Here is a 115,343-nt window from a genome sequence, read left to right as displayed (position 1 = left end):
TTGCAATTGGTTGAGCGTCTATCGGATGTCGAATGGAAGAGCTCCGTCGTTGAAAATTGTCATTTTGTCCCGTTACATTCAGGTGTCATTTGACACTATCGAAAGATGTCGATTGTTTTATCTATAGCGTAGTTAGAGCTGCAAATTACTGGTGTTTTTGTAATGAGAATGAAAAAAATAAATTACGTGGAAAAGTTGAGTACGGTTGGTTGCATCGGTCTGTTGTTGTCGGCCTGCAGCACAACGCCTAACAAGGCGCCGGTGGTTGAGCGTGGTCCTGTACCTGTCTCGACCGAGGTGGTGCCTGTCTCGCCGGTGGCAAAGCCCGTTATTAAAGCGCCGGAGAACGCCAAAGGTAGCTACGTTGTGAAGCGCGGTGATACCTTGTATCGTATTGCGCTAGACCATGGTCAAAGTTACAGTGATCTTGTTGCGTGGAATAATTTAAAAAATCCTAACGACATCAAAGTCGATCAGGTATTGCGTGTCGTTCCTCCTGACGCCGTTGGGACAGGTACTCAAGGTGTTCAGACGATTGCTCTTTCCTCAAATTCGGGAGTAGAAGTAAAGCCTTTGACTGCGAATTCATCGCTCAATAAAAACGCACCGAAGGGGGATAAAAAAACTTATTCTGAAAGCGCCCTCGCTGAGCTTCAGAAACCGGAGATTGCTGGAACGGTAGTGTCCAAAGGTGATGCGGTTGTACCAGCCAAACCGATGGATAAGCCCGCAGAGAAACCTAGCGTTGACGTAGACGTTGTAGATTGGATGTGGCCAACCGATGGCAAAGTCATTGCTGGGTTTGATGAAGCGAAGAACAAAGGACTGGATTTGTCTGGGAAAATGGGACAAGACATTCTGGCAGCAGGTGCGGGTAAAGTGATGTATGTTGGCAGTGGTATTCGCGGTTACGGTAACTTAGTGATCATCAAGCATAGTCCTACGCTTCTTTCTGCTTACGCGCACAGTAAAACGATTCTCGTCAAAGATGGACAGACAATCGCAAAGGGACAAAAAATTGCCGAAATGGGTAATTCCGATAGCGATAGTGTGAAGCTACATTTCGAAATACGTTTGCAAGGAAAGCCTGTTGATCCGATGAAGTATTTGCCTCCGCGCTAGTGTTTTTGGCGGCTGTCTGAAATCGGTGCTGCTGGACGATAAATTTTGTGAAATGTTGGCATTAATTTAATAATACCTGTAATATAAAGCGAAGTATGTGTAGGTGAATAACGGTGATTAATGCGCTTTGAGGCCTTTGGGTTTAAAAACATTTTGAATTTTCACACCAGACCGAACTATGCAAAAAAACGGCTTCAACCAAAAGTTAGACGTTCCTCCCCTCGGTGATGCTGAATCATCGGCGTTGGATGGCGCTGAGGCGGGGGACGACAACATCGATGTGAATGGCGTGGTCGACCCTGTCAGCATTGAGGGTGAGGACGATGGCGCGCAGGCTGTAGATCCGGTATCGCTGATCGTCGCGCCAATTGATGAGTTGAAAAATGTATTGGCGGCGGAGCTGTCAACAGATACGACGCAATATTATCTTAATCAAATCGGCACTCGCCCACTGTTCGATTCCAAAGAAGAGTTGCACTTCGCCACGTTAGCGAAGCAAGGTAACTTTGAAGCGCGTCAAAAAATGATTGAACACAACTTGCGACTCGTTGTGTCAATTGCTAAGCATTACATTAACCGTGGTGTTGCCCTGTTAGATATGATCGAAGAGGGAAATCTCGGTTTAATGCACGCAATCGATAAGTTTGAACCTGAGCGTGGCTTCCGTTTTTCTACCTATGCGACATGGTGGATACGCCAGAGTATCGAGCGCGCTATCATGAATCAGGCACGCACCATTCGTCTCCCTGTTCATATGGTGAGAGAGTTGAATCAGATTCTCCGGGCGAAATATCACCTCGAATCACAGCGTCGAGATGGTAGGGATGCGAACATCGAAGATATCGCTCTGCTGGTTGATCGTCCGGTGGATGAGGTGCAGGATATTCTCGCCTTATCCGAACATGCAACGTCATTAGACACGCCGCTCGATAATGATCCGCAATCCAGCTTGATGGATATGTTGCCGGGCGATAGTGATGATGGTCCGGATGCGCGCGCAGAGCATCATGAGATGACGGTCTTAGTGCGAGACTGGTTATCAAAATTGCCGGACAAGCAGCGTATTGTTGTTACCCGCCGATTTGGGTTGGATAACGACGATCCAGCAACCTTAGAGACCCTTGCTGATGAAATGGGGATCACTCGGGAGAGGGTGCGTCAAATTCAGCAGGAGGCGTTGGTTAAATTGAAGCGCTCTTTTCTGTCGCGCGGTGTTGGTAGGGACTCCCTCATTTAATTAGGTGCCTACTTTTTCGAGAATTGCTCGGGTAGGCGCTTCAATTCTTTTATAATTCCGGTTTTGAATTTTTCTTTTAAGTAGCGCAACTTCGCTTGTTGCCGAATTCCCCATGAATAAAATAGAAATACGTTCTTTCGATATGGACGCACGTGGTGTCGGCCATTTGCAAAATGAAGATGGTAGCCAAGGTAAGGTCGTCTTTGTGGAAGGCGCTCTCCCAGGGGAGCTTGTCACGTTTAGTTCCTACAAGAAAAAAGCAAGTTGGGAGGTAGCAACGTTATCTGAGGTGCACAGAACGTCGTCTCAACGCGTAGAGCCGAAATGTGAATTTTTTGGAACCTGTGGTGGTTGTTCGATGCAGCATCTCGAACCTGATGCGCAAGTTGCGATGAAGCAGCGTGTGTTAGAGGATAACTTATGGCACATTGGTAAAGTCAAGGCGGAGACCATGATGCGCCCCATTTATGGTCCGACGTGGGGTTATCGCTATCGTGCGCGCTTGTCTGTGCGTCATGTCATTAAGAAAGGCGTCGTCTTAGTTGGTTTTCACGAGAAAAAATCACGTTACGTTGCCAATATGGAAACGTGCAAAATTTTGCCTCCGCATGTTTCTGCAATGTTAATGCCGTTGCGTGAACTGATTGCCTCGCTATCCATTATTGAACATCTGCCGCAAATCGAATTGGCTATCGGTGAAGGTGTGACAGCGATGGTTCTGCGAATCATGGCGCCATTGAGTTCGGGTGATGAGCTGAAATTAAAGGCGTTTGCTGATAAGCATCAGGTGCAATGGTGGTTGCAAACGAAGGGCCCGGATACGGCTGAGCCCTATTATCCAGCGACCAGCGATTTGCACTATTTGCTCCCTGAGTTTAGTGTAAAAATGCCATTCAAACCCACTGACTTTACGCAGGTCAATCACCACATCAACCGCGTTCTCGTTGCTAAGGCATTACGTTTGCTCGATGCGCAAAAAGACGAGCGGATTGCTGATTTATTCTGTGGTTTGGGTAATTTCACATTGCCAATTGCGACTATGGCCAAAGAAGTTGTCGGGATTGAGGGGAGCTCGACGCTGACTGATCGTGCATTAGAAAATGCTGTGCACAATGGATTGTCAGAGAAAACATCGTTTAGTACGAGAAATTTGTTTGAAGTGACGGCAGAAGACTTTGTAAAGCTGGGTAAATTTGATCGCTTCTTGATTGATCCGCCTCGTGATGGAGCTGCGGCTGTTTGTCAGGCGTTGGCTGATCTTACGCAATTATCCCCAGACTTGAAGCCTAAGCGGTTGGTATATGTTTCTTGTAGTCCTTCAACACTGGCGCGCGATGCTGGGATTTTGGTGCATCACGCTGGTTATCGCTTAAGTTATGCTGGTGTTGTTAACATGTTCCCGCATACGTCCCATGTCGAGTCGATGGCTGTTTTTGATTTGATTTGATTTATTTTGATTTGTTGCACAGCGGAAAAATGCATGCAATTTTTCATGTCTTTCTTTAAAGACATGTTGTGCTATGTGTTTCATGCTAAAATCTAGGGTTAGATGAATTCTTGAGTTTTTGTCTTAACCCTTTCTTTTTATTGGAGTTTTTAGATGGCTATCGAACGTACATTATCTATTATCAAACCTGACGCAGTTGCAAAAAACGTGATTGGTCAAATTGTCAGCCGTTTTGAAACTGCTGGTTTGAAAGTTGTTGCTGCTCGCTTGACACAATTGTCCCGCGCTGAAGCTGAAGGCTTCTACGCTGTTCACGCAGCACGCCCATTCTTCAAAGATCTGGTTGATTTCATGATCTCTGGTCCAGTATTCGTACAAGTGTTGGAAGGCGAAGGCGCGATTTTGAAAAACCGCGATCTGATGGGCGCAACTGATCCGAAGAAGGCAGAAAAAGGCACAATCCGTGCAGATTTCGCTGAATCTATCGATGCAAACGCTGTTCACGGCTCTGACGCTGCTGAAACTGCTGCAGTTGAAATCGCTTACTTCTTCCCAGCATTGAACGTTTATTCACGTTAATTTGCTTCGGGTTGTAATTAAGGTAATAAAGTAATTGTTGCCCCGTTTTGCGATTACGTAAAACGGGGTGTAAGAAAGAAACACATGACGGCACTCATCAATTTATTGGATTTAGATCCTGAACAGCTCGTTGCGTATTGTGGCGAATTGGGTGAAAAGCCGTTTCGTGCAAAGCAGTTGCAACGTTGGATACATCAATTCGGTGCGAGCACCTTTGATGAAATGACAGATCTCGCTAAATCACTGCGAGAAAAATTGTCGACCAGAGCAGTGATTACTGCTCCCGCCGTGATCAGTGACCACACTTCACTGGATGGTACCCGTAAATGGTTGGTTGATGTTGGTCAGGGTAATGCTGTTGAGACGGTGTTTATTCCTGAAGAGAATAGAGGTACCTTGTGTATTTCTACGCAGGCCGGATGTGCAGTCAATTGCCGTTTTTGCTCAACCGGAAAGCAAGGATTTAATCGTAATTTGACCGTCGCTGAAATTATTGGTCAATTATGGATGGCAGAGTTTGAATTGCGTCGCACGAAAGGTATCCCGATGGGGCCTAAAGGTGAACGTCAGATTACCAATGTGGTCATGATGGGTATGGGTGAGCCATTACTCAATTTTGAACCAACTGTGACGGCATTGCGTCTGATGCTTGATGACAATGCGTATGGTTTGTCTCGCCGACGTGTGACACTGTCGACGAGTGGTGTTGTGCCGATGATGGATAAGTTGTCGCAAGTTTGTCCTGTGGCATTGGCGGTATCGTTGCATGCATCCAATGATGCACTCAGAGATGGTTTAATTCCGCTCAATAAAAAGCATCCCTTATCTGAGTTGATGGCTGCATGTAAGCGTTATCTTGAATTTGCACCACGCGATTTTGTTACATTTGAATACTGCATGCTTGATGGTGTAAACGATACCGATGCGCATGCGAGAGAGCTGATTCAGCTTGTAAAAGATGTGCCCTGTAAGTTTAATTTGATTCCGTTTAATCCGTTTCCGGAATCTGGCTTAAAGCGCTCAGCAAACCCTCGTATTAAAGCTTTTGCGCAGATCTTATTGGACGCTGGCATTGTGACGACAACGCGGAAAACGCGCGGCGATGATATTGATGCCGCATGCGGTCAGTTGGCTGGCGAAGTGAAGGATAGAACCCGCGTGCAAGAGCGGATGCAGAAAATGGCAGAGTATCAAAAGAAGTTTGGCGAAAATTTTGGAAAGATCGTGGAGATCACTCAGTGAAAATTTTTGGATCGTGTCGATGGATAGGGCGCTCTGCGGCCTTGACTCTTGTATTTGTTTTGTCCGCGTGTGCCTCAAAACATCTTGAGGGTCCAACGGACGATTCAAAATTATCTGCTGAGAAAGTGGATGCCCAAAAGCGTGCTGCAATTCGAATGCAACTGGCGATTGGTTATTATCAACAAGGGCAGTATAAAGTCGCCCTTGATGAAATTAAACACGCGATAGCTATTTCTCCTGATTTGGTCGACGCTTATAGCGTACGTGCCCTCATTTTTATGGATATGGGTGAGACGCAGGCGGCAGAAGATAATTTTCAATACGCACTTAAACTCGCTCCGAATGATTTGGGATTGGAAAACAATTACGGCTGGTTTTTGTGTCTCAATAAAAGAGAAAATCAGGGATTGGTCTATCTGAACAAGGTATTGCAAAGTCCGAATTATCCAGCATTATCTAAAGCGTATAACGCCGCGGGCGTTTGTAGTTTGAAGATGAAAGATAGTGCGGCCGCTGAAAAATACTTTATGCAGGGTTTTAAAGTTGATCCTGGAAATAGCGATTTGAATAAAAACTTGGCTCGTACACTCTACCAGCGCGGCGACTATGCGAGTGCTCGGTTTTACATCGGTCGAGTTATTCAGCAGGATTTATTGACCGCTGAGGTGTTGTGGTTGGCAATAAAAATAGAGCGCAAACTCGGAAATGATGCAGCGTTAAATAGTTTATCTGCGCAGTTACGAAAGCGTTATCCAGATTCTACCGAGTATAGTCTTCTGCAGAGAGGTTCTTTTGATGAGTGAGGTGGGTGTTGATCTTTCGCCTGAGCCGATAACGCCTGGTGGTGATGATGCAAAATCTGTTGTTGCTGATTCAGCGGGTGCGCGATTGTCTGCGGCACGTTTGGCGCTTGGCTTGGGGGTCAACCAAGTTGCAGAGCAGTTGAAGTTATCCCATCGGCAGATTGTGGCACTTGAGGCCAATGAGTTCGATAAGTTGCCAAAAATGGTGATTGTCCGCGGGTTCGTTCGATCGTACGCAAAATTGCTGAAAATTGATCCTGCCTCTGTGATTGCGTGTTTGCCGCCAGATCATTCTGGAGTGAGTCTCGATACCGATTTGCGCCCAACACTCGCGACTCCTTTTATGGAGTCCAGATCCCCATTTTTGGGGCGCACTGACACGAATCGAAAATATCTTATTGGGGCGGGCGCTCTTGCTATTGCTGCAATGTTATTCCTCGTTGCGCAACATTTTGAGCAATCAGAAGTGTTTAAGGATTTGTTCTCACGTACTGATCAAGCAAAGCTGCCAGTGGTAGATGTTGCTGCTTCTACTGCTGCATCTAGTGTGGCTTCATCAACGGAGGCGGTATTTCCGCCTGACGCTACCTCGGCAAGTTCTACGGTTGTTGAGCGGACTGCGCCTGTTGTTAATGAGGTTGCGACGGCGTCGTCTGTTGAATCTATCGCTTCACCAGTCGCCGATACAAAACCAGTTCAAGCGCAGCCACAAGTGGCCTCGCTTCCGGCAGTCACAACGCCAGCACCTGCGAGTGTTGCAGTAGGGCAGCCAATTGCTGCATCACCAGTAGCAAAGTCGACGAACCAGTTGCGCCTCAAGTTCCGCCAGGATTCGTGGATCCAGGTCAAGAAAGAGAGTGGCGAAGTACTGACGTCACATCTTGCTAAGGCTGGCACTGAGGAGTTTTTCGATGTCAAAGAAGGGTTGCAACTCCGACTTGGAAATGCGCACGGTGTCGATGGGTGGGTTCGTGGTGCGGCGTTGGAGATTGTGCCGCCAAAAGATACGAATGTTGTTAATTTAACTGTGAAGTAAGCATGAAACCATTTTTGTCTGAAATCGCGTCTGGGCCCGTTCCTCGTCGTGTAAGTCGAACTGCAAAAGTTGTATATGGTCAACGGGAAGTGCTCATTGGTGGTAATGCACCGGTTGTTGTGCAATCCATGACCAATACGGATACTGCGGATGCTATCGGGACAGCAATCCAAATTAAAGAATTGGCGCGTGCTGGTTCTGAATTGGTTCGGATTACTGTAAATAATCCGGAGGCAGCCGCTGCTGTTCCTGCGATTCGCGAGCAACTCGATAAAATGGGTGTTGATGTTCCGTTGGTTGGTGATTTTCACTACAACGGACATACTTTGTTGAAAGATTTTCCTGAGTGCGCGCAGGCGCTTTCGAAGTATCGTATTAACCCAGGAAATGTGGGGCAGGGTGCTAAGCGAGATTCTCAATTTGCGCAAATGATCGAAATGGCTTGTCGGTATGATAAGCCAGTTCGTATTGGCGTGAACTGGGGTAGCCTTGATCAGGCATTGCTCGCGCGGATCATGGACGAGAACGCGAAATCGGCGAACCCATGGAGCGCCCAGTCTGTGATGTATCAAGCATTGATTACGTCTGCCATTGAAAATGCGCAACGTGCGGAAGAATTAGGTTTAGCTGGTGACAAAATTATCTTGTCATGCAAAGTCTCTGGTGTGCAGGATCTTATTGCCGTCTATCGGGAACTTTCTGCTCGCTGTGATTATCCACTCCATCTCGGCTTAACTGAAGCCGGAATGGGTAGTAAAGGTATTGTGGCCTCGACAGCGGCCTTGGGCGTTTTGTTGCAAGAAGGGATCGGCGATACAATTCGCATCTCTTTGACGCCTGAACCTGGCGGTGATCGCTGCCGTGAGGTCGTGGTTGGACAGGAAATTCTGCAAACCATGGGATTGCGGAAGTTTACGCCGATGGTGATTGCGTGTCCTGGTTGCGGTAGAACGACTTCTACTGTGTTCCAAGAACTCGCTGATGATATTCAAACCTATCTGCGTGATCAAATGCCAGTCTGGAAAAAACAGTATCCAGGTGTCGAAAATATGAATGTGGCAGTGATGGGCTGTATCGTAAATGGTCCTGGTGAATCGAAACACGCGAATATTGGTATTAGTTTGCCAGGTACCGGTGAATCGCCTGCAGCACCTGTATTTATTGATGGTGTTAAAGCGATGACGTTACGTGGCGATAAAATTGCTGAAGAGTTTCAGGCAATTGTTTTGGATTACGTACAGAAGCGGTACTCAAATTCAGTTGATGTAGCAAGTAATTAAATTAGGCTGGTCATGTCGGAAAATAAAAAAATAGAAAAAATCGTTGGTGTAAAAGGGATGAACGACCTTCTCCCATCCGACTCTCCATTGTGGGAGTTGTTTGAGAATACCGTTCAGTCAGTCTTGAAAAGTTATGGTTTTCAACAGATTCGTACACCGATCGTTGAAGCCACTCCGCTTTTTTCGCGTGGCCTTGGTGAGGTAACGGATATCGTCGAAAAAGAGATGTATTCTTTCGAAGATTCAATGAATGGCGATAAGTTGACGCTCAGACCAGAGGGTACCGCTGGTATCGTACGTGCAGCGATCGAGCATAACTTGGTGTACGACGGCCCTAAACGGTTGTGGTACACAGGTCCTATGTTCCGCCATGAGCGTCCGCAACGTGGCCGCTATCGTCAATTCCATCAGGTTGGTGCGGAAGCATTGGGTTTTAGTGGTCCTGATATCGATGCTGAACTGATTATGTTGTGTCAGCGTTTGTGGGATGACTTGGGTCTCCAAAATATCCGTCTCGAATTGAATTCAATCGGTAACGCTGCTGAACGTAATGCGCACAGAGCAGCCTTAATCTCTTATTTCGAATCTCATCTTGAATTGCTGGATGCTGAGGCACAACGTCGTCTTCACTCAAATCCACTGCGTATTTTGGATACAAAAAACCCCGCAATGCAGGATTTGGTGAATGCTGCACCAAAGTTATTGGATTACTTAGGTGAAGAATCGCTTGCTCACTTTGAAGGTTTGCAGAAGATCTTGAGAGCAAATAGTATTCCGTTCACGATTAATCCGCGTTTGGTTCGCGGTATGGATTACTACAATCTCACCGTGTTCGAATGGATCACCGACGAACTTGGGTCGCAAGGAACAGTGTGTGGTGGCGGTCGCTATGACTCTTTATTTGCCACTTTTGGTGGAAAACCAACGCCTGCTTGCGGTTTTGGAATGGGTATTGAGCGCTTGATCGAATTGATGAAAGTGGCTGGCGATGTCAATGAGACGGCGCTGTGCGATGTATACCTCGTTCATCAAGGCGTTGAGGCGCAAGCGCAAGCGTTCGTTGTAGGTGAGAGATTGCGTGATGCAGGACTAGATGTTGTGTTACATTGCGCAACGGCGACGGGGGTTGGTAACTTTAAATCGCAAATGAAGAAGGCCGATGCAAGTGGTGCGGCCTATGCTGTCATCATTGGCGAAGATGAATTAGCCAAAGGCGTTGCTACTATCAAATCCATGCGTTCAGATCATCAAGACGGAAATCAGCAGACAGTGCCTTTTGATACGGTTGTTGATTATCTTGTCGATCAGATTGCTGGTGTTGGGGAGGATGCAGACTGTTGCGATGACCCAAATCATATTCATATTCACCATTAAAATAGATATAAGAACATGGCTTACGATCTTGAAGAGCAGGAACAACTCGCAACCCTTAAGGCTGTTTGGAAGCAATACGGCAATTTAATTACATGGACATTGATCATTGCGCTAGCTGCTTATGCTGCATGGATGCAGTGGAATAAATATCAAAATAACCAATCTGGTCAGGCGTCGCAACTTTACGAAGAAATGCAAAAGTCGGTAACGGCGAAAGATAACACCAAGGTTCAGCGCGCCGCAGATGATTTAAAGCAAAAATTTGGTGTGACATCGTATGCGTCGATGTCAGCGTTGATCGCTGCTAAAAGTGCGTTTGACGCGAACGATCTGAAAGCAGCAAAGGCCCAATTGCAGTGGCTCATTGATTCTGGAAAAAACGATGAATACAAAGCCATCGCCAAGATTCGCCTTGCAGGTATTGCGTTAGATGAAAAAAACTATGACGGTGCATTGAGCCAGCTTGCTGGTGATTTCCCAGAAGACCTGCAGGCAGAGGTACTTGACCGCAAGGGTGACATCTACGTTGCACAGGCGAACATCGAAGGTGCAAGAAAGGCTTATCAAGCTGCGATCGATAAAATGACTGATAAAAGCCCAGCACGCCAAGTTGTTCAAATCAAACTGGACGCGATTGGTGGTTCCACAACCGATGCAGTTGTTAGCAAATAACAGGAGTTGTTCATGCAATTTTCCGCCAAATTGATTTCGGTGGCTGCATTTTGTTTGTTGTCAGGATGTTCTTCTTTGAATCCTTTCGCATCGAAACCAGATCCTAAAAAATTGCCAGCCCCGCTGGTTGAATTTAAACAAACATTGGCTGTAAAACAAGTATGGTCTGCCCCAGTCGGTACGGCAGCGAAATACGTTTTTACACCTGCTGCTGACGGTAAAGATTTGTATGCCGCCGCCGCGGATGGTACAGTCATCAAAATTGATGCACAAAACGGGCAAGTGAAGTGGCGCATCAATGCTGGTGTCGCCTTGACGGGCGGTGTTGGTGCTGGATCGGGTTCGGTGGTTGTTGCTGGCGAAAAAGGAACGTTGCTTGCATTCGATAGTGAAGGCAAGTCACTGTGGAAAATTCAGCAGTCCTCTGAGACCCTGTCTGCGCCCGCAATTGGAGGTGGTCTTGTTATTGTTCGTAGTAACGATAATAAAATTACTGCTTATGATCAGCAAAGTGGCGCTAAAAAGTGGTCTGTAGATCGTCAGTTGCCGCCATTGATTCTGCGTGCAGTGCCAGGGTTGGTCATTGTTGGTGAGCAGGTGCTTGTGGCATTGCCAGGTGGTCGTTTGGCGAGCCTCTCTCTGAAAAACGGTGGTTTGCGTTGGGAAGCAGTTGTAGGCGAGCCCAAAGGTAATACAGAACTTGAGCGTGTAGCAGACGTTTCAGGCTTCCCAGTGGTATATAGTAAAGATGTATGTGCGACGTCGTATCAAGGACGAGTAGGCTGTTTTGATGTTAATACAGGCACACCACGTTGGTTGAAAAACATTTCCAGTGAAGTCGGTGTTAGTGTCGATGAGCGCTTTGTGTTTGCAGCGGATAATGTCGGTGTGGTCAACGCATACAATCGTGAAGGTGGTTCCAGTGCATGGAAAAATGACCAGCTTGCACGACGTCATTTATCAGCACCTATTTCTTTCGGTCGCGCCGTTGCGGTTGCCGACTTTGAAGGTTACGTTCATTTTCTCTCAAGAGAAGATGGTTCTTTCATCGGTAGGCTTTCTACCGATGGTAGTCAGATTTTAGCCACTCCCATTGTGGTTGGCTCCAATCTGATTGTTCAAACAAAATCAGGATTAGTGGCTGCGTTCGCAGCAGAGTAATACAAATGAAGCCGGTTATCGCACTTATAGGCCGACCAAACGTCGGCAAATCCACGCTGTTCAATCGGCTTACCCGTTCACGCGACGCGCTTGTGGCAGATCTTCCAGGTCTGACACGCGATCGCCATTATGGTGAAGGTCGCATTGGGGAGAGACCCTTTTTGGTAATTGATACTGGTGGTTTTGAGCCAGTGGCCAAAGAAGGGATTTTGCATGAAATGGCAAAGCAAACGAAACAAGCCGTTGCTGAAGCCGATGTCGTTATTTTTATTGTCGATGGTCGTCAGGGGCTGACTCCCCACGACAAAACGATCACAGACTTTTTGAGAAAGTCTGGTCGTTCTGTAATGTTGGTCGTCAACAAAGCAGAGGGCATGAGATATTCATCTGTCACCGCCGATTTTTATGAGTTAGGCATGGGAGATCCTTACGTGATTTCCGCTGCTCATGGCGACGGTGTCGCAGATCTGGTCGAAGAATCGTTAAATATTGCTTTCGCTCAACGACCTCCAGAGATGGAAGAGCCCGTTGATAAAGTTCGCGGTATTAAAATAGCGATTGTGGGACGTCCTAACGTCGGTAAGTCAACGCTCGTGAATACGCTGTTGGGTGAGGATCGCGTTATTGCATTTGATATGCCTGGAACGACTCGTGACTCCATTGAAATCCCATTTGAGAGAGACGGCAAACATTATTCGCTAATTGATACGGCAGGTATTCGCCGTCGCGGTAAGGTTTTTGAGGCGATTGAGAAGTTTTCGGTCGTTAAAACTTTGCAGTCAATTTCAGAAGCGAACGTTGTCTTGCTGTTGTTGGATGCACAGCAAGATATTTCTGAGCAAGATGCACATATCGCTGGGTTTATTTTGGAGTCTGGGCGCGCTTTGGTCGTTGGCGTCAATAAGTGGGATGGATTGCAAAGCGATCGCCGCGACGAAATTAAATTTGATATTGAACGGAAACTTAATTTCCTGACATTTGCAAAGTTTCATTTCATTTCAGCGCTTAAATCCACTGGTATTGGGCCGTTGATGAAGTCAATTGATGCTGCGTATGAAGCTGCGATGGCGAATTTGTCGACACCAAAGCTCACCCGAGCATTGATTGAGGCAGTAGAGCATCAGCAACCAAAGCGTAAGGGATCCATCCGGCCTAAATTACGTTACGCACACCAAGGTGGTCAAAACCCACCGATTATCGTCATTCATGGAAACGCGTTAGAGGCTGTTGGTGATGTGTATAAGCGGTACTTGGAGAAGCATTTCAGAGAAACGTTCTCTCTTACCGGGACGCCACTGAGAATAGAAATGCGTTCGGGCAAAAACCCGTTCGACAAGTCTAAATAAAGACGAGGATGTTGTTTGCAGCGATGCGAGCAACATCATTATTAGACATTTAGTAATAAAATCGGTTACAGTTTTTTGTAATTATTGACGGATTGCTTGAATTTTTAAAAACAATCCCCAACTCCTGATCACAACAACACAATGGAGCTGTTATGAGCAATAAAGGGCAACTTTTACAAGACCCATTTTTGAATGCGCTGCGTAAAGAGCATATTCCCGTTTCCATTTATTTGGTCAACGGCATTAAGTTACAAGGTCATATCGAATCGTTTGACCAATACGTTGTTTTGTTAAGAAACACCGTAACACAGATGGTATACAAGCACGCGATTTCAACAGTTGTTCCGGCTCGTGCAGTCAGTATCAACACAGAAGCAGAAGCTGAGTAATTTCTTGCCTGTTAATCATTCATACACATGTCTTTAAGTATGCGGGCCGCCCTGGTTGGCGTTGATTTTGGCAAGGGCGATTTTGCATCAGGTTTAGAAGAGCTTTCTCTACTTTCGCAATCCGCTGGGGCAGAACCCATTACGACGGTAAGTTGTAAGAGGTCTCGGCCTGATGCTGCGTTATTTATTGGTTCCGGAAAAGCAACGGAGCTAGCGAACGTTGTCGTTGACGATAAGCTGGATCTGGTGATTTTCAATCACGCGTTATCTCCGGCGCAGCAACGTAATCTGGAGCGTCACCTGAAGGTTCGGGTGGTTGATCGTACCAGTCTTATTCTTGATATTTTTGCTCAGCGTGCCAAGAGCCATGAGGGTAAAGTGCAAGTGGAGCTTGCTCAGTTGCAGCACTTAGCAACACGTCTTATTCGCGGGTGGACTCACTTAGAGCGACAAAAGGGCGGTATTGGTTTGCGAGGTCCTGGTGAAACTCAGTTGGAGACGGACCGTCGTTTGCTCGGCGAGCGAGTAAAAATGCTGAAGTCTCGACTCGAGAAGCTGCAGCAACAAAGGGAAACGCAGCGTCGTTCCCGCGATCGCAGTAAAACCTTTTCAATTTCATTGGTCGGCTACACGAATGCAGGTAAATCAACGCTATTCAATACGTTGACGAAGGCAGGTGCTTATGCGGCGAATCAATTGTTCGCGACGTTGGATACCACCTCAAGACGCTTGTACCTCGGTGAGGCAGGAAGCGTCGTAGTGTCAGACACGGTCGGATTTATTCGTGATTTACCCCATCAGCTGGTTGCTGCATTTAGGGCGACTTTAGAAGAGACAATTCATGCTGATTTGTTGCTGCATGTCGTTGACGCGAATAGCCCAGGGCGATCCGATCAGATTGAACAGGTGAACGATGTTTTGCGTGAAATTGGTGCTGACCAGATTCCGCAGTTGATGGTCTTCAACAAAATCGATCTTGCTTCTCTGGAGCCAACGGTCCAGCTAGATGAGTATGGTAATATTGATCGCATCTTTGTCAGTGCCAAGACGGGCGCTGGGCTAGATTTGTTGCGGCAGTCTATCGCCGATTTCGCGATCAAAAAGGCATCCGAAATTGAGGGGGTGAAGGTTGCTCCTGATGTCGATGATGCAAGATTTAATATCCAGTAGCTCAACCTTCTATTCATTGGAAATCAAGAGAATGATTGGTTCATTTCTAAAAAGAATTGGTGTGACATTGTCATTGAACGATCCTCAATGGGGCCGTGGCTCTAAAAATAGCAACCAGGACGACAAAAAGTCTCCTGACTCTCCGCCTGACCTTGAGCAAATATGGAAAGACTTTAATCAACGTCTCTCAAAATTTTTGGGTCAAGGCGGTGAGGGTGGCGGCAACAACGGCGGTAACTTCAATCCAGAATCAGTCAATGCCAAAGTGGGTGTCGGCGTTATTGTTCTCGTATTTTGTTTCGTCTGGTTGGTGAGCGGCGTATTTATTGTGCAAGAGGGGCAGACGGCGGTGATTACCACCTTCGGCAAATATACCCATGTTGCTGGTCCGGGGATGAACTGGCGTTGGCCTTACCCAATTCAAAATCATGAGATTGTTGATGTGTCCCAGGTGCGCACTGTAGAAGTTGGTTACCGGTCCAACGTAAGGAACAAACAGGCGCATGAGTCCTTGATGCTGACCGATGACGAGAATATTGTCGATATTCAGTTTGCGGTGCAATACAAATTAAAAAATCCCGTTGAATGGCTCTATAGCAATCGCGAACCTGATGACATGATTCGTCAAGTGGCTGAAACGTCCATTCGGGAAATTGTCGGTAAGAGCAAAATGGATTTTGTGCTTTATGAAGGGCGCGAAAAAGTCGCCGCTGATGTTGCAGCGTTGATGGAGCAAATCCTGAACCGCTACAAGGCTGGTGTGCAGATAGCGAATGTTTCTATGCAGGGCGTTCAACCGCCTGAACAGGTGCAGGCTGCTTTTGAAGACGCGGTTAAAGCGGGTCAAGACAAAGAGCGTCAGAAAAATGAAGGTCAGGCTTACGCTAATGATGTAATTCCGAAAGCCCGTGGTGAAGCTTCGCGTATGTTGCAAGAAGCGGAAGGGTATAAGTCACGTGTTGTTGCCAATGCTGAGGGTAACGCCTCTCGCTTCAAGCAAGTGCTTAATGAGTACCAAAAAGCACCCGTTGTCACGAGAGATCGTATGTATCTCGAAACAATGCAGCAAATTTTTGCTAGCACCAGTAAAGTCATGATGGATACCAAGGCAGGAAATAATATGGTGTATCTGCCACTGGATAAGATGATTTCGCAACCTGATTCCACGGCTAAACCGAATACGCCAGTTGCTCCGACGTCGACGGCATTGCCATCTGTTCAAATCGTCGAGCAAGTGCCTTCAGTTGACCTGCGTAATCATCGCGAGGACAGCAGAGCCAGAGATGCGCGTGATTCCCGTGATAGAGAGGTGCGTTAATATGAATAAAATCATCTCCTTTTTGGCAATATTTGTTGCGGCATTGTTGGTCGCTTATTCAACGATTTTCGTTGTAGACCAAAAGAGTTATGCGATTGTTTTTGCATTTGGTGAAGTGAAGTCGGTGATTCAGGAGCCTGGCTTGCATTTCAAATTGCCGCCACCATTCCAAAATGTGTTGTTTTTGGATAAGCGCATTTTGACTATCGATGCGGATGAAGCGGATCGTTTCATTACTGCAGAAAAGAAAAATATTTTGGTGGATTCGTATGTGAAGTGGAGGATCTCTGATCCTCGGCTTTACTACGTCAGTTTCTCGGGTGATGAGCGCGGTGCGAAAAATCGTCTCTCTCAAATCGTGAAGGCTGCGTTAAATGATGAAATCACCAAGCGTACTGTACGTGATGTGATTTCTGGTGAGCGCGGCAAAGTCATGGAAGCGATCCGTGGAAAAGTGAGCGAAGAAGCGAAGCAGATCGGTGTCGATATTGTCGATGTGCGGTTAAAACGTGTCGATTATGTTGAGCAAATTAATAACTCGGTGTACGACAGGATGAAGGCTGAACGCTTGCGCGTGGCGAACGAGTTGCGCTCGACGGGTGCTGCTGAGTCGGAGCAAATCCGTGCGGATGCGGATCGTCAGCGGGTTGTGTTGTTGGCGGAGGCATACCGCGAGTCGGAGGAGATGCGTGGCGCAGGTGATGCAGAGGCATCCCAAATTTATGCTAAGGCTTTTGGTCAAAACCCCGAATTTTATAAGTTCTATCGAAGCCTCGAGGCGTATCGTGCGAGCTTCAAGAACAAGAGTGACTATGTCGTCGTTGATCCTAGTTCAGACTTTTTTAAGTATTTTAAAACCCCCGGTGTATCAAGTGGTGGTGTGAATACGGTAAAATCTAAGTAATTTAAAAAATAGCTCCAGCAAACAGCGATCTGTGCCAATTGCGGTACAGATCGCTGTTTGCTGGATAAACGCTGTAAAAATCGGTTTTCTTCATTAATTTTTTTGATTGTTTTTCATGCCGAATTGGCTTCTTCCTGAGAATATTGCTGACGTTTTACCGTCTGAAGCGCGTAAGATTGAAGACTTGCGACGTGTTTTTCTTGATCACTTTAGATCTTATGGTTATGAGTTGGTCATGCCGCCGATGCTGGAGTACATTGAATCCTTGCTGACCGGTGCTGGTCAGGATATGGATTTACGTACGTTTAAACTCGTTGATCAAGTCTCTGGACGGACGATGGGTCTTCGGGCGGATATGACAACGCAGGTGGCACGTATCGATGCGCACTTGCTCAATAGAGCGTCAGTTACTAGACTTTGTTATGCAGGCAACGTGTTGCAGACGAAACCATCTGGGTTGCATGCCACGCGCGAGCCTATACAGATTGGCGCAGAGATTTATGGTCATGCTGGGTTGGAAGCGGATGCAGAGATTCAGGAGCTGGTACTTGGATGTCTAGGATTGGCTGGCATACGTGAGGTTCGTCTCGATTTATGTCATGTTGGCGTATTGCGCGCGATTCTTGAATTAGATCCTTTGGCAAAGAAACAAGAAGATACGCTCTTCACTTTGCTGGAATCGAAGGATTTGCCGAGCATCGATCAATTGAGTCGATCGTTCTCTCCAGAAGTGCGGTCAGCGCTGATGCTGTTGCCAACCCTATACGGAGATGTATCCATCCTTCAAATTGCTCGCGAGAAGTTGCCTGCTGTGCGTGGGGTTGTTGATGCATTGGATGAGTTAGCGTATCTCGCTGGTTTGGTGGGTTCTGCGCAGATTACGATTGATCTTGCTGATTTGCGCGGTTATCACTACCACAGCGGTGTGATGTTTAGTGCTTTTGTTCCTGGTCTGCCAAATGCAGTTGCCAGAGGTGGCAGATATGACCATGTTGGTGAGGCATTTGGTCGTGCGCGTCCGGCAACGGGTTTCTCTCTCGATTTGCGCGAGCTAGCACGCTTGATGCCTGTTGCTGAGCGGAAAGATGCGATTCGCGCTCCTTGGAGTCGTGATTCTGCGTTATTACAAAAAATTTCTGAACTGCGTAAGCAAGGGGAGGTTGTTATTCAAAACTTTCCGGGGCATGAAAACGAACAAGACGAATTTGACTGCAACAGAGTGGTCGTATTCGATGGTGATCAATGGATTCTTCAAAATGTAGGTTGAGTGATGTCAAATAATAAAACTCCAAAAAATGTTGTTGTAATCGGTACCCAGTGGGGTGACGAAGGTAAAGGAAAAATCGTTGATTGGCTGACCGATCACGCACAAGGCGTCGTGCGTTTTCAGGGTGGTCACAATGCTGGACATACCTTGGTTATCGGTGGGCAAAAAACCGCGTTGCAACTGATCCCGTCGGGCATCATGCGTGAGGGTACGGCGTGTTACATCGGTAATGGTGTTGTACTGTCCGTGCCAGATTTATTGCGCGAAATTGACAAATTGCAAGCAAATGGCGTTGAAGTGGTTTCCCGCTTGAAGATCTCTGAAGCTTGCCCAGTGATTCTGCCTTACCACACTGCTCTGGATGCGGCTCGTGAAGTGGCTCGTGGTGCCGCAAAAATTGGTACAACCGGCAAAGGCATTGGACCGGCTTACGAAGATAAGGTTGCTCGTCGCGCGATTCGCGTGGCTGATTTGCTCAACGCAGAACGTTTTGCAGAGAAATTAAAAGAAAATCTCGACTACCATAACTTTGTGTTGACGAATTACTTGAAGGCACCAGCCGTTGACTTCCAGAAGACGCTGAATGATGCATTGGCATTGGTGCCACGCATTCGCCCTATGGTTGCAGATGTTTCTAGTGCTTTGTACGCCGCCCATAAGGCAGGCGCCAATCTGTTGTTTGAAGGTGCTCAAGGTAGCTTACTGGACGTCGATCATGGTACTTATCCATTCGTTACTTCCAGTAATTGCGTTGCAGGTAATGCTGCTGCAGGTGCGGGCGTTGGTCCGAACATGTTGCACTACATTCTTGGGATTACCAAAGCCTACACAACGCGGGTCGGTTCCGGTCCGTTCCCATCCGAGTTGCCAACGGATCAAGGTGTTGGCAAGCATTTGGCAAGCGTTGGTCATGAGTTTGGTACGGTGACTGGTCGTGCACGCCGTTGTGGTTGGTTTGATGCAGCGCTGTTGAAGCGTTCTGTTCAAATTAACGGCGTGTCGGGTATGTGCCTGACAAAATTAGATGTGTTGGACGGTATTGAAACATTAAAGTTGTGTACCGGTTATAAGTTGGGTGACAAAACTGTTGATATCTTCCCGGTCGGTGCTGAAGAGGCGTCTTTGTGTGAAGCAATTTACGAAGAAATGCCAGGATGGTCAGAATCAACTGTTGGTGCTAAATCAATGGAGGCTTTGCCAGTTAATGCGCGTAACTACATTAAGCGCATCGAAGAGCTTGTTGGTGTGCCGATCGATATGGTTTCTACTGGTCCTGACCGCGAGGAAACGATTGTTTTGCGTCACCCGTTTGTTTAAAGAAGGAAAAATAAAAATATGAATACACCTGCCTCTACAGATAAAGATTTGTGGGTATCTTGGGATGCCTACCATCGTTCCATTGAGCAGTTGGCACTCAAGGTGCACGAATCTGGATGGAAATTTGATCAGGTGCTTTGTCTTGCGCGTGGTGGCTTGCGTCCAGGGGATATTTTCTCCCGGATTTTTGACGTGCCTCTGGCCATTTTGTCTACAAGCTCATATCGCGAAGATGCGGGTACAGTTCAAGGTTCGCTCGACATTGGTAAGTATATTTCGATGACAAAGGGAACCTTGCAGGGGCGAGTTCTCGTTGTTGATGATCTGGTCGATTCCGGTGTAACACTGGAGCGTGTATTGCATCATTTGCGCGAAAACTTCCCATCCGTGACGGACGTGAAGTCTGCTGTCATCTGGTACAAGGCGTGTTCTTCTGTCGCGCCTGATTATCATCTCGATTACTTGCCGACGAATCCATGGATTCATCAGCCATTTGAAGAGTACGATAGTATTCGCCCGCATCAGTTGAATGCATGGTTGAAAAAAGGTGAGACTGCGTAAATAAAAAACGGAAGCAATTAAGCTTCCGTTTTTTTATGTGTATGTTCACCGTTGTGAGATGTTATGGTGTGGAATCTGGAGAGGGTTCGTTGCTCCTTAGCTTTCTTCGCATAACGAGGATTGGATCCAGAGAAGTGTGAGGCGGCATTCAATTTCGTATTCGCCATGCAAAAAGGCCCGTTGACGAATCAACGGGCCTTCGAAAGCTTTGGTGCCCACGGAGGGACTCGAACCCCCACACCTTGCGGCACATGGACCTGAACCATGCGCGTCTACCAATTCCGCCACGTGGGCAACGTGAGGCGTGATTATAGATGAATTGGCGTTAGTTAGGTTGAAAAATATGGAAATAGGACGATTTTATTTTGAAAGATATCGTGGTTAGTGGTACAAGAAAAGCAAAAGGCCCGTTGACGAATCAACGGGCCTTGAAATGCTGTGGTGCCCACGGAGGGACTCGAACCCCCACACCTTGCGGCACATGGACCTGAACCATGCGCGTCTACCAATTCCGCCACGTGGGCAACGGAAGCCAGCATTATAGAGGGTTTATCTATAGTGTCAAGGGTTGACCCCAGTCATGTTGAAGAATTGTTAGGCAATTGACGTTTGCTCCGGTAAACTAGGCAGATGTCTTGTATAGTCAGGGCGTGAAATAACTTTTAAAGAAATTAACATCATTTGAATAAGCATTTATATCCCATTCCCAGCCGTGAAGAGATTCTGGGCGTCCTTCGTACGAATAAGGCCAAACTGACCGCAAATGCAATTGCGGAAAAGTTAGGCGTGAAACCCGAGGAGTTTGATGGCATGACGCGAAGACTGAACGCGATGGAACGCGACGGACAAATTAAGCCTGACCGCTCAGGAAACTATACGCTCGCTAATCAAGAAAACTTTATTTCCGGGAAGGTGAATAGCCACCGTGACGGTTATGGATTTTTAATTCCCGAAGACGGATCCGACGATTTATATCTCCCAGAACGCGAAATGCAAAAGGTATTGCATGGTGATCGCGTAACGGCACGGGTGGTGGGGACTGATCGCAGAGGCCGCCTTGAAGGCAGTATTATTGAAATCCTTGAACGTGCCAATACGCATGTTATTGGGCGTCTGCTCAATGAAAATGGCGTGTGGGTCATCGCGCCTGAAGACAATCGTTTTAGCCAAGATATTTTGCTGGCGGGGTCACCAGGAAAAGCAAAGGCAGGGCAAGTCGTTAGCGTCGAGTTGACAGAACAGCCCACTCGCTATTCGCAGGCGGTTGGTAAAATTGTTGAAGTACTTGGTGATATCGATGATCCTGGCATGGAAATCGAAATCGCTGTTCGTAAGTTCGGTGTCCCGCATGAGTTCTCTGAGGCAGCAAAGAAAGCAGCGGCGAAATTGCCGTCTGAAATTCGACCAAAAGATCTCGAAGACCGTGTTGATTTGCGGGATATTCCGTTAGTCACGATTGACGGTGAAGATGCCCGAGATTTCGACGATGCTGTGTATTGCGAGCCAGTCAAAATTGGGCGTGCCAAGGGGTATCGTCTGCTCGTTGCCATCGCGGACGTGAGTCATTACGTGACGCCAAACGATGCGTTGGATGAAGATGCGTTGCTGAGAAGTACGTCGGTGTATTTCCCGCGGCGCGTGATTCCGATGCTCCCAGAGAAATTGTCGAATGGTTTGTGTTCGCTCAATCCTGATGTAGATCGCTTAACGCTTGTTTGCGATATGGTGATCACACAGGAAGGTGTGGTGAACGCTTATCAGTTCTATCCCGCGGTGATTCATTCTGCCGCTCGGTTTACGTACACTGAAGTGGCTGCCATTTTGGGAAATACAAAAGGTCCAGAAGCTGCAAAACGTTTACCGCTGGTACCGCATTTAATGCACTTGTATGAAGTTTTTCAGGCTTTACTGAAAGCGCGTCATGTTCGCGGTGCGATTGATTTTGAAACGACAGAAACGTATATCGTTTGTAACGCGGCAGGAAAGATTGAGAAAATTATTCCTCGCACGCGTAACGATGCACACAAGTTGATCGAAGAATGTATGTTGGCGGCCAACGTTTGTGCTGCTAATTTGCTCGAGACGTACAAGCACCCGGGTACTTATCGTATCCACGCTGGTCCGACTAAAGAGAAGCTGACGCAAGTCCGCAATTTCTTGAAGCAAGTCGGTTTAAATTTGGGTGGCGGTGACACGCCGACCGCATCCGATTATGCCGCATTGATGCAAAAAATTAAGGGACGTCCAGATTCACCCTTGTTGCAGACCATGCTTCTACGTTCGATGCAGCAAGCTGTTTATAGCCCAGATAACATCGGTCACTTTGGCTTGTCATATGAAGCCTACGCGCACTTCACAAGTCCCATTCGTCGATACCCCGATTTGTTGACGCATCGCGCCATTAAAGCAATCCTAGCGGGTAAGGTGTATGAGCCTAAAGGTATTGATTTGAGTTTGTTGAATACAACGATCTCCAATTCTGCGCGCAAACAATTAATTGCGGACCGTGCAGCAGGCAAGAAAAAAGTCGAAAAAGATCCTACAATTTGGGATGCTTTAGGAACGCACTGTTCTGCCAATGAGCGTCGCGCGGACGAAGCATCGCGCGATGTGGAAGCGTGGCTCAAGTGTTACTTCATTAAGAACAAATTGGGCGAAGAATTTGTCGGTACGATTTCTGGCGTGACGCAGTTTGGTATTTTTGTCCAACTCGATGATATCTATATTGAGGGCTTGGTTCACATTACGGATCTGGGTGCGGATTATTTCCAATTTGACGAAGCTAGACATGAGTTACGTGGAGAGCGAACAGGAAAACGCTATCAGCTGACAGATAAAGTTAACGTGCAGGTGAGCCGCGTTGACCTCGATGCGCGCAAAATTGATCTGAGTATTGTCCAGCCCGGAGGCCAATTGGCGGCTGTGCGTGGAAGTGCTGCGGATAAATCGAAAAAGCTGATACCCGCAACGCCAACGAACAAGAGTGCAAAGGCAATTAAAAATGCCTCGAAGCCAGCGTCCGGAGGAAAAAAATCTTTTTCCAACGAGAGGCAGGAAAGCTACAAGGGAGCCGCAGTCGAGGGGCGTTCTGCAAGCGCTAGACAAAAGCCATCGGCCGGCGGAAAGAAGGCAGCACCAGGCGCTTCTAAAAGTGCAGGAAAAGCGGCTGGGAAACCAGCAAGAAAAAGACGTTAAGCAAACGTACTGTTGAAGGCAAGTATGACCCTTTGACACTGTGCTGTGGTGATACGTTGTTGTTCACGTATCAACGATGCCGTGTTAAGGGCGTTCTGCTGGTCTTGAAGTTGATTTAAATTAATAAAGAGTAATATGAAAAGTAAAATGATTTTTGGTTTCCACGCAGTGACTTCTCGGATACGTCATGAGGCGTCTTCCGTCGAAGAAATTTATGTGGATGCAGAGCGTAATGACCGCCGTATGCAAGAGCTTTTGTCTGCAGCAAAAGCGGCCGGCGTACGCATTATTCATGCGGATGATCAACGGTTATCGAATATCGTTGGTACACGCCGTCACCAAGGCGTGGTTGCGAAAGCGGGAGAGTTGTCTCTTGCACGTAATCTTGATGAGTTGCTTGATGCGATTGAGGGGCCGCCTTTGTTGCTGGTGCTCGATGGTATTACTGATCCGCATAATCTCGGCGCATGTTTGCGTGTGGCAGACGGCGTTGGTGCACACGCTGTGATCGCGCCAAAGGATCGTGCTGTTGGTTTGAACGCGACTGCGGCAAAAGTGGCAAGTGGAGCGGCAGAGACCGTTCCTTATATCACTGTGACCAATTTAGCCCGTACGCTGCGTGAACTGAAAGAGCGTGACATTTTGCTTGTCGGTACGTCAGATGATGCCGATAGTAAAACGATTTACGATATCGACTTTAAAGGTGGTTGTGCGATCGTAATGGGCTCTGAAGGAGAAGGCATGCGTCGTTTGACCCGTGAAACATGTGATGTTCTTGTGAGCGTGCCCATGTTTGGCACTGTCGAGAGCTTAAACGTTTCTGTTGCTTCTGGTGTGTGCCTGTATGAGGCGCGTCGTCAACGTTTAGCAACGTCGGTGTGATTGTTGCCCTCTTCGATGAGGGCCTATGTGTTGTAGAGAAAAGTGCGCTTCGGCGCATTTTTTTTAATTAGGCTACTATCTCTTTGTAATCATTCTTATTAGTTATCATCATGTTCAGTCGTTTCCGCGAAGATATCGCGAGTATTATTGCTAAAGATCCAGCCGCCCGAAATGCATGGGAGGTGATTACGTGTTATCCGGGGTTCCAAGCGATTGTCATGCATAGTTGGGCTAAATGGTGCTGGGTTCGTGGTTTTAAGTGGTTAGGGCGGTTTATATCGCATATTGCACGGGTGCTCACAGGCATCGAGATTCACCCCGGATCAACCATTGGCCGTCGGGTCTTTATTGATCATGGCTTTGGCGTAGTGATTGGTGAGACAGCAGAGATCGGCGACGACTGTACCATTTATCAGGGTGTTACCCTCGGCGGTACCTCGCTCACACGGGGTGCAAAGCGTCATCCGACGCTTGAACAGGGGGTCATTGTTGGTGCTGGTGCGAAAGTGCTTGGAAGTTTTACTGTTGGTGCAGGCGCTAAGATTGGGTCTAACTCGGTGGTTGTGAAACCCGTGCCAGCGGGCGCTACAGCAGTCGGCAATCCAGCCCATATAGTTAAGAGAGAAGCGCCAGCGATGGATACGGCCGGAACACAATTGTTTTCAGCGTATGGCGTGACGCAAAACAGCGATGATCCTGTCTCTAAGGTCCTGCATAAACTGATTGATCATGCTGTTGCGCAACAAGAGCAAATTGAAAAATTGTCGGCAGCCATCTCCTGCGCTGGTATCGCCTGCGATGTGAATCTAGACAAAGATAAACTGAGCTCTGAACAGATTAATAGCCTCGTCGATTAATCAATTAGCCCATTATTTACAGTTGATGTGAAGCGTACTTGCCATTGTGTTTGATGAGGTTGTTGAGGCAATGGCGTATCGCGAATGGCAGCTCACTCGGGCTCATGCCAACCGGACCATTTCCTTTTTTCAATAGGTCGTCTGCCGCTTGGCCGTGTAGCCATGTTGCAAGTTGGGCTGCATCAAATGCACTGAGCCCCTGTCCTAGAAGTGCTCCACACAGACCAGCCAGCACATCGCCAGTGCCTCCGGTCGCCAGTCCGGCATTACCGGATGTGTTGACGCGTAACTGTCCTTGCTGGTCGCAAATGATGCTGCCTGAACCTTTTAGAATGACTGTCGCGTTGAATTTTTTAGCTAACGCAAGACCATGTTGAGGTCGATTCGATTGAATCGTCTCCGTTGATTCCTGCAAAAGTCGCGCTGCCTCTAAAGGGTGTGGTGTTAAAACGCTTGCTGCATTTCTGTGGCGTAGTGCATCTTGCAGCGACTCATCCATCGAGATGAGGTTGAGTGCGTCCGCGTCGATCACGAGTGATGCGTTCGACCGCAGTGCGTCAGATAAGAGAAGTTTTGCTGCCTCGCTAGTACCTAGACCAGGTCCGATCACAATGACGTCGTATCGCATCGTCATCTGGTCTGCATCGTGACACATGATTTCTGGATGCAGTATGTCAAAACTTGGTGCTTGAGATAGAAAACCGATCGTTACTTTTCCGGCGCCCGCGAAGAGCGCGGTGCGACCAGCGAGGATACTCGCCCCGACCATTCCTTTTGCGCCGCCAATAATAGCCACTTGACCGAAATTCCCTTTATGACTGTTGTGGTTGCGTCGAGGAAGTGTAAAGTGAAAACTCGCTGGTGCATTGAGCTTGGGTGAACGATCAGTCTGTGCTGTGGGTTCGACATCGAGGTCTGAAATGATGACAGTACCAGCATAATCCTTACCATCTGCAGTATGGAGGCCAAGTTTATTGCCGAGAAATGTGATGGTGTAATCTGCTTTAACGCAGACACCTTCTTCTGTCTCTGATCTGACGATTGCACCTGTATCGGCATTCAATCCGCTAGGAACGTCGATAGAGAGAACGGGTACGTGCGTTTCCTTGGCGTAATCATTGATATGGAGAACGACCTCTTTCTCGATTCCTGCTATCGGACGATGAAGGCCAATGCCAAACAAACCGTCAATGATGAGCGAGAAATCCTGCTTGAGGAGTGACGTCAGACTGTTACTATTTTTGAAAATGACTTTACGAGAAAGTGCTTTTTCGAAATATTTTTTGCCACCTTCTGAATACGTAGCGGGATCAGCGCAGAGAACAACGATGACCTGATAGCCATCTTTGGCGAGATCCGCTGCCGCCGCGCATGCACCGCCCCCATTGTTGCCGGGTCCGGCGACGATTAACACCGGATGTACGTTGTTTTCAATTAATTTTTTTGCCAGTGCAGCGGTTGCTTTCCCTGCTTTTTTCATGAGACTTTTGCCAGGATTTTCAGCAGCAACCTTTGTTTCTATCTCGCGGATGTCGTTGATACTAAACAGGATTAAATCAGTCTGCTTTAGAAGTGTCATGGCGATGGTAAAAGCTTGAGTTTTTGGGGGAGGGTATGCTGAACGCTGGTACCAAGTGATTGTATCGCATCGATTCCGTGCTGAAATAATATTTCCATCGGAAGCGCAAGATACGGAAGAATCATCCCTAAGATTAAAAGGCCAACGCTAATCGTGATCGTAAATCCAATACCAAATATGTTTAATTGCGGTGCCGCTCTGGTCAAGATACCAAGCGCCACGTTAGTGAGTAGTAGTGCGGTGACCAGTGGAATCGATAGCTTCAGTCCGTAAATAAAAATCTGTTCTCCCCAAATTGCGAGACGGTGAAAGTCAAAGCCGCTGTTCAATGTCATTGAAATTGGGATAGTTCTAAAACTGTCCATCAACGCAATAAGCAAGGCGTGGTGCACATTGAGCGAAAAAAACAATACCGTCGCCACTAGCACCAGAAATTGGGCTATGGCTGACGTATTTCCTCGGGTCTGTGGATCAAAAAAAGAAGCAAAACCAAGCCCCATGGTCATCCCGGTGAGGGTTCCCGCCATCTCAATGGCCGCAAAAACGAGGCGCATGATGAATCCCATGCCTAGTCCGATGACGAATTGTTGCATGAGGATCATGATGCCAGACAATGAAATCGGGTCGGCTTCCGTAAAAGGTGGGATGCCTGGCGTGATGATAAGTGCGAGAACAACACCGAAAGCAATTTTGATACGGGCAGGAATACTGCTATTGCCGAACGGTGGCGCGATTGCAATCAGCCCTAAGATGCGGGTTAATGGCCATAAAAAAGCCATGATCAACCCGATCAACTCTTTCGATGTGATTGCAATCATGGACGCGTCAATGCGGATTAACTCGCCATCGTGGCGATACTGGTGAACATTTGGCGCATGTAATCAGTCAATACTCCGAGCATCCAAGGGCCGGCAATAATGAGCGTCGCAAATATCCCGACAAGTTTTGGAATAAACGAGAGGGTCGATTCATTGATCTGGGTGGCAGCTTGAAAAATACTGACCAACAAGCCGATCACTAACGATACGAGTAACAGTGGCGCTGCGAGCATTAACGTTACCTCGACTGCCTGTCGTCCGAGCGTCATTACATATTCTGGTGCCATACTCAATACCTCAATAAAAACTTTGTGCCAAAGAGCCGATAATTAATTGCCAGCCATCGACGAGGACAAATAACATCAGTTTAAAAGGAAGCGACACGATGGACGGCGACACCATCATCATCCCCATCGACATCAGAACGCTCGCAACAACCATGTCAATAATCAAGAACGGAACGAAGATTGCAAAACTGATCTGGAATGCTGTTTTGAGTTCACTTGTGATAAACGCGGGGATTAAAATGCGGAAAGTGACGTCCTCAGGACCCTGAAGTTTTGGTGTGTGGGACATTTTTGCATACAAAGCGATATCAGATTCTCTGGTTTGCTTTAGCATGAATTGCTTTAATGGCGCGCCACCTTTTTCCATTGCTTCAACCATCGTGATTTTATTTTCATTAAACGGTACGTAGGCATCGGTATAGATCTTGTCAAAGACGGGTCCCATGACAAACAGTGTCAAAAAAAGAGCGAGACCAACCAAGACTTGATTGGGAGGTGATGACTGTGTACCGAGCGCTTGTCTTAACATCGACAGCACAATGATGATGCGAGTAAAACTCGTCATCATCAGTAAGACTGAAGGCAAAAAACTTAATGCCGACAGGAAAAGAAGCGTTTGGATACTCAGGGAATAATTTTGCCCACCGCCCGCAGCTGGAGATGAGGTAATTGCTTGCAGGCCGCCAGTGGTTTCTGCGATTGCAAACATCGGCAATGATAAGCAAAAAACGCTAAGCAACCAGCGCAGCATGGTAGGGGAGGGGCGCAGTGTTTTCATGCAACGATTATTTATGATCAACAGGCGCATCATTGCGCTTTTCTACAGTGCGCTTCAACCAATCCTGAAACGGACCAAGATTTGTCTGGTTGGGATCGCTAGGAATGTCTTTCTTCGGCATGCTTGCGAGATTGCTGACATGAGTTGGTGTGACACCCAGCACGAGCCACTGATCGTCCACTTCGACGACCAACACTCGCTCACGGTTTCCAACACTGACACCACCAACCACTTTGACAGGTACTTTGTTACCAGTCACTGTCGGGCCGACACGTTTGAGTAACCACGCCGCCGCAAACATCAGCACCAAAACAAATAATAGCGCGCCACTGATTTGCAAAAAGCCGACGCCAGAGTTGACTCCAGATGGGTCGGCTGCGAGCACCTCTTGCGAGATGAGACCCACTGCGAGCGAAAGGGACAACTTCGTTGTTTTACTGATCATTTGTTTAACTTACGAATGCGTTCGGCAGGGGTGACAATATCCGTTAAGCGGATACCAAATTTATCATTCACCACCACCACTTCACCCTGAGCAATTAGGCAGCCATTCACCAGCACATCCATCGGTTCACCTGCCATGCCGTCTAGTTCGACAACGGACCCTTGGGCTAACTGTAGCAAGTTCTTGATGGCGATTTTCGTTCTTCCCAATTCGACGGTCAGCTGTACCGGAATATCGAGAATAAAGTCGATATCGTTATGGGTTTCGGTCGTTGTACTTTTTGCGCTGAAATCGTTAAAAATAGCTGGGCTAATTGCAGGTTCACTCTTTTGGCTCGCTGCTGCTTCTGCTTTTTCTTGCTCTGCAATTGCCGCGCCCCAATCGTCTTCACTAATCGGGGTATCTGCGTTCTCATCCATGATTTTCTCCTTGCACTACTTCTTGTACGCTGGAATTAAGTAGTTTTTCCACGCGTAAAGCATATTGTCCGTTAAATACGCCGTATTTACATTCCATGATCGGTGTGCCGTCGACTTTCGCCGATATAACCTCAGGTACATGTAGAGGAATGACATCGCCAACCTTCATGTTTAGTATATCTTCTAGCGTTACTTTCGTTGTGCCCAGATCAGCAACAATCTCTACCTCGGCGATCTGAATTTGTTGGGTCATGAGCCTTACCCAACGTTTATCGACTTCGAGGGTTTCGCCTTGCAGGCTGCTCGTGAGCAAATCGCGAATAGGTTCGATCATGGAGTAGGGCATGCAGAAATGCATTTCACCACTGACAGGACCTAACTCAACCGTGAACGTTGTGGAGACAACGACTTCATTTGGTGTCGCAATATTAGCAAATTGGGTATTCATCTCCGAACGAATATATTCAAATTCGATGGGATAGACGGGTTCCCACGATTTTGCATACGTTTCGAAAATGATCTCTAAAATGCGGTGGATAATCCGTTGCTCTGTTTGGGTAAAGTCACGACCTTCAACCCTTGTATGAAAACGTCCATCACCGCCGAATAAATTATCAACGAGCAGAAACACCAATCCAGGGTCAAGTACGATGAGCGACGTGCCTCGTAAGGGCTTCATGTGAACCAAGTTAAGGTTGGTTGGCACGACCAAGTTACGAATGAATTCGCTGTATTTCGACACGCGCACAGTCCCGACAGACACTTCGGCACTACGTCGTAGAAAGTTGAATAAGCCAATACGTAACAGCCGAGCAAACCTTTCATTGATGATTTCCAGTGTCGGCATGCGCCCACGAACAATACGCTCTTGCGTGGCAAGATTGTAGGTTCGAACCCCAGACGTATCCTCTTGAGACTGAGAATCATCTTGGTCTCCCGTTACGCCTTTGAGAAGGGCATCGACTTCTTCTTGGGAGAGGAAATTATCTGACATGTTCTTACTGAACTACGAAAGAAGTAAAATAAACATTGTTCACTTTTTGTGACTCGCCTTTTGCTGCAAACGGCTGGCTTACTTTCTCAATGATTTCTTGCACTAATTTTTCCTTACCGTCACCGGTAATAATTTCATTCGCATCTTTGCTTGAAAGCAGTAAAAGAAGTCGGCTACGCACTTGTGGCATGTTGGCTTTGATTAAGCTCGCTTGCTCTTCACCTTCGACTTCTAGTGTCATTGTGACTTGAAGATACTTATCGCCCGCATCCGATTGCAGGTTGACGGTAAATGGTTCCAACGGTAAAAATGCTGCTACTTTTGGTGCTTCTACTTTTTCTTCTTTTTCTTTCGATGCGGCATGTTTTTTTGATAGAAAAAATGCTGCGCCGCCACCTACCGCTGCAAGCACAACGACCGCTGCAGCAATGATGATAATCAGTTTTTTCTTCGATTTCCCAGCGGGGGCGGCATCGCCGTGCGCTGGAGCTGCTTTCGCAGGTGCTTTCGCCATGTTAATCCTCTCGACGTGCTTTAGTGGCCACGATGTTCCATATTATCTACGATGGAAGGTGGTTTAAAACGAAGGAAAAGAAGGGTTATTCTTATTTAATTCCCACTTACATCCTGCATTCCACTGTATGAATGCACGTATGAAGCCCCTCAGTCCTACAGCTCGTTACCTTCTTCCCTCATTCTACATGGTTGAGTGGAAGTTTTTCCAGTGTGACATCTAAGCGAAAGTATCAACTTCACCTATTCTTGATGTAAATACCCTCGAAGGCCTCGTTGCGACGGTCGATGTTGGTTCGGTTTGTTGTAAATTCGATCCAATTCTGCCATTTTGTGCCATTTCTTGGGCGCTTGGACGATAGTTATTTCCTTGTTGCCCTTGGTTTGACGCCTGCGTGTTGACAGAGAAACCGGAGAGCTGTATTCCCGCGTCGCTCATCATTTGGCGCAACTTTGGCATAGATGCCTCTAAGGCCTCTCTGACCTCGGGCTGGGCGCACATGAAAGAGGCGCTTGCATGTTCATTTGTGACCTTCAGAACAACTTGCAGTGGTCCTAAGTCAGGTGGGTTGAGACTGAGTTCTGCCGAGTGAATGCTCTCGCCGACCATCCAAAGTACTTTTTGCCCGACGGCTTTATCCCATCCGCTTGTGCCAAAAGGCTGGGCAATCGGTGTATTTGCCGCGGCAGCAGGTGCTGCAGTGGCGGCAATATTCGCAATGTTTGTCGCCACTGTTGTTGCTTGCGGCGTTATCGCAACTGCTATCTTTTCGAGTTTTGCTTGTAAAGATGCGGTGATACTTGCTTCATTCGATGTTGCGTTGGCTCCCGGGCTTACCGCAGTGGATGGTTTTGCATTGACTGCGTTTTCTCCTTCGCTGGGCGTGCCTTCATGTTGGGCCGCCACGATGTCCTTCAGGTTGGCGAGTTTTTGAGAGAAATTTGTCTCGGCGACATGACTATCGCTTGCATCGGTCGGATCAGTGTTTGCATTTCCATTGTTATCTTCCAGTGCGAGGATGCTGGTATCTTTTTTTGCTCCAGGAAGTGCCGAAGCAGCGGCTGCGCTTGCAGACGCTAGTGTATCGGTTACTGTGGCTGTGCCCGCGCTAATCGACGCGTTGTTCGCCTCTGCATTTGTATTAGTGGGTGTCGACGCTGTATTGGGCAAATCTATTTTTGGTACAGACGACATTGCGCCGAAAAGCAGCATCAAAGGATTGTTGTCATCCTGATTGCTATCATTGTTTTGTGCCTCTTTTTTGTCTTTGCCCGAAGATCCAGGGACTTTGTCATTGGTACTGACTGCTGTAGAGGAGGGTGTCGATTGCGCAACACTCTCGGATGCCGTGTCGTCGCTTACTTTGTTTGTTGCAACTTGATTCTGGTCGTTGCTGCGGCTGTTACTCGTACGCTGAATGTTGTTATTGCTATTGTTGTTGTCGCCATTCGTGACGTTGCTTTTTGTTGCCGATCGGTTGTTATTTACAGTGCTTAATTCTCTATTGAAATGCGTACTGAACGCATTTTCCTCAAGCGGCGTTGTGGCGTTCTTTTGTGAGGCAGATGCACTCTGCTGCTGATACGTGGTACTGACAACATTCGCCGTTTTCATAATATCGACCGCTTTTTTGATGTGAAAAGTTATGACTTGTAAAAATAGGCACGCGCTGCAAAATCATCCGTCTGTTTCTGATCACGCTTGAGTTCTTTGTTCTGTATTTCTTGCTTTATCCTGTTATCAAGCGTGTTGTAGGAAAGCCTTTTCTTTTCGCACACTTGCCACTCTTTTTTTGCTACGTCTACGCGCCGTAAAGCTTCGGCAACCACTAACTTTTGTCCATCAACAGCAGCATCAAGTTTTTCTAGGAAACTCATAAAATTGCCATATTGGCTCGCAGTGATTCCTTTCGATGCGGCCTCACGAAATTTCAGATCATAGTCATCGCGATATTGAACAAGTAGATTCAACTTCGCGATCGTTTCTTCGTGGTAGCGAATCGTTTTACCTAATTTTTTTGCCGCTTCATCGGTATCCGTTTCGGCAATTTCGATCAACGTTGTAATGGGTGACTTTGTTGCCATGATGATCTAAGTATAGGTGACATTTTTCACGTTCAACCTTGGAATAGAGCCCGAAGTTGATCCATGCTCTCGCTTATGCTCACTTTTTGCAAGATATCTTGCTGTAAAAACGCGGCAATACGCGGTTGTAGTCGAATTGCCTCGTCAAGCAATGGATCTGAGCCGGGTGCATAGGCGCCCACACTGATGAGGTCTCTACTTCGTTCATACCGAGAATATAATTGCTTGAGTTTTCGCGAGAGCTGCTGATGTTCAGGCGTCGTGATGCTGTGCATTGCGCGACTAATCGATTGTTCAATATCAATTGCAGGATAATGACCACTTTCTGCCAGCGTTCTATTGAGAACAATATGTCCATCGAGAATCGCACGGGCGGAGTCAGCGATAGGGTCCTGCTGATCATCACCTTCGGTCAACACAGTATAAAAAGCAGTGATAGAGCCACCTCCCTCTTTGCCATTACCAGCGCGCTCAACAAGGATGGGTAATTTAGCGAAAACGGAGGGCGGATAGCCTTTGGTGGCGGGCGGTTCACCGATGGCAAGGGCGATTTCACGTTGCGCCATCGCATAGCGTGTCAGTGAATCCATGATTAACAGAACGCTATGTCCTTGATCGCGAAAATATTCAGCAATCGTTGTCGCGTAGGCAGCGCCTTGCAAACGCATTAATGGTGGCGCATCGGCAGGCGCAGCAACTACAGCGGACCTTGCCAGGCCTTCTTTACCTAGAATTTGTTCAATGAATTCTTTGACCTCACGTCCACGTTCACCGATCAGACCCACGACGATGACATCGGCGGTGGTATAGCGGGCCATCATACCTAACAGCACACTCTTACCAACGCCTGATCCTGCGAATAGACCCAGACGCTGCCCACGCCCAACGCTCAGCATGCTATTGATCGCGCGGACTCCCACGTCCAATGTATCCACGATAGGCGCGCGTTCAAGTGGATTGTAAATTCTGGCGCTGAGGGACGCAGACGTGCTGCTGTCGAGTGGCCCCAGTGTATCGAGAGGGCGTCCGTTACCGTCAAGAACGCGTCCAAGTAATTGGTATCCCACAGGAAGTTTTCGGCTACGATCGATATTTTTCTTCGTGCCTTTGCCAGCTTGGGGCGCGACAATCGCAGGGAAAACAGCGGCACCTGGTGTGACACCCTCGAGGTCGCTGTGGGGCATCAGAAACAACCGGTCACCATCAAATCCAACCACCTCTGCATCAACTGTTGCACCGCTCATCAAGTGAATTGTGCAAGCGCTTCCAACGGGGAGCCGTAGACCGACTGCCTCCATAACCAGACCAGTCACTTTCGTGACGCGACCTGCGGTGATTGGCTCGCTGATCGTTTCTGCAAGCGCTTTACTCTCATTCAGTAAATGCTTCCATTGGCTGGTGATTGTCGAATCCATCATGATGATGTCGCACTTTTCATTTGAGGGTGAATCAAATCCTTGAGCGTGTTCCAGCGTGTCTCAATCGTTGCATCAACCATGTTATAGGCTGTCTCGATTTTGCAGTCGCCACGTTCTAATTGCGCATCGGCGACGATTTTCCAACCATCAGAATTCAGTGCCTCACCCATGATGTGCTTCACTGTCGCAGCATCTTCGGGGTGAAGGAGGATATTTGCTGGTTGTTGGATCGTCGGTACCTGCGCGATCGCTTCTTCCACGATGGGAAGTATCGCTTCTTGGTCTAGTTCAAGTTTTGTTTTGAGAATATTTTCAGCCAGGCTGATCGCGAGATCTAGTAATTCTTGACCGGTATTTTTCCCCGCACGGTCAATTTCGCCGATAAAATTTCTCGCGAGATTTTCCATGGCTTCGATATGGACCTTCATGCTATCTTCTGCGATTTGCATGCCGGCTTTTTGTCCTTCGTGTAATCCTTTTTCGTACGCTTCCTGATAGCCTGCCGCATAGCCTTCGCTCTGCGCGTTGGCTTTGATTTGGTCTATTTCTTCTTGTGTGATTGTTGGCGTCGGGATGACCTCAGGCGTTTCAATTTTCGCGACAGCAATGTGACTCGGTCGCGTTTCTCCAAAGGATGCCATTTCCCATCGTTGATAGGCGGACACGTCTTTTTTGAGCATACTACTAGACATAAGAATCATCACCTTTGGAACCGAGCATAATCTGACCTTCATCTGCAAGGCGACGAACGACTAACAAAATTTGTTTTTGTTGTGCTTCGACTTCGGATAAACGAACAGGGCCTTTCGATTCGAGATCTTCTCGCATCATTTCCGCAGCACGTTGCGACATGTTCTTGAAGATTTTTTCGCGCATGTCTTGGTTTGCACCTTTGAGGGCAATAATAAGTGAGTCGGACTGTACTTCGCGAAGCAATAATTGAATTCCTTTGTCATCAATGTCGAGAATATTGTCGAAGACAAACATCTCATCCATGATTTTCTCTGCCATATCACCGTCGTATTTGCGCAGGTTGTCCATGACCGAGGCTTCGTTCTCGCCGCTCATAAAGTTGAGAATCTCTGCAGCAGCACGTACACCACCAATGGATTTTTTCTTCAGGCTTTCATTGCCGGTGAGGAGTTTTGTGAGCACGTCATTGAGTTCGCGTAAGGCGGTCGGTTGAATACCGTCAAGGGTCGCGATACGCAGAACCACATCGTTTCTTAGGCGTTCAGTAAAGTTATTGAGAATCTCACACGCTTGATCGCTCTCTAAGTGAACCAGAATAGTGGCGATAATTTGTGGATGCTCATTTTTAATGAGATCTGCAACGGAGGGCGAATCCATCCACTTCAGACTTTCAATGCCGCTTGCATCCTTGCCGCCGAGAATGCGGTTTAACAAGGAAGAGGCTTTGTCATCACCCAACGCTTTGGTGAGCACGTTACGGATATATTCGTCAGAATCGAGCCCAACGGATGAATTGATATCAGCCGCAGCTTTAAAATCTTCCATGACCTTTGCAATCCGTTCGTGCGGGATGGCGCCGATCGTGGCCATTGCGGCACCGATTTTTTGCACTTCACGAGGCCCAAGAAACTTCATTACTTCCGCCGCACCATCTTCGCCGAGGGCAAGTAAAAAAGTCGCTGCCTTTTGTACGCCTTCATCACTCATTGTTCACCCATGTTTTAATCACGTTTGCCACGATCCGTGGATCATCTTTTGCCAACATTCTTGCTAATTCTAAGTTCTGCTCGTAGCTTTGCGTTTGTTTCGCTGCTTGGATTTCTTCTTCTGTAGAGAGTTTGACGACGGCACCGTCCTCGTCTCCCTCTGCTGCTGCGGCCGCTTCTTCCGCTTCTTGTTCCTCTGCTTCGAGGCGTTCTTTCTCTTCTTGTTCTTTTTTGGCTTTTTCTGCTTCGACATCCTTGCCCATGATCTTATACAAGATCGGTTTGAGATAACCAAAGAACAGATAGGCTAACACACCACCAACTAAGAGGTACTTACCAATTTCTTTCGCGAGGGCGATCGTTTCTGGTTGCTTCCATAATGGCAACTCTTCAATCACTTCTTTTTCAGGGCCAGCAAATGGGCTATTAACGACGTTTAAGGTATCGCCACGTTCTTTGTTGAAGCCCATTGCCTCTTTTGCTAAGTCAGTAATCTCCGTTTTTTCCGTTTCGGTTAATGGACGTGTAACCACTTTTCCATTCTTGTCGGTTTCAGATTTGTAATTGAGGACGATCGCAACAGAGATGCGTTTGACTCCGCCCATGTTTTGTTGGGTGTACCGTACTGTTTTATCGACTTCGTAGTTTGTTGTCGAGTCCTTCTGAATCAAGCTTGTATTCGATGCAGCGGATTGTGTTGCATTTGCCGCATTGGATCCGTTGGCAACGATGGGTGCCGTTGCCGGGGCAGGTGGCTGATTGGTTAGGGCACCTGGAATACCTGAAGGATTATTGTTTTTATTGTAGCTTTCGCTCGTTTGTTGGCTACGAATGGTTGATGCCTCGGGCGGCGAGTTAGGACGATAGCTTTCTGCTGCTTGTTCGCTTCTGGAAAAATCAATGTCCGCAGTCGCTTCTGCTCTTACGTTATTTTTGCCAACGATCGGGCTGATGATCGATTCAACGCGCTTAACAATATTTTCCTGGAAATCTTGCACATACTTAATTTGCGCAGGATCGAGATTGTTGTTGCCTGCTTGCTTATTAGGATCGGAGAGTAAATTGCCGTTTTGATCAACGATGGAGACATTCTTTGTCGACAGTTCGGGAACGCTACTCGCTACGAGATGCAAAATTGCATTCACCTGCGATTGATCTAACACGCGACCTGGATACACACTCACTAAGACGGACGCTGTTGGGCTTTGTTGCTCTCTGACGAATACAGAAGGCTTTGGCATTGCTAAATGAACGCGTGCTGTCTGTACTGCTGAAACTGATTGAATCGTACGTGCCAGTTCGCCCTCAAGAGCACGTTGGAAATTAACTTGCTCTAAAAACTGGGAAATCCCGAGCTTTTGGTTCTCCATGAGTTCGAAACCAACATTTCCACCCTTTGGCAATCCCTGTGTTGCTAACTTTAATCGAGCGTCATGTACTTGGCTCGCCGGTACCAAGATGGCGGTACCTGAGTCCGAATACTTGTAAGGGACGTTCATTTGTTGCAGTGATGCGACAATCGCGCCACCATCTTTGTCGTTGAAGTTTGAAAACAGCACGCGGTACTCAGGTTGCTGACTCCATAACCAAATACCCACCATGATCGCCACAATGAGTGCTGCGCCTGCGGAGAGCAGGGCGGTACGAACGCCAGGCGTTTGGGGTAGCCCTAAAAAGCGGGGTACTTCCTCGGGTGGTGGAGTATCGAAAACAGTATTTTCAGCAGTTGCCATACATCACCTTATCTGTTGTCGCGCTATGGATTGTTTGTTGCATATCTCTAAGCCATTGGGGTTTTTCACTTGTACCAATTTTGGACTTTTTTTGCCAATTCAATCCGTAGATAAAAGCCAGTTTAGTCGCTCTGATTGAGTGAATGCTGAAAATGATCGATGTTAATGTGATGCTTGAGAAAAATTTAAGCTTTTATGGAGGTTGATATGGCTATATCAGGAATAGATCGCAGTCAGATAGACGCGATGGTTGCTCAGTTGCGCAACGCAGCAGCCAAAATGGAGCAGTCTTCGCCAACGCCGATAGCTAAGGGCGACTCCACAACACAGGCGGTGTCTAAGGTCAATTTTGCTGACGCGTTTAAGGCATCCTTGGACCATGTGAATCAAGTCCAGGCAGACTCTCAGAAGTTGGGAGAGCAGTTCGCGATGGGGGATGATAAAGTCAGTTTGGCTGACGTGATGATCTCGATGCAAAAAGCGAGTATTTCGTTCCAAACAACGGTGCAAGTAAGAAATAAGCTCGTTGCTGCTTATAACGACATTATGAACATGCAGGTGTAGTTGATCTGGGATGGTGGCTAACAACGCCATTCTTGTCAGCGTCATCATTGTCACACCACCATCACAATGATGGCGGTGAAACATGGTAGGTCTTTGCCAGGGAAGGGCTCGTAATTAGCCTATACCTGTCATTTTAGCGTTACGTTCTCTTTCTAGTTTCATGATGTAACGTTGAATATGAGAGAGAACTGCATTCGATAGGTTGATGAATTGGCAACCTATGCGGCGATTGGATTTTCCGTTAAGCAAAACTAGCTCTTGGTGATTTCTTACTTGAAGTACGATTTCAACCAATCCTACACCCGGTAGGTCGAGTTTGCAGTGCTCGTAAGACTTGCCAATAGTGCAATCGAGGATTTTCTTCTCGTCAAGAACCGCAATCCCACCACAACTGATATCAACCAGACTTAACTTCAGGATGTCGACCTTGCCATCGATGTCGGCTGGAATGCTGACTTTGATTGGCATAGATAACGGCGTATTGATTCGATAATACTCGCGCCGTTGCAGTCTGATCATCGTCAGTGGAATGCCGAATTGCAACGCGGGCCGGTCTTCATGGTCGATTTGCTTTACTTCTGTGCTTGAAAACTGGATGCCAATTTTATCAAGCAAGCCTTCAAATGAAACACGAGGTGCCTCAGCGATACGCTGGTTGGCCAATTTGCCTGGCGCAGCGTCTACAATGACAAGGTTGTTTGTATCGTCAACATCCAAGATAGATGTGATGAACACTTCGCTGCCGTTATGTATCACCATGCTGATCAGTTGATTGCTATCACGCAGACCTCTGAGCAAGGAAATGATTTCTCTGCGAGAATCAACTTGATAAGGACTCTGGTTTTCAGTCCCAAGTGTTGGAGATATTTGCATATATTTTGTTAATTTTTTTTGTCAAATGTGTCCGGAGAAACGAAGTGTGTCGATCAACTCTCCGCCTCATTCCGTGTTTTTTCAGCATCAATATGGTAAAGCCATGCAAGGAGTTCTGCAACCACGCGGTATAGTGTAGGCGGAATTTCCTTGTCAAGTTCGACTTTCATTAGCAATGATACCAACTCTTTGGATTCATGCACATGAATACTGTGTTCTTTTGCGCGGGCAATGATTGCATCCGCGACCAATCCCTTGCCTTTTGCCACTACTTTGGGCGCAGCGGAACCAGTTTCGTAGGCAATAGCAACGGCGTTTTTCGTTTTCTCAGACTGAGTTGCCATCGGTTTTTATGCTGAATTGGGTTAAATCGGTGCCGGTCGTGGCGAGGATGCGGGAGAATTCTCCTGCGTAAGACCTCAAGAACTGGGTAATGTGTTCGTCTTGCGCCTGTAGGGAGACGTTTAATTGCTTTCCGTGCAAACCGATTCTTGCCGTCACGGTCCCTAGCGCAGGTAATGAAAAGCGCACAACACTGTACCAGTGTGCATCTGATTCCGCCGGTAAAAATGCATTTTTCTTACTGGAATGTTCACGACGAATGTCAAGTTCCACACGATGACCCGGGAGTAAGTCTCCTTGCCATTTTACGGTGTCATTTTCTAGGGAGTGAAGTTGCTGTTTAACTAGGTGAATAATTTCTTTGAATGCTGCCGCATCGCTATTGGTGGCGGGTAGGCCCTTTTCGTCGATCGAGGGTAGGTTCGCTTGGGGCTCCGCTTGGATGGCACTGAGTTCTCTTTTTCCATTGATCCATTCTGCGAGATGCGACTCATAAAAAAGACCAGTGTTACCGATTTGCTGCTGTAGCGCGGTGGCGATGAGATGCGTGTCTTGCATCGATGTGGGCGTTGTGAATACGGGTGCGGTCGTCGCGATGTCCGTTGTTTGGCGTGTGGTGTCGGTGCGGAGGAGGGTGTCGATCAAGCGACTAAAGTCACTGAGTTGTATCTGACTGCTTAGTAGTCCTGACGTCGTTGTGTCGGTGCTTGCTTCACTCAACACTTGCGCTGCAGAGAGGGCGGCGATATTGACCGGAGGTCGTTCTTGAATAGTGGCTTTGGTAGAACTTGACGCGTCTTGCAACTCGTTTTGCTGTAACTGCTGTAATTGCTGTATTTTGGTGTCGAGCGTAATTGTTGCTCCGATCTGTGTGTTGGGTGGAAGTACCAACACAGTGGACTGACCATTGACTTTGACGGAGAAGCTTGTTTCTGAGAGCTTTGCGAGAACTTGCACTGTCACCGACGTTGGATCTTTGGATGAACCTGACTCCGTCGGTGTAGTTCGTGAGGGCGCCCCAATAGCGGTGATTTGGCTTGTTGCACTATCGAGGCGATTTGACATGAGTTTCTACAGTCGTGCGGCTCCATAGGCCTGATTCAATTTGCGCGAGGTGTGGTTGCTGCGCATGAGATCAGCCAGTTCGGCCATCCAAGGTTCAGTAATGTCACGGATTTCCCTGTCATCCGCGAGGATCTTCTTGATCATCCGGATTTTACGCTCCTTCAGCTCTGGCGTCAGTGGTACAGGAACTTCATTTTTTTTAATGATCTCTACCGTCGAGCTACAGTTAGATTCCAATTGACATAACAATTCCCAGTCCCGCTTCCGGGCCGCAGCAAGCATTTGGTCTGTAATGACGGCCACGTTTTCATACAATGAGATAAGTTCTATGCTTTCCATGCTCAATCAGGCCTCAAATGCGTGTATTTGTTTTGGTTGTAAAGGATCGTAATTTGCTGCTGGTGCTTGTCTGTTTGCTGCTGCAGCCGCTGTGGCCGGTGCTGGATTGATTGCCTCCCAGGTTTCTTTCAAGTCACGTAATAACGTTTGTACTTCTACTAGTTTTTCTTCTTTGTTTCCTGCGTTTGCAAGAAGTAGCTCGCGGCTCATGTATTCATAGAGTGCATCGAGATTCTTTGCAATATCGCCGCCTGCTTCCTTGTCGAGACTGGCACGCAAACCATTATCAATAATGGAGATGGCATGAGAGATGGATTTACCTTTGCTTGCGATCTCTTTGTTTTTCATTTGCTGTATCGCATTTCCAATTGCGATAATTGCGCCATCAAAGAGCATCACGATCAGTTTGTGCGGATCGGCCGCCATCACACCGGTCTCTTGACCTATTTTGGTGTAAGCATTTGCGCCGTATAGTTTTGATGATCCAAACATATGTAGTCCTTCACGAGTGACTGGTAAATAACTTATTTATTGGTGGTGCCGTTCAGAATACCAAGCTGCGACGTCAAATAGCTTGACTGCGACTGCATACTGGCAACCAACGTATCCAACGCGCTATATTGTGCTTCTAGTGCGGTTTGTTTTGCTGTTAACTGGGCGTTTAATGTGTCTGTTTGTTTTTGCAGATCTTTTAACGTACTGTTGAAGCCGGCAATCGCATTGGGAATTAATCCGCCTGTGCCAATGACGTTATTGACGACATTGTTGAGCTTGTAAGCAAAGCCCTGGGAGAAATACACGGTGCCGCGAGCACCTGTGGCTCCACCATTGACGATGACTTGTAACCCATCGGATGCGCTGCCACTTGCGCCAGTAAGAATCTGTCCGTTTCCTGTGCCTGAGACACCATTTAAAGTACCTGCAACGTCTTTCCCAACAAAACCTGCAGAAGATGTTCCAGTTAAAGCGGAGATCGTCGTTCCTGTACCGTTTGCTAGACTCACGACAGATTTGCTGCCATAGCTACCGGAGGTTAAATTGAGGAATCCATTACTATCAATCGACGCAGCTACCGATAAGCCGCCACCTGAAAAATTCGATGTGCCGTTGATAGACGACTGAATCATCGACGCCAATTGAGTTGCATTATAGCTACCCGCGGGTAAGTTAACGGCGGCGGTGATCCCGTCTAGCGTGACGTTGATCGCTGTCCCCGAAGCAATCGTCGTCTGAGCACTATTCAAGTTGGTATTGCCAACCAAATACCCTTGCGTCGCCACTTGGGTGATGTTAAGTGCATAGTTTCCAGCTTGCGTATTCGCTGTTGAGCCTACTTGTCTGGTCAAACTGTCTGTCGATTGGCCCACTGCCGCAAACAATCCCCCTACATCGGTAAAGTTATTGGATAACGCGGTTTGAAGCTTGGTTGCGTCTGCCGCGAGAGAGCCATCCTTTTGAAAAGTGATGCCAATTTGTGCGAGGTAAGTGAATTGCCCACCAAGACCATTCACAGCGTTACTTAATGTACTTCTGAGTTGATCTTGCACAGTGCTTACCGTTGGATCGCCGAGCAATGCACCTGCCGCTTTGGTCGTTGAGTTGTACGACGTAAGCTGAGAGATGGTGCTGTTGATATTGTTGTAAGCTGTGACAAAAGAATTGACGGCCGTCGTTACAGCTGCGGTATTGGCAGCAACACTGACGGTGGTCGTTCCTACTTTACCCAACTTCAGCGTTACGCCTTGAATGGAGGAGCTGATATTATTTGTCGTACTCGTCACGGCGATACCGTTGATTGTCAGATTTGCACTTTGTCCTGCGTTGATTTCTTTGAAATTCTGAGTGCCTGCCGGATCAGTAGACAGTAAATTCTGCAACGTTGAATCACCACTCACACTGATTTTCATGCTTGAGGTAGCACCTGTGCTAGTTGATGCGAGCACAAGGTGATAAGGTGTCGCGCTACCGTCACCGATGATCGAGGCTTTGACGCCGACGTTTGCATTATTAATGGCGTCGCGGATACCTTGCAATGAATTATTGCTACTATCTATCGTGATAGATCCTGTCGCCTGGGTGGCATCCTGAGTGAATGTTGCGCCAGTGTACACACCGTTGCTCGAAGTTCCACCGCTGATGGTGCCAAATTGAAATGTTAGGGTAGTGCTTTGGCCTGAACCAATGGTACTCGTCGCTGACGTTTGGCCTGCACTGGATATGGATTGACCTTGGGCTAGCTGGGTCACGTTAACGTTATACGTGCCTGCAGTGGCCACGCTCGTCGTGGTTGCGCTTGCAATAGAACTGTCACCTGATGTAGCAGTTAAATTATTAAAAGTTGAAGGGCTGCTGAGGGTCGTGAGGGAACTTTGAAAAGCACTAATCACACCGCTGAGTGCGCCATAGGCGGTCACGTCAGCATTGTAACTCGTTTGCTTTTGTTGAATCGCAGTCAATGGTTGACTCTCAATAGCCATTAATTTACTGATAATGCTATCCAGAGGTAATCCTGAAGCGACGCCGATTGATGATACGGACACAATAGTTCTCCTTTGCTAGCCCTAACTGTATCAAATCTGGCGGTGAACCAATTTGCATGACAGAGGGGTATTTCCCCGCTATTTTAAAAATGAGATACAAAAAATCTAACGGTAATGCCAATGACTGCGGCAAATAGGTCTTTTATCCTACTCTCACCAGACTCAAGCTTCCTGCTTAATGATCAATCCTTGTAATTTATCCAAAGATTGTGAGATTTCAAGTGCTTGTTCAGTTGGAATCTGGCGTAGTACTTTATTTGTGCCTTGCTCGACAATTTTAACAACGACGCGTTTTGAGCTTTGATCGATGCTAAATCGTACATCTCGTCCGCGATCTTGGAGCGACTTGTTGATATCGTTGACCGCTTTATCTAGCTGAGCAGGGTCTGTGTTTTTCTTCGCTTCCGGTGTGGTCGCTGCAACTGGTGCTTGTGATGGGGCTGCATTCGTGCTTGCTGTCGTCGCCGTGGACGAGGCGGGCGCTGTCGTTGCAACCGTCGATTTATCAGGTGTGATCAATCCTGGAGATGTTGCGCTTCCGATAGAAGGGATGTCCATGATCTAGTCCTTCAATGTGATATTCCCCCGACCAGTGGCTGATCGGGGGAATGTTCTACGTCAGTGGCGTACTAGCCAAATAATTAACGTAACAGGGCGAGAACACCGCTTGGTTGTGAGTTAGCTTGCGCCAAAATCGCAGTACCAGCTTGTTGCAATACCTGTGCACGTGTCATGTTTGCAGTTTCAGAAGCAAAGTCGGCATCTTGAATACGGCTACGAGATGCTGCTAAGTTTGTTTGTGAAGTTTGCAAGCTTGTAACAGCAGAAGTAAAGCGGTTTTGGAACGCACCCAAAGACGCACGTGAGCTGTTGACTGAAGCCAGAGCAGCATCGATTGTTGCTAATGCTGATGTGGCACCTGACGCACTGGTTAAATCAAGCGAGGATAACCCTGCGCCCACAGTTTGCGAAGCTTTCGTCGTTCCCAAGGTCAGACCAACAGCTGTTGCACCTGATGCTGTTGATGAGCCAGCATTTGTTGTACCTGCTGTCAGACCAGAACTTGCGAGACCGTTTGTAGAGCCTGCGATGACGACGTTCGAGTTTGTCAATGAAGTCAAAGTCAAGACGCCCGATGAGTCAGCAGTTGCAGTAACGCCTGTTTTGCTGGTCAGACCATTAATTGCATCAGCAATATTTTGACCTGAGATAGCTGCGGTTGCACCACTTGCCACGGAGCCAATATCAACACCGTTGATTTGCAAGTCGCCTGTTGCAAGACCAGTCGACGATGTTGCAGCTGCACCTGCCACGGAAGTTTGGGAGCCATTCGCGATTTGAATGCCTTTTGAACTTGTCGAAGTCAGGCTGATCTGCGCAGATGTTGTCGATGTGGATGCGGCGGATGTTGTTACACCAGCAGTCAAACCAGTCGCAGCGTTCGTTGCAGCAGCACTTGCAGTCTTGTCAATTGTGATGTTACGACCATCAGCAGCTGTCAAGGAAACAGCACCAGTTGTTGTGTCGTAAGCAGCTGTAACGCCAGTTTGTGTTGTTTTAGAGTTGATCGCAGCTGTAATTTGAGCGCCACGATCTGTCACGGAACCACCCGAACCAACGCTTGCGATTGCGCCGATGTCAACGCCGTTGATTTTGATTGTACCAGCAGCAATGGATGCTAAACCGCCACTACCGATTGCAGTAAGTGCAGTACCTGCAACGGATGTTGCATTAATCGTTGCGGATACGCCAGTGCTACCAGTTGCTGCATTGATTGCGGCTGCTTTTGCAATCGCGCTACCTGCAGCGTCTTTGTAGGAGATGCCATCTGCGCTGGATGCGCCAATGCTCACACCGTTAATTGAGATTGCACCAGCGCCGATCGCGTCTGTTGTTGCACTTGCACCAGCGACGTTTGCTGAATAGGAGGATGCTGACCCTACGCCTAATGCAGACGATTTTGCACTTGCAATGGCGCCGATAGTAATTTGATCGTTGCTAGTACCGTTCGCACCAACTTGGAAGCTTTGATTAGAGAATGTACCGTCGAGCAAATTCACACCGTTGAAGTTAGAAGTGCTTGCAACACGGTTGATCTCGGAGATCAATTGGCTTGCTTCGTTGTTCAGCGCAGCGCGGTCAGAAGCACTGTTTGTGCCGTTAGCTGCTTGAACAGCCAAGTCACGGATACGTTGTAAGTTGGAGCCGATTTGAGATAAGTCGCCCTCAGCGGTTTGCGCTAAGGAAATACCGTCATTGGCGTTACGTGCAGCTTGGTTTTGACCATCGAGCTGTGCAGTCATACGTTGGGAAATCGCCAAGCCAGCAGCGTCGTCTTTAGCAGAGTTGATACGCAAACCAGAAGACAAACGTTGCATCGAAGTTTGTAACGACGATTGAGACGCAGTCAGGTTGTTTTGCGCGATCATCGACGCGATATTGGTATTGATGAATGAAGACATTTTGATTCTCCTTGCCTAAGTTATTTAATTCGGGGTTTAGCCTCAAACTTTGGTCTGTCCTGATGACTGTTGCACCGCCGTTGTTTAGGGTTACGGTCAAGTCTTGAAAAGTTTTAGGATATTTCTGTAAATAAATATTATTTTTTTTGCTTAAGTTTTTAATTTTTTTCCGCTTGACGGCACGATTTTTAAATACTTTAGGGGATTTGCGGTCTAATATTCCCTTTGTTTCACGCTTAAAAAGCAACTCGGTTCGATACAATGATGTTAATTGAAGTCAATTTTTCAAAAAAAATCTACAATATTGATACGAAGGAGTGGTGATAGTGAAATCCGATAGCCTTCCAAAAACTCTTAGCAGAGTGAAAGCTCATATAAAGGCACGAGAATTTCATGAAGCAAAAGAACAATGCATCGATATCATCAGAAAATTCCCACTGAATCCAGACGCGCATTACTTTTTAGTCGATATCGAGATAGAGCTTAAAAATTTCGTTGGCGCATTTGAGCACCTGCAACATGCTTTTAGCGGCAATTTGCCTTCAAAGTTCAAGGCTGATGTCGCATATAAGTTAGAAGACGCACTTATTTCGGAGCGTCAGTTTGAATTGCTTGAGCAAGTGGCTGTTTGGCTCACTATATGCCGTCCAAAGGATCCTTATTCTTGGGATTATCTTTCAATAAGCCGAATCGAACAGCAGCGCTTTAATGATGCATTAGCGCCAGCACAAGAGGCAGCCGCGCTCATGCCTGAAAATGCAAAAATTCTCGGCAATCTCGGGGCGGCATACAATGGATTGGAAGAGTACAGTAAGGCTATCACCTACTTGAGGCGTGCTATTGAAAAAGAGCCTGGACTTGCTAACGCCCATAATAATATGGCAAACGCGTTTTATGGTCTTGGTAAAAACAACGACGCGATCCAGCATTATAAAAATGCCATCTTGTTGAATCCTAACGTGACGTATTTTTATACCAATTTAGGCGATGTCTATTCAAATGAGCAGCAATGGGTACTGGCTGAGGAATGCTTTCGGAAGGGGCTCGAACTATCACCTGACAATTCCAAAGCACTCGCGGGCCTCATCGATATCCTGACTGCGCTTGGTCGCACCAAAGATGCTGCAATCTTGGCAGAACGAGCAGTGACGGTATGTAGTGATGAACCTAGAATATGGGCGGCATACGGTAATGTATTGCAAAAAGCAAATCAGTTAGATAAGTCTATTGATGCGTACATGCAAGCATTATCCCTTGAGAAAGATCCGCTGTCTGAATATAGCCGCAAGATATATAGTGCTTTGCTGTTTGTTCTCAATAATCATCCGGATTTGTCTGCCGAGGTCATTTATGGGGGTTATCAAGAGTTCAATCAACGATTCGGATTGCCATTCCATTCCACATGGACAAAGTTTAATAATGTAAAAGATCCGAATAAAAGGTTGCGGGTCGGCTATCTATCGCAGGCATTTTACAATCAAGTCTGCAAATATCATCTCCTCCCTTTGATGGAGGGACATGATCACTCTCAAGTCGAGGTCTTTGCTTATTCCGACCCACCCAAAGAGGATGACATTACTCTGCTGTACAAGGCATCTGCTGATGTCTGGGTAGACACAAAGGGTATGAGCGATGAAGAGCTCGCAGCAAAAATAAAATCGGATCAAATTGATATTTTGGTCGATATTAGTGGTCACTCAAGCAATAATAGACTTGGTGTTTTGGCAAGAAAGCCCGCTCCAGTGTCACTGCATTGGTTAGATTTCGGTTATACAACCGGCTTAACGGCAGTGGATTACTATCTGACAGATCGACACATTGCTAATACAAATTGCGATCATCTTTTTTCTGAAAAACTCTGGTGTCTTGAAAATAGTTCAATCGTGTATCGCCCTTATGGCGTCCCACCAGAGCTGACCGAGTCGCCATTTTTGAAGGATGGCATCATCACATTCGGGACCTTATCCCGTTCCAATCGCATTACCCATAAAGTGGTTAGGGTGTGGTCGGCGATTCTTGATGCGATGCCTCATTCACGGTTAGTCATTAATAGTAGTGATTTCGGCGATCCTAAAATTCAGGATGCGGTTGCGGAAAGATTTATGCAATATGGTATCGAGCGCTCACGCTTGGATATCGCTTATACATCGCCTTCATGGGTACCATTGCAAAAAATTGATATTGGGCTAGATTGTTTTCCGCATAATTCGGGGACGACACTGATTGAAACCCTATATATGGGAATCCCCTTCGTTTCTTTGGCCAGTCGTCCTTCGGTTGGCCGCATCGGTTCAAGCATTTTGGGCGCGGCGGGACACCCAGAGTGGATTGCGTATTCCGAAATGGAGTACGCAGAAAAAGTGTTGACGCTGGCGCATAACACGGAACTTCTGCAACATCTCCGGAAGAATATGCGGGCCGAATTAGCCAATTCACCACTGATGAATGAGAAATTATTTGCACATGACGTTGAAAACGCCTATCGTCAAATGTGGCAAATCTATTGCGCAAAGGAAACATCATGAAGGCAGTGATCCTCGCTGGTGGTTTGGGCACACGGATTTCTGAAGAAACACACTTGCGTCCAAAGCCAATGATTGAGGTAGGAGGCTACCCTTTGTTGTGGCACATCATGAAGAGTTATTCAGCACATGGGGTGAATGACTTTGTCATTTGCTGCGGCTACAAGGGTTACATCATCAAAGAATACTTTGCGAATTATTTTTTGCATATGTCAGATGTGACGTTTGATTTGGCCAATAACCAAATGGAGGTGCACGAGCGGCACGCTGAACCTTGGAGAGTGACACTGGTTGATACTGGTGCGGATACGATGACCGGGGGGCGATTGAAACGTGTTGCCAATTACCTGAAGGGGGAAGACGCTTTTTGTTTCACCTATGGTGACGGTGTGTCGGATGTCGATATTTCGGCGTCGATTGCGTATCACCGTGAACATGGGAAATTAGCGACGGTCACCGCTGTTTTACCACCGGGGCGATATGGTGCTTTACTGAGAGATGGTGACAAAGTAGGGGGCTTTATTGAAAAGCCGCGTGGCGATGGTGGTTGGATTAATGGTGGTTATTTTGTGTTGTCTCCTGAGGTGATTGACCTTATCGCAGACGACGCAACGAGTTGGGAGTTAGAGCCTTTAGCGACGCTTGCGCAACGTGATCAATTAATGGCGTTTGAACATAGCGGCTTCTGGCAGCCGATGGATACGCTGCGAGAAAAAACACAGTTAGAAGAGTTATGGCAGTCCGGTAAAGCACCTTGGAAAACCTGGAAATGATGCCTGACAAAACATTTTGGCGTGGTCGGAAAGTCGTTTTGACGGGACATACTGGCTTTAAGGGGAGCTGGCTGGCGATGTATTTGCATCGCCTCGGCGCGCACGTCACCGGTATTGCGCTGGCGCCAGAAACGACCCCATCTTTGTTTGACGCTGCTTCTGTTAAACAACTTGTCACGCACCATGTATGTGACATCAGAGACCAACGACAACTAAAAAGCATTATCCAGGCTGCACAACCTGAGATTGTTTTTCATCTTGCAGCGCAGGCTTTGGTTAGAGAGAGTTATTCTCAACCGGTGTCGACTTTCGCAACAAATGTGATGGGAACCGTGCATGTGCTCGATGCATTACGAGATCTGAGTAGTGTGAAAGCAGCTATCATGGTCACGACAGATAAAGTGTATCGTAACAATGAACATGGTCGGCCGTTTCAAGAAACGGATGAGTTGGGGGGGTATGATCCTTACAGTGCCAGTAAAGCGGCTTCCGAGCTTGTGATTGCAAGTTATCGCGACGCATTTTTACAAAAACAGGGTGTACGGATCGCGAGTGCTCGCGCAGGTAATGTGATTGGTGGCGGTGATTGGTCAGCTGATCGACTTATTCCTGATGCGATACGGGCATGGGGTGCTGCGCAGGTTCTTGATATTCGTCGACCTGCATCGGTGAGACCATGGCAACATGTCTTAGAGCCTGTGAATGCTTACGTTGTACTTGCACAAGCATTAATGAACGACACGGTTGTGCCCGGCGCATTTAATTTTGGGCCTCCAGCAGATGCCAATGCCACTGTGCAGCGGGTCATAGAAATCGCAAGGGGTGTCTATCAGCGAGGTGAAGTGCGTTATGCGACCACTTTAGAGGGGGAGCATGAAGCAGTATTGCTGAGTCTGAACGTGGAGAAAGCAAAGGGCTCTCTTGGGATTGCTTCGCGTTTCAGCCTTTTGCAGGCCGTCGAAAAGACAATCCATTGGTATCGCGCCTTCGCAGATGGTGAAGACGCGTATCAGCTTTGTTTGCGGGACGTTGATGCGTTTGAGGCGTGTGATGAGTGAGCGATTTCAGATCTATCCGACGCCACTCGTTGGCTTGAAAGTATTGGAACGATTGCCACGCGGTGATGATCGTGGCTATTTGGAACGTTTGTTTTGTGATGAAGAATTAGCGCAAGCAGGTTGGTCTGGACAACTACGTCAAATGAATCATACCTATACACAAAAACGAGGTACAGCGCGCGGCTTGCATTTTCAATTGCCACCGCACAGTGAAATAAAACTGGTTTCATGTATGCAGGGTGAGGTGTGGGATGTTGTGGTGGATTTACGGAGAGAATCGCCTACTTTTTTGAAATGGCATGCAGAAGTGCTGTCGGCTGATAATCATCGCTCGTTGCTCATACCGCAGGGTTTTGCGCATGGTTTTCAAACGCTAACCGACGATGTTCACATGCTGTACTGTCATAGCGAAGCATACGCACAACATGCCGAAGCAGGTATTAGTGTCAATGATCCCGTACTACAAATTCCTTGGCGCTTACCGATTATCGAGTTATCGCAACGAGATCAAAGTTATCCTTTGATTTCCAAAGATTTTGAAGGAGTATCACTGTGAAATGTAGACATTGCCAAGCGCAGTTAGATCATACGTTTCTCGACTTGGGTACCGCGCCACCATCCAATGCGTATTTAAGGCCAAACCAGCTTCACGCTGCTGAAGTGTGGTTGCCACTTCGTCTCTTAGTTTGTCATCACTGTTGGCTCGTACAGACCGAGGACTTTACTGGTCGTGAATCACTGTTTGACGAGGATTACGCGTACTTTAGTTCCTATTCTAGTACTTGGCTACGACATGCTGAACAGTACGTTAATGCAATGCAAGAGCGCTTTGGTCTTCATAGTCGTCACTGCGTTGTCGAGGTCGCTGCCAATGATGGCTATCTGCTGCAGTATGTGAAGCGAGCTGCAATCCCATGCTATGGTATTGAACCGACCGCCAGTACTGCTGCGGCTGCCAGAGATCGTGGCATCGAGATTATTTCCGATTTTTTTGGACAGGCTTTGGCGCAATCCTTGGTCGATCAAGGTCGTCAGGCAGACTTGATTGCGGCAAATAATGTGTTGGCACATGTGCCAGATATTAACGATTTCGTTGCTGGATTTACGACCTTATTAAAGCCAACGGGCGTTGTAACGTTTGAATTTCCGCATTTACTGAGAATGGTGCAGGGCCTGCAGTTTGACACTGCTTATCATGAGCATTATTCCTACCTCTCACTGACAGCGGTGCAGCGTATTTTTGCAGCAAATGGATTAACAGTTTTTGATGTCGAAGAGTTGCCAACCCATGGTGGTAGTCTGCGAGTTTTCGCACAGCGAACCAGTAGCGGTGTGCAGATGATTCAACAATCGGTTGCGGAGCTGTTAGCAGTCGAAGATCAAGCCGGGATTAGTGATGTGTCGTTTTATACTGGTTTTCAGGAAAAAGCGGAAAAAATTAAATATGATGTATTGCGCTATTTAATTGACTGCAAAAGAAAAGGACTAAGGGTTGCCGCGTATGGCGCGGCAGCGAAAGGAAATACCTTGTTGAATTTTGCAGGTATTCGCAGCGACTTAGTGTCCTATGTTGTAGATGCAAACCCGAATAAGCAAGATAAATTTTTACCTGGAAGTCGTATCCCGATTCGGAATCGTTCAGCGTTACTGACGGATTCGCCAGATATTATCTTGATCTTGCCATGGAATTTAAGTGACGAAATAAGGCGAGATCTCGACGAATTTTGTATCTGGAAGCCCAAATTTGTCGTCGCTATTCCAGAAATTCATGAATTTGACCGTCATTGAATGTAAAAAGAAATAAAAAATAACTGAGTAAAATTAACTGAGTCCACCCGCTAAGGAGAATAGTCATGATTCCAGTATTTAAACCATTGATCGAGCAAGAAGAAATCAACGCAAGTAAAGAATCCCTTGAGTTAGGCTGGTTAGGGATGGGGAGTTACGTTTCTCAGTTTGAACAAACAGTACAAAAAATTATTGGTACCAACGATCGTTATGTTGCTGCTGTTAGCACTGGAACGGCTGCCTTACACATCGCCTTGCTCGTCGCTGGTGTCGGAAAAGGTGATGAAGTGATTGTGGCATCTTTTAACTGTTCTGCGGACTTCCAGGCAATTGGTTGGGTTGGTGCTGACATCGTTTTTTGTGACTGTGATGACGATACGCTCGAGCTGGATTTGAAGCGTGCAGAAGAGTTGGTGAGTCCAAAAACAAAAGCAATTATTGTGATGGACTATGACTGTATTCTCTCTGACCACGATGGGATTGCAGCCTTTGCCAAAAAGCATAATTTGCGAGTCATCCATGATGCGGCCCATTCGTTTGGGTCTTATTACAAAGGGAAACCGGTCGGCAGCTTTTCAGATATTTGCGTGTTCAGTCATGACCCAGTTAAAACAGTGACATGTCTTGACGGTGGAACGATTGTTGTACGCACCGAAGAAGAATTGAAATATGTGCACGAGTTGCGATTGCTGGGTATGCAGCAACCGTCGTCTGTCATGTATCAAAACCAACGTGCGTGGACTTTCGACGTTGAACGCGTTGGTTTTAGATATCATATGTTAAACATGCATGCCGCGATTGGTCTTGCTCAACTTGGTAAGCTTGATGTTATTTCATCTAGTCGGCGTGAAGCATCAAGATATTACAACCAACTGTTAAAAGACATTCCTTCGGTTCGTGTTCCGAACACTGATTTTGAAGGCGTTAATCCTTTCCTTTACTACATCCGTGTCCCCGCTGATCAACGCGATGATCTACGCGCAGAATTAAAGAAAAACGGCGTTGATACAGGAATTCACTGGCAACCAGGACACTTGTTCTCTTTGTGGAAAGATTGTAAAGCAGGTAGTCTGGATGTGACGGATCGCGTGGGTAAAGAAATCCTCTCGTTGCCACTTCATTCGAAAATGTCGATGTCAGTCGTGAAAGAGGTCGCTGATCAGATTCATGCTTACTTTTCAAAAGGTGCAAAATGAACTCTGGATTATCCACTGGAAAGGCACTCATAAGATGCCTAAAGGATAGCTCGGGGTTGAATCAGACAAACCTAGTGATCCCTGTTGGTCATCCGGTCAACGCTTATTTGAGAGTAATTCCAACTGTCCGTGAAAAATTGGATCCCGTTGATTTGCGCTTGTTGAGTGAATGGAGAAATAAGTACGTCAAATCATTTTTGACGGAGTTCCATGCGCATCCTGAGCGTACTGCAAAGTGGTTGACAGAATATGTGCATCAAAGTGACGGGAAAATTTTGTTCATGCTTGAGAACCTGAGTGGGGAACGCTTAGGTCATATCGGGCTTGCTTTTATTGATTGGGAGAGTGGTTACGGTGAGGCTGATGCCATTGTCAGCGGCGGGAGCTCACCACCAGGCTTAATGAAATTGGCACTACAAACGACCCTAAAGTGGGCGCGCGATCAACTATCATTGACCACGCTTGGCGTTCGTGTTCGCTCAGATAATACGGCTTTAGAATTTTATAAAAAAGTTGGGTTTGAAGAGATAAAGCGGGTTCCTTTGCGCTCCGAAAAAAATGGCGAGGACATCAACTGGTTTGAGGATGAAAGCTTTTTAGCATTCGAAGCAAGCCTCGTTTATATGATTTATAGGTGGTCGTGATGGAGATTGTTCGTCTTGGCAGGGAAGGGCTGATCGCTTATCTTGAAAATCAGGTAGCGTCTTTTTTTCCTGATGGACGACGATATCGTGATGTGTTAGAGGCGAATGTTGATGAGGCTTTAGCGCGAACAATGCGATGCGTCAATCACGTCAAAATGTGGACGCCAGACAAATTTGATTATTTGCACTCGACTCAGTATTGTATTTTTTTATACTTTCTAAGTAATACCATCTATCGTCATCAACATAGTGCAGAGCTGCAGACAAAGTTATTTCTGCTAAATAAAGCACTGAACGGCATCGATCTCTTTTATGAGATCGCCATGCCGGATATTTTTTTCATTGGACATTCCGTCGGCATCGTTCTGGCAAAGGCGACTTATGGGAATTATTTGGTGTTGTATCAAAATTCGACGGTAGGGAAAAATCACGGGATAGCGCCAGTGCTTGGGGAGGGCGTCATTATGTATCCAAATTCCGCAATCATTGGCGATTGCCAGATTGCAGACGGGAGCGTGATTTCTCAGGGGGTGAGCGTTATCAATAAAAATACAGCGGCTCACTCATTGGTATTCCAGGGCGAAGGCGGTCAATTAGTCTTTAAAAAAGACCAACGTAATATTCTTTCGGACTTCTTTCGTTTAAATTAAAGGAAGGGGGGGCTGGAGGTCAACCGCAATTACTCCGCCATTACTACCCGATTTTTCCCCGCTTTTTTGGCGGCATACATTGCTTTATCCGCCCGTTTGATAAGAGCATCTTGCGTTTCTCGAGGGGCGCGTAGGGCGACGCCTGCGCTGAAAGTGATAAACAAACGTTTTTCATCTGACGTAAAGAAGTGTTTAGTCAGTTCTCGTTGCACGCGAGTCATCGCTTGTGCTGCCTCTTCTAGTTCTGTTTCTGGCATGATGATGACAAATTCTTCACCGCCAAAACGCGCGATCATGTCGATGGATCGCAAGGTTTGTTTAACGATGCGTACGAGATGCACGAGCGCCTCATCTCCAGCAGCGTGACCATGCGTATCATTAAGTTTTTTGAAATTATCAAGATCGAGCATCGCGACGCAGAGAGGACTGTTGCGGCGATCTGCACGTTCTGCTTCCCGCTCATAGATGTCATCCATGCCGCGACGATTGAGACTACCGGTCAATTGGTCTTCGCGGACCAACTCGCTCATGTGCGCTAGTTTCTTTTCCAACTCTTTGATTTTATTTTCCGCCTCGATCACTTCTTTTTGTGCGGCGACGATGATGTCTCTTGACTTGGCTGCCTCAAATTGGACCGTACGCGTTTCGTCAATAATGCTTCCGATGATCTTTCCAACTTGTCCTACGTCGCTGGTTTTACTGATTTCAGTGGCGTAGTCATCCATTTTTTGTTGATACGCGTCCGTGGTGTCGACCATCGTGTTAAGCCGATCCACGAATGCGGTCATCATTTTTTTGACGGAATTCTTGGACTCAGCAATGCTGTTCTTTAACGTTCCTTGTTTGTAGATGACCTCTTTCAGGCTACGGGTCGCCTCTTGAAGAGAGCGGTGATCAATGGGGCCTGAAATTAAGTTTTGAACGACTTCAATCTGCCCACGCAGCCAATTATCGTTATCAAGCAGGTCATGAATATTGCTAAGTAACAGGTCAAAAAGGCGCACTAATAACTCTTGTTGCTCTGCACTGTCACCACTTTGCAGTTCAATTTGAAAACATAATTGCTTCAAGCGCACTGCCACTTGGTTGAGTGCGCTTTCCGATTCTGCTTCTTTGACAGCGAGACCGATTGCTTCAGACTCAACAGCTAACTGCGGTAAGGTCGGTTTTAAGATGGAACACAATGCTAATGAAAGTGTCCGGTGTAGCAAGTCTCTGAGCAAGCGCGGGCGAGGGTCTTCTGCAGGAGGGAAATCAACCAATGGTAGTGCGTTCGCTGATGCAACCGCTGGCGCTGCAGGCGTAGGATCGACCAAGCTAATACCTTGCTGCGCAGGGGGAGCAACCCGCGGTGCAGACATGTGTTCGGTTAGCTGATCGAGTGCTTTACTGTAGTCTTCCCAGTTGCCGCTTCTGACAGCGCGATGAAATCGATGTCCAAAGTTGGCTAATTCGCCTGTCGAATTCATCAGACTCGTCGCAAAACTAGCGAGCAAGTTCTCAGCGGCTGATGGTTCAGGTTGAATAGTGCTCGTCTTTGGAGGTGCAACTGCGTCGTCTGGCGGTGTGTAGATACCCGCAATTTCATTGTAAAGCTTCTGATACGCCTCTGGTGTTGGTGCAATTCGTTGGATCGCAAGTTGTCTAAAAGCTTCGCGAGCAATGTCAGTAGGCGTTTTAAATTGCGAATTATTTGGGGTGTTTGACATAATGCTTTGCGCGCTAGGAATTGCTCTTTAGTCTACCAGTTGATTCTTGATTGCGTAATGGGTTAGCTCTGCATTGTGTCGTAATTTCATTTTTAACAGGATGCGAGATCGATATTCACTGATCGTTTTTACTGATAATGATAAATCTTTAGCAATGTCGCTCACTGATTTGCCAGACGCGATCATCGTCAGCGTTTGAAATTCTCGGTCTGACAGTGTTTTGTGTAACTGGTCTTCGTGTTCCTGATTGAGATTGTTTGCTAATTCTTGGGCTAATTGTGGGCTGATGTATTTCAGGCCGCTCGCGACTAGACGAATTGCATTGATGATTTCTTCTTTACTGCACTGTTTGCTGAGATACCCGGAAGCACCCGCCTTGAGCGAACGTATCGCGTATTGGTCTTCGCGATACATCGAAAACATTAACACTTGTACATCAGGTTTCTCGGCTTTGATTTGTTTTAAAACTTCGATACCATTTTTATCTGCGAGGGCGATATCGAGTAGCATTACCTTGTATTCATGCTGCCGGGACAAACGGATTGCTTCAATGCCGGACGTGGCTTCAGCAACCACGGCGATATCGGTGGTAGCGCCGACAATACTTTTGATACCTTCTCTGACGACGGTATGATCGTCCACCACCACGAGCTTAATCGACGCAAAATCAGTCATGCATAATTCCATTTCTATGTCATATTAGTACTGTCGCATACAATGTGCGCTGTGTACTAGTATTCTGTGTTTTCCTTGCTAACGTGGCTCGGAGCAAGACGTTTCGTCGTCTGGAGGTGCCAGCTTTGCATCACTTTGTTTTCGTCGGTGCAATTGTCGTTAGCTAAATTGCTTGTTATTTTATAAGGGTTGGCCGCCCTGTGGTGAGAAGATAGTAATTAATTTGATGTAGTTCTTTAGAAAATAAAATGAATAAAGCGTTTATCAAAGAAGCAGACTCAGATGACGATGAAGATTTCGGTGCCCCAGCGATTCCTGCCGGTGCAAAGAACTACATGACGCCAGAGGGGCATCAGCGTATGAAGGATGAGTTTCTTCGCTTGATCGATGTGGATCGGCCAGAAGTCGTTCAGATCGTTTCTTGGGCAGCCTCTAACGGTGACCGTTCTGAAAATGGTGATTATATTTATGGCAAGCGGCGCTTACGAGAGATTGATCGCCGGATTCGGTTCTTAAGCAAACGTTTGGATATTGCTGAGGTGGTTGATCCTCGGGTACATCACGGTTCAGATCAGGTTTTTTTTGGTGCAACCATTGTCTATGAAAATTTACAGGGCGAAGAGGTGACGGTCACCATCGTGGGGGTTGATGAATTCGATCCATTGCAAGGCAAAATCAGCTGGATTTCGCCGGTAGCGCGGGCGCTCACGAAAAACCGAATTGGTGATACCGTCATTCTAAAAACACCATCTGGCGTAGACGAATTAACGATCCTGGATGTGATCTATCCATCCTAGCGATTCTTGAGCGCAGTCGTTTTTTACGATCGTTTTTGCACGATCTTCAGTGTTAGTTAAGCCGATCAACACTGAAGGTCGATGTCATCGCAATCCTTGACACTAAGTGTTACTGATATTGGTTCCAGCGCATTTTTCTTTCATCATTCGCCTCTTTAAGTAAATGACTCGCGCGAAGTTGATCTTTGTCGTGACCGTCCGTTTTTCCCTCAAGCTCGATCGCTAATGCCTGAATGGCAACAGGGAAGTCACCTTCAGCCGATTTTTCCAGCCACTCATGCGCAAGTGTTGGATTTTTATCGACACCTTCACCGTCAGCATACGCATTCGAAAGCAAAAACATTGCCTGTGCGTTTCCCAGTTCACTCGCTACTTGAAGCCAGTGAACGGATTGTTTGAGGTCTTGTGGTACACCTTCGCCATATTTGCACATGCGAGACAACATGAATGTTGCCTTATCATTTTTTTGCTTGGAAGCCGCTTGGTACCATGTCCACGCTTCAGCATTGTTTTTTGTTAAGCCAAGACGAGCTTTATAGTTTGCTTCAGCATAATTGAATTGGGCCTCTGGATCTCCGGCTTCAGCGGCTTTTTTGAGCCAAGATGCGGCCTCTGCCCAATGCTGATTATCGGTGGCCAATGCATAGGCTAATTCTCTTTGTGCAATTGGTTGACCTTGTTTTGCCCATGTTCTCAGCGCATGGAAGGCATCTTTGTCTTGCCCATGAAGTGCACGTAGTCCCATTGATTCCATTTCAGCTCTGCTTGGATGGGAAGAGATTTGCTGACTACAAGCGCAAAAGAGTAAGGCGACGAGGCTAGATTGAATAATTCGGAGAGTGGTTGACATTGTTTTTGTATCAAATGTGAAGTGTGCTCCTGCAGAAGCAAGAGCACACGCTACTCGTTCAACAAATCACACCTCATTGGTTGAACATGTTCGGTGTGACTTTATCCTTTTTTCGCTTATTTACTCAGGTCGATCTGGTACTTTGCATAACCATTCGCATCCAAGGCACCTTCAGCGACAACGCGGTTCAGTCCTGCTGCTTTTGCGACGGGCAGTTTTCCAGTCACAGAACGCAAAATCACGGGACCTTGGGTGACCGTTTTCACGAAACTCCAGCTCTGACCTGTACCATTTGCTGCTGCCGTAACTTTGCCGAGACTCGCAAGATATTTACTTACGACTGCTTGATTGGCATCCGGGGATTTGATAATTGTTTTGCTACCGTCAATCCCTGGGAAGTTACCACCGCCACCAGCGCGGTAATCGTTCGTCGCCACAATGAAATTATCCGTTGGTGCAACGGGTTTTCCTGCATAGGTCAGGTTAACGATGCGGCTGCCAACTGGTTGTGTTACGTCGATCTGGTATTGCAGTGCGTTGTTTGTGGCGTAAAAGACGTCATAGTTATAAATCGTTGAGTACGATGGCACCAAGTCTTGTTCCGTCGTCAACGCAGGATTGATCTGCGCAAACTGACTTGCCGATTTTTCCAGCCAGTTTTTCAGGTCTGAACCCTGAATTTTGACTGCTTGCAAATTGTTATTTCCATACAAGTACAAATCGCCTGGATTGCGGACTTGCAGTGCAAACGGATTGGCAGGAGTCGCATTAGGTGCAACATCTGTAAAATCTGTTGCACCGTTACGTCCTGCTTTGAATGGTGCACTACAAGAAATGACTGGAATCGACTTGTAGCTTGCGATAGTCGCATCAGTTGAGTTGGCGATGAAATTTTGGACGTAATTAATCTGTGCCTGATTCACAATTTGGATTGCGCTCACGTCACCTACTAAAGCAAAGAATGCAGACATTTCAAAATCTGTTGTCGTGCCGAGTGGTTGAGCCGCGTAAGCCAAGGTTGCCTTATGTTCTGTATCAACCAATGGTGCAATGGTTGGGTCGGCAGCAATCGCTGTTTTACCGTCGGTGTAGGTAAAGCCGCGTGCTTCAACATTTGTTTGATCTGGCTGGACTACCCACTTACCGCTTTGGTATTTCAATGTCATTTGAATGATACCTAGGCGACGTCCCCAACTTTGTGCCATCACAGCAGGGATACCATTAATTGTCCCTTTGATGTTGTCGACACCCGGTAGATTCTTCAACGACGCATCAATACTCGCTGCGCCTGGTTCCTTCGCTTGAGGGAAAATGAGATGCGAATGGCCGAGCATGAGTGCATCAATGCCAGTCGTGCTCAAGTACAAGCTACCATTTTCCATTTTTGGGCTGTATGGAGACGCATCGAGGCCGCCATGGGAGAGTGCAACGACCAGATCGGCGCCCTTTGAGCGCATCTCTGGTACGTATTTTGTGGCTGTTTCGACGACGCCATTGACCATCACTTTGCCAGCAAGATTTTTTTGATCCCAGTCCATCACTTGCGGTGGAACAAAACCCATAATGCCCACATTTAAAGTGACATTCACTGTTGAGCCATCGGGTGCGGTACCGGTAAATTTTTTCGGGATGATGGAGTAGGGATTAAATATAGGCGCTTGTGTTGTTGCGTTGACAACGTTGGCGAGTACGAGTGGGAATGTCGGGGCGCCGCAGTTGCTTGGTGCGGTAACGCCGGTTATGCCGAAGTTGGTGTTGGTAATTTGGCCCAAAAAATTCAGACCATAATTGAACTCATGGTTTCCAATCCCGCCACCATCGTACTTCAGTGCGTTCATTACTTTATGAATAGCCATCGTGCCACTGCAAGGAACAGGGGAGGCCACTGCTTGGTAGTCACCGAGCAATGTCCCCTGAATGACGTCACCGTCGTCGAGTAGCACATTGTTTGGGTTCTCTGCACGCGCACCGCTAATGAGTGTGGAGGTTCTCTCAAGACCGAGTGTCGCGTCCGGTTTTAGGCCGTAGTAATCATAGCTAAGTACATTTTGGTGCAAATCAGTCGTTTCTAATAATGCAACCTTTAACGTCGTGCCTTCTGGAATTTGCGGTGCAGTGGTGCTGCTTCCGCATGCCGTTAGCGCAAGAATTGTCAGTGAGGGGATCCACGGTGAGTTCTTCATATTTTCTCTTAAAGTAGGTGCGCAATCGTTTGCGCATTTATAGAAAGTGATTGAATTCGGATTTAATTGTCTTTGAGATACATGGGTAGACCGCGCAATTATCTGGATTAATTGTGTCAAGTTAATGACAAATTACTCATTAATGATAATAAAAAGAAATACCAAAAAAATAATAAAAGATTTATATAGTTTCAAAAAAATGTTCAAAAATGAAAATTAAGTTTCTAAAGAATGCTATAAATTTTTTTGTAACAGTCTGCTGCGTCAGGGTAATCTCTTTATAATCCCGTGGTTCTTTGTGGCCCGTGCGGTCGTTTTTAATGCTCTTTTATGGATGCACCATGCTGAAAATGCAGCACTATTCTCAGATATTCATTTCTTCATTTTTGCGGACTAAATCACAGTTTATTTCTGCTGTTGAGTCGCTCTCGAACGAGGTATTGCAATCGAAGCGAGTGACATTGTTTTTGCTTGCAACAGTCACTGCTTGCGCGACCGTGCCAGAACAAACATCGGCACCGACGCCCCCATCTGTGTCAGTGTCTCAAAAAACACCGCGTCAGGTCAAAATTGGGTTGGCGCTTGGTGGTGGTGCAGCGCGTGGGTTTGCCCATATTGGCGTGATTAAAGCGCTCGAGTCTCAAGGCATTTTTCCGGATATTGTCGTTGGTACGAGTGCCGGAAGTGTTGTTGGCGCGATGTACGCAGCTGGTAATAATGGATTCGCTCTACAAAAAATGGCGCTTGATATGGATGAGGCGACGATTTCTGACTGGTCGCTCCCTCTTTTTTCTAAGTCGAGTGGGGTCCTAAAAGGGGATGCACTGCAGGCCTATGTGAACCGTATGGTTGGTCAGGTCCCAATCGAAAAATTAAAGAAACCTTTTGGCGCGGTCGCGACTGATTTGTCGACTGGCAAAGCGGTGCTGTTTCAACGGGGTAACACTGGTGCTGCTGTTCGTGCCTCATCGGCGGTGCCGGCTGTGTTTCAGCCCGTGACGATTAACGGGAGACAATATGTTGATGGCGGACTTGTTGCCCCCGTGCCCGTTCAGTTCGCTAGAGACATGGGTGCAGATTTGGTCATTGCAGTGAATATTTCGCAGCAACCTGAGGGGCAAAATGGGGGGAGTACCATCGATATTTTGCTACAAACCGTCACCATTATGGGGCAGAGTATTAACCAATATGAATTAAAGCGGGCGGATGTCGTGATTCGCCCGGATTTGCCAGGCATGAAGGGTAGTGATTTTGCTGGAAGAAATCTCGCTATGCTGGCGGGAGAACGGGCGGCAATGGCGTTGATTCCAGAATTGAAGCAAAAGATCAAGGCGATGCAAGACCGGTAGTGTGACTGTTCGCAGATCGATCGATAGAATGAAAAATGCCTCCGCGTGGAGGCATTTTATTTAGTGCGCATGCTACCTGGTTATTGCTTCGCTGGTTCTTCGGTGATCCGACGTGCACCGTTAAATCTTTTTTTCCAGTAGGCGAGATCCATACTTTCTACTCTAACTTGTCCTCCAGCCGAGGGGGAATGAATAAACTTATTATCCCCGAGGTAAATTCCGACATGGGAGAAGCCTCGTTTTAATGTGTTATAGAAAACTAAGTCGCCGGGTTGTAAATCTTTTTGGTCGACATTTTCACCGACACGACTAATTTCTGCTGCAGTACGCGGTAAGTTTTCACCGACGGCATCTTTAAAAACGAGGCGGACAAATCCACTACAGTCGAGTCCGTTTTCAGGTGTGTTGCCCCCGCGCTTGTAGCGGATACCCATAAAATCCATGGCTTTCATCGTTAAATCAGAAGCGCGTTGTCGGATTTCTTGGATTTTGGTAAATGCAGTAGAGGATTCTGGGAATGGATTATCAGTAGCTAAGGCAGGAGTGCAAGAGGCGGCCTGGAGGGCGACAGCGATTAGCACTAATGCGGCACTTCTGTATATTTTGGAAACATTCGTTAGCATCTTTGCACTCAGGGAATAAAACCGCTTCACTTTAAGCGAACTTTTAAACAATGTAAACCTTTAGGCTGAATTCGGGCTGGTCTCGCGCTGTGCCAGCTTATTAACTTAAAGACATGAACTTTAATCAAAACAGTTTTTACACGCAAGTATTTTGGCATCGCGTACAATCGCCGCACTGTTCAAAAGGGAGATCACTATGCAAACAAAACCTATCCTCACATTAGAAGACGTCAAAAAAATGGCTGCAGCCGCTGAGGCTGAAGCGTTGGCCAACAATTGGGCGGTCGTGATCGCCATCGTGGATGACGGTGGTCATTTGATGTGGTTGCAGCGCCTTGATGGTGTCGCGCCAATCTCTGCGCACATTGCGCCCGCAAAAGCGACGACAGCTGCGCTGGGTAAGCGTGAGTCTAAGATCTACGAAGACATTATCAATAATGGACGGTACTCATTTTTAAGCGCACCGCTGATCGAAGGGATGCTCGAGGGTGGTGTTCCAGTGTTTGTTGATGGGCACTGTGTTGGTGCGATTGGTGTATCTGGCGTGAAGTCTTCTGAGGATGCTCAGATCGCTAAAGCAGGGGTTGCAGCGTTAGGTCTGTAAGAGCTGGCACGAAGCATGAGGATGTCGGCTCGATTTCCTCGTGTTTTTGATTGCCTGGGGGGCGTTTTTGGGCTATAATTCGAGGGTTTAACTAATTCGAAATCTCGCCGTAGCGCCTACCCAAATCCACATCGCTCCATCATCTTTTTCAGGTCGCTCGGCGTTAGCCCGCGGCCTGTTTGAAAATAGAAAGCTTGGGGCGTCGCAGCGGCGGTAACAATACAGGAGTTGCCCTTGCTGCCCATTCCGCAGTCCCTTCTTCGTTCCGGCCAGAACACAGCTATTCTAGCTCTCGCCGATGGAACAATTTTCACTGGTTATTCTATCGGTGCTTCCGGTCATACTGTTGGTGAAGTTGTTTTTAATACCTCTATGACTGGTTACCAAGAAATTCTGACCGATCCAAGTTATAGCTCCCAAATCGTCACTCTGACTTATCCGCATATTGGCAACACCGGCGTCAACGCTGAAGACGTTGAATCTGAAAAAATCCACGCCGCTGGTCTGATTATTAAAGATTTGCCGATGCTGGTTTCAAATTTCCGCTCTGAACAATCCCTCTCTGAATATCTGATTTCCCAAAATATCGTCGCAATCGCTGGTATCGATACCCGCCGTTTGACACGTATCTTGCGTGAAAAAGGTGCGCAGGGTGGTGCGATTCTGGTTGGTAAGAACGCTGAAGAAGCGATCGCGCTGGCAAAATCGTTCCCTGGTTTGTCCGGTATGGATTTGGCGAAAGTGGTATCGTCCAAGCAAGCTTACGAATGGACTGAGGCAGAGTGGGTATTAGGTCAGGGTTATGGTAAGTTGTCCGACCCGACATTCCATGTTGTCGCATTTGATTTTGGCGTGAAGCGCAACATCTTGCGTATGTTAGCGGAGCGCGGTTGCAAAGTGACTGTGTTGCCCGCGCAATCCAGTGCTGCTGATGTGTTGGCGCTGAATCCTGATGGCGTATTTTTGTCAAACGGGCCTGGTGATCCAGAACCATGTGACTACGCGATTACAGCGGCCAAAGAGTTGATCGAAAAAGGCATTCCAACATTTGGTATCTGCTTGGGACATCAAATCATGGCGCTCGCATCAGGTGCAAAAACCCTGAAAATGAAATTCGGTCATCATGGTGCAAATCATCCTGTGCAAGATCTGGATAGCAAGCAAGTACTGATCACTTCCCAGAATCACGGTTTTGCAGTAGACGCGGCGTCATTGCCAGCAAACTGCCGTGTGACGCACGTTTCTTTGTTTGATGGCTCTTTACAAGGTTTTGCGCGCACAGACAAACCAGCATTCTGCTTCCAGGGGCATCCTGAAGCGTCGCCAGGTCCGCATGATATTGCCTACCTGTTTGACCGCTTTACGGCACTGATGAGTGCAGCAAAATCACAGGCTAAATCAGGAGAATAATAAAAATGCCAAAACGTACCGACATAAAAAGCATCTTAATTATCGGCGCTGGTCCTATCATCATCGGACAAGCGTGTGAATTCGACTACTCTGGCGCACAAGCTTGTAAAGCGTTGCGCGAAGAGGGGTATCGCGTCATTTTGGTCAATAGCAACCCAGCGACCATCATGACAGACCCAGAAATGGCAGATGTTACTTACATCGAACCAATTACATGGCAAGTTGTTGAACGCATCATCGACAAAGAACGCCCAGACGCTATCTTGCCTACAATGGGTGGTCAGACTGCCCTCAATTGCGCATTGGATTTGCATCGCAATGGCGTGTTGACGAAGTATGATTGCGAGTTGATTGGTGCTTCACCAGAAGCGATCGACAAAGCAGAAGATCGTCTGAAATTTAAAAATGCGATGACCAAAATTGGTCTCGGTTCTGCACGCTCAGGTGTTGCGCATTCGATGGATGAAGCGTGGGCGGTGCAAAAAGACGTGGGCTTCCCAGTTATTATTCGTCCATCGTTCACGATGGGTGGTACTGGCGGCGGTATTGCTTACAATCCAGAAGAATTTGAAACGATCTGCAAACGCGGTTTAGAAGCATCCCCAACGAACGAACTGTTGATCGAAGAATCACTGATCGGTTGGAAAGAGTACGAAATGGAAGTGGTTCGCGACAAGGCGGATAACTGCATTATCGTTTGCTCTATTGAAAACTTGGATCCGATGGGCGTCCATACCGGCGACTCGATCACCGTTGCACCTGCACAGACGCTGACAGACAAAGAATACCAAATCATGCGTAACGCTTCATTGGCGGTATTGCGTGAAATCGGTGTGGATACAGGTGGCTCTAACGTTCAGTTCTCGGTCAATCCTGCTGATGGTCGCATGATCGTTATTGAGATGAATCCACGCGTATCTCGCTCTTCGGCGTTGGCATCAAAAGCAACGGGTTTCCCAATTGCGAAGATCGCTGCCAAGTTGGCGGTTGGTTTTACACTGGATGAATTGCGTAATGAAATCACTGGCGGTGCTACGCCAGCCTCATTCGAACCATCAATCGATTACGTCGTCACTAAGATCCCACGTTTCGCATTTGAAAAATTCCCGCAAGCAGATAATCGCTTGACGACACAAATGAAATCCGTCGGCGAAGTCATGGCAATTGGTCGTACGTTCCAAGAATCCTTCCAGAAAGCGTTGCGCGGTTTGGAGGTCGGCGTGGACGGTATGAATGAAAAAACACAAGACCGTGAAACGCTGGAAAAAGAACTGGGTGAGCCAGGTCCAGACCGTATCTGGTATGTGGGTGATGCGTTTGCACAAGGTTTCAGTTTAGAAGAAGTTCATCAACTGACGCACATTGATCCATGGTTCTTGGTGCAGATCAAAGATATCGTTGACATCGAACTGTGGTTGGATGAGCAAGAGTTGTCGAGCATCGATAAAGACATGATGTTGAAACTGAAGCAAAAAGGTTTCTCCGATCGTCGTCTGGCAAAATTGTTGCGCACAACGGATACAGTCATTCGCGACCTGCGTCGTAGCCTGAATGTTCGCCCTGTCTACAAGCGCGTCGATACCTGTGCAGGTGAATTTGCAACGAACACTGCGTACATGTATTCGACGTACGAAGAAGAGTGTGAATCGCACCCAACGGATAAGAAAAAGATTATGGTCTTGGGCGGTGGTCCAAACCGTATCGGTCAGGGTATTGAGTTTGACTATTGCTGCGTTCATGCAGCGTTTGCAATGCGTGAAGATGGTTATGAAACCATCATGGTGAACTGCAACCCTGAGACAGTTTCCACAGACTACGACACGTCAGACCGTTTGTATTTCGAACCACTGACACTCGAAGACGTGCTGGAAATCGTTGATAAAGAAAAACCAGTTGGCGTCATCGTGCAATATGGTGGTCAGACACCACTGAAGCTGGCGTTGGACTTGGAAGCGAATGGCGTGCCTATCGTTGGTACTTCACCAGACATGATCGACGCTGCTGAAGATCGTGAGCGTTTCCAGAAAATGTTGCAGGACTTAGGTCTGCGTCAACCGCCTAACCGTACTGCACGTACAGAAGCTGATGCACTGCAATTAGCACAAGAAATCGGTTACCCATTGGTGGTGCGTCCATCTTATGTGTTGGGTGGTCGTGCAATGGAAATCGTCCATGAGCAACGCGATCTCGAACGCTATATGCGTGAAGCGGTCAAAGTATCACATGATTCTCCTGTACTGTTGGACCGCTTCTTGAATGATGCGATCGAAGTGGACGTCGATTGTTTGTCTGACGGACAGCGCACATTTATTGGCGGCGTCATGGAGCATATCGAGCAGGCGGGTGTTCACTCTGGTGACTCCGCATGTTCATTGCCACCATACTCTCTGTCTCAGGAAACGATCGCTGAATTGAAGCGCCAGACGGCTTTGATGGCCAAAGGTCTGAACGTTGTTGGCTTGATGAATGTGCAGTTCGCTATCCAACAAAAAGACGGCAAAGATGTCGTGTTCGTCTTGGAAGTAAATCCACGTGCATCGCGTACGGTACCGTACGTGTCTAAGGCAACTGGCTTGCAGTTGGCAAAGATTGCTGCGCGTTGTATGGTCGGTCAATCTCTTGATTCACAAGGTATTGGTGCTGAGGTCGTTCCTCCTTACTTCAGTGTGAAAGAGGCTGTCTTCCCATTCGTGAAGTTCCCAGGTGTTGATACGATTCTCGGTCCTGAAATGAAATCAACGGGTGAAGTCATGGGTGTAGGTAAAACCTTTGGCGAAGCGTTTGTGAAATCGCAATTAGGTGCTGGCGTGAAACTGCCAACATCTGGCAAAGTGTTCCTGAGTATTAAGAATAGCGATAAACCAAGGGGTGTGAAGGTTGCAAAAGACCTCGTTGAACTTGGCTTCTCTGTTGTTGCGACACGAGGGACCGCTGCGGCGATTTCTGCCGCAGGCATTCCAGTTGCGATCGTGAACAAAGTGGTTGAAGGTCGTCCGCATGTTGTTGATATGATCAAGAACAACGAAATCGCGATGGTGATCAATACCGTAGAAGAGAAACGTAATGCGATCGTAGATTCTCGTGCGATTCGTACGTCAGCGTTAATTGCACGTGCGACCACCTTTACGACGATCGCTGGTGCCGAGGCGGCAGTCGAAGGTATGCGGCATTTGAGTGAATTGAATGTTTATGATTTACAAGGGCTGCATAAGACTTTAAACTGATAAAAAACACAGTATCTGGAAATGAAAACGTCCAGATACTGCATCTTTGATACAGAGGTTGCAAAAGACATCGCTTAGGCTGGTGTTGAATGTGACCTCTGTATTTTTACTTTTAGGACTGACGCAAAATTGCCCTAGCGGTAATAGCGACCACGACTTTCGATGTTGACCACGCTCGCTTCCATGGTTTGATGATGGAAGAGGAGGGGTTTTTTCTATCGTAAGGACATGGCTGATATTGGCCCAGTATGATCGAGGCGATGTTGAGTTATCCCTGACTTTTATGAGTGTGAATGAAATGAGTACAGTACCTATCACCAAATTCGGTGCAGAGTTGTTAAAACAAGAATTGCACAATCTGAAAACCAAAGAACGTCCGGACGTGATCAATGCGATCGCTGAGGCGCGTGCTCAGGGTGATTTATCTGAAAATGCAGAATACGATGCAGCCAAAGAGCGTCAGGCTTTTATCGAGGGACGTATTGCAGAACTGGAAGGTAAGCTAGGCTCGGCACAAATTATCGATCCGACGACGCTCGATGCGGAAGGTCGTGTTGTGTTTGGTTCGACGGTTCATCTTGAAGATCTGGAAACAGAGCAAAAAGTCAGTTACCAAATCGTTGGCGAAGATGAAGCAGATATTAAATTGAGTAAAGTATCGATTACATCGCCGATTGCTCGTGCGCTGATCGGCAAGTATGCTGGTGACGTTGTTGGCGTACAAGCGCCAGCAGGTGTGCGCGAATATGAAATTTTGGATGTGTTATACATCTAATTGATGCGTGTTGTCGCGTCGTTATTTATGACGCGATGTGCTGTGAGGCAAGCTGTCTTCTTTGTAATGTAATTAAGAAGGAAATGGCAGAGTTCGGCACGATGAAATAACAATCCCGACCGTTTTATTAGGTCGGGCTGTTACAGCGCACCAGATAGCCATCTGGTGCTCGTAGTATTTTTTAAGCGTTGCTTAATGCAGATTTCTTGGCGCTGGTTTGACGCGGTTTGGCACGTTTGATATTGCCACCCTGAGTCACGCGTTCGTTACCTTTAACCATAACCTTAGAAACGGTTGGCTTTTTCGTGCCACTTGGACTAGGCTTAACGATAGTGACTTCGCGCATTCCGCGACCTTTTTTGACAAGCTTCGTTTCTTTCGTGCCTTCTACTTTTGGACGATAGATGACCAAAAGTTTTCCGATATGTTGTACTGGCGCTGCTTTGAGCTCGGCGCAAATGGTATCGTACATCGCGATACGTGCTTCGCGGTCGTCGCCAAAAACACGCACTTTGATCAGACCGTGGGCATTTAAGCCTGCATCGATTTCTTTGATGACGGATGGAGAGAGTCCTGCTTCACCAATCAAAACGATTGGTTTGAGGGCGTGGGCTTCGGATCTGAGTTCGCTTCTTTCGGCGGGTGTAAGTTTTAACATAATTTTTCCTTGTGCATCCAACGGTTGCACGATAAACACATTGCCTGACATCAATTAGTCGGGAAATGTATAGTTTTCCTTTAAAAGCAGTATTTTACGCGAATGGCAAAGAATAAATTCAATCAAAATTGGGTTCACGATCATATAAATGATCCTTATGTGAAACTTGCACAAAAAGAAGGCTACCGTGCGCGCGCCGTTTACAAGCTAAAAGAGATTGATGAGGCTGAAAAGCTCATTAAACCCGGACAAGTGATTGTTGACTTAGGTGCAACTCCCGGAAGCTGGTCTCAATACGTCCGAAATAAATTAGCCGGAAAAGAGGGGGGTGGGATCGTTGGCGAGATCTTTGCATTAGATCTGTTACCCATGGAGCCCATTGCAGATGTACAGTTCATTCAAGGCGATTTTCGTGAGAATGAGGTGCTTGATGCCCTTGAGTCTCGTCTCATTGGACGAAAACTTGATCTAGTCCTATCGGATATGGCACCGAATTTGTCGGGTAACTCTACGGTGGACGCTGCTCGGGTGGAATATATTATCGAGTTGGCAGTGAGTTTTGCGAAAGCACACTTAAAACCGACCGGCGCATTGTTGGTAAAATGTTTTCACGGACCTAGTTACAATACGATTGTAGATATCTTCAAAGAAGAGTTTAAAGTTGTGATGAACAAGAAGCCAAAGGCGAGTAAAGACAAATCATCAGAGATTTTCTTACTTGGCAAAGGCTTGAAGCACCCAGAATAAATTGGATAAGCCTACTTTCTAGAAATTCATCATCAGATGGCACAGAAAATACGCTTCGATTTGCTCAGGAGCGATAGTTTTAAGAAGTGAGCGTTTTTTACTCTTGATAATCCTCAATGTTGGCAGCATATGCTCCCTAGCAAGCTCTGCCTATTGGGGGTAGAATGACTGATTACAGTATCAAATGGCGTAACTTGCGCCCAAGGAGTTCTCGTGAATAACATGTTTTCAAAAGCGGCTATATGGGTAGTTGTTGCCATGGTGCTTTTTATGCTTTTCAAGCAGTTTGAAGGAAAAGCAGGTACATCTGGAATGGCTTCTGTGCCTTATTCTGAATTCCTGGATGAGGTAAAGTCCAAGCATATCAAAGAAGCAACAATTGATGATGCGAACCGTACCGTGACAGCGGTAACGACCGAAGGCAAAAAAATCAAATCTCAATTAACGATTTTTGACCGCGGTCTTGTCGGCGATCTCGTTAATAACGGTATTAAATTTGATAATAAACCACCTGAAGAGCAATCATTTTTATCTCAGGTGTTCATTTCTTGGTTCCCGATGCTCCTGTTGATTGGCGTATGGATTTTCTTTATGCGCCAAATGCAAGGCGGCGGGAAGGGCGGGGCATTCTCTTTCGGTAAGTCCAAAGCCCGTATGCTGGACGACGCGAACAACAACGTGACCTTCGCCGACGTTGCAGGCTGCGACGAGGCAAAAGAAGAAGTGACCGAAGTGGTTGATTTCTTGCGTGATCCTACGAAATTCCAGAAACTGGGTGGCCGTATTCCCCGTGGTGTTTTGATGGTCGGGCCTCCAGGTACGGGTAAAACATTGCTGGCGCGCGCGATTGCAGGCGAGGCAAAAGTACCATTCTTCACGATTTCTGGTTCGGATTTCGTTGAGATGTTTGTCGGTGTCGGTGCTTCACGTGTCCGCGACATGTTCGAAAATGCGAAAAAGCACGCGCCTTGTATCATCTTCATTGATGAAATTGATGCTGTTGGTCGTCATCGCGGAGCAGGCATGGGCGGTGGCAATGATGAGCGGGAACAGACATTAAACCAAATGCTCGTTGAGATGGACGGCTTTGAAGCTAATTCTGGCGTCATCGTTATTGCAGCAACTAACCGTGCTGATGTATTGGATAAGGCCTTGTTACGTCCAGGTCGTTTCGATCGTCAAGTGTCCGTCGGTTTGCCTGATATTCGTGGTCGTGAACAAATCTTGAACGTTCACATGAGAAAAGTGCCTATCGCATCTGACGTGAAAGCAGACATCCTTGCGCGTGGTACTCCTGGCTTTTCTGGTGCAGACTTGGCCAATCTCGTGAATGAGTCCGCATTATTCGCTGCACGTCGTAATAAGCGTCTGGTGGAAATGATTGACTTTGAAGATGCAAAAGACAAGATCTTCATGGGACCTGAACGTAAGTCGATGGTCATGCGCGAAGAAGAACGTCGTAATACTGCATACCACGAGTCTGGTCATGCTGTGATTGCAAAATTAATGCCGAAAGCGGATCCAGTACATAAAGTCACGATCATGCCGCGTGGTTTTGCGCTCGGTTTGACGTGGCAGTTGCCAGAGCACGATCAGATTAGCGGCTATAAAGACAAAATGCTCGAAGAAATTTCTATCTTGTTTGGCGGTCGTATTGCTGAAGAAATTTTCGTCGGACAAATGTCGACTGGCGCGTCTAATGACTTTTCTCGTGCAACCAAACTTGCTCGTTCCATGGTGACACGCTTCGGTATGTCGGACAGCATGGGCGTGATGGTGTACGAAGATAGCCAGCAAGAAGGTTACTTTGGCATGGCGTCTAAAACGATTTCTGAAGCGACGCAACAAAAGGTCGATGCTGAGATTCGTTCGATTCTCGACACACAATATGCGCTTGCCCGTCGTTTGTTGGAAGAGAATCGCGATAAAGTTGAAGTCATGACCAAAGCATTGTTGGATTGGGAAACGATTGATGCAGATCAAGTGAATGACATTATGAATGGCATTTCACCTCGCCCACCTAAAGTTGGACAGTCGACTGGTCGTTCTTCATCAGACAACAGTTCCGGTGGCGTTTCTCCTAATGCTACTGCACCAGCCTGATTACCTTGTATTGTTGAATTAATTTTAGAAAAGGTGAGGATTGTTCCTCGCCTTTTATTTTTATGACTGACTATTTTCAATGTGGGCGCTATCGTTTTTCTTTAGGCGATGAGCGCGCCAAACCCTTAGTGATGGGGATTCTCAACATCACTCCCGATTCTTTCTCGGATGGGGGACATTTTCTTGATCTCGATAGTGCACTCACTCGTGCTGAGCAAATGATTGAGGACGGTGTGGACATTATTGACATCGGTGGTGAATCAAGTCGTCCTGGTTCCGTGGTTCTCCCTCTTGAAGAAGAATTGCGGCGAGTCATGCCGGTTATTTTTGCATTAAGGGATTGTGGTAAGCCTTTGTCGATCGACACCTATAAGCCAGAGGTGATGGTGGAGGCAATGATGGCAGGTATCGATATGATTAACGATATCCAAGGTTTTCGCTCACAGGCTGCCGTTAAAGCGGTCGCGGGCGGCGATGTTGGTCTTTGTGTCATGCACATGCAAGATAAGCCTGCTACGATGCAGCAACGTCCTAGTTATGAAAATGTTAATGATGAGGTGACGGCGTTTTTATGTGAACGGGTCGATACCTTAGTGAGTGCCGGTGTTCCTCGCCAAAACATCACCATTGATCAAGGATTTGGTTTTGGTAAAACTTTGGCGCATAATATTAGTTTATATAAAGACATCACTCGTTTAGGGAAAGAGTTACAGCTCCCCGTTTTGGTCGGTGTATCGCGAAAAACAATGATTGGTGAAATAACAGGCAAACCGACAGAAAAACGTCTCGCAGGAAGCTTGGCTGCAGCTGTTGCAGCCGCGCAATGTGGCGCAAAGATTGTACGGGTTCACGATGTTGCTGAAACCGTCGATGCATTAAAAGTATGGCAAGCACTACTCGTTTGATGATTGAAAATTGGAAATAAAATGACAAGAAAATATTTCGGGACAGATGGAATTCGTGGCAAAGTTGGTGTTGCACCAATCACGCCTGATTTTGTGATGCGTTTGGGTTATGCAGCGGGTAAGGTGTTAGCCCAAGCCGGAAGTCCCGATGTGAAGCGACCGACGGTGTTGATTGGCAAAGATACGCGTATTTCTGGTTATATGCTCGAGGCGGCATTAGAAGCGGGATTTGCGGCTGCTGGCGTCGATGTGATGTTGTCTGGTCCTATGCCTACACCTGCCGTTGCGTATTTGACCCGCGCTTTACGCTTGTCTGCCGGGGTTGTTATTTCTGCTTCACACAATCCGTACTACGACAATGGTATTAAATTCTTCTCGGCACTGGGTAACAAGCTTCCTGATGAAGTCGAGTTGGCTATTGAGGCGCAATTGGATTTGCCAATGGAATGCGTCAGCTCGGATCATTTAGGTAAAGCACACCGTCTGCGTGATGCGAATGGTCGCTACATTGAATTTTGTAAGAGTACTTTTCCGTCAGAGTTAGATCTTCGCGGCTTAAAAATCGTTGTTGATTGCGCGCATGGAGCTGCATATGACATCGCTCCACATGTTTTCCATGAATTAGGTGCGGAAGTTATCGCGATAGGTAACACACCAACAGGCACTAATATTAATGACCAGGTTGGTGCGACTGAGCCAGATACCCTTGCTATTGCAGTTCGTGCTAATCACGCAGATCTTGGTATTGCGCTTGATGGCGATGCAGACCGTTTGATCATGGTCGATAAACACGGGAAGATCTACAACGGCGACCAATTGCTGTATTTGATGGTGATGGATCGCTTGGCCATTGGGCCTGTACCTGGGGTTGTAGGTACCTTAATGACAAACATGGCTGTTGAGATTGCATTCAAAAAACTGGGTGTTGGCTTTGCTCGTGCCAAAGTGGGTGATCGATATGTTCTCGAACAATTGCGTGAGCGTGATTGGATGCTTGGAGGCGAAGGTTCAGGGCATTTGCTGTGCCTTGATAAGCACTCGACAGGTGATGGCATTGTTTCCGCTTTACAGGTACTTTCTGCGCTGCGTCGCAGTGGCAAATCCTTGGATGAGTGCTTCGATCAACTACATTTGTTCCCACAAGTTTTACTCAATGTACGTGTAACTCCGGGTTTCGACTGGCAGAAAAATGTGTTGTTGAATGAGGAAAAAGCGAAGGTGGAGGCCGAGCTAGAAGGACGAGGTCGTGTCTTGATTCGCGCCTCAGGAACTGAGCCTTTAATTCGTGTCATGGTGGAAGCGGATGACAGCGATCTCGCCAGCACCTGTGCTCGTCGCCTAGTTGCTTGTATCGACAAATAAATGCCATTTATCGCTCATGGAATCGAGACTATTCTTGAAACTAGGGCGATAAACATGTAGTATTCAGCCTTCAGTTTTCCAGCACCATTCGTGGTGTGGGAACAAAACTGTCCATAGCTCAGTTGGATAGAGCACGAGCCTTCTAAGCTCGGGGTCGCAGGTTCTTATTACAGGTTGATCCAAGTGCGTATTACAATTGCGGTGAAATAAATTCCGCCCTTAGCTCAGTTGGATAGAGCAACAGCCTTCTAAGCTGTAGGTCACACGTTCGATTCGTGTAGGGTGGACCAAAAATCATTTAAAATCATAGACTTAAGATTTTAGTATTTGTCTGTGATTATTTTCTTTTATTACTTTTGTTGAACAAAGGTAATATCTTCCTTGAATCTCCTCAAAGCGTTGACTATTCTTCCTTGGTGCACATTGAAGATTGAATGGGATTCAATATGGAACCGAAGGGCATTAGAAGTAAGAAAAATGTCACACTTATTGTGTACGAAAAAGATGGCCGAAGCGCTTACAAGTTGCTTGGTCCGAGCGGCGAGGTTCCAGCATTTGCTTTCTTTGCTAATAGTCTAAAAAATTGTTCATTAAATACTCGCAAGGCCTATTGCAGAGATTTGGCCAGTTTTTATGATTATTTTTTTGAGGCTTGTACTTATATCGGCGATTATGATGAAAAAAGAAATTCTCTAAAAAAAAGCGAACTCAAAAGAATCATCGAAAGCTGGCATGATTATCTAGTCTTAGGCGAATATTCTGGAATAGATTTAGTAAAACGCGTTTCCAAGACTTTGCCCCCGCGACTCTGCTCACAAAATACCTCTGCTCGTAAGCATTCCGCTTTAAGGGCTTTTTTAAACCTATCAGAAATATTACGAAGAGAGGATGCAGAACTCTCTAAATTAGGTCTTTTAGACGATGATGTTAAGGTGGATTTTGCACCATTATTTGATGGAGTCAACTCAGGAGTTCCACGAACAGTTCATGAAATCAATGCGATTAAAAAAGACTCATTTTTTCAAAGTGCTACTAAAAACCATTTTGGTGGATTGAAACTTAACAAAACAATTCAGACTAGTGAAGTTCTTAAATATGACTCAGGAAAAGCTTTTCCTCTCGATTTAGCGTTTAATTTTATCGCAGCTCTCACTACTTATCGGGATAAAGCACTCTACGCCCTCTACGCAGCATCTGGCTGTCGCTCAAATGAGGCATTGCAATTACTTATCGAAGACGTAGTATTAGATTCAAAGAACCCATCGAACAATAAAGTACTTTTCATTGATCCCCGTCGAAGGTTGAATCATGCAAGTTACACAGCTTTAGACCCAGTTGATAGACAGAGATTAGCTTGGAAAGGGCGTGAAAGCGAAGTGGGATTTTTAATAGAGCCTTTTGCTACTTTATTTTTTGAAAATCTTAAGCTTTACTTTATTCACGAATATTTTCCGCACAATAGGCATACTTTTTTGTTCCAAGTGCTTGCACGTGACGACGCACGTGGAAGACCATATTTTCTTACTGCTCCAACTTCGAGACAAGATATATTTAAATCAGCAGCGAGGAAGGCAGGGATTCCTGAATCGGTTAAAGGACCGCATTCGTTCAGGCATGCATATGGAAGTTATCTGTTAAATTATTTCCCTCGTAAAAACGGGGGGTATGGACTTCCTATGGCTACTGTGAGGGTAATCATGGGGCATAAAAAGATTGCTTCGACCGAAAAATATGCAACGCACGATATTGATTTGATTAATGCACAAATTCACTATGCCAACATACTAATTTATCAAGATGGAAATTTTCGATCATTCGTCGATCAAAAATTAGACGCAATGAGAGAGCAAATGGCTGATTTTGAAAGAAGGTCAAAAAACTTGAGTTTAGAGAAATAAGAATGATGAATCTATCTCGAAATCTAGTCATTAATAGGACAGGCAATGCTTTAAATGTTGCTATTCGTAAGGCATTAAATGAGTCAGCACTTCTTCTTTTAGAAGTGTACGAGAATGAGTCAATTGATTTTCGGCAGATTTCTACTCGCTCAAGGTTAAATGCGGCATATCCTTTGTTCGTCTTAGATTGCGTACTGAAAAGTTCTGCAAAGTTAGACGAGGCATATTTACGAAATGCCTATGCTACGTTCGACGAACAGACTAGTAAAATTACAATGCAGCAGTTTGAAAAATTTACATTATGTAACCATTTTCCTCGGCAACAATATAAAAAAACCTACAGGCCGTACGTAAAGACTGGGATAGGTATTTTTCTCGTTAACTTACATTGCGAAGGCGTAGTAACTCTCCCTAGCAATTTCACTTGGCCGATTCATAGGCAGTTAGGTGTGAGAATTTCCGATTACGACCAGATTATTTGTAAGAGTGCAGAGCTACTCTGCTTTATACGAGGCATGGAGGTAAATGTAGACAATATTGAGGACGAGGCATTTATTGCGGTTGGAACAAATCCGAATAGACGTCAATGGTTCCGCACTTACGCAACTAGATTAATTTTAGCGACTGGTTGGCGCGTCCCCGAGGACGTTAGTTACGATGGCCTATTGGAGTTGAAGACCGCGGCGGCAGAGGGCACTGAATTTATATCTGTTTATCGCACACTTCTTGATGTGTTAAAACGCAAATATCCTGATCGAATTACGATATCTCCAGCAGATTGGGACAATATTTTGATCGAACACAGTCAGAGTCGGAAAATACTTGAAGGGCTTAGTAATTTAAGTCACGACAACAGCTCGCTTACTAATTATCTTGAGGTTGTCCAACTTCCACCATCTCTTGCTTTCCCAGATAAATTGTCACAGACCTTCGCGCTACCGGGGTTAGATTTTGATATGAGGGCGAACACGTCGACTTGGTTAGGACTGTACAAAAATTATTTCAGTGTCGTGAGGCGAGAAGATTATTCGCAGCCCTTGATTGCAATTGGTTACTTCAATCTGTATCTATTTTATTATTTGCCGTATTGGTTTCACGAAAATCCTTCTACCAAATTAAAATTTCCTTCAACTCCAAATAACTTGGTGGGCATTACTTTTATTTCGCGAAATAAGGACATTGAAATATCGAAAGCGCCACACACTTTTGTGGAATTTATGCAGTTGAGGCAGGAGCATTACGGGCATCAACCCGAAACCACTTACGGATATTTGAAACAGGTTCAGATTTTTTTTGGGTATCTTGTGACATACGCTGATGAGTTGCCACATTGTAAAAACTTTAAGCAACCATTTTCAAAATTAGATTTCCCGGTACTAACTAAAAGTCAAGGAACAAATAAGGCTAAAATTCCTCGGCAAGTTTTCTCGGCGATGGTTAACTACATCGAATGTGTGAGGGATTATGCCTACCGAATAAACCAAAAAATGTTATCTGGTGAAATTACACCATCCGATTTTTATAGTTTAACGAAATTTAATTACATAATAAATACAAAACAGGCAGAGGAAAAATTCAAACTCAAGATTCCGAGTTATCAAGCAAATGGTAAGTCGCTTCAGGTGGAATTTATTCCGATGCCAATTTCTGCTGAGTGGTATCGGTTAAAAACTGGACAGAGATCAAAGTTACTCCGTCCCCATGCTTTAAATCAAATTCTTGTCGCACTCTATACTGGGTTGCGCCATCATCATATACAGTGGCTTGATGGTGATTTATTCGATCAGATTTCCAAAGATGATGGGCAAGGTTATACCCTCTTACACGTAAATAGTGACAAGGCAAACAAAAAACAATTTAACCCATTGGTTAGTACTCGCGTTATTGAGCTTTTGCGCTTACAACGAGAGTGGAGGGACATGATTGATGAGCCCTCCTTCAATAAGTTTCAATTTTATAACGATAATAAAGAAACAGTTTATCCAAAGTTTAGGCCTCTTTTTTCTTATAGTCCAAAATCAGGATTGCCGCACAGCGACAATACTTACGCAGATGCTTGGAATAAACTGTTACTGGGCTTCCAGGCTCAAATCCCAAAGTTTTGGACTCCTGTCGGGAGCCCTTACATCCTATGTAAGCTAAGACCGCCTGGCATCAAGTTTAATGATCGGAACGAATGGGAAAAACTTGAGGAGTTTTCGAATCTAGAAGAGGGTGTATGCCCACTTAAGGTTCAAACTGAAATTACACCACATTCAAGCAGAGTTACAGTTGTCAGTGAATTCATCAGTTATTTGCAACCAGAAATAATCGGTAAATACATTACTGGCCAAAATAGAAAAACAGTTTTTCATTACGTTCGAACTGAAGCTGATGATCTGGAAGGCCTCAGAGGTGAGCAGAAGCATGATTTAATTAGAAGAGCATTTGAGCAGCAAGTCAGAGGATTTATAGATGGCGATCTCAGTTCAGATGCATCCTTTATCAAGCCAGACAACATTAACTCCAAATTAGCACAAAGCTTGAGAACTGACTTTGATGAAACTATATCTCGATATGGTTGCATCAGTGTCACTCTTGGTGAAGGTGAGGTTAATGGGATCGATGTAATAAGAAAAAGGGGTATTGGAGAAGCTGCGTTTAATAAGACTGAGATTTGTCCGTATTCAAATGAATGTCCTAAGGAGGTGCTTCTTCAACTGAAAGGGACTCGACGGTGTTCGTTGTGCTCTTACGCAGTAAGATCAATTGATCACCTTCCCGCGTTGGTCGCGCGGGCCAAGTATACACTCGAAATGTTGTTGGAATTGAGTGAGAAGATTGATAAAGCGGAAGGTGGCTACACTGAACAGGAGCTTGATATGCTCGAGCTTGAGCGACAAACTCTTGGTGAAGATTTGGTCGGTTTACAGTTTTGTATTGAAACCCTTGAAATGCAAAGGTTACGAGTAGTTGCTGGTGACGATACTCGCACTTGGGTGGTGGAAAAACCAGAAATCATTGAACAAGATTTGCAGAGAGTCGCTGTACAAACCGATACGACAAACTATATTTTGTCCCGCATACAGGAATCGATTCAATATCCTAATTTTCAAAGCCCAAGCGTTAAAGCAAAATTCGATTTATATCGACGAAAAATACTTGCTAGCGACCCAGCAACGATATCTGAGGCATTTTCAGGCGGAATGCCCGCAAATCCAGCCGCTGAATGCGCTGGAGTACTGCGCAGCTACGTCGCAGCTCATAAGTTAAGTATTGATGATATACGTCTATTGCTTGACACCGATCAGCATTTAATTGGTCTCCCCAATGTTGTACGATCTATCCGATTGCTTGATGATGAGCAATAGTTTTTAGGAAGGTTAAAAATGGCTGAAAAGAAAAAAGTAGCTAATCCTTTTGCTGGTTCTAAAGAAAAGATGCAACTACGTAGAGAAAAAGCCATAGAGCTATATTTGCTCGCTGCTCGTGAAAGTAAACAAAAATACGATTGTTTGACCGATTTATCGAAAGCAGTAGCAAAAAATATAAGTATCAGTGAGAAGCGTGCTGGAATTTCAGTAAAAAATTGTTCAAATACGACTCTTCTTCGCAACGGTAGATATAAATCTCTTTTGTTAAATTATCTTGCGGAAAACCCGAGCAAAGGATTGAAGAATGCGACTACAGTTAGGATTAAAGATAGTCCTTTGGAGCAGTCAAAAGCGCTTTTAGCCTCACTCGAATTATCCAATCTCCAAAATGAAAATAGGCGATTGAGACAACATGTTGCAACGCTAGAAAGTTCCTCGGTTACAAAAGGACTCAATCCTAATTCGAAAATTGAAAAAAATTCGCACCAGAAAGATAAAAGTGAATGGCTAAAATTAGAATCAAAATTTATAGATTCATGTCAAGTGATCAGTGCACTACTGACGAATTTTAGTGACATTTTATTTGTGGATTTTGAAACAAATCGTATTATTGATAAGTCAAAAAGAAGGGCCAACAACGTTATCGTTGGAGAAGATGTGGCGTCGCCATACTTTGAGTGGCTAAAAAAACATGCGTCAGCGTTTGCTGGGGAAAGGTAAGCATTGAACAGCAAGAACTCCGAGGCAAAAAAGGGGTTTAATAATTTAAAAAGTTATGTTTTATGTAAATCTTGTCAAGTCTTGCGAACAATTTTTTTTGGGGCACGGTGATCCTAGGGTAATTACTGAAATTTTTCAGCCGTTAAATGAAAAATTAGAAGGGTTCTGCGTCTTGGAAGTTAATGTTAAAGTAGTTACCATAACTGAGCTTCCCTTGATAATTAGTTCACCATCAGTTGAATGTCATGCAGCGAGATTCTCTTGATTTTGTTTCTTCATCCAGTCTTCCAGATATTGAACGGGAGAGCGACAGCTGGACTTCCCCTAGTTTAATAGACATTACGCAATGGAGTGAACTTAGAAACCGTGCAGCAGCTACTAGGTCACTCAAAACGGTTATCCGGACTAAAAAGTGTTGGTAGTAGCGTGTGAGTGAGTAAAACAGCTAGGGTTACTACTTTTAAACCCACCACTCTGTGGGTAGTTCGCACTCCGAGGCCGTTTTACCGACAATCTGACCCCTTTTCGTCAAGTTTGTGGGTAGCGCGGATGCGCCTAGGCATACTCCAAAAAATGCGTTCGGGATGCAGCTTACCCACTCAGCTACCGCAATCTCGAAGAGTTGATGCAGGAACGTGGCGCCTTTGTCGACAATTCCTCTATCAACCGCTGGGCAATCCGGTTTCTGCCTCTCATCGAAAAAACATTCAGAAAATATAAAAGCTCTTCGTTTCGTATCAAGCATGGCTTATCACTAAATCTAGAAGCCCTCATAAAAATCATGTTATGCTCTATAACACGATTTTTATGATGGGATTCACGTATGCCTAAGAAGCTCTTGAACGTGGATACGGTGCCAACTTTGGTACGGGAGCGACTGAGCACATGGGGGCGCTGCATCCACACGCAACGCTTACGCCAGCGCATAACGGCAGCCGACTTGTGCGTGCGAATGAGTATTTCTGAGGCTACCTTGCGCCGTATGGAACGAGGCGACCCAGGTACAGCGGCTGGCGCTTACCTCGCTGCATTGTTGATTTTGGGCGTGTTTGAGGATGCTATACCTGTGCTAGCACCTTCTCTGTGGTCCGATTCTCCCCAACGTAGAGTAAAACTCAGCCGGCAAGAACGAGGAGGGGAAGTAGATGCTGAATACTTCTAAGCCCTTATTCATTTATTTGCAACGTCCAGACAACGGAGAGTGGATCACGGTCGGACGCTATCTTGCTGGACCCGTCGCAAGCTTGGGTAGATTTAAGTACGCCCCCAGTTATGTTGATGCGGGTCACACTTGGGCGATAGACCCGGTCAACTTGCCTTTCCGCCCGGAGGACGAGCGGCCAGCTACACGCTACAATGGTTTGCACGATGTCCTGCGAGATGCTTGTCCGGATTCATGGGGCCAGGCGCTGCTTCGGCGCGAGCACAATCTGCCAGAAGGCACACCTTTGGCACGCTATCTGATTTTGGCCAATAACGCTGACCGGTGGGGCGCGCTCGCCGTAGGCACAAAATCTACCCCTTCAGTAGCCCAGCTTTCCTACCCTAAGTTATTCCAGCTACCGCTGCTGGTGCAAGAACTGGCAGCTATGAGCGCGCAACGGCCGGCAGTTGACGTCCGCCTTCGCCGCCGTTTAGTACAGACTGCCAGTGTAGGGGGCGCTCGCCCCAAGTCGACCTTGCGCGACAATGAGGGGCAGTACTGGCTGGTCAAGCCTAGAATCGCCAGCGATATTGCTGACATACCTTGCCTCGAACATGTCGGCCAGCAATGGGGGGCTGCGAGTGGCTTGGATTTTGCGGCAACTGTTCTGCATCCTGCCGCCGAGGGGGCTAGTGCGGTGCGCGTGCTGCGCTATGACCGAAATGGAGACGGGCGCTTGATGTGCGTGAGCGCAGCCTCGCTACTACAGACAGAGTATCCAGACAAGTTAACGCAAACAGACCTCTTTAGCTATCCACGTCTAGCGGAGGAACTGCGCATCATAGGAGCTCCTGTGGAAGATCGGCGCGAGTTGTTTGGCAGGATGGTCTTTAATGCAGTGTGCGGAAATGATGATGACCATGTCCGAAATCATGCAGTCGTATACCAACACGAGCAACGACGCTGGCGTCTTGCACCGGCTTTCGATGTCGTACCAAATCCGGTTGAGACACCGCGGACGTTGACGCTGCAGCTGTCAACCGGGCGTTTCGACATTTCTCGCTCGGCAATACTGACCGAAGCCCATCGTTTTGGTTTCAATAGCAGTGACGAGGCTAGTTGCTATCTTGACATACTACTGACACGTATCAGCAAGGGTTTTGACCAGGTTGCTCACTGGCTGGAGCCCGAATGGCAGGAGATGCTACGCGCGCGTATGCGGGAGAACATTGCGCTCTTGGAGAACTAAGGCCGTTGGGTTAACTGGGCGATAGATGGGGGGAATTTAGCGCTTATCCTCTATTTAACGATTTCAAGCATGATTGACTAAGAAAAAAAATCGCGAACGGCTATCTACTTCTGGAAATATAAATTTTTTGAAAAACGCATAATACAACTACTTCTTTTCTTATTTACATTTCAGCTTACTAGGTAATGAAAAAATCAAAGTATGAATTAGTACAACTAAACTTTCCCTTGTATTATGTCATTTCATTAATTTAGTTAGTAAGTCACACTCTCCATTTGACTCAATTTAAAAAATGTATCAAGTAACGAAGTTTTAAATACCGTACCGAGAAAGACGGGATTTTCCGGACTTTCAATCGCTGGGAGGCGCTCACCTTGGTGCACCTGAAAATGTTGAAATGCTTCACTTAAGTTCATGCCTGGAGTTAAAACCTGTAAAAAGTCTCGTCGCAAAAAATTTTCGGCTTTTTGTGATTTATTTGCAGCGTTGTCTGCCATTACAACTGAAAGGTCTTGGAGTGCGACCACTCCTTGGTAATGATTGTTATCGTCGATGATATAAATGTACTTGACGGGATGGTGCAAAAATATTTTCGTCATTTCATCAATGTTTGCTGACATGGGAAGTACCGTATCCGTCTTTTGTATAAGGTCACGTACGTGGACGCCTCTGATTTTTAGACGATTTTTTTCTTCTCTATTACGTTTGACGGTGATTTCATACATCGACATGCCGCTCGTCACTTGAGCGATGAAATATGCTAATACGCATGCCAGCATTAACGGTAGCATTACTTGATAACTCAACGTCATTTCGAACATCATTAAGATCGCCATCAGTGGTGCATTGGTTGCTGCGGCTAAAAAGGCACCCATCCCAATAATCGCATAAGCAAATGGTAGTGACGTTGCCCCCGGCCAAATAGTATTGACCAATTGACCGAAAAGTACGCCTACCGCTGCTCCAACGAAAAGTGCGGGCGTAAAAACACCGCCCACCGCACCTGAACCTGCGGTGAATGCGGTGGCAACGACTTTGCAAATCAAAATAGTTAATAAACTTGACCAGAGCCAAGGTTGGTGTATCAATGAATTCACTACGCTATAGCCATTTCCCCACACTTCGGGCACCCAAACTGAAATAATGCCGACCCCCAAACCACCAATCGCTAAGCGAATAGGAAGTGGTATTGGAATGCGGCTAAAAATTTGTTTGGAAAATTTCAGTAACTTTAGAAATTGTGGTGCGAGTAAGCCAGAGAAACCACCTAATATCACAAATAAAACCATCTCTTTTTCCGAGATAGCCGGAAAATTCGGGAGCGCATAAGCTGGATGATAGCCAGGCATTTCGCGCATCACGATATTTGCAACAACGGCGGATACTAAAATAGGACCAAAACTGTTAATAACTATGCTTCCCAATACAATTTCGGTCACAAAAAAAGCGCTTGCGATAGGAGCGTTGTAGGCCGCCGTAATTCCAGCACCTGCGCCACATGCCACCAGAAGCCGCAGTCTGGTCGAGTCCATGCCAATGCGTTGGCCAGCCACTGATGCGCACATCGCTGAGAGTTGTACCATCGAACCCTCGCGTCCGATAGAACCACCAGATGCAATCGTAAACAGCGAAGAAATACTGCGAAGAAGACTCGTGATGACTGGAATACGACCATTCCCAATGGCGATCGCTTCCATATAATCGGTCGCACTGGACGGAGAGATTTTTTCGGCAAACATCAGCAGCAGGCCAGCAATGGCGCCGCCTATCGTTGGTAGCGCTATACGCATTGGCCAGGAAAACGTTTCTGCCATTGCGACGAGCGAGCCGCTGTGACCACTGACGAGTCTCTGTAAGAAACTCAGACCTTCTTTAAATATAATCGTCGCGATAGCTCCGATGACGCCAATCAGCGCGGCCCAAAGTAATAGGGCGTGAGTAGGAGAGGGGCGGGGTAGACGATCAAGAATGAGTCTGATTTTAAATAAAAAAGTGATCACGTCAATATCTTCAGTTAAGCAATTGCTAAAGAAGATACTAACTTGAAAACACTAAAATTTAATAGGATTTACGGAAATTTTACGACACCCTTTGTCGTGCACTAGTTATGAATTTATATGGTGTTATTCAATATAATTTTCGGTAAGTCCTATTTTTATAAAATGCCTAAGTATTTTAGGCCATACCCGAGAATTCCTTAAATGCAGCCATTGCATTTGCTGAATACATAAGGGAGGGGCCGCCACCCATATACACAGCCATTCCTAGTGCTTCTTCTAGTTCAGATTTTGTCACTTTAAGTTCAACCAAAGCTTTAACATGAAACCCTATACATGCGTCGCAATGCGCCGCGACGCCAAGCGAGAGTGCAATTAATTCTTTGGTTTTTTTATCAAGTGCACCGTCACGCGAAGCTGCCTTCGCTAAGTCGCTAAAACCCTTCATAACATCGGGAATATCGCTACGTAGTGCCGCAAGATTTTTTGATACTTCTTGCGTAAGCTCGTGATAGCTAGTCATGAGGGTCTCCTTTTAGCCGTTATTCTTTGTTGCGCAACTGCTTATACCAAAAGGCAAATAAGCGGGGCAAAAACGAAACACGCCCGTAGCAAGTGGAATAATTCCTAACCAGCCCCATACGCCTATCATTCCAGTTACTGTTGCGCCAATTGCGCCCAAACCAACTAGTATTCGGATTGTTCTGTCGATAGTTCCAACATTTGGTTTCATGATCAACTCCGTGGTTAAAAATTAAATTAAATTACGTTACCGTTCCTTCGCCAACCTTGCCGTCTGCGCAAATTCTTTCTGGGACCGTGCTTTATCTTCCAGTTGCTTCAAGAGGCTGCCACAAACGACATCGCATAGCGTGTAGATCGACTCATCTGCAATTCTGTAAAAAACACTTGTTCCGCGATTTTCTTTTGCGACTAATCCATGCTTGCTAAGTATGGCTAAATGGCGTGAGATATTTGCAGATGTATAGCCGCAAAGTTCTGCGAGCTCTCCTACGTTACGCTCTTTATCTCGCAACAAACTTAGTATTTGCAGGCGGGTTGGCTCCGACAATGCAGCAAAATATCCTGCTACTTGTGTCAGCGCATCTAACGTTAGTCCTTCCATACATTCTCTCTCTAATTAAATTTGAGGCATTGATACAGATCATGTTGCACTGATTGTATCACATACTTAATTAAATTCGTTCTTGCGTATTTAACTAAGTAGTTACATAATTACGATAGTTTAAGTTGATGCGTGCGAAATCGTTAGATTAGTCAGGGGAGTGGTGATGTTGAGATTTTCTCGTTTAGGTGCTGTGGCTGCGATGTCGATAATGTATATGTCGGCATCATTTGGAGCGCAAGGGCAATTGGCAAGCGAAATAGTTCGTGCGACAGATTCAACGGAAAGTGCGAGTTATGATGCGGTCGTTGAGTCCATCCGCCAAACTGTCATAGCTGCGCAAGTATCAGGCGTGATCGTCTCACTACCAGTGAGGGTCGGTGATAGTGTAAAAGAAGGTCAGATTTTGGCTCGGATAGATGCGCGATCAGCGATGCAAGGAAGTGTGGCAGGCCAAGCACAAGCGCAGGCGGCACGATCGGCATTGGAGCTGGCAACCAAGGATGTAGAGCGTCAAAGACACTTATTTCAGAAGCAATATATCAGCCAGTCTGCTATGGAGCGTGCCGAAGCACAATATAAAGCCACTTCCGAGCAACTAAAAGCGCAACTGGCGCAAGCAAACGTTGCTGATATTCAATCAGGTTTTTACGTGATCAAGGCCCCTTATGCGGGCATTATTTCTGACCTCCCAATTGCGCTGGGTGATATGGCGATGCCAGGTAAGCCAATGTTGACGATTTTTGATCCTAAGGGTTTGAGAGTAACGGCTTCGCTGCCGCAAACGGCGATAAATGACTATATCGCTGGTCAACCTATAAAAATTGAGTTTCCAGGCTTGCCACCTAACCATCAATGGTTGTCGCTGACACATTTCCAGGTGTTGCCTACTATTGATGCCACAACGCATACCTCTCAGCTTCGTATCGATTTGCCAGAGCCGACATCGGGTATCTCTCCAGGTTTGTTTGCCAGAGTCTGGCTGCCACATAAAGGTGCATCAGGCACACATCTTTATGTTTCATCAAAGGCCATTGTACGTCGTGGTGAAATGACTGGGCTTTATGTTATTGACGGTAATAGGCGCCCGGTGTTGCGCCAGATCAGGTTAGGTAAATCGCAAGGTGAAGCGACGGAAGTGCTTACTGGGATTTCTGCTGGAGAGCGGATCGCCGTGGACCCAGCAGTCGCTGTGAAGGAGGCGCGATGAACACTCGTCTCGGAATTTCCGGTCGTATCGCAGCATTCTTTCAAACCGCCCGGATTACGCCATTATTAGCTCTCGGTGCTTTGTTATTGGGTATCTTTGCTGTCCTAGTTACGCCGCGCGAAGAAGAGCCTCAAATCAACGTGACAATGGCAAATGTACTGGTACCTTTTCCAGGTGCGTCTGTCTCCGATGTTGAGCAAATGGTTTCTATACCGGCGGAACAAGTACTGTCACAAATGAGTGGAGTCGAACACGTTACTTCACTATCTCGTCCCGGAATGGCGGTCATGACCGTTCAATTTAAGGTGGGAGTTCCTCGAACTGAAGCCTTAGTGCGCCTCTACGATACCGTAAATTCAAACGCAGATTGGTTACCTAAGAATTTAGGCGTGCTACCGCCACTGGTTAAACCTAAGGGTATCGACGACGTCCCTATCGTTAGTTTGACACTTTATAGCAAAAATCCTGAAACGGGCGCCTATGATTTGGAGCGTGTTGCTCACAGTATAGAAAACGATCTGAAGCGCGTTCCTGGTACTCGGGATGTCACAACTATAGGAGGCCCAGGACGCGCCATTCTTGTAGAACTTGATCCGGCACGAATGCAAGGTTCTGGAGTGACCGTTGCGGATATGCGCAATGCGCTCCAGTCGACAAACGTCGGCTTGCCTTCGGGCGAACTACTGGCTGGTAACAAATCGGTCACGATTGAGTCGGGTCCATTTTTACGGGATGCGCATGATGTTGCTGAACTAGTGGTTGCAGTTCACAACGGCAAACCTGTCTTTATGCAAGATGTTGCGACGATCAAAGATGGCTCGCTGCCCATGATACGGTATGTATGGCATGGCGTCGCCGGGAAGAGTGGTGGCGAATATCCCGCGGTGACGATTGCGATTACAAAAAAATCTGGCGAGAACGCGATTGATGTTTCTAACGCCATCATAGCGCGAGTTAACGAATTAAAGAACACTGTGATCCCATCCGAAGTTGATATAGCTGAAACCCGGAATTACGGAAATACCGCTAACGATAAAGCAAAAAAATTGATTCAGAAGCTATTGTTTGCAACCTTGTCGGTGGTTGTACTCGTTTTCATTGCTTTGGGCGCACGGGAGGCTGCGATTGTTGGAACGGCGGTAATTCTTACACTCACAGTTACGCTATTTGCGTCTTGGGCATGGGGCTTTACTCTCAATAGGGTATCTCTGTTTGCATTGATTTTTTCTATCGGTATTCTGGTCGATGACGCGATCGTGGTAGTGGAGAATATTCATCGGCATCAACGACAATTTCCAAATAAATCATTAAAGGAAATTATTCCCAGCGCGGTCGATGAAGTCGGTGGTCCGACTATCCTCGCAACGTTGACGGTGATTGCTGCACTGCTTCCTATGGCCTTCGTATCAGGGTTGATGGGGCCATACATGAGCCCAATTCCTATTAATGCGAGTATGGGAATGCTGCTGTCACTCGCCATTGCTTTCGTAGTGACACCATGGTTATCACGTATCTGGATGAAGGAGGCGCATCACTCTGAAATTGATGCAAGACCACATGGCTTAGCTGCAAAACTTGCGCCGATATTTGCGCGGTTGTTTCAACCTTTCTTGAATGACGTACATGGAAAACGCAATCGCGGAATGTTAGGGTTGTCGGTAGCCGCATTAATCGCATTTTCTATCTTGTTACCAGCAACGGGTATCGTTTTACTCAAAATGCTGCCATTTGATAATAAATCAGAATTCCAGGTCATTGTTGATATGCCGGCTGGTACTCCTGTAGAGCAAACTGCTGCGGTGTTACATGAATTAGGGAGTTTTTTATCAACCGTACCCGAAGTGACGGATTATCAGGCATATGCCGGTACTGCCGCGCCGATTAATTTCAATGGTCTGGTCCGCCAGTATTATTTACGTGCAGGTGGCGAGGTTGGTGATATCCAAGTTAATTTAGTGGATAAGCACCATCGCGATGATCAAAGTCACGTAATCGCCACACGCCTGCGACCAGCCTTGCAAACAATAGGAAAGCGCTTTAATGCCAACATCAAAATTGTTGAAGTGCCGCCGGGTCCTCCAGTTCTTTCTCCGATCGTCGCAGAAATCTATGGACCAGAAGCGGAAGGGCGTCGCCAGGTCGCCAAGGCTGTCCGCGACGTTTTTAGCAAAACGAATGGTGTGGTCGATTTTGATGACAGCAGCATTGCTTCTGCACCGCGAGTAGTACTTTTGGTAGATCGTCGCAAAGCAGCCTTACTTGGTGTTTCACAAGCAGACATCGTAACCACGTTGCATGCAGGTTTGAATGGAGAAGCAGCGACGTGGTTGCACGATGAAAGCAAATATCCAAATGCTGCCATTTTGCAACTGCCCGCAGAAAGACACGGCGATATGGACGGCTTGTTGCAACTGTCAGTAAAAACGGCAGAAGGTAAATTAGTTGCAATTCGAGAACTGGTCACCATTAGCAATACAACTCGTGAACAACCAATTTATCACAAAGACCTGTTACCGGTAAATTACGTTACTGCTGACATGGCAGGTAGGGTAGATAGCCCGTTGTACGGCATGTTTTCTATGCGTAAAGCAATTAACCAAATTCCAACGCCTGGAGGCGGGACACTGACAGAGTATTTCATACACCAGCCTAGTGATCCCTATCGTGGTTATTCCATTAAATGGGATGGTGAATCGCAGATTACATATGAAACTTTCCGTGACATGGGCGCTGCCTATGCGGTTGGTTTAATTCTGATTTATTTACTCGTGGTTGCACAATTCGGCTCGTATTTGACCCCACTGATCATCATGGCGCCAATTCCTTTAACCATTATTGGCGTTATGCCAGGACATGCGCTGCTCGGTGCCCAATACACGGCAACGAGCATGATCGGCATGATTGCGTTAGCAGGCATTATCGTCAGAAATTCTATTTTGTTGGTCGACTTTATTAACCTTCAATTGCGATCAGGAATGGAGCTTAAAGATGCTGTGGTTAATTCCGCCATTACACGCGCTCAACCCATCATGCTTACCGGTTTGGCAGCGATGTTAGGCGCATTCTTTATTTTAGATGATCCGATTTTTAACGGATTAGCCATCTCTCTTATTTTTGGGATATTCGTTTCGACGTTGCTTACGTTGATCATTATTCCGTTGCTTTATTACATGGCGTATCGCCATCGCATTGAATTTATTACTCATCAAGGAGAAACCTCATGACCTCTTGGCAACTCGTACGCGTTATTGCGGGAACTTTTATTTTACTTTCACTGGCATTTGGAGTTCCCGGCAGCCCTTGGTTCATAAATCAGTGGTGGCTTGCATTTACAGCATTTGTCGGGGCAAACCTGCTGCAGAGTGGCGTTACTAAATGGTGTTTGATGGAATCCATCTTACGTAAATTTGGATTGCGTTCTGGGAACTGATTAGGTCCACCAAATTAAAGTGCGTATTACTAACCACAAAAAGTGAATGATGAAATATCTGAATTCAATGTTTTCAGCTGCGATGTTGTGCTTGATTTGCGCTCCAACCTTCGCCACTGATTTAATGGAAAGTTGGCATGCAGCGCAGAGCCATGATCCTGAATTTGCAGCAGCACAAGCCAATTTTGAAGCGATGATGACACATCGGGAGCAATCACGCGGTATTTGGCTACCCTCAGTTGGATTAACAGTTGGAGCCGGAATAGGAAGTGCGGCCTCAGAAACGACGGGAGCGCAGTTCTCTGCGCCAGGTTTTAATCAAAGCACCGGAGTTTCATTTGATACGTCAATTCGTCGTGGCGAGATGACCCAATATGCACTGGTTGCCCGACAACCGTTGCTCAATAGAACATTACTTACACAGAGCCGTCAACTCGCTTTATCTGCTGATATGGCAGAAATCGAATGGCGAGCGGCGCGACAGCAACTCGCGTTAAGAGTCGCTGAACGCTATTTTGATGTATTGATTGCTAGTGAAACATTGCGACAATTGCTACAACAACAAACTGCAATTGAATTTACGCTGAGTGAAACTCGGGATCGGTTTAAATTTGGAAGTATCCCAATCACGGACACCTATGAGGCTTCAGCCCGTGCCGAAACTGTGAGAGCACAAATCATGGCAGCTGAAATGGATTTACAAATAAAGCAGTCTATGTTTGCTGACCTTACTGGTATCAGCGGAGAGCGCTTATTACCCCTAAATAGGCCTACAGATCGGCCGACAGTAAATTTGCCATCGCTTGATGCGTGCATACGAGATGCGTTACTGAATAATCCTGAATTATTGGTCCAGGCAAAAAAGCTAGCTATTGCAGAGGATGAAGCAGAGAAGCATCGTGCATTGAATTCGCCATCACTTGATGTGATCGCACAGGTAGGTCATGAAAGATTACACGGAAATGGCGACTACGGTGGTGCAGAGAATTCGGCTAGTAATCGAATGATAGGAATACAGTTGACCATTCCGCTTTATACCGGCGGTATCCGAAGTGCCAAGTATTCTGAAGCTGTTCATTTGATTGATAAAGCGAAGTTTGATAGCGAATTGTTGAAACAAAAAATTGTTACTCAAGTCCGCACCAATTGGTTGGGTGTTACGGTCGGTGAGAGTCGTCTGATGGCATTAAGTCAGGCCCATAAAGCGAGTTTGGCCAGGCTTGAAGCAACGCGATTGGGTCACTCAGTAGGAGATCGAACTACCCTTGATTTATTAAACGCAGAAAATGACGTAACCAACTCAGCATTGGCCCTCTTGCAAGAAAACATTCATGTACACCTCAACAAATTGAAATTAGCACAATTAGTTGGCTCCTTGGATGAAACAGTGTTATCGGACACAAATGCATTACTAGTAAGCGAAAAAAATTAGAAATTAAAAAAGATGAACAACAAAAAGGAGACAGAAAAATGGCACACATTATTATTTTGGGAGCGGGAACAGGCGGAATGCCCGCGGCGTATGAATTAAGAGAGCTGTTAGATCATTCGCATCAAATTACAGTTATTAATGCGGTAGAGTATTTTCAGTTTGTACCATCTAATCCTTGGGTTGCAGTTGGCTGGCGTGATCGAGAAGCGATTACTTTTCATATACGACCTCACCTCGAGAAAAAAGGGATTTCGTTCATCGCTCAAAGTGTTGTAAGTCTTCAACCCGAAGAGAGTGCGTTAACCTTGGCAGATGGGTCAGTACATCAATACGATTTTCTCGTAATTACAACTGGACCTAAACTTGCCTTCGAAGAGGTTCCTGGTTCGGGTCCTTCGACAGGTTTTACACAGTCAGTTTGTTCCATCGATCACGCCGAACATGCTTACACTGCATATGAACAATTCTTGACTGATCCCGGCCCTGCCATCATTGGAGCGATGCCGGGCGCATCCTGTTTTGGGCCGGCGTATGAATTCGCATTCATTTTTAATCGCGATTTGAAAAAAAGAAAATTGCGCAATAAAGTGCCAATTACATATGTGACGAGTGAGCCATACATTGGACATTTGGGACTCGGTGGTGTTGGTGACTCTAAATCTATGTTGGAAAGTGAACTGCGAAGTCACGACATTAAATGGATTTGCAACGCGAAAACGACGAAAGTTGAAGATGGGATGATGTTCGTGAGCGAAATGGATGAAGCAGGAAATCTAAAAAAGGAACACATACTCCCATTTAAATACAGCATGATGCTGCCTGCCTTCAGGGGCGTTGATCCGATCGCTGCGGTTGAGGGGTTATGTAACCCAAGAGGATTCGTACTTATTGATGAGTATCAGCGAAGTAAAAAATATAAGAATATCTACTCAGCAGGCGTATGTGTCGCGATTCCTCCTGTTGAAGCTACACCTGTCGCGACAGGTGCACCAAAAACCGGTTACATGATAGAGAGCATGGTTACCGCTGTTGTTCACAATATTGAAGCTGATTTGAAAGGATTGCCTGCAACGTCAAAGGGGACTTGGAATGCTATTTGTTTAGCTGATATGGGGGATACTGGCGCTGCCTTTGTCGCCTTGCCCCAGATTCCGCCACGTAATGTGGCTTGGTTTAAAAAAGGAAAGTGGGTGCATCTAGCTAAAGTAGCGTTTGAAAAATATTTCATGCACAAGATGAAGCAAGGTACGTCTGAACCAATATATGAAAAATATGTGCTAAAAATGATGGGGATTGAGCGTCTTGATAAATGATCGATAAGAGGAAATGTTGCGTGTTCACATTCTTAAGTTATTTTTGGGGAAAAATTATGGGTGTAGATAATATTTTGCCGAACAACGCAGTGCTGATCGATGTCCGATCCCAGACTGAATATAAATCCGGTTTCATTGAGGGGGCAATATCAATTCCACTCGATCAGTTGAATCAAGTAATTCAATTAACAATTAGCGAGAAGAGTACGCCTATCGTCGTATATTGTGCCTCTGGGGCGCGATCAGCATCAGCAAAAATTAACTTAATTAAATTAGGCTATGATAATGTGAGTAATGGTGGTGCGGTCTCTAGTTTGGCACTTAAGCTTCGAAAGCAAATTTACCGAGGGTGATTGAATGAGTTCAATAAATTCGCCAATTTTGACTAACCCTATTCAGACATGGAATAGTCGCTATGATAGAGACGATTACATTTTTGGTACGGAACCGAATCACTATCTTTTAAAACATAAAGCGTATTTTAAGGCGGGGATGTCAGCATTAGCTGTGGCTGATGGAGAAGGAAGAAATAGCGTCTGGCTTGCAAAGCAAGGCTTAATCACCACAGCATTTGACATCTCTAGTGTAGGTGTCGAGAAGGCATGCAAACTTGCACGGGCAGAAAATGTCGCAGTTAATTTTTCAGTTGCAGACTGCCAATCATGGGATTGGGGTGCGCAGAAATTCGACATTATCGCCGCTATATTTATTCAGTTTGCTGATCCAGTGATGAGGAAAAAACTATTTTCCCAAATGATCGGTGCGTTGAATCCTGGTGGGATCATCATATTGCAAGGATATACACCGAAGCAACTTGATTATAAAACTGGTGGGCCGGGTCTCATTGATCATTTATATACTGAAGATTTGTTAAGGAAAGAATTTAGTGACTTAGAGTTTATTAACCTCAGTGTTTATGATGCTGAGTTGAAGGAAGGTTTTCAACACGCGGGTTTGTCTGCTCTCATTGGTATGGTCGCAAAAAAGCAATGCTGAGATAAGCATCAAATGTTCTCATTGCAATTCAGCTTACGATGAATGATCTTCATTTAATTTTATCAAGTAATCGCAATTTTCGATAAAGCGTCCTCTCACTAATGCCAAGTTTGCGCGCCAATTCTGTTCGATTACCTTGATGATATTCAAGTTGTCGAAGCAATTCATCGCGCTCGACTTCTTGCAGTGATCTACCAGGTTGCCGCGATGTTTCGGTCACTTCCGTTTTCTGAGAATAATGTCGAAGGGGTGAGTTTGATTTTGTTTCTGTACTAATCGACCGTTCTACATGAGCACGTTCAATCAATGTACCATCGCTTAATAGTGCAGCGCGCTCCATAATGTTACGTAGCTCCCTAACGTTCCCTGGAAATGTGTATGTACTCAGATAGGCGAGGGCGGTTTCAGAAATGCTCATATGGCGTTGGGGGGACACCCTTGACAGAAGTGCAGTTGCCAGTAAAGGTATGTCTTCAACTCGTTGACGTAATGGTGGCAATTGTATTGGAAAGGTGCTTAATCGGTAGTACAAGTCCTCTCTAAATGTACCGTTAGCAACCATACTACGTAAGTCACGATGGGTCGCCGATACAATCCGCACATCAGTACTACGTAGCTCTGTACTGCCTACCCGCCTATATGTGCCGCTTTCGAGCAGACGTAATAGTTTGACTTGCATCGTCAGGGGAATGTCACCGAGCTCATCTAGAAATAAGGTGCCTCCACTAGCAGACTCTACGAGACCAATTCTCGAGACGTTAGCACCAGTGAATGCACCGCGTTCATGTCCAAATAGCTCACTTTCGAACAAATTTTCAGTCAAGCTGGCACATTCAACTACGACTAAAGGTGCTTTCGCACGTGGACTTGCTTCATGCAAAGCGCGCGCAAATAGTTCTTTACCAGTTCCAGACTCACCCTCCAAAAGGACGCTGGCACGAGATGGGCCGACGCGTGAGACCATTTCTAATGCTTGAAGAAAAACTGGTGAACGACCAATAATTGTTTGTTTAGATGATGATCCCTGATTAACTAGCAGTTCTTCCATTTTTTCAACGAAGTAGGCTTGTTCACCATTCTTGTTAAGGATTGGCGCAAGCTCAATGTTGACATAGGATTCACCTTTGGGTGTATGGTGCAAGTGGAGTACTTTTTCTCGGTGTCCTGATAGCTTTGCTTGCGCTAAAGGGCACACCTCACCGGACTGATCGCAAGGCGCGTTAAAGTGATGAGACACCTCATAGCAGGTCCTGCCGATAACAGATACTTTGTGCCCAAACTGTCGCCGGTATGCCGCATTTGCCGCGATAATCCGGTATTGATTATCGAACAGTATGTGGGGCTCCACTAACTCTTCGAGATAAGAGATCAGTTCTGGCAAAAGTTGGGACATAAATAGAGTTCCGAAAGATTGTGCAATAGATTGATGCTGCCATTATTGCATACACTGCCAATATGACAGCTAATAACTGCCATATTGGCAGCTTCGGGGCATTGCAGTACTATAACCTATTGTTTTTAAATAGAAATGTTCTCCAGTTTTTCTTGGCATGAAACCTGCATTAACAATAGATATGAAGCCAACACGTCGCCATCTCCGTTTTCATTTATTCATTGTTGTTCTACTAAAGTTGGTAGCGATAACGTTGATATGGTGGTTTTTTATACGAGATGAGGCAGTTGATGTTACCGCTGATTTCATGGCGTCGCGTATAGGTATCCCAGTAATTTCACAAGGAGCATCAAAGTGATTTCCGAACATTTGGTCGATCTTTCCCGGCTACAGTTTGCCGCAACCGCTCTATACCATTTCCTTTTTGTACCCTTAACCATTGGTATGGTGTGGTTACTTTTGATCATGGAAAGTGTCTATGTGATGACCGGCAAGGTCATTTGGCGAGACATGACCCAATTTTGGGGGAAACTTTTCGGTATTAATTTTGCGCTCGGTGTCACAACAGGTATCACGCTGGAGTTTCAGTTTGGTACTAACTGGGCGTATTACTCCCACTATGTCGGCGATATCTTTGGAGCGCCACTTGCGATCGAAGGTTTGATGGCTTTCTTTCTTGAATCTACTCTCATTGGACTGTTCTTTTTTGGGTGGAGCCGTTTAAGTAAGCCTAAACATTTGCTAGTCACTATGTTGATGGCTGTTGGGACTAATCTCTCGGCACTTTGGATTCTAATTGCTAACGGATGGATGCAAAATCCTGTCGGTGCAGAATTTAGCTACCTGACTATGCGCATGGAGATGGTCGATTTTTGGGCGGTAGTTTTCAATCCGGATGCCCAAGCTAAATTTGTCCATACTGTTTCCGCTGGTTATTTGACTGGTTCAATGTTTGTGTTGTCTATTTCAAGTTGGTACCTCCTGAAAAAGCGTGATATTGAATTTGCCAAACGTAGTTTTGGTGTCGCTGCGGCATTTGGATTGGCGTCAGCGCTTAGTGTCATTGTGTTAGGAGATGAATCTGGTTACACGGTTGGTGAAGCGCAGCAAACCAAGATGGCTGCGATTGAAGCGATGTGGCAAACAAAACCAGCACCTGCCGGGCTAACGCTATTAGCAGGCATCAATGAAGCAGAGCAAAAAAACGATTGGGAAATTGAGGTTCCCTGGGTGATGGGTTTAATCGGAACTCGCTCAATAACCAAGCAAATTCCTGGTATTCAGGATATTAAAATCAAGAACCATGAGCGTGTATTGCATGGCATTGTCGCAGTTAAAGCGTTAGAGGCGCTCAGAAAAAATCGTCAAGATCAAGACGCACTGAAATTATTTAACGCGAATAAAAACGATCTTGGATTCGGACTCTTGCTTAGAAGATATGTTGCTGACATGAATCAAGTTACGCCCGAGTTCGTCGACCGAGCAGTAAATGACACAATTCCACGCGTAACTCCCATGTTCTGGGGCTTTAGGATCATGGTTGGTTTGGGTTTCGCCATGTTGGCATTATTCGTTGTAGCGTTTTTAAGCACGATCAAAGCTGGTCAGCCGAAGCGCAGGTGGTTGCTAAAATGGGCGTTATGGATGTTGCCTGCACCTTGGATTGCTTGCGAATTGGGCTGGTTTGTCGCGGAGTATGGTCGTCAGCCTTGGACTATTTATGGCGTATTGCCGACGCATTTAAGTGTCTCAACACTCAGCGTCAATAGCTTATATGGATCGCTTGCTGGATTTATAGGTTTTTATACGATCTTATTAATTGTTGAGATGTATTTGATGGTTAGATTCGCGAGACAAGGCCCTGGTAGTTTAGGTACTGGCCGATATGAATTTGAGTCAGTGCACTCGTCACAGCCAAAAATAGAGAATATGTCAGGAGATGCAAAATGATTGACTACCCAACACTGAAAATAATTTGGTGGGTGCTTGTCGGCGTATTGTTGATTGGCTTTGCCATTATGGACGGCCACGATATGGGTGTCGGCACCTTATTACCTTTTGTCGGAAAATCAGACTTAGAGCGCAGAGTCGTTCTTAACACTGTCGGTCCACATTGGGAGGGAAATCAGGTTTGGTTTATTACTGGAGGAGGTGCAATTTTTGCTGCGTGGCCTTTGGTGTACTCCACTGCTTTTAGTGGCTTTTATTGGGCATTGTTAGCAGTACTTTGGGCCTTATTTTTACGTCCTGTAGGATTTGATTATCGTAGTAAGGTCCATAATCCAACTTGGCGCAGTGTTTGGGATTGGGGTTTGTTCATCGGCGGTGCTGTGCCTCCCCTGATTTTTGGTGTTGCGTTCGGTAATTTATTGGAAGGGGTGCCATTTCAATTCGACAATTATATGGCGTCCACCTACTCAGGTACGTTCTGGCAATTACTCAATCCTTTTGCATTGCTGGCAGGTGTCGTAAGTAGCGCGATGATTACTATGCAAGGTGGTGCCTATTTGGCGCATAGAACTGAAGGTGCTGTCCAGCATCGCGCTGTTAAAGGAGCTGTTATCGCCTCGATCGTTATGGTGGTCGCCTTTATGGCAGCCGGATTTTGGTTGCAGGAAATTCCTGGCTATCGGATTACATCGGTCATTGACCCCGCAGCACTTGCAGACCCAATGGGCAAAACCGTTGTTCGCGAATCTGGCGCTTGGATGAATAATTATCGCCTTCAACCTATGTTGTGGATTCTTCCGTTGTTAGCTACCACGGCAGCACTATTGACTGCTGCATTACTTTTTGCGAGGCGCACATTGATCGCATTTGTAACGTCTTCCCTAGCTTTAGTTGGTGTGATAGGTACGGCGGGGGCATCCATGTTTCCATTTTTAATGCCATCTTCAAGTATGCCAAATGCAAGCTTAACTGTTTGGGATAGTGTTTCAAGTCATCTTACGCTTGGTATCATGTTTTGGGCAACGCTGATTTTTATGCCGCTTATTATTTTTTATACGTCATGGGCATATCGGGTTATGCGTGGGAAAGTAACGATCGAGCAAATTGAGGCGAACGAACATAGCGCCTACTAATACTGATTAACGGAAACTAAAGAGTAGTTTAATTAAGGGGAATCAATATGTGGTATTTCGCTTGGATTCTAGGAGTTGGGTTCGCACTCCTATTAGCAATTATGAATGCGATGTGGGGTGAAAATGAAGAGGCACGAATTCAATCTGGCCAAGATGAGTGATCATCATGAAAGCATTAAAACATCCTAATTGGGACCGTCTGACCCAATTGTCGTGTCTGGCGATGGCGATTGTAATTATGTTGGCAGGCACGGCCTACCCGCTAGTTATGGTTAATTCTTCCGGTAAGGTTGATCATCGTTTTGCTTCTATACTCTTTTTAGCAATGAGTATCGGTTTTGTACGAGGTGTCGGCTTCATTCCGTCGATGAGGATACTGCGCTGGCTGCTGTCTGGTTGGACTTGTTTTTTTGTGATTGTCTTAGCGATCTTCTTAAAGATTTATACGTAAATTATGTATTTTCGCGTTTTTCATGATCAAGTATCGGGTCATACCAGCTATTTATTAGGCGATCTGGCTAATAGCGAGGCTATTCTTATTGATCCTAAAATCGATGATGTCGCGGTCACTGCCGCGATATTGAACGACCAACGATTACGCTTGAAGTCAATTCTTTTTACACATGAACATGAAGCAGCTAATGAGCCGAACGAGCGTGTTTTAATTGCGTACAGCTATCTCTATAACATAGCAGGTACACTTTTTTTGCCAGAAAATAGTGATGTTATAAAGTTCGGTAATGAGTATCTTCAACTTCTAAACACGCCTGGACATACCCTTAACTGTAAAAGTTTTCTCTGGCGTGATCGATTGTTTTGCGGTGATGTGTTGACTGTTGACGCTTGTCCTCATCAACCGCGCCCTGTTTCACCCAGTGACTTGTGGAATAGCGCCACAAAAAAAATATTTATGCTTCCAGCGGAAATTTTCTTGTTCAGTGGACATGCGAAGAGAGCGCAGTTTCTAAGCACTGTTCTGCAACAACGCCTGTGGCACCCTTGGTTTTCTGGGGCTACAAGAGACGCCTTTTTTGCTCGTATTGCAGCACCAACGAATGCTGTAGAACAAAGAAATAAATAGCTAAATACTGGTATGAATAGTAGATCATAAGACTTTAGGTGGCGAGCCTAAAATAAAAAATGAACCGCTCGGATCTTGTAGACGAATATCAAACCGCTATTTTCTCGCAACGGACACATGGTCTTTTCAGTACTCTCTGTTTCAGCTACCTAAACATCAGTTCGTTAGATAGTATGCAAATATGTGGCATCAATTCTGCAAAGAAAACACTCTTGGAGTGTGCCTTAGAGACTTACGTGCTTTTAATTATCTCGAAAAAGATCTATCGCTAGCGTAGTTATGTTACTCCGCCCACAAAGCTTTGGTTTATCTCCCGCTAGCTCCAAGATACCAGCTCTTTTAGTTAGTTTATCAAAACGGTAACCAACAATATCAAGTTACCTCATGTCATCACAGTAAATTAATCTGAAAATACACAAACATACTTTTTGTGCTGCATCACAATTTAACGGCTATGTGTAGATGAATTGTTGTTTAAATGTAGTGTAACGTTAGCTAGCTAATTCGCGTTAGATACTAGGTGCTAAGATGTAGCAAGAAGTGAATCAAAAGACCTTTGAGGATCTGAATTTAGCTTATTTTGCATTACGGAAAAATGAAAGGTCATCAGTGACGATTCTTTCATGGACTTTCATTATATAAAACGTAGTTGAATGAGATATTAAAGATGAGAAAAATATTTATAAACATGTTTAACTCGGCAATTTTTCGTCTCTGTGCGGAATTGATGTCCCAATTAAAATTCCCATTAAAAATTGTTCTTATTTTTACCTCGTTTTTAATACCGATAGGGTGGCTCTTTTGCACTTATTTAAGCACTGCAAATGAAAATATTGAATTTGTAAAAAAAGAGCGATTGGGAGTTCAATATGCACAATCTATTTTTCCAGCACTCGAACTTGCTGGTGTGTGGAGATACAAGACGCAAAATAAAGCTTTGGATGGTAACGGAACAGAGGTCGATGAATTACGTTCTGCATTCGAAAATTCGTTAAAAAAAATCGAGGAAGAAAATAGTAGGTCCGGTACTGAATTTGGGACTTCCGAGGCCATTAACAAAGTTCGAATTGCACTACAAAATGTAAAAACCTCTCAAGGAACTGCTGACGACATTTTTAAAACATTCTCGGAGTTGTCGCAATCTTTGGTGGACCTGTTAGGGAAGGTCGCGGATGGATCTGATCTTGTATTAGACCCAGAGCTACCTTCCTATTATTTGATGAGCGCGACACTAATTCGCGAGCCACAAATTATTTTAAATATTGCAGATTTGAGAGGATTAGGTAATCGAGGACTAAAACTCGGTACCACTACACCTGAGTTATCCCAAGGAATTCAACAACGGATAGCGGTCGTTCAGCACGAGATACGACTAAAGAAAAAGGAGCTTGGAAAAGTTATGGAAGCAAATAGTCCCTATTCAAAATTCATAACGATTATTCCAGAAAATGAAAATAATAAATTTTTTGACTTGATTAAACAAACTTTTCCTACTGGTCAATCAAACATCGTTGGGGATTCTGCGTTGTACATGGAAGTGGCAAATCACACACTCCAGGTTCACTTTTCCCAAGTTGAAAAAAATCTGCACGTCTTAGATCAAATTTTAGCTGATCGATATTCTTCTTTAAAACAAGGATTGTGGGTCGCAACATTAATCTCAATACTTAGTATCTGCGTTGCTGTTTGTTTGTTTGTTGGATTTTATAACTCAATGGCAGTCAGTTTTAAAAGACTAAGATCTCAGCTTATTAATATTTCAATGGGAGATTTGCGTGCTGAAATCGCAATTTCTGGAAACGATGAAATGACTAGTCTTTTAAAAGAAGTCAATAATATGCAGTTATCCCTTCGTGATACTGTTCGACAGGTTCAATCAGCAAGTGATCACGTCGTAAAATCAAGCGCTGAAATAGCAAAGGGGACAAAAGACCTTTCTGCAAGAACAGAGTCAGCGGCTTCGTCATTAGAGGAATCGTCTGCTGCACTTGAACAAACAACATCTACAGTGCAGATGACTGCAGATTCTGTTAAGCAGGCATCATTAATTGCAGTCGATAATGCTGTAACTGCAACGCGAGGTGGGGAAATAATGTCAAACGTGGTAAAGACAATGGAGAGCATTCAAGAAGCATCAAAAAAAATTAGCGATATTACCGGAGTCATTGACGGCATTGCCTTTCAGACAAACATTTTAGCTTTAAATGCTGCTGTCGAGGCCGCGCGAGCAGGTGAACAAGGGCGAGGGTTTGCAGTTGTTGCTTCAGAAGTAAGATCCCTGGCAGGACGGAGTGCTGAAGCTGCAAAAGAAATTAAACATTTAATTACTAGTAGCACTGAAAAGATTATCTCAGGTACTTTAATAGTTAAAAATGCTGGCGAAACCATGTCTGAAATTGTTACCAACGCAGATAAAATTAAGCACTTGCTAGATGAGGTTGCTACAGGAGCTCGCGAGCAAAGCTTGGGTGTTTCGCAGATTGGGGAGGCTATAAGTGAACTTGATAGGAATACACAGGATAATGCTGTACTGGTCGAAGAAACAGCCGATGCAGCTAATTCTCAGCAAAATATCGCGATTCGCCTAGCTGCACAAGTTGATGAATTCCGATTACCGGGTAATAAGTCCTCCGCTATGGTTGAAGGTATCGATATTGACGCGATCATAGATGGACATCGACAATGGAAAGTTAAGTTGCGTGACTCTATTGAGCTCCGTGAACAAGTTGATGTAAAAACATTATGCCGAGACGATTGTTGTTCATTAGGAAAATGGCTTTATTCTGATGGGCAAAGATTAAGTGGCCGTCAAAGTTTTAAAGCACTCGTTGAAAAGCACGCATATTTTCATCAAACTGCTGGTCAAATTGGAGCATTAATTAATGAGGGATCATATGATCTTGCGGAAGAACAACTTCGACACGGAACTCCTTTTTCGCAAGCCACCAGTGCGGTAGTTTTAATCTTGTCTGGTATAAAAAGGTTAGGTTTTGAGTGATGTAAATTTCTAGCTATCAGATCAATTGCAGCTAGCTCGGAGTTGGAGGAAAAATTTGAAGAGAAAAGCTAGTTGAAGAAAGTCGCCGATTTATTTTGAAGATCCTAGTTTGATGTTCAAAATCAGTAATTCAACGACTCGAGATAAATTTTAGCGCATGAATGTTGCATTAACATGGCTTATACGGTTATTCGATCCACTATATCAATTTATATAATCTGCACTTAGATTAATAACTAAAGTGCGTATCTCAGTTCAGGTCTAATTTGATTTTGTGGAATGTGAATGAACTAATGGCTAGCTTACTGCGATGGTCGATGATGGGGGCAACAGTGTTAGTAGCCGAAATTTGCCTCTATTTATACAAGATTGATCAAATCAACTGCAAATCGAAAATATGAGCGTATCTATATTTTGTTTTGAATGATTTAATAAAAAAGAGGTTTTCACAACAAAGTGAAAACCTCTTTTTTTGCGCGTTTATCTCTTAATCAGGAGAATTACCGTGAGAAATTCAAATTTTATTACCTCAAATCACTAAAAACTTTGCATAGGGATTTTGAATTTTCAATTACCAAACAGCTTTACCAGAACCGTCTTTGATTTGTGCTTTCCAAGATTTTTCGATCAGGTCAACAACGCTGGATGGCATTGGGATGTAATCGAGTTCAGTGGCCATGGCTGTACCATTTTTGTAGGACCAGTCAATGAACTTCAATGTTTCTTTGACTTTAGCTGCATCTGGTTGTGTTTTGTGAACCAAAACAAATGTTGCACCAGTGATTGGCCAGCTTGCTTTACCTGGTTGATCTGTCGATACGACAGCGAAGCCTGGTGTTTTATCCCATGCAGCACCTGCAGCAGCAGATTTGAATGTATCAGCGTCTGGAGAAACGAACTGACCTTCACGGTTTTTCAACTGTGTGTAGGCGAGGTTGTTTTTCTTCGCATAAGCAAATTCAACGTAACCGATGGAACCATTGATACGCTGCACGTTGGCTGCAACACCTTCATTCCCTTTGCCGCCCAAACCAGCTGGCCATTTCACAGCAGTGCTGGAGCCGACCACTTTTTTGAATTCTGCATTGACTTTGGACAGATAGTCAGAGAACAGGAATGTCGTGCCAGAAGCGTCTGAACGGTGAACAACGGTGATATCTTCTGTTGGCAGTTTAACGCCTGGATTGATTGCAACGATCTCTGCATCAGTCCATTTTGTTACTTTACCCATGTAGATGTCAGCGATGACTTGGCCAGTCAATTTCAATTGGCCTGGTTTGACGCCGTCGATGTGAACAACAGGAACAACGCCACCCATGACGACTGGGAACTGCAGTAAGTCTTCTTTGTCCAGCTCTTCCACAGTCAATGGCATATCGGATGCGCCAAAATCAACGGTGTTTGCTTTAATTTGTTTGATGCCACCGCCGGAGCCGATGGACTGATAGTTCAGGCTATTGCCAGTCGCTTTTTTATAGGCTTCAGCCCATTTGGATGCGATTGGGTACACAAAGCTCGATCCTGCGCCAGTGATTTCAGCAGCCATTGCAGAAGAAAATGTGAACAGGGTTGCAGCAGTAACGAGTGTGGTTTTCAAAAAGAATTTCATTGTTAAGTATCCTTAAACTCCAAACGTGGAGCCCCGAACCTTACAGAGGATTTATTACAAAACGATGACATAAAATGATAAATGAAAAATTATACATATTTAGGTGAAGAACAGATTTTTGTTGCTAGTTCTTGTCGAGGCAACAAATAGTTAGTAATTCCGACATATTATCAATGCTAAGAGCTAAAATTTTGATTAGATAAACTGTCGCGAAAAAATATGAAAATTCTGTTGGTTGAAGACGATGTGATGATTGGAGAAAATATCCAGATTGCGTTGGAAAGTGAATCTAATTTTGTTGATTGGCTCGATAACGGTATTGAGGCAGAAAAGTTGTTACTAAAGCATAGTTACGACGTTGTACTGTTGGACTTAAGCTTACCCCAGCGTGACGGAATTGAAATTTTAAATTCCTTGAGAAAGCGAGGGGATACCGTGCCAGTTCTGATTATGACTGCACGCGACACAGTGCCAGAAAGAGTGTCTGCTCTTTATGCAGGTGCTGATGATTATCTAGTGAAGCCATTTGATCTCGATGAATTGATCGCACGTATGCATGCTTTGGTTCGACGTTCATTCGGGCGCATTGATGCTTTGTATTGTGCTGGCGATGTGATTATCAATTCTGCCACTAGACAAGTGAGTAAAAAGCAAGAGCAAGTTATTTTGTCTTCAAGAGAATGGGCTATTTTAGATGCCCTAATTTCTAGACCGGGTGCGATTTTGTCACGAAGCCGATTGGAGGAAAAGGTCTTTGGTGACCTGACCGATATAGACAGCAACGCTATCGAAGTTTATATCCACGGATTACGGAAAAAGCTGGGGCAAAAATTTATAGTAAATGTGCGTGGTGTGGGCTATATGGTTGAGAAACAAGCATGAAATCTTTGCGGGTAAAGATTGTTTTAATGTTTGGCTTTGCTATTCTGCTTGCTGCAGCTTTGCAATTCACTACCTCCGTTAACGCCACTATTCATGAAGCAAATAAATTATTTGATTACCACATGCAACAGATGGCATTGGCATTGCAAGATAGCGATTTTAAACAACTTGACTCTAGAACTGTTTTAGGAATCGAAAGTAATAATTTTGATTTAGTAGTTCAAATTTGGGGAGCTGATGGTGAGCGGGTTTATCAATCCCGTCAATATAGATCGCTACCTAAGCAGGCTGAACTTGGATATTCGACAGTAACATTGACTAACGGTGAATGGCGCATATATGCCGTGAAGGCGCATGACAGAGTGATTCAGGTTGCGCAGAAAATGAACACACGGAGTCGCAGGGCGATAGCGATTGCTTTGAGTACATTATGGCCGGTGATACCAGTTTCGCTATTACTGTTTTGTGCTGCATGGTGGAGTATCAGTTCAGCGTTATCGCCACTCAATCGGATTGGTAAACAGTTAGCCGAACGCAAGGCTAACTCGACTGACACGGTTTCAGATGAGGGTGTTCCTCAAGAAGTATCTGCATTAGTTTTCGAATTGAATTCTCTATTGTTGCGAATAGCGCACGCAATGCAGTCCCAGCAGCGCTTTGTTGCCGATGCGGCTCACGAACTAAGGTCTCCAATTACCGCATTGCGACTGCAGGTTCAAAACTTATCCCGCGCTCGCGATGAGACTATGCATGAAAAAGCGATAGATCGTCTTCTTGGTGGTGTAGACCGCGCTTCACATCTCGTGGAGCAATTATTGATGATGGCGCGACAGGATCACAATTATCGAGGGGCGATTGTAATGCAGAAGGTTTCAATTATATCCGTGTTAAACCTCGCGTTTAATGACGTGCATATTTTCGCCCAAAGGAAAAATATTAGTTTGATACAAAATGGCGTTACTGGCTGTTTTGTATTTGGAGACCCGGAAAATTTGAGAGTAATGATACGCAATTTGTTGGATAACGCGATCAGATATATACCGGATTGGGGCACTGTAGAGATTTTTTGCGGTCAACAAGACAATGAAATCCTACTAAGTATTGATGATTCAGGTGATGGCATTCCAGAATCGGAAAGAAATCGAATTTTCGATCGGTTTTATCGTATTCCGGGCACCAGTAAAAATGGCAGTGGCCTTGGGCTCGCTATAGTAAAAGCGATCGTAGACATGCACAACGCAAGTATTAAATTGACTTCCTCTAAGTTAGGAGGGCTTAAAGTAGAAGTGATATTTCCTTCTGCACCGGGCAACGAATAACGTTAATATTTTTCGGCTTCGAGCCGTTTGTTCCTGAACATCGTCTATCGTAATTTTTTGTTAATAAGGGAAAGTGTTGACAAAAAATGCATAAGTTAATTTTTTTTAGCTAAGTGGCAGCTAAGTAAGATTCTGCATACTCTGGATTGCGCAACTACCTGCGTTCTTTTTGGAGAAGCACTATGAATCGCTACAGCAAATTTTCTCTCCTAGCCGCAGCCATCGCTGCTGGGTGCTCCATTGCCTACGCTGCCCAAGGCGGCATAGAAAATGATGTCATGTCAATTACTAAGGCTAAAATCCCGATGATTCAGGCAATCATGACTGCCGAGCAACATGCTAACGGAAAGGCTTTACACGCCGAGTACGAGAACTCTAAGCAGGGTTGGGTCTACGATGTAGAGGTCGTCAGTGATACCAAAGTCTTCGATGTGAGGGTCGATGCCGAGAAAGGTACGATTATTTACTCTGTGGAAGACAAAGCAGATCAAGATGACGACCATGACAAACAAGACTGACTAGACGCCATAAGGCCGAGTCGCTCCAGTTTTGTGACTCGGCACCGGAGACAACATGGAAGACAACAATCATGCACTATTTCTCTGGCTTAATGCACCAGAGCACCCAAGCACAATGCCGCTGGCTTTCGCTATTTTTTTCGCTGAGTATGCCATCTTAGCGCTTCCAGCCATCATCGGTTTCGGTTGGCTACGCGGAAGCGAACACACTCGCAAAGTTTTGCTCGAAGCGACCGCATCCGGTCTTGCAGGCTTGCTCATTAACCAGATTATCGGACTGGTTTGGCAACATCCACGTCCTTTCATGATCGGTCTGGGGCACACCCTGATTCCCCATGCGGCTGATTCTTCGTTTCCGAGCGACCATCTGACGCTCCTGTGGGCCGTCGCCTTTAGTTTCTTGATGTACCGCAGCCCGCGTATGGCTGGCCTAGCACTGGCACTATTGGGGCTGCCTGTTGCTTGGTCGCGCATTTATCTCGGCGTTCATTTTCCGCTAGATATGGTTGGCGCGTTCTTGGTCGCCGTATTGAGTACTTGGCTTGCATTTCGCGCGTTAGGCTTCTATATGCCTGTCACTTATATTCTTGCGATCCGCACTCATCGAGTCCTTTTTAGAAAGCTTATTCAAATTGGATTGGTCCGCAAATAATATGCCTAAGGCTGGCCTAAGTTTGGTCAGTCAAACTCGCTCCATAAATAACTAGTCTTTGTAGGAAAGAACTCAATGGATATCCTGAACACGCCTTCCGCATCAAACTGGCTCAATAAAGTCCCAGAAGTGACTTTTTCGTTCTGGGTTATCAAGATTATGTCTACGACTGTCGGAGAAACTGGTGCCGACTTTCTGGCTGTTAATGCAGGCTTCGGTCAAATCGCGACTTGTACCGTGACGGGCGCGCTACTGGCTGTTGCATTATTTATGCAATTGCGTACACCGCGCTACACGCCGTGGATTTACTGGCTTATGGTCGTGCTGGTCAGTGTAGTCGGCACCCAGATTACCGACCTACTCACTGATGGGCTAGGCGTGAGTCTGTATGTAAGCACGTCGGCATTTGCCGTAGCGCTAGCAGCGATTTTTGTGGTTTGGTTTTGGGTGGAACGTAGCTTTTCCATCCATGAGATTTTCACGCGACGTAGAGAGTTGTTTTACTGGTCGGCCATTCTCTGCACATTTGCATTGGGTACCGCGGCAGGTGACTTGGCGACTGAAGCGCTTGGCTTGGGTTTCACATGGGGAGCGGTGTCGTTCGGCACACTGATCGCTATCACCTATGCGGTATTCCGCCTAGGCGGTAACGCCGTACTGACTTTTTGGATTGGCTACGTCCTGACTCGCCCCTTCGGTGCCGCGCTCGGTGACCTGCTGACCCAGGCCAAAACTTATGGCGGCCTTGGCATGGGTGCCATGTGGACCAGCGCATTGTTCCTGACAGTGATTGTGATGTTGGTCGCCGTTGCGCAGTTCAGCATTGGCCGCCGCATGAATGCACAAGCCGCCGAATAACCTCTACCTAATAATTCAAGGAAAAATCATGCGTCATTTGAATTTGCTAACCCGTCCTATTGTTGCACTATCGGCTATCGCTCTCTTGGCCCTTGCGGCTGGATGCTCAAAATCCACCGACATCGGTACCGCAGGCCCTGCCGTAATAGCGACAAGTCAGACCACTTCCGCGCCGCAGGCAAAGCAGGCGTCCAAATTGGGGGACTTGTCTGCATTTCGGAACATTGCCGCAGACGTTGCCACCATAGTGGATAAGGGCGATCTAGCAGCGGCAAAGGCACGGATCAAGGACTTGGAGGTCGCATGGGACTCGGCGGAGGCAGGCTTGAAGCCTCGCGCAGCGGATGATTGGCACAGGCTCGACAAAGCCATTGATCCCGCCCTTAGCGCACTGCGTGCAGATGCCCCCAATCAAACCGACTGCAAAAAGGCTATAGCTGACCTGTTAGCCACTTTTGACTCGTTACAAGCGAAGCTCTGAATAGAGAAAACGAATCAATATGAATATTTCAACAGAAAAAGCCCTGAGCAAAGTTCCAGAGGTTACTCTCGTTTTCTGGATCATCAAGATTGCGGCCACCACGCTCGGTGAAACAGGTGGCGACGCCGTTTCAATGTCGATGAATTTGGGCTACCTGATTGGTACGTTTATTTTTTCAGCCGTATTTTTGGCTGCGGTCGTTGCTCAAATCAAGACTAATAACTTTCAACCCCTCCTTTACTGGACAACGATCATTGCAACCACCACAGTCGGAACGACGCTGGCTGATTTTGTAGACCGATCCCTCGGCATTGGGTATGCTGGTGGCTCGACCTTACTTATGGCTTTGTTGTTCGGTTCACTATTTGCATGGCATCGAACGCTAGGCTCAGTTTCGGTTAGCGCTGTAAGTTTGCCCAAGGCCGAAATGTTCTATTGGGTAACCATCATGTTCTCCCAGACTCTCGGGACGACGCTGGGCGATTGGACTGCGGATACGGCAGGATTGGGTTATACCGGCGGTGCCATTGTGTTTAGTGGGCTTTTGGTCTTGGTCGTTGCAGCTTACTATTGGACAAATGTGTCGCGAACCGTGCTTTTCTGGGCAGCATTTATTTTGACCCGGCCTCTTGGGGCCGTGGTGGGGGACTTTTTGGATAAGCCGCTAAGTTCAGGCGGGTTGGCCCTTAGTCGTTATTCAGCATCAGCAGCGCTTTTTGCTTTCATGCTCACTGTCATCTTGTTGTTCAAGCAACGTGCTGCTAGAACTGCGCATTGAGTATGCGGACTACAAATAGCCATTACAACCTTCAAATCCAGTCAAACATGAAAAATAACGTTTTTGTCCAATACGATAAACTGAGTAAAGCCTTCCATTGGGTTACCGCAATCATTGTTGTCATTGCATTCGTTCTGGGGCCCGGTGACTTTGGTCATTTGCTGCGTGAAGGTATTGACCCTGGCACAAGAATTGACATCGTATGGCACGAGTCTTTGGGCATCGCTGTATTTACGCTAACATTTCTGCGCTTGTTATGGATTGCAGTGCGTCCTGCTGCACCAAATGTTCAGATGCAGCCATGGATGCATCTACTCGGCCGACTAATGCACATTGCATTGTGGGGATTGCTTTTTTCCTTGCCGTTGACTGCGCTGTTGGCATTGGGAAGTGAGTCCAATCCTCTGACTTTGTTGGGCGGGTTTCGTATTGAAAAGCTGCCCTTGATCGCAGGCTCGCATTTGGCAAATCTTGCAGACTGGGGAGATGTACACAAGCTACTTGGCGATACCATCCTCTGGTTGGCTGGAATTCATGCATTGGCCGCACTGTTTCACCAATTTAAACTGAAGGATGGAGTCTTGTCCTCAATGTTGCCTTGGCAGATGAAGAGCAAATAAATCGGGCATCCAGTAATAGCATAAGGAGTTAGAGTGAGAGTATTGCTTATCGAAGACGACACCATGATTGGCGAAGCGATCCAAGGAGTACTGAAAGATGCTTCGTATGCTGCCGACTGGATAATGAACGGCCAAATTGCCCTCGGTACACTCGCTTGTCAGCACTATGACATGGTGCTACTTGACCTTGGACTACCCGGTAAGGACGGATTGGAGGTGCTAATGAACATTCGTGCCAAAGATTATCCGGTTCCATTGCTCATTATCACCGCTCGCGACGGCCTCGATGATCGACTGCGCGGCCTAGATGGCGGGGCCGATGATTATTTGCTCAAACCTTTTGAAATGGCCGAACTACTTGCCCGCATGCGGGCGGTGCTGCGACGTAAGGGAGGAAGCGCGACTCCCGTGCTCAGTAACGGTGTCGTGTCGCTCGATACGTCGACACGTGAGGCGGTGGTCAACAGCAGTGCCCCTGTGCAACTATCTAATCGTGAGTTCGCCTTGTTGCAAGCCTTGCTGGTACGCCCTGGTGCCATTCTTTCTCGTAGTGATTTAGAAGATCGAATCTACGGATGGGGTGAAGAGGTCGAGAGCAACGCTGTCGAATTCCTGATCCATGCACTGCGGCGCAAGTTGGGCGGTGAAGTCATTAAGAATGTCAGGGGGGTTGGATGGATGGTTTCAAAAAACGTTTGAACGAATCGGTTCAGCTCAAGCTATCATTTTCGTTATCGTTAGCCATTTTGCTCATTGCGGTGGTGGCGGGCATTTTCTCCTTCGTATCTGCATTCGACGAAGCTCACGAACTGCAAGACGATATGCTGCGCCAAGTTGCAGCGCTTTTTGATCGGCACCACCTGCCGCTTGTCCATTTTGGAGACGATGGCCGCGCCAAAGACAGCTATGAAGAGTCCCGCGTTATCGTCCAATATCTTGCGGATAGCGTCAATGTAGCCGGAAATAGAGATACGGGAGCACCTCTGACACTACCGATCACGCTATCCGATGGTCTGCATACGCTTGATGTCAGTGGTGAACCGTTCCGAGTGCTTGTCAAAACAACGTCTAGTGGCGAGCGGGTCGCCGTGGCACAAGAAACGGGTATTCGTGATGAAATTGCACGCGACAGTGCCTTGCGTACTTTGATGCCGTTTCTGATTTTGGTTCCCATCCTGCTTTTGATCGTGGCTGACCTTGTGCGCAAGATGTTTCGGCCCATCGATTCTTTGTCGGTAGAAATCGATCAACGCGCTGAACAAGAACTACATCCCATTGATGAGAACCATCTTCCCGCCGAAGTTCGCCCATTCGTGGTGGCGATCAACCGTTTGCTTGCCCGTGTTGACCATTCAATGGAAGTCCAGCGAAGGTTTGTCGCGGATGCTGCGCACGAGCTTCGATCACCTTTAACCGCCTTGTCACTGCAGGCGGAGCGACTGGATCAGGCGGACATGTCTGACCTCGCGCGTGAACGTCTCATGAAACTGCGCCGAGGTATAGAGCGTAGTCGAAACCTGCTGTCTCAACTTCTCACGTTGGCCAGGGCTCAGTCGGCGCTCGACCGACCCAAGTCGTCTGTATCGGTGCAGAGAGTTTATCGACGCGTGCTGGAAGACCTTATGCCTCTGGCAGAGTACAAGCACGTCGACGTAGGCGTCGAGGGAGAACAAGACGCCCAACTCTGGGTGAACGAACAGGACCTAGTTGCTATAGTAATGAACTTAGTCGATAACGCCATTCGCTACACTCCGGATGGAGGGAGGGTTGATCTCTCGGTCACCACGGGGGAACTTCACGCAGTAATACGAATTCAAGACTCAGGGCCAGGTATTCAAGCAACAGAACGAGAGCGGGTGTTCGACCCGTTCTATCGCACTGTTGGTAGCGATCAAGTCGGATCGGGTCTGGGTCTTTCCATCGTCAAGGCAGTCGCAGATCGGATTGGCGCTGAAATTCAACTAGAGTTCTCAGACAATGTAAGTCATTCTGGTCTCTTTGTGTCTGTGTCCGTCCCAATCTCTAATGCAAGGAACTAAGTTTTAACGTTAGAGCTTTAGCACTCTTGGATTATAAATTTAGGTATTTTCTTGTAATGAAATGTGTTCTTGTGATCATTTATAGATTAGGTGTCTCGCGGTTATTTCAAAATTTTATTTTTTATTACTTTAGATTGTTCTGAGTTACCTTGAATGTTAACTACTGATCGAGGATCAGACTAACGTCAAGTAAATTAAGAATAGTTGATGGTTTTTCTCTTGTGATTTGAAACTTTAAGATTCATCTAAGTTTACTAATGCAAACTAGGAAAGTCTTAAAGTGTACTATTTCCCAAAAACATTCAAATTACTTAAATTATCTTTTTATTAAAAGTATTCTAGAGGAAATTTCATTGCGTGCCGTTACCCAGCTCTTCATTTTTGCATCCGCTTCTGTCTTGTTAGCAGCTTGCAGCTCCCCAGTTAAAGTTGCTGAAACGCCTGCACCAGAAACACCTGTTGCAAAAGCACCTGTTGCTGATAATCGTGCAATTGCAACTGTCGTTACGCCATTCGTTGATCCACTTAATGACCCAAAAAATATTTTATCAAAGCGCAGCGTATATTTTGATTTCGACAAGTATGTAATTAAATCTGAATTCAATCCGGTGCTTGAAGCCTACGGAAAATACTTGACTGCCAATAAGACAAAAAAATCTTAATTCAAGGGAATACTGATGAGCGTGGTGGTAGTGAATACAATTTGGCATTAGGACAAAAACGTGCTGAAGCTGTCCGTAAATCTCTTGCATTGCTAGGTACGCCAGAGTCACAAATGGAAGCTGTATCACTCGGTAAAGAAAAACCAAAAGCAACTGGTAATGATGAAGCTTCATGGGCTGAAAATCGTCGTGCAGACATTATCTATTCAGGTAAATAATTCCTAGAGCATTGTGATTAGGAGTGCGCAGTGAAAATGAACCGTGCGCTCCATCGTCAGTTTGCTATCCCTGGTATGGAATTTGTGAGGATCATCGGTTGAGCGAAGCTAACTTAGAAAGCGTGATAAATGCTTTCGATGAACTAGCTACTCAGCATTACTGTTGATCTTATCTGGATACCAATAATGTTAAAACACTTAATTGGCTTTTGTTTGGTATTGCACATAAGTGGCGTTTCGGCAGTACAGTTAAATTCGCAACATGCAATTGTTGTTGAGGACGGCACTGGTAAAATTTTGTTAGAAAAGAATGCAACTGAGATCGCACCCATCGCATCGTTAACGAAACTAATGACAGCAATGGTTGTTCTCGACAGCAAACCTAATATGGATGAAATGATCTCCATAGAAAAAGCTGATCTCGATACCTTAAAACACAGTCTATCTCATGTGCCCATTGGTACCACCTTATCAAGAAGAGATGTTTTGCAATTAGCCTTGATGTCTTCTGACAATCGCGCGGCTGCGGCGTTGGCTCGCACTTATCCTGGAGGCAACTTAGCCTTTCAAAAAGCGGTTATCATCAAAGTAAAAGCCTTGGGTATGACAAATACCGTCATTAAAGAGCCAACTGGCTTATCTCCGGAAAATACCTCGACTGCTGCTGATTTAGTCAAAATGGCGTTCGCAGCATCACACTATCCAGACATATCTAACATCACAACTGATAGTGACGATACGATTGCTATCAAAGGACGCAAACGTCTATTTCACAATACTAATCGACTTGTAGGGAGAAAAGACTGGGATATTTTGCTATCGAAGACAGGTTTTACGAATGAAGCGGGAAATTGCCTTATCATGAAAATAAAGCTTGCACAGAAAAAAGCAACTTTAGTATTACTGAACGCGCGTACCAGTTCTTTACGTTTTGTAGATGCAATGAATATTTCGCGGTTGATAAGGAATAGCGGTGCTGCCTCGGTAATTCATGCTTCACTCAATCGCCATTCCGGTTCGGATAAGATTTAAGTAAACGGTTTGGGTTAGCTGCTCTGCTTCTAGATTAATTGCGTCAAGGCAAAAGAGAAAGCGAATCCTGTAAAAAATGATTAGATGGCATATACAAGAGTGACTTCAAAATTCGCAATCTTGGGTCAATTTTTATTCCTTGGCTAACGGTATGTTGAGATAACCTATTAATTTCTTCGAATAAACCGGTCGCCGTCAGCGTAGTGTTTATGTCGAAACAAAAGAAAATTTTAGATGTGTCGATGACTTGATCTAAATTTTCTACTGGAGGCATCAGGCGTAAATACGCATTTTTTATCCTCATTATTATTCCATGTTCATGTTGGGCTATAGGTTTTGGCAATTTTCATGGCCGTAATACAAAAAACGAAACTGTGATTCTTGAGATTGTTGAACGAGTTATTAATGAATATTCGTTGAGTGACCATTGAGCTTCCCTCGATAATTAGTTCACCATCAGGTGAATGTCATGCAGCGAGATTCTCTTGATTTTGTTTCTTCATCCAGTCTTCCAGATATTGAACGGGAGAGCGGTAACCTAATGTCGAATGCTGC

At 46.0% G+C, this 115,343-nt stretch carries 106 protein-coding genes, 3 tRNA genes and 2 pseudogenes (1 of these 111 running past the window's edge); 75 read left to right on the top strand and 36 right to left on the bottom strand.

Going from position 1 to position 115,343, the window contains the following annotated elements; genetic code table 11:
- The 20 genes from ACO0K2_RS11080 to ACO0K2_RS10985 form a co-directional block, all read left to right on the top strand.
- Nucleotides 1-93, top strand: partial view of a protein-L-isoaspartate(D-aspartate) O-methyltransferase gene (locus ACO0K2_RS11080; protein ID WP_423018698.1) — the end only. Its footprint begins 762 nt before the window's first position; 93 of the gene's 855 nt are visible here — the last part of the coding sequence; its start codon lies beyond the left edge, outside the window; it ends in the stop codon at nt 91-93.
- A 75-nt stretch (nt 94-168) separates the two neighbouring features.
- Nucleotides 169-1,122, top strand: a complete 954-nt coding sequence (locus ACO0K2_RS11075; RefSeq protein WP_423018696.1) for a peptidoglycan DD-metalloendopeptidase family protein — start codon at nt 169-171, stop codon at nt 1,120-1,122.
- Nucleotides 1,123-1,300: 178 nt separating this feature from the next.
- The gene (gene rpoS, locus ACO0K2_RS11070; protein ID WP_423018694.1) at nt 1,301-2,359 is read left to right on the top strand and encodes an RNA polymerase sigma factor RpoS; all 1,059 of its coding nucleotides are present in this window, start codon (nt 1,301-1,303) and stop codon (nt 2,357-2,359) included.
- 112 nt (nt 2,360-2,471) lie between these two features.
- A complete protein-coding gene (gene rlmD, locus ACO0K2_RS11065; RefSeq protein WP_423018692.1) occupies nt 2,472-3,806 on the top strand; it encodes a 23S rRNA (uracil(1939)-C(5))-methyltransferase RlmD in 1,335 nt (444 codons plus the stop codon).
- Between the two features lie 153 nt (nt 3,807-3,959).
- Entirely contained in the window at nt 3,960-4,385 is a 426-nt protein-coding gene (ndk, locus tag ACO0K2_RS11060; protein ID WP_422995788.1) for a nucleoside-diphosphate kinase, read from the top strand.
- Nucleotides 4,386-4,469: 84 nt separating this feature from the next.
- A complete protein-coding gene (rlmN, locus tag ACO0K2_RS11055) occupies nt 4,470-5,627 on the top strand; it encodes a 23S rRNA (adenine(2503)-C(2))-methyltransferase RlmN (protein WP_423018690.1) in 1,158 nt (385 codons plus the stop codon).
- Nucleotides 5,624-6,430: a type IV pilus biogenesis/stability protein PilW gene (pilW, locus tag ACO0K2_RS11050; protein WP_423018688.1), complete on the top strand. Its 807-nt coding sequence runs from the start codon at nt 5,624-5,626 to the stop codon at nt 6,428-6,430. The genes rlmN and pilW overlap by 4 nt, the downstream gene beginning before the upstream one ends.
- Complete coding sequence (locus ACO0K2_RS11045) at nt 6,423-7,466, top strand: RodZ domain-containing protein (protein WP_423018686.1); 1,044 nt, start codon at nt 6,423-6,425, stop codon at nt 7,464-7,466. The genes pilW and ACO0K2_RS11045 overlap by 8 nt, the downstream gene beginning before the upstream one ends.
- A gap of 2 nt (nt 7,467-7,468) precedes the next feature.
- Complete coding sequence (ispG, locus tag ACO0K2_RS11040; protein ID WP_423018684.1) at nt 7,469-8,746, top strand: flavodoxin-dependent (E)-4-hydroxy-3-methylbut-2-enyl-diphosphate synthase; 1,278 nt, start codon at nt 7,469-7,471, stop codon at nt 8,744-8,746.
- A 12-nt stretch (nt 8,747-8,758) separates the two neighbouring features.
- Nucleotides 8,759-10,120, top strand: coding sequence for a histidine--tRNA ligase (hisS, locus tag ACO0K2_RS11035; protein WP_423018683.1), 1,362 nt, complete (start codon nt 8,759-8,761; stop codon nt 10,118-10,120).
- A gap of 15 nt (nt 10,121-10,135) precedes the next feature.
- The gene (locus ACO0K2_RS11030) at nt 10,136-10,792 is read left to right on the top strand and encodes a YfgM family protein (RefSeq protein WP_423018681.1); all 657 of its coding nucleotides are present in this window, start codon (nt 10,136-10,138) and stop codon (nt 10,790-10,792) included.
- Between the two features lie 12 nt (nt 10,793-10,804).
- Nucleotides 10,805-11,953, top strand: coding sequence for an outer membrane protein assembly factor BamB (gene bamB, locus ACO0K2_RS11025; protein ID WP_423018679.1), 1,149 nt, complete (start codon nt 10,805-10,807; stop codon nt 11,951-11,953).
- Between the two features lie 5 nt (nt 11,954-11,958).
- Nucleotides 11,959-13,299, top strand: a complete 1,341-nt coding sequence (der, locus tag ACO0K2_RS11020; RefSeq protein ID WP_423018677.1) for a ribosome biogenesis GTPase Der — start codon at nt 11,959-11,961, stop codon at nt 13,297-13,299.
- 152 nt (nt 13,300-13,451) lie between these two features.
- Nucleotides 13,452-13,688, top strand: a complete 237-nt coding sequence (hfq, locus tag ACO0K2_RS11015) for an RNA chaperone Hfq (protein WP_262835981.1) — start codon at nt 13,452-13,454, stop codon at nt 13,686-13,688.
- Between the two features lie 39 nt (nt 13,689-13,727).
- Entirely contained in the window at nt 13,728-14,858 is a 1,131-nt protein-coding gene (gene hflX / locus ACO0K2_RS11010) for a GTPase HflX (RefSeq protein WP_423019385.1), read from the top strand.
- A 31-nt stretch (nt 14,859-14,889) separates the two neighbouring features.
- A complete protein-coding gene (gene hflK / locus ACO0K2_RS11005) occupies nt 14,890-16,176 on the top strand; it encodes an FtsH protease activity modulator HflK (RefSeq protein ID WP_423018675.1) in 1,287 nt (428 codons plus the stop codon).
- Nucleotide 16,177: 1 nt separating this feature from the next.
- Entirely contained in the window at nt 16,178-17,080 is a 903-nt protein-coding gene (hflC, locus tag ACO0K2_RS11000) for a protease modulator HflC (protein WP_423018673.1), read from the top strand.
- A gap of 115 nt (nt 17,081-17,195) precedes the next feature.
- Nucleotides 17,196-18,347 carry an ATP phosphoribosyltransferase regulatory subunit gene (locus ACO0K2_RS10995; protein WP_423018671.1) on the top strand — a complete coding sequence of 384 codons (1,152 nt, stop codon included), beginning with the start codon at nt 17,196-17,198 and terminating at the stop codon, nt 18,345-18,347.
- A 3-nt stretch (nt 18,348-18,350) separates the two neighbouring features.
- Entirely contained in the window at nt 18,351-19,664 is a 1,314-nt protein-coding gene (locus ACO0K2_RS10990) for an adenylosuccinate synthase (RefSeq protein ID WP_423018669.1), read from the top strand.
- An 18-nt stretch (nt 19,665-19,682) separates the two neighbouring features.
- Nucleotides 19,683-20,225 (top strand): phosphoribosyltransferase, encoded by a 543-nt coding sequence (locus ACO0K2_RS10985; protein WP_423018667.1) that lies wholly within the window; start codon nt 19,683-19,685, stop codon nt 20,223-20,225.
- Nucleotides 20,226-20,434: 209 nt separating this feature from the next.
- On the opposite strand, the gene ACO0K2_RS10980 is transcribed toward ACO0K2_RS10985, so the two are convergent.
- Nucleotides 20,435-20,519 (bottom strand) — tRNA-Leu (locus ACO0K2_RS10980).
- A gap of 145 nt (nt 20,520-20,664) precedes the next feature.
- Nucleotides 20,665-20,749 (bottom strand) — tRNA-Leu (locus ACO0K2_RS10975).
- Between the two features lie 157 nt (nt 20,750-20,906).
- Between ACO0K2_RS10975 and rnr the strand changes: the two genes are divergently transcribed.
- The 3 genes from rnr (at nt 20,907) to cysE (ending at nt 25,159) form a co-directional block, all read left to right on the top strand.
- A complete protein-coding gene (gene rnr, locus ACO0K2_RS10970; RefSeq protein WP_423018665.1) occupies nt 20,907-23,420 on the top strand; it encodes a ribonuclease R in 2,514 nt (837 codons plus the stop codon).
- 135 nt (nt 23,421-23,555) lie between these two features.
- Nucleotides 23,556-24,302, top strand: a complete 747-nt coding sequence (gene rlmB, locus ACO0K2_RS10965; RefSeq protein ID WP_423018663.1) for a 23S rRNA (guanosine(2251)-2'-O)-methyltransferase RlmB — start codon at nt 23,556-23,558, stop codon at nt 24,300-24,302.
- A gap of 110 nt (nt 24,303-24,412) precedes the next feature.
- The gene (gene cysE / locus ACO0K2_RS10960; protein ID WP_423018661.1) at nt 24,413-25,159 is read left to right on the top strand and encodes a serine O-acetyltransferase; all 747 of its coding nucleotides are present in this window, start codon (nt 24,413-24,415) and stop codon (nt 25,157-25,159) included.
- A gap of 16 nt (nt 25,160-25,175) precedes the next feature.
- On the opposite strand, the gene ACO0K2_RS10955 is transcribed toward cysE, so the two are convergent.
- From ACO0K2_RS10955 to fliF, 14 genes are all read right to left on the bottom strand, one after another.
- Complete coding sequence (locus tag ACO0K2_RS10955; protein ID WP_423018659.1) at nt 25,176-26,738, bottom strand: NAD(P)H-hydrate dehydratase; 1,563 nt, start codon at nt 26,736-26,738, stop codon at nt 25,176-25,178.
- Entirely contained in the window at nt 26,735-27,556 is an 822-nt protein-coding gene (gene fliR / locus ACO0K2_RS10950) for a flagellar biosynthetic protein FliR (RefSeq protein WP_423018657.1), read from the bottom strand. Before fliR ends, ACO0K2_RS10955 begins: the two co-directional genes overlap by 4 nt.
- A gap of 17 nt (nt 27,557-27,573) precedes the next feature.
- A complete protein-coding gene (gene fliQ / locus ACO0K2_RS10945) occupies nt 27,574-27,843 on the bottom strand; it encodes a flagellar biosynthesis protein FliQ (protein ID WP_423018655.1) in 270 nt (89 codons plus the stop codon).
- Between the two features lie 10 nt (nt 27,844-27,853).
- Nucleotides 27,854-28,621: a flagellar type III secretion system pore protein FliP gene (gene fliP, locus ACO0K2_RS10940; RefSeq protein WP_423018653.1), complete on the bottom strand. Its 768-nt coding sequence runs from the start codon at nt 28,619-28,621 to the stop codon at nt 27,854-27,856.
- A gap of 7 nt (nt 28,622-28,628) precedes the next feature.
- On the bottom strand, nt 28,629-29,066 hold the full coding sequence (gene fliO / locus ACO0K2_RS10935; RefSeq protein WP_423018651.1) for a flagellar biosynthetic protein FliO: 438 nt from the start codon (nt 29,064-29,066) through the stop codon (nt 28,629-28,631).
- Nucleotides 29,063-29,485 (bottom strand): flagellar motor switch protein FliN, encoded by a 423-nt coding sequence (gene fliN, locus ACO0K2_RS10930; RefSeq protein ID WP_423018649.1) that lies wholly within the window; start codon nt 29,483-29,485, stop codon nt 29,063-29,065. Before fliN ends, fliO begins: the two co-directional genes overlap by 4 nt.
- Nucleotides 29,478-30,479 (bottom strand): flagellar motor switch protein FliM, encoded by a 1,002-nt coding sequence (fliM, locus tag ACO0K2_RS10925; RefSeq protein WP_423018647.1) that lies wholly within the window; start codon nt 30,477-30,479, stop codon nt 29,478-29,480. The genes fliN and fliM overlap by 8 nt, the downstream gene beginning before the upstream one ends.
- 4 nt (nt 30,480-30,483) lie before the next feature.
- On the bottom strand, nt 30,484-30,993 hold the full coding sequence (fliL, locus tag ACO0K2_RS10920; RefSeq protein WP_423018645.1) for a flagellar basal body-associated protein FliL: 510 nt from the start codon (nt 30,991-30,993) through the stop codon (nt 30,484-30,486).
- A gap of 219 nt (nt 30,994-31,212) precedes the next feature.
- Nucleotides 31,213-32,607: a flagellar hook-length control protein FliK gene (locus ACO0K2_RS10915; RefSeq protein ID WP_423018643.1), complete on the bottom strand. Its 1,395-nt coding sequence runs from the start codon at nt 32,605-32,607 to the stop codon at nt 31,213-31,215.
- A gap of 29 nt (nt 32,608-32,636) precedes the next feature.
- Nucleotides 32,637-33,077, bottom strand: coding sequence for a flagellar export protein FliJ (gene fliJ, locus ACO0K2_RS10910; protein ID WP_423018641.1), 441 nt, complete (start codon nt 33,075-33,077; stop codon nt 32,637-32,639).
- Nucleotides 33,078-33,109: 32 nt separating this feature from the next.
- The gene (fliI, locus tag ACO0K2_RS10905; protein ID WP_423018639.1) at nt 33,110-34,495 is read right to left on the bottom strand and encodes a flagellar protein export ATPase FliI; all 1,386 of its coding nucleotides are present in this window, start codon (nt 34,493-34,495) and stop codon (nt 33,110-33,112) included.
- On the bottom strand, nt 34,492-35,187 hold the full coding sequence (locus ACO0K2_RS10900) for a flagellar assembly protein FliH (RefSeq protein WP_423018637.1): 696 nt from the start codon (nt 35,185-35,187) through the stop codon (nt 34,492-34,494). The genes fliI and ACO0K2_RS10900 overlap by 4 nt, the downstream gene beginning before the upstream one ends.
- Nucleotides 35,180-36,175: a flagellar motor switch protein FliG gene (gene fliG, locus ACO0K2_RS10895; protein WP_423018635.1), complete on the bottom strand. Its 996-nt coding sequence runs from the start codon at nt 36,173-36,175 to the stop codon at nt 35,180-35,182. The genes ACO0K2_RS10900 and fliG overlap by 8 nt, the downstream gene beginning before the upstream one ends.
- Nucleotides 36,168-37,907: a flagellar basal-body MS-ring/collar protein FliF gene (fliF, locus tag ACO0K2_RS10890; RefSeq protein WP_423018633.1), complete on the bottom strand. Its 1,740-nt coding sequence runs from the start codon at nt 37,905-37,907 to the stop codon at nt 36,168-36,170. The genes fliG and fliF overlap by 8 nt, the downstream gene beginning before the upstream one ends.
- 207 nt (nt 37,908-38,114) lie before the next feature.
- Here fliF and fliE point away from each other — a divergent pair, with 207 nt between their 5' ends.
- The gene (gene fliE, locus ACO0K2_RS10885) at nt 38,115-38,471 is read left to right on the top strand and encodes a flagellar hook-basal body complex protein FliE (protein WP_423018631.1); all 357 of its coding nucleotides are present in this window, start codon (nt 38,115-38,117) and stop codon (nt 38,469-38,471) included.
- Between the two features lie 114 nt (nt 38,472-38,585).
- On the opposite strand, the gene ACO0K2_RS10880 is transcribed toward fliE, so the two are convergent.
- The 8 genes from ACO0K2_RS10880 to ACO0K2_RS10845 all read right to left on the bottom strand — a co-directional run bounded on the left by ACO0K2_RS10880 (nt 38,586) and on the right by ACO0K2_RS10845 (nt 46,092).
- The gene (locus tag ACO0K2_RS10880) at nt 38,586-39,344 is read right to left on the bottom strand and encodes a flagellar brake protein (protein ID WP_423018629.1); all 759 of its coding nucleotides are present in this window, start codon (nt 39,342-39,344) and stop codon (nt 38,586-38,588) included.
- A gap of 53 nt (nt 39,345-39,397) precedes the next feature.
- Nucleotides 39,398-39,688, bottom strand: coding sequence for an EscU/YscU/HrcU family type III secretion system export apparatus switch protein (locus tag ACO0K2_RS10875; RefSeq protein ID WP_423018627.1), 291 nt, complete (start codon nt 39,686-39,688; stop codon nt 39,398-39,400).
- Nucleotides 39,672-40,751, bottom strand: a complete 1,080-nt coding sequence (locus tag ACO0K2_RS10870) for a flagellar hook-length control protein FliK (protein WP_423018625.1) — start codon at nt 40,749-40,751, stop codon at nt 39,672-39,674. Before ACO0K2_RS10870 ends, ACO0K2_RS10875 begins: the two co-directional genes overlap by 17 nt.
- Before the next feature lie 6 nt (nt 40,752-40,757).
- The gene (locus ACO0K2_RS10865; RefSeq protein ID WP_423018623.1) at nt 40,758-41,090 is read right to left on the bottom strand and encodes a flagellar protein FliT; all 333 of its coding nucleotides are present in this window, start codon (nt 41,088-41,090) and stop codon (nt 40,758-40,760) included.
- A 6-nt stretch (nt 41,091-41,096) separates the two neighbouring features.
- Nucleotides 41,097-41,582: a flagellar export chaperone FliS gene (gene fliS, locus ACO0K2_RS10860; RefSeq protein ID WP_423018621.1), complete on the bottom strand. Its 486-nt coding sequence runs from the start codon at nt 41,580-41,582 to the stop codon at nt 41,097-41,099.
- Between the two features lie 32 nt (nt 41,583-41,614).
- Entirely contained in the window at nt 41,615-43,630 is a 2,016-nt protein-coding gene (gene fliD, locus ACO0K2_RS10855) for a flagellar filament capping protein FliD (protein WP_423018619.1), read from the bottom strand.
- A gap of 162 nt (nt 43,631-43,792) precedes the next feature.
- On the bottom strand, nt 43,793-44,188 hold the full coding sequence (locus ACO0K2_RS10850) for a flagellar protein FlaG (protein ID WP_423018617.1): 396 nt from the start codon (nt 44,186-44,188) through the stop codon (nt 43,793-43,795).
- Nucleotides 44,189-44,271: 83 nt separating this feature from the next.
- On the bottom strand, nt 44,272-46,092 hold the full coding sequence (locus tag ACO0K2_RS10845; RefSeq protein ID WP_423018615.1) for a flagellin: 1,821 nt from the start codon (nt 46,090-46,092) through the stop codon (nt 44,272-44,274).
- A gap of 326 nt (nt 46,093-46,418) precedes the next feature.
- Between ACO0K2_RS10845 and ACO0K2_RS10840 the strand changes: the two genes are divergently transcribed.
- From ACO0K2_RS10840 to ACO0K2_RS10805, 8 genes are all read left to right on the top strand, one after another.
- Complete coding sequence (locus ACO0K2_RS10840; RefSeq protein WP_423018613.1) at nt 46,419-48,617, top strand: tetratricopeptide repeat protein; 2,199 nt, start codon at nt 46,419-46,421, stop codon at nt 48,615-48,617.
- Nucleotides 48,614-49,387, top strand: coding sequence for a glucose-1-phosphate cytidylyltransferase (gene rfbF, locus ACO0K2_RS10835; protein ID WP_423018611.1), 774 nt, complete (start codon nt 48,614-48,616; stop codon nt 49,385-49,387). Before ACO0K2_RS10840 ends, rfbF begins: the two co-directional genes overlap by 4 nt.
- Nucleotides 49,384-50,445, top strand: coding sequence for a CDP-glucose 4,6-dehydratase (gene rfbG, locus ACO0K2_RS10830; RefSeq protein ID WP_423018609.1), 1,062 nt, complete (start codon nt 49,384-49,386; stop codon nt 50,443-50,445). Before rfbF ends, rfbG begins: the two co-directional genes overlap by 4 nt.
- A complete protein-coding gene (locus ACO0K2_RS10825) occupies nt 50,438-51,001 on the top strand; it encodes a dTDP-4-dehydrorhamnose 3,5-epimerase family protein (RefSeq protein ID WP_423018607.1) in 564 nt (187 codons plus the stop codon). Before rfbG ends, ACO0K2_RS10825 begins: the two co-directional genes overlap by 8 nt.
- Nucleotides 50,998-52,233, top strand: coding sequence for a methyltransferase domain-containing protein (locus tag ACO0K2_RS10820; RefSeq protein WP_423018605.1), 1,236 nt, complete (start codon nt 50,998-51,000; stop codon nt 52,231-52,233). The genes ACO0K2_RS10825 and ACO0K2_RS10820 overlap by 4 nt, the downstream gene beginning before the upstream one ends.
- Before the next feature lie 65 nt (nt 52,234-52,298).
- Nucleotides 52,299-53,429: a DegT/DnrJ/EryC1/StrS family aminotransferase gene (locus ACO0K2_RS10815; protein WP_423018603.1), complete on the top strand. Its 1,131-nt coding sequence runs from the start codon at nt 52,299-52,301 to the stop codon at nt 53,427-53,429.
- Nucleotides 53,426-54,073 carry a GNAT family N-acetyltransferase gene (locus ACO0K2_RS10810; RefSeq protein WP_423018601.1) on the top strand — a complete coding sequence of 216 codons (648 nt, stop codon included), beginning with the start codon at nt 53,426-53,428 and terminating at the stop codon, nt 54,071-54,073. Before ACO0K2_RS10815 ends, ACO0K2_RS10810 begins: the two co-directional genes overlap by 4 nt.
- Nucleotides 54,073-54,723 carry a hypothetical protein gene (locus ACO0K2_RS10805; protein ID WP_423018599.1) on the top strand — a complete coding sequence of 217 codons (651 nt, stop codon included), beginning with the start codon at nt 54,073-54,075 and terminating at the stop codon, nt 54,721-54,723. The genes ACO0K2_RS10810 and ACO0K2_RS10805 overlap by 1 nt, the downstream gene beginning before the upstream one ends.
- A 29-nt stretch (nt 54,724-54,752) precedes the next feature.
- On the opposite strand, the gene ACO0K2_RS10800 is transcribed toward ACO0K2_RS10805, so the two are convergent.
- Nucleotides 54,753-56,432, bottom strand: a complete 1,680-nt coding sequence (locus tag ACO0K2_RS10800; RefSeq protein WP_423018597.1) for a GGDEF domain-containing protein — start codon at nt 56,430-56,432, stop codon at nt 54,753-54,755.
- Nucleotides 56,433-56,459: 27 nt separating this feature from the next.
- The gene (locus tag ACO0K2_RS10795) at nt 56,460-57,107 is read right to left on the bottom strand and encodes a response regulator (RefSeq protein WP_423018595.1); all 648 of its coding nucleotides are present in this window, start codon (nt 57,105-57,107) and stop codon (nt 56,460-56,462) included.
- 248 nt (nt 57,108-57,355) lie between these two features.
- On the opposite strand from ACO0K2_RS10795, the gene greB reads away from it, so the two are divergent.
- Nucleotides 57,356-57,904 carry a transcription elongation factor GreB gene (greB, locus tag ACO0K2_RS10790; RefSeq protein ID WP_423018593.1) on the top strand — a complete coding sequence of 183 codons (549 nt, stop codon included), beginning with the start codon at nt 57,356-57,358 and terminating at the stop codon, nt 57,902-57,904.
- Nucleotides 57,905-58,013: 109 nt separating this feature from the next.
- On the opposite strand, the gene ACO0K2_RS10785 is transcribed toward greB, so the two are convergent.
- Both ACO0K2_RS10785 and ACO0K2_RS10780 read right to left on the bottom strand, forming a co-directional pair.
- Nucleotides 58,014-58,658, bottom strand: a complete 645-nt coding sequence (locus tag ACO0K2_RS10785) for a tetratricopeptide repeat protein (RefSeq protein WP_423018591.1) — start codon at nt 58,656-58,658, stop codon at nt 58,014-58,016.
- A gap of 212 nt (nt 58,659-58,870) precedes the next feature.
- A complete protein-coding gene (locus ACO0K2_RS10780) occupies nt 58,871-60,937 on the bottom strand; it encodes a bifunctional 2',3'-cyclic-nucleotide 2'-phosphodiesterase/3'-nucleotidase (protein WP_423018589.1) in 2,067 nt (688 codons plus the stop codon).
- 341 nt (nt 60,938-61,278) lie between these two features.
- On the opposite strand from ACO0K2_RS10780, the gene ACO0K2_RS10775 reads away from it, so the two are divergent.
- A complete protein-coding gene (locus ACO0K2_RS10775; RefSeq protein ID WP_423018587.1) occupies nt 61,279-62,286 on the top strand; it encodes a patatin-like phospholipase family protein in 1,008 nt (335 codons plus the stop codon).
- A gap of 80 nt (nt 62,287-62,366) precedes the next feature.
- Here ACO0K2_RS10775 and ACO0K2_RS10770 read toward each other — a convergent pair whose 3' ends face one another.
- Nucleotides 62,367-62,909: a C40 family peptidase gene (locus tag ACO0K2_RS10770; protein WP_423018585.1), complete on the bottom strand. Its 543-nt coding sequence runs from the start codon at nt 62,907-62,909 to the stop codon at nt 62,367-62,369.
- Between the two features lie 196 nt (nt 62,910-63,105).
- Between ACO0K2_RS10770 and ACO0K2_RS10765 the strand changes: the two genes are divergently transcribed.
- The 4 genes from ACO0K2_RS10765 to greA all read left to right on the top strand — a co-directional run bounded on the left by ACO0K2_RS10765 (nt 63,106) and on the right by greA (nt 68,922).
- A complete protein-coding gene (locus ACO0K2_RS10765) occupies nt 63,106-63,513 on the top strand; it encodes a GlcG/HbpS family heme-binding protein (RefSeq protein ID WP_423018583.1) in 408 nt (135 codons plus the stop codon).
- Nucleotides 63,514-63,756: 243 nt separating this feature from the next.
- Nucleotides 63,757-64,923, top strand: coding sequence for a glutamine-hydrolyzing carbamoyl-phosphate synthase small subunit (carA, locus tag ACO0K2_RS10760; protein WP_423019383.1), 1,167 nt, complete (start codon nt 63,757-63,759; stop codon nt 64,921-64,923).
- A 5-nt stretch (nt 64,924-64,928) separates the two neighbouring features.
- Nucleotides 64,929-68,147: a carbamoyl-phosphate synthase large subunit gene (gene carB, locus ACO0K2_RS10755; RefSeq protein WP_423018581.1), complete on the top strand. Its 3,219-nt coding sequence runs from the start codon at nt 64,929-64,931 to the stop codon at nt 68,145-68,147.
- A gap of 298 nt (nt 68,148-68,445) precedes the next feature.
- Nucleotides 68,446-68,922: a transcription elongation factor GreA gene (gene greA / locus ACO0K2_RS10750; protein ID WP_423018579.1), complete on the top strand. Its 477-nt coding sequence runs from the start codon at nt 68,446-68,448 to the stop codon at nt 68,920-68,922.
- A gap of 181 nt (nt 68,923-69,103) precedes the next feature.
- Here greA and ACO0K2_RS10745 read toward each other — a convergent pair whose 3' ends face one another.
- Nucleotides 69,104-69,580 carry a YhbY family RNA-binding protein gene (locus tag ACO0K2_RS10745; protein ID WP_423018577.1) on the bottom strand — a complete coding sequence of 159 codons (477 nt, stop codon included), beginning with the start codon at nt 69,578-69,580 and terminating at the stop codon, nt 69,104-69,106.
- 102 nt (nt 69,581-69,682) lie between these two features.
- Between ACO0K2_RS10745 and ACO0K2_RS10740 the strand changes: the two genes are divergently transcribed.
- The 11 genes and pseudogenes from ACO0K2_RS10740 (at nt 69,683) to ACO0K2_RS10690 (ending at nt 83,061) form a co-directional block, all read left to right on the top strand.
- Complete coding sequence (locus ACO0K2_RS10740; RefSeq protein WP_423018575.1) at nt 69,683-70,327, top strand: RlmE family RNA methyltransferase; 645 nt, start codon at nt 69,683-69,685, stop codon at nt 70,325-70,327.
- Between the two features lie 213 nt (nt 70,328-70,540).
- Nucleotides 70,541-72,430, top strand: a complete 1,890-nt coding sequence (ftsH, locus tag ACO0K2_RS10735; protein WP_423018573.1) for an ATP-dependent zinc metalloprotease FtsH — start codon at nt 70,541-70,543, stop codon at nt 72,428-72,430.
- 62 nt (nt 72,431-72,492) lie between these two features.
- On the top strand, nt 72,493-73,335 hold the full coding sequence (gene folP / locus ACO0K2_RS10730; protein WP_423018571.1) for a dihydropteroate synthase: 843 nt from the start codon (nt 72,493-72,495) through the stop codon (nt 73,333-73,335).
- A 21-nt stretch (nt 73,336-73,356) separates the two neighbouring features.
- Nucleotides 73,357-74,697 (top strand): phosphoglucosamine mutase, encoded by a 1,341-nt coding sequence (gene glmM / locus ACO0K2_RS10725; protein WP_423018569.1) that lies wholly within the window; start codon nt 73,357-73,359, stop codon nt 74,695-74,697.
- A gap of 213 nt (nt 74,698-74,910) precedes the next feature.
- Nucleotides 74,911-74,987: transfer RNA gene (locus tag ACO0K2_RS10720), tRNA-Arg, on the top strand.
- Nucleotides 74,988-75,131: 144 nt separating this feature from the next.
- Complete coding sequence (locus ACO0K2_RS10715; protein WP_423018567.1) at nt 75,132-76,595, top strand: tyrosine-type recombinase/integrase; 1,464 nt, start codon at nt 75,132-75,134, stop codon at nt 76,593-76,595.
- A 2-nt stretch (nt 76,596-76,597) separates the two neighbouring features.
- Nucleotides 76,598-79,945 carry a hypothetical protein gene (locus tag ACO0K2_RS10710; RefSeq protein WP_423018565.1) on the top strand — a complete coding sequence of 1,116 codons (3,348 nt, stop codon included), beginning with the start codon at nt 76,598-76,600 and terminating at the stop codon, nt 79,943-79,945.
- 18 nt (nt 79,946-79,963) lie between these two features.
- Nucleotides 79,964-80,668: a hypothetical protein gene (locus ACO0K2_RS10705; RefSeq protein WP_423018563.1), complete on the top strand. Its 705-nt coding sequence runs from the start codon at nt 79,964-79,966 to the stop codon at nt 80,666-80,668.
- Between the two features lie 574 nt (nt 80,669-81,242).
- A pseudogene (locus tag ACO0K2_RS10700) lies at nt 81,243-81,389 on the top strand (IS6 family transposase); the annotation flags it as partial.
- Between the two features lie 102 nt (nt 81,390-81,491).
- Nucleotides 81,492-81,830 (top strand): hypothetical protein, encoded by a 339-nt coding sequence (locus ACO0K2_RS10695; protein WP_423018561.1) that lies wholly within the window; start codon nt 81,492-81,494, stop codon nt 81,828-81,830.
- The gene (locus ACO0K2_RS10690) at nt 81,814-83,061 is read left to right on the top strand and encodes a type II toxin-antitoxin system HipA family toxin (RefSeq protein ID WP_423018559.1); all 1,248 of its coding nucleotides are present in this window, start codon (nt 81,814-81,816) and stop codon (nt 83,059-83,061) included. The genes ACO0K2_RS10695 and ACO0K2_RS10690 overlap by 17 nt, the downstream gene beginning before the upstream one ends.
- A 254-nt stretch (nt 83,062-83,315) precedes the next feature.
- On the opposite strand, the gene ACO0K2_RS10685 is transcribed toward ACO0K2_RS10690, so the two are convergent.
- From ACO0K2_RS10685 to ACO0K2_RS10670, 4 genes are all read right to left on the bottom strand, one after another.
- A complete protein-coding gene (locus tag ACO0K2_RS10685) occupies nt 83,316-85,061 on the bottom strand; it encodes a ClcB-like voltage-gated chloride channel protein (RefSeq protein WP_423018557.1) in 1,746 nt (581 codons plus the stop codon).
- Between the two features lie 175 nt (nt 85,062-85,236).
- The gene (locus tag ACO0K2_RS10680) at nt 85,237-85,581 is read right to left on the bottom strand and encodes a carboxymuconolactone decarboxylase family protein (protein ID WP_423018555.1); all 345 of its coding nucleotides are present in this window, start codon (nt 85,579-85,581) and stop codon (nt 85,237-85,239) included.
- A 12-nt stretch (nt 85,582-85,593) separates the two neighbouring features.
- Nucleotides 85,594-85,791 carry a YgaP family membrane protein gene (locus ACO0K2_RS10675; RefSeq protein WP_423018553.1) on the bottom strand — a complete coding sequence of 66 codons (198 nt, stop codon included), beginning with the start codon at nt 85,789-85,791 and terminating at the stop codon, nt 85,594-85,596.
- A gap of 36 nt (nt 85,792-85,827) precedes the next feature.
- Complete coding sequence (locus tag ACO0K2_RS10670; RefSeq protein WP_423018551.1) at nt 85,828-86,184, bottom strand: ArsR/SmtB family transcription factor; 357 nt, start codon at nt 86,182-86,184, stop codon at nt 85,828-85,830.
- A 166-nt stretch (nt 86,185-86,350) separates the two neighbouring features.
- Here ACO0K2_RS10670 and ACO0K2_RS10665 point away from each other — a divergent pair, with 166 nt between their 5' ends.
- Genes ACO0K2_RS10665 through ACO0K2_RS10635 form a run of 7 tightly spaced genes read left to right on the top strand, consistent with a single transcriptional unit; the run spans nt 86,351 to nt 94,565 of the window.
- Entirely contained in the window at nt 86,351-87,394 is a 1,044-nt protein-coding gene (locus ACO0K2_RS10665) for an efflux RND transporter periplasmic adaptor subunit (protein ID WP_423018549.1), read from the top strand.
- Nucleotides 87,391-90,618: an efflux RND transporter permease subunit gene (locus ACO0K2_RS10660; protein ID WP_423018547.1), complete on the top strand. Its 3,228-nt coding sequence runs from the start codon at nt 87,391-87,393 to the stop codon at nt 90,616-90,618. The genes ACO0K2_RS10665 and ACO0K2_RS10660 overlap by 4 nt, the downstream gene beginning before the upstream one ends.
- On the top strand, nt 90,615-90,824 hold the full coding sequence (locus tag ACO0K2_RS10655) for a YgaP family membrane protein (protein ID WP_423018545.1): 210 nt from the start codon (nt 90,615-90,617) through the stop codon (nt 90,822-90,824). The genes ACO0K2_RS10660 and ACO0K2_RS10655 overlap by 4 nt, the downstream gene beginning before the upstream one ends.
- A 46-nt stretch (nt 90,825-90,870) precedes the next feature.
- Nucleotides 90,871-92,256 (top strand): TolC family outer membrane protein, encoded by a 1,386-nt coding sequence (locus ACO0K2_RS10650; RefSeq protein WP_423018543.1) that lies wholly within the window; start codon nt 90,871-90,873, stop codon nt 92,254-92,256.
- Between the two features lie 38 nt (nt 92,257-92,294).
- On the top strand, nt 92,295-93,569 hold the full coding sequence (locus tag ACO0K2_RS10645) for an NAD(P)/FAD-dependent oxidoreductase (RefSeq protein ID WP_423018541.1): 1,275 nt from the start codon (nt 92,295-92,297) through the stop codon (nt 93,567-93,569).
- 20 nt (nt 93,570-93,589) lie between these two features.
- Nucleotides 93,590-93,922 (top strand): rhodanese-like domain-containing protein, encoded by a 333-nt coding sequence (locus ACO0K2_RS10640; RefSeq protein WP_423018539.1) that lies wholly within the window; start codon nt 93,590-93,592, stop codon nt 93,920-93,922.
- Between the two features lie 4 nt (nt 93,923-93,926).
- Nucleotides 93,927-94,565 carry a class I SAM-dependent methyltransferase gene (locus ACO0K2_RS10635; RefSeq protein WP_423018537.1) on the top strand — a complete coding sequence of 213 codons (639 nt, stop codon included), beginning with the start codon at nt 93,927-93,929 and terminating at the stop codon, nt 94,563-94,565.
- A 49-nt stretch (nt 94,566-94,614) separates the two neighbouring features.
- On the opposite strand, the gene ACO0K2_RS10630 is transcribed toward ACO0K2_RS10635, so the two are convergent.
- Nucleotides 94,615-95,958: a sigma-54 interaction domain-containing protein gene (locus ACO0K2_RS10630; protein WP_423018535.1), complete on the bottom strand. Its 1,344-nt coding sequence runs from the start codon at nt 95,956-95,958 to the stop codon at nt 94,615-94,617.
- 157 nt (nt 95,959-96,115) lie between these two features.
- Between ACO0K2_RS10630 and cydP the strand changes: the two genes are divergently transcribed.
- The 7 genes from cydP to ACO0K2_RS10595 all read left to right on the top strand — a co-directional run bounded on the left by cydP (nt 96,116) and on the right by ACO0K2_RS10595 (nt 103,120).
- On the top strand, nt 96,116-96,316 hold the full coding sequence (cydP, locus tag ACO0K2_RS10625) for a cytochrome oxidase putative small subunit CydP (RefSeq protein ID WP_423018533.1): 201 nt from the start codon (nt 96,116-96,118) through the stop codon (nt 96,314-96,316).
- Nucleotides 96,313-97,908, top strand: a complete 1,596-nt coding sequence (locus ACO0K2_RS10620; RefSeq protein ID WP_423018531.1) for a cytochrome ubiquinol oxidase subunit I — start codon at nt 96,313-96,315, stop codon at nt 97,906-97,908. The genes cydP and ACO0K2_RS10620 overlap by 4 nt, the downstream gene beginning before the upstream one ends.
- On the top strand, nt 97,905-99,041 hold the full coding sequence (gene cydB / locus ACO0K2_RS10615; protein WP_423018529.1) for a cytochrome d ubiquinol oxidase subunit II: 1,137 nt from the start codon (nt 97,905-97,907) through the stop codon (nt 99,039-99,041). Before ACO0K2_RS10620 ends, cydB begins: the two co-directional genes overlap by 4 nt.
- 47 nt (nt 99,042-99,088) lie before the next feature.
- A complete protein-coding gene (cydX, locus tag ACO0K2_RS10610; RefSeq protein WP_423018527.1) occupies nt 99,089-99,202 on the top strand; it encodes a cytochrome bd-I oxidase subunit CydX in 114 nt (37 codons plus the stop codon).
- A 5-nt stretch (nt 99,203-99,207) separates the two neighbouring features.
- Nucleotides 99,208-99,492 (top strand): cyd operon YbgE family protein, encoded by a 285-nt coding sequence (locus tag ACO0K2_RS10605; protein WP_423018525.1) that lies wholly within the window; start codon nt 99,208-99,210, stop codon nt 99,490-99,492.
- Nucleotides 99,493-99,495: 3 nt separating this feature from the next.
- Nucleotides 99,496-100,122: a hypothetical protein gene (locus tag ACO0K2_RS10600; RefSeq protein WP_423018523.1), complete on the top strand. Its 627-nt coding sequence runs from the start codon at nt 99,496-99,498 to the stop codon at nt 100,120-100,122.
- A gap of 667 nt (nt 100,123-100,789) precedes the next feature.
- Nucleotides 100,790-103,120 (top strand): methyl-accepting chemotaxis protein, encoded by a 2,331-nt coding sequence (locus ACO0K2_RS10595; RefSeq protein ID WP_423018521.1) that lies wholly within the window; start codon nt 100,790-100,792, stop codon nt 103,118-103,120.
- 571 nt (nt 103,121-103,691) lie between these two features.
- On the opposite strand, the gene pstS is transcribed toward ACO0K2_RS10595, so the two are convergent.
- The gene (gene pstS / locus ACO0K2_RS10590) at nt 103,692-104,729 is read right to left on the bottom strand and encodes a phosphate ABC transporter substrate-binding protein PstS (protein ID WP_423018519.1); all 1,038 of its coding nucleotides are present in this window, start codon (nt 104,727-104,729) and stop codon (nt 103,692-103,694) included.
- 219 nt (nt 104,730-104,948) lie between these two features.
- On the opposite strand from pstS, the gene ACO0K2_RS10585 reads away from it, so the two are divergent.
- From ACO0K2_RS10585 to ACO0K2_RS10530, 12 genes and pseudogenes are all read left to right on the top strand, one after another.
- Nucleotides 104,949-105,611, top strand: coding sequence for a response regulator (locus ACO0K2_RS10585; RefSeq protein WP_423018517.1), 663 nt, complete (start codon nt 104,949-104,951; stop codon nt 105,609-105,611).
- Nucleotides 105,608-106,930 (top strand): ATP-binding protein, encoded by a 1,323-nt coding sequence (locus ACO0K2_RS10580; RefSeq protein WP_423018515.1) that lies wholly within the window; start codon nt 105,608-105,610, stop codon nt 106,928-106,930. The genes ACO0K2_RS10585 and ACO0K2_RS10580 overlap by 4 nt, the downstream gene beginning before the upstream one ends.
- A 182-nt stretch (nt 106,931-107,112) precedes the next feature.
- Nucleotides 107,113-107,448: a PepSY domain-containing protein gene (locus tag ACO0K2_RS10575; RefSeq protein WP_423018513.1), complete on the top strand. Its 336-nt coding sequence runs from the start codon at nt 107,113-107,115 to the stop codon at nt 107,446-107,448.
- Between the two features lie 55 nt (nt 107,449-107,503).
- Nucleotides 107,504-108,100 carry an undecaprenyl-diphosphatase gene (locus ACO0K2_RS10570; RefSeq protein WP_423018511.1) on the top strand — a complete coding sequence of 199 codons (597 nt, stop codon included), beginning with the start codon at nt 107,504-107,506 and terminating at the stop codon, nt 108,098-108,100.
- 75 nt (nt 108,101-108,175) lie between these two features.
- Nucleotides 108,176-108,958, top strand: coding sequence for a hypothetical protein (locus ACO0K2_RS10565; RefSeq protein ID WP_423018509.1), 783 nt, complete (start codon nt 108,176-108,178; stop codon nt 108,956-108,958).
- Between the two features lie 28 nt (nt 108,959-108,986).
- A complete protein-coding gene (locus ACO0K2_RS10560; protein ID WP_423018507.1) occupies nt 108,987-109,439 on the top strand; it encodes a hypothetical protein in 453 nt (150 codons plus the stop codon).
- A gap of 19 nt (nt 109,440-109,458) precedes the next feature.
- A complete protein-coding gene (locus ACO0K2_RS10555; protein ID WP_423018505.1) occupies nt 109,459-110,217 on the top strand; it encodes a hypothetical protein in 759 nt (252 codons plus the stop codon).
- Nucleotides 110,218-110,264: 47 nt separating this feature from the next.
- Nucleotides 110,265-110,837, top strand: a complete 573-nt coding sequence (locus ACO0K2_RS10550; RefSeq protein ID WP_423018503.1) for a cytochrome b — start codon at nt 110,265-110,267, stop codon at nt 110,835-110,837.
- 33 nt (nt 110,838-110,870) lie between these two features.
- Nucleotides 110,871-111,536 (top strand): response regulator, encoded by a 666-nt coding sequence (locus ACO0K2_RS10545; protein ID WP_423018501.1) that lies wholly within the window; start codon nt 110,871-110,873, stop codon nt 111,534-111,536.
- The gene (locus tag ACO0K2_RS10540) at nt 111,512-112,876 is read left to right on the top strand and encodes an ATP-binding protein (protein ID WP_423018499.1); all 1,365 of its coding nucleotides are present in this window, start codon (nt 111,512-111,514) and stop codon (nt 112,874-112,876) included. The genes ACO0K2_RS10545 and ACO0K2_RS10540 overlap by 25 nt, the downstream gene beginning before the upstream one ends.
- A gap of 353 nt (nt 112,877-113,229) precedes the next feature.
- Nucleotides 113,230-113,756, top strand: a pseudogene (gene pal / locus ACO0K2_RS10535) (peptidoglycan-associated lipoprotein Pal).
- A 186-nt stretch (nt 113,757-113,942) separates the two neighbouring features.
- Nucleotides 113,943-114,788: a serine hydrolase gene (locus tag ACO0K2_RS10530; RefSeq protein WP_423018497.1), complete on the top strand. Its 846-nt coding sequence runs from the start codon at nt 113,943-113,945 to the stop codon at nt 114,786-114,788.
- Nucleotides 114,789-115,343 lie beyond the last annotated feature (555 nt).

It is taken from the genome of Undibacterium sp. MH2W (assembly GCF_049340215.1).
Taxonomy (GTDB): Bacteria; Pseudomonadota; Gammaproteobacteria; order Burkholderiales; family Burkholderiaceae_D; genus Undibacterium.
The sequence above is the reverse complement of the archived record's forward strand: the minus strand, read 5'-3'. Positions and strand labels throughout refer to the sequence as shown.

Bases quoted from the DNA above. Each gene is read 5' to 3' on its own strand.
- ACO0K2_RS10600 (WP_423018523.1), top strand. From the start codon at position 99,496: ATGTATTTTCGCGTTTTTCATGATCAAGTATCGGGTCATACCAGCTAT.
- fliE (WP_423018631.1), top strand. From the start codon at position 38,115: ATGGCTATATCAGGAATAGATCGCAGTCAGATAGACGCGATGGTTGCT.
- cysE (WP_423018661.1), top strand. From the start codon at position 24,413: ATGTTCAGTCGTTTCCGCGAAGATATCGCGAGTATTATTGCTAAAGAT.
- ACO0K2_RS10955 (WP_423018659.1), bottom strand. From the start codon at position 26,738: ATGACACTTCTAAAGCAGACTGATTTAATCCTGTTTAGTATCAACGAC.
- fliN (WP_423018649.1), bottom strand. From the start codon at position 29,485: ATGGATGAGAACGCAGATACCCCGATTAGTGAAGACGATTGGGGCGCG.
- fliR (WP_423018657.1), bottom strand. From the start codon at position 27,556: ATGATTGCAATCACATCGAAAGAGTTGATCGGGTTGATCATGGCTTTT.
- ACO0K2_RS10780 (WP_423018589.1), bottom strand. From the start codon at position 60,937: ATGAAGAACTCACCGTGGATCCCCTCACTGACAATTCTTGCGCTAACG.
- rfbG (WP_423018609.1), top strand. From the start codon at position 49,384: ATGATGCCTGACAAAACATTTTGGCGTGGTCGGAAAGTCGTTTTGACG.
- ACO0K2_RS10915 (WP_423018643.1), bottom strand. From the start codon at position 32,607: ATGAAAACGGCGAATGTTGTCAGTACCACGTATCAGCAGCAGAGTGCA.
- fliL (WP_423018645.1), bottom strand. From the start codon at position 30,993: ATGGCGAAAGCACCTGCGAAAGCAGCTCCAGCGCACGGCGATGCCGCC.
- ACO0K2_RS10695 (WP_423018561.1), top strand. From the start codon at position 81,492: ATGCCTAAGAAGCTCTTGAACGTGGATACGGTGCCAACTTTGGTACGG.
- fliP (WP_423018653.1), bottom strand. From the start codon at position 28,621: ATGAAAACACTGCGCCCCTCCCCTACCATGCTGCGCTGGTTGCTTAGC.
- ACO0K2_RS10705 (WP_423018563.1), top strand. From the start codon at position 79,964: ATGGCTGAAAAGAAAAAAGTAGCTAATCCTTTTGCTGGTTCTAAAGAA.
- ACO0K2_RS10745 (WP_423018577.1), bottom strand. From the start codon at position 69,580: ATGTTAAAACTTACACCCGCCGAAAGAAGCGAACTCAGATCCGAAGCC.
- ACO0K2_RS10670 (WP_423018551.1), bottom strand. From the start codon at position 86,184: ATGGAAGGACTAACGTTAGATGCGCTGACACAAGTAGCAGGATATTTT.
- ACO0K2_RS10995 (WP_423018671.1), top strand. From the start codon at position 17,196: ATGCCGAATTGGCTTCTTCCTGAGAATATTGCTGACGTTTTACCGTCT.
- ACO0K2_RS10660 (WP_423018547.1), top strand. From the start codon at position 87,391: ATGAACACTCGTCTCGGAATTTCCGGTCGTATCGCAGCATTCTTTCAA.
- ACO0K2_RS10665 (WP_423018549.1), top strand. From the start codon at position 86,351: ATGTTGAGATTTTCTCGTTTAGGTGCTGTGGCTGCGATGTCGATAATG.
- ACO0K2_RS10605 (WP_423018525.1), top strand. From the start codon at position 99,208: ATGAAAGCATTAAAACATCCTAATTGGGACCGTCTGACCCAATTGTCG.
- hflK (WP_423018675.1), top strand. From the start codon at position 14,890: ATGATTGGTTCATTTCTAAAAAGAATTGGTGTGACATTGTCATTGAAC.
- ACO0K2_RS10800 (WP_423018597.1), bottom strand. From the start codon at position 56,432: ATGTCAAACACCCCAAATAATTCGCAATTTAAAACGCCTACTGACATT.
- pstS (WP_423018519.1), bottom strand. From the start codon at position 104,729: ATGAAATTCTTTTTGAAAACCACACTCGTTACTGCTGCAACCCTGTTC.
- ACO0K2_RS10675 (WP_423018553.1), bottom strand. From the start codon at position 85,791: ATGAAACCAAATGTTGGAACTATCGACAGAACAATCCGAATACTAGTT.
- ACO0K2_RS10990 (WP_423018669.1), top strand. From the start codon at position 18,351: ATGTCAAATAATAAAACTCCAAAAAATGTTGTTGTAATCGGTACCCAG.
- greB (WP_423018593.1), top strand. From the start codon at position 57,356: ATGAATAAAGCGTTTATCAAAGAAGCAGACTCAGATGACGATGAAGAT.
- ACO0K2_RS10870 (WP_423018625.1), bottom strand. From the start codon at position 40,751: ATGTCAAATCGCCTCGATAGTGCAACAAGCCAAATCACCGCTATTGGG.
- ACO0K2_RS11075 (WP_423018696.1), top strand. From the start codon at position 169: ATGAAAAAAATAAATTACGTGGAAAAGTTGAGTACGGTTGGTTGCATC.
- ACO0K2_RS10850 (WP_423018617.1), bottom strand. From the start codon at position 44,188: ATGGACATCCCTTCTATCGGAAGCGCAACATCTCCAGGATTGATCACA.
- ACO0K2_RS10715 (WP_423018567.1), top strand. From the start codon at position 75,132: ATGGGATTCAATATGGAACCGAAGGGCATTAGAAGTAAGAAAAATGTC.
- ACO0K2_RS10795 (WP_423018595.1), bottom strand. From the start codon at position 57,107: ATGACTGATTTTGCGTCGATTAAGCTCGTGGTGGTGGACGATCATACC.
- ACO0K2_RS11030 (WP_423018681.1), top strand. From the start codon at position 10,136: ATGGCTTACGATCTTGAAGAGCAGGAACAACTCGCAACCCTTAAGGCT.
- fliS (WP_423018621.1), bottom strand. From the start codon at position 41,582: ATGTTTGGATCATCAAAACTATACGGCGCAAATGCTTACACCAAAATA.
- ACO0K2_RS10585 (WP_423018517.1), top strand. From the start codon at position 104,949: ATGAAAATTCTGTTGGTTGAAGACGATGTGATGATTGGAGAAAATATC.
- ACO0K2_RS10845 (WP_423018615.1), bottom strand. From the start codon at position 46,092: ATGTCTTCATTCATCAATACCAATATCGCGTCGATGATCGCGCAAAAC.
- hflX (WP_423019385.1), top strand. From the start codon at position 13,728: ATGCGGGCCGCCCTGGTTGGCGTTGATTTTGGCAAGGGCGATTTTGCA.
- ACO0K2_RS10710 (WP_423018565.1), top strand. From the start codon at position 76,598: ATGATGAATCTATCTCGAAATCTAGTCATTAATAGGACAGGCAATGCT.
- ACO0K2_RS10550 (WP_423018503.1), top strand. From the start codon at position 110,265: ATGAAAAATAACGTTTTTGTCCAATACGATAAACTGAGTAAAGCCTTC.
- cydB (WP_423018529.1), top strand. From the start codon at position 97,905: ATGATTGACTACCCAACACTGAAAATAATTTGGTGGGTGCTTGTCGGC.
- ACO0K2_RS10580 (WP_423018515.1), top strand. From the start codon at position 105,608: ATGAAATCTTTGCGGGTAAAGATTGTTTTAATGTTTGGCTTTGCTATT.
- ACO0K2_RS10815 (WP_423018603.1), top strand. From the start codon at position 52,299: ATGATTCCAGTATTTAAACCATTGATCGAGCAAGAAGAAATCAACGCA.
- ACO0K2_RS10875 (WP_423018627.1), bottom strand. From the start codon at position 39,688: ATGGCAACTCAGTCTGAGAAAACGAAAAACGCCGTTGCTATTGCCTAC.
- der (WP_423018677.1), top strand. From the start codon at position 11,959: ATGAAGCCGGTTATCGCACTTATAGGCCGACCAAACGTCGGCAAATCC.
- ACO0K2_RS10630 (WP_423018535.1), bottom strand. From the start codon at position 95,958: ATGTCCCAACTTTTGCCAGAACTGATCTCTTATCTCGAAGAGTTAGTG.
- cydX (WP_423018527.1), top strand. From the start codon at position 99,089: ATGTGGTATTTCGCTTGGATTCTAGGAGTTGGGTTCGCACTCCTATTA.
- fliM (WP_423018647.1), bottom strand. From the start codon at position 30,479: ATGTCAGATAATTTCCTCTCCCAAGAAGAAGTCGATGCCCTTCTCAAA.
- hisS (WP_423018683.1), top strand. From the start codon at position 8,759: ATGTCGGAAAATAAAAAAATAGAAAAAATCGTTGGTGTAAAAGGGATG.
- ACO0K2_RS10560 (WP_423018507.1), top strand. From the start codon at position 108,987: ATGCGTCATTTGAATTTGCTAACCCGTCCTATTGTTGCACTATCGGCT.
- greA (WP_423018579.1), top strand. From the start codon at position 68,446: ATGAGTACAGTACCTATCACCAAATTCGGTGCAGAGTTGTTAAAACAA.
- fliI (WP_423018639.1), bottom strand. From the start codon at position 34,495: ATGATGGATTCGACAATCACCAGCCAATGGAAGCATTTACTGAATGAG.
- fliG (WP_423018635.1), bottom strand. From the start codon at position 36,175: ATGAGTGATGAAGGCGTACAAAAGGCAGCGACTTTTTTACTTGCCCTC.
- rlmN (WP_423018690.1), top strand. From the start codon at position 4,470: ATGACGGCACTCATCAATTTATTGGATTTAGATCCTGAACAGCTCGTT.
- rfbF (WP_423018611.1), top strand. From the start codon at position 48,614: ATGAAGGCAGTGATCCTCGCTGGTGGTTTGGGCACACGGATTTCTGAA.
- ACO0K2_RS10575 (WP_423018513.1), top strand. From the start codon at position 107,113: ATGAATCGCTACAGCAAATTTTCTCTCCTAGCCGCAGCCATCGCTGCT.
- ACO0K2_RS10635 (WP_423018537.1), top strand. From the start codon at position 93,927: ATGAGTTCAATAAATTCGCCAATTTTGACTAACCCTATTCAGACATGG.
- ACO0K2_RS10530 (WP_423018497.1), top strand. From the start codon at position 113,943: ATGTTAAAACACTTAATTGGCTTTTGTTTGGTATTGCACATAAGTGGC.
- ACO0K2_RS10740 (WP_423018575.1), top strand. From the start codon at position 69,683: ATGGCAAAGAATAAATTCAATCAAAATTGGGTTCACGATCATATAAAT.
- cydP (WP_423018533.1), top strand. From the start codon at position 96,116: ATGAAACCTGCATTAACAATAGATATGAAGCCAACACGTCGCCATCTC.
- folP (WP_423018571.1), top strand. From the start codon at position 72,493: ATGACTGACTATTTTCAATGTGGGCGCTATCGTTTTTCTTTAGGCGAT.
- ACO0K2_RS10570 (WP_423018511.1), top strand. From the start codon at position 107,504: ATGGAAGACAACAATCATGCACTATTTCTCTGGCTTAATGCACCAGAG.
- ACO0K2_RS10690 (WP_423018559.1), top strand. From the start codon at position 81,814: ATGCTGAATACTTCTAAGCCCTTATTCATTTATTTGCAACGTCCAGAC.
- ispG (WP_423018684.1), top strand. From the start codon at position 7,469: ATGAAACCATTTTTGTCTGAAATCGCGTCTGGGCCCGTTCCTCGTCGT.
- fliJ (WP_423018641.1), bottom strand. From the start codon at position 33,077: ATGGCAACAAAGTCACCCATTACAACGTTGATCGAAATTGCCGAAACG.
- ACO0K2_RS10865 (WP_423018623.1), bottom strand. From the start codon at position 41,090: ATGGAAAGCATAGAACTTATCTCATTGTATGAAAACGTGGCCGTCATT.
- ACO0K2_RS10825 (WP_423018607.1), top strand. From the start codon at position 50,438: ATGAGTGAGCGATTTCAGATCTATCCGACGCCACTCGTTGGCTTGAAA.
- hfq (WP_262835981.1), top strand. From the start codon at position 13,452: ATGAGCAATAAAGGGCAACTTTTACAAGACCCATTTTTGAATGCGCTG.
- ACO0K2_RS10680 (WP_423018555.1), bottom strand. From the start codon at position 85,581: ATGACTAGCTATCACGAGCTTACGCAAGAAGTATCAAAAAATCTTGCG.
- fliQ (WP_423018655.1), bottom strand. From the start codon at position 27,843: ATGGCACCAGAATATGTAATGACGCTCGGACGACAGGCAGTCGAGGTA.
- fliF (WP_423018633.1), bottom strand. From the start codon at position 37,907: ATGGCAACTGCTGAAAATACTGTTTTCGATACTCCACCACCCGAGGAA.
- hflC (WP_423018673.1), top strand. From the start codon at position 16,178: ATGAATAAAATCATCTCCTTTTTGGCAATATTTGTTGCGGCATTGTTG.
- fliO (WP_423018651.1), bottom strand. From the start codon at position 29,066: ATGATCAGTAAAACAACGAAGTTGTCCCTTTCGCTCGCAGTGGGTCTC.
- ACO0K2_RS10650 (WP_423018543.1), top strand. From the start codon at position 90,871: ATGATGAAATATCTGAATTCAATGTTTTCAGCTGCGATGTTGTGCTTG.
- rlmB (WP_423018663.1), top strand. From the start codon at position 23,556: ATGAAAAGTAAAATGATTTTTGGTTTCCACGCAGTGACTTCTCGGATA.
- ACO0K2_RS10810 (WP_423018601.1), top strand. From the start codon at position 53,426: ATGAACTCTGGATTATCCACTGGAAAGGCACTCATAAGATGCCTAAAG.
- ACO0K2_RS10540 (WP_423018499.1), top strand. From the start codon at position 111,512: ATGGATGGTTTCAAAAAACGTTTGAACGAATCGGTTCAGCTCAAGCTA.
- rlmD (WP_423018692.1), top strand. From the start codon at position 2,472: ATGAATAAAATAGAAATACGTTCTTTCGATATGGACGCACGTGGTGTC.
- ACO0K2_RS10595 (WP_423018521.1), top strand. From the start codon at position 100,790: ATGAGAAAAATATTTATAAACATGTTTAACTCGGCAATTTTTCGTCTC.
- ACO0K2_RS10880 (WP_423018629.1), bottom strand. From the start codon at position 39,344: ATGCAAATATCTCCAACACTTGGGACTGAAAACCAGAGTCCTTATCAA.
- bamB (WP_423018679.1), top strand. From the start codon at position 10,805: ATGCAATTTTCCGCCAAATTGATTTCGGTGGCTGCATTTTGTTTGTTG.
- carB (WP_423018581.1), top strand. From the start codon at position 64,929: ATGCCAAAACGTACCGACATAAAAAGCATCTTAATTATCGGCGCTGGT.
- ACO0K2_RS10785 (WP_423018591.1), bottom strand. From the start codon at position 58,658: ATGGAATCAATGGGACTACGTGCACTTCATGGGCAAGACAAAGATGCC.
- rpoS (WP_423018694.1), top strand. From the start codon at position 1,301: ATGCAAAAAAACGGCTTCAACCAAAAGTTAGACGTTCCTCCCCTCGGT.
- ACO0K2_RS10555 (WP_423018505.1), top strand. From the start codon at position 109,459: ATGAATATTTCAACAGAAAAAGCCCTGAGCAAAGTTCCAGAGGTTACT.
- ACO0K2_RS10565 (WP_423018509.1), top strand. From the start codon at position 108,176: ATGGATATCCTGAACACGCCTTCCGCATCAAACTGGCTCAATAAAGTC.
- ACO0K2_RS10770 (WP_423018585.1), bottom strand. From the start codon at position 62,909: ATGCTAACGAATGTTTCCAAAATATACAGAAGTGCCGCATTAGTGCTA.
- ACO0K2_RS10900 (WP_423018637.1), bottom strand. From the start codon at position 35,187: ATGTCTAGTAGTATGCTCAAAAAAGACGTGTCCGCCTATCAACGATGG.
- ACO0K2_RS10985 (WP_423018667.1), top strand. From the start codon at position 19,683: ATGAATACACCTGCCTCTACAGATAAAGATTTGTGGGTATCTTGGGAT.
- ACO0K2_RS10765 (WP_423018583.1), top strand. From the start codon at position 63,106: ATGCAAACAAAACCTATCCTCACATTAGAAGACGTCAAAAAAATGGCT.
- ACO0K2_RS11045 (WP_423018686.1), top strand. From the start codon at position 6,423: ATGAGTGAGGTGGGTGTTGATCTTTCGCCTGAGCCGATAACGCCTGGT.
- ACO0K2_RS10775 (WP_423018587.1), top strand. From the start codon at position 61,279: ATGCTGAAAATGCAGCACTATTCTCAGATATTCATTTCTTCATTTTTG.
- ACO0K2_RS10805 (WP_423018599.1), top strand. From the start codon at position 54,073: ATGGAGATTGTTCGTCTTGGCAGGGAAGGGCTGATCGCTTATCTTGAA.
- ACO0K2_RS10645 (WP_423018541.1), top strand. From the start codon at position 92,295: ATGGCACACATTATTATTTTGGGAGCGGGAACAGGCGGAATGCCCGCG.
- ACO0K2_RS10655 (WP_423018545.1), top strand. From the start codon at position 90,615: ATGACCTCTTGGCAACTCGTACGCGTTATTGCGGGAACTTTTATTTTA.
- ndk (WP_422995788.1), top strand. From the start codon at position 3,960: ATGGCTATCGAACGTACATTATCTATTATCAAACCTGACGCAGTTGCA.
- glmM (WP_423018569.1), top strand. From the start codon at position 73,357: ATGACAAGAAAATATTTCGGGACAGATGGAATTCGTGGCAAAGTTGGT.